Origin of the sequence: Pseudarthrobacter sp. YAF2, assembly GCF_052113345.1 — a bacterium.
GTDB lineage: Bacteria > Actinomycetota > Actinomycetes > Actinomycetales > Micrococcaceae > Arthrobacter.
Genome location: NZ_JBFRDA010000002.1, coordinates 115,343 through 228,259 on the forward strand (window position 1 = coordinate 115,343; position 112,917 = coordinate 228,259).

A 112,917-nucleotide genomic window follows, 5' to 3' on the forward strand; every position below is an offset into this window, starting at 1 on the left:
TCCAACGCCCAGCCACACCATGGCATCGGGAACGCCCGGCAGGGCCTCAATGGAAGAAACGGGGCGGCCGGGACTTGCCGGTACTCCGGCAGCCTGCGCGGTACGGTTTGCCAGCGAGGGCTGGGCGCCTGCCTGCAGGGACGCGCCCGTCTGCTGGGCGCTTGACGGAGCCGGCCCCCCGGCTCCTTCCGGACCGGCAGCAGCCGGGGCGGCGTCTTCGGGCTTTGCGGCAGCGCCGCCGATGGCCGCCCCTGGCGTACCTGCTGCAGCGCTGGACCCGGCGCCGGCACCGATGGCGCTCGAAGCCGGAGGGACCGCCACAGAAGCAGCGGCCGGGGCAGATGAGGACCGCGCCGTACCGGCCCCCGAGGCGGTGGCGGGTGCGGAGGCTGTGGTGGGGGCGGGCCGGGCGGATGATGGCGGAGACGACGGCGACGGAGCCGGAGTCGTCGGAGTGGCGGTCCGCACGTCCTGCGCCAGCGGGGTCCCGGAGGCGATGGGGAGCGGAAGGTCGGGCAGCAGCGCGGACAGTGAGGCCCCCGCCGTGATGGATGCGGACGCGGTTGTTCCGGCGCCCAGCGACGTTTGTGCCGTGGGATCCGGGGGCGGGGCTGCGTCATCGGCCAAGGACGCCTGGACGCCGGTGGAAAGAACCAGTACCACTCCGACGGCCGCTGCTGCGGTACCTCGCCGGAGTCCCCCATGGATACCGGTCCGGGACATTAAAAGCTCGGACCTGTGTTGAACCATAGTCATCGACCCTAACCAGAACGCTTGCCCGATTGAAAACCGGGAACGGCCCCGCAGAGGCTTCCGAACGAAGCCTGCAACGCGCCACGCCGCGCTGACCAGCAGCGATGTTCAGGCGCCGGTCAACTGGCCAATTTGTTCCCGGGTATCGGCAACGACGGCAGCCAGGCCGTTCCCGGCCACCCAGCCGCCGACGACTGCCAGGCCGCCGGCAGCCGTGCACGCCTGCCGGATGGCTGCCGCCCGGGCGCGATGCCCGACCGCCGCGAAGGGCAGGGAGCCGCGCCACCGGACCACGTCCCAGTCCCTGATGTCATCGGCCGTGATGGGGACGCTCAGCAGTGCTGATGCGTCCCGCAGCGCCGCCGCGAAGAGCTCGTCGTCGGAGTCGGGGCCGCCCGGCTGGGCAGAGGCGCCATCCACCCGTCCGTAGGACAGCCGCACCACATGGCGGCCGGGGCCGGCAGCAGCGGCAAGCCAGTCCCACTTGCCGGTGGCATGGGTGAGCGCCTTCGCTTCGATGCCGGGGGTTTGCGGGGCCACCAGGATCCCGGTTCCGCGTGGGCGCCGGTCCAGGGCCGGCTTATCCAGCACCAAGGTGACAAGCTTGACGTCCGGCCCCGATGCCGGCTGCTTTCCCGCGATTGCAGGCACCGCGGATTCAAGGAGTCCGACGGCGGCCGGACCGTCGACGGCCATGACCAGCAGGTCGCTGGTAAAGGTTGCGCCGGCGGCGTCGATGCGCCAGCCCTCGGGAGTGCGGCTGACGGCCGTCGCGGCCGCGCCCGCCAAAAGGGCCACTCCCCGACGCCGGAGATCGGCCACCAAGGCATCCACCAGGGTGTGCATGCCCCCTTCAAGGCCGGCGACGGCGGAACCGGCCTTGGCGGGTTGTCCCGGGTTCACAGCTTGGCCCCGATTTGCCGGGTCCGCCCCGCCCGCGGGCCGTCGCTGAGCTGCAACCGCGGCAGCGAGGGAACCGTGTTTGCGCAGCCCCGCACGAAGGCCCGGCGCCACCATGTCGACGTCGAGCAGCCCGGGGTCCGCGGAGTGGACACCACCCACCACGGGCGAAACCAGCCGTTCGAGCACCCGCGCACCCATCCGCGCCCGGACGAGGGCAGCGACGCTCGTCACGCCGGCACCGGCGCCCACCGACGCCGGCAGGAGCCGGTCCAGGGAGGCCCGCAGCGAGCCCAAGGTGCCGAGTGTGCGCCGGACTTCCGGATCCCAGGGATTGGCCGGGATGCCCAGGACGCCGGTCTTGGGCAATTCGCGGGGCCCGTCGGGAAGCTGGACCCAGGCACCACCCGGGCGTGGGGCAACGATCCGTCCGCCAAGGCCCAGTTCGGCGGATAGGCGGGCTACGGCGTCGGACCTGGTGGCGAAGGACTCGGCGCCGCTGTCCAGCGTGAGGCCGGCTACGGTGTGGCTGCCGACGCAGCCTCCCCAGGAGTCACCAGCCTCAAGGACGGTCACGTCATGGCCGGCCGCGGCCAGTTCCCGGGCGGACAGGAGCCCGGAAATTCCGCCACCCACCACCAGCGCGGTGCCGGCCTTTCCCGGAGAACTACCCATGGTTTACGCCGATGGGATGGAGTGGATCAGCTCCACCACCCGGGTCAGGACGGCAGGATCGGTTTCGGGGGGCACGCCGTGTCCGAGGTTCAGGACATGGCCGGGGGCGGCAGAACCGGCCGCGATGACCTCCCGGACATGGGCTTCGAGGATGCTCCATGGTGCTGACAGCAGCGCGGGGTCGATGTTCCCCTGCAGCGGAACGGTTCCGCCCAGCCGGCGGTTCGCCTCATCAAGCGGCAGCCTGTAGTCCACGCCCACCACGTCCACGCCAACATCGCGCATGGCAACCAGGAGTTCTGACGTGCCGGTGCCGAAGTGGATGAGTGGCGCACCGAGGTGGCGGACGTGGTCCAGGGCACGGGCCGACGCCGGTGCAACGTATTTGGTGTAGTCGGCCAGTCCCAGCGAGCCCGCCCAGGAGTCGAAGAGCTGGGCCGCGGAGGCGCCCGCCTCAAGCTGCGCCTGGAGGAACATTCCGGAAGCGTCGGCGGCCCAGTTCGCCAGCGCGGTCCAGGTCTCGGGGTCCGCGTGCATCATGGTGCGCGGGCCAAGGTGGTCGCGCGATGGCTTCCCCTCCACCATGTAGGCGGCCAGGGTGAACGGGGCGCCGGCGAAACCGATAAGGGGCGTCTTGCCCAGTTCCGCCACCGTCAGGCGGACGGCCTCGCGGATGGGCTCCAGTGCTTCCCAGGTCAGCTGGGGCAGGGCGGCAACGTCGGCGGCGGTGCGCACGGGCTTGTCCAGGACGGGCCCCACCCCGGGCACAATGTCGACACCGACGCCGGCCAGCTTCAGCGGAATCACGATGTCGGAGAAGAAGATGCCGGCGTCAACGTCGTGGCGGCGTACAGGCTGGAGCGTGATCTCCGAGGCCAGCTCAGGCCGGAGGCAGGAGTCCAGCATGGCGATGCCCTCGCGGACCTTCAGGTATTCCGGCAACGACCGGCCCGCCTGCCGCATGAACCAGACGGGACGGCGGGAGGGTTTGCCCCCGCGATAGGCCGTGATCAGCGGTGAGTCCGCTGTGCGGCCGTCCATCAGTGGATGGTCTGCGGCGAGGGCGCCGGCAGCGGAGACGGCAGGGCTAGGAGTCATGCTTTTGATTGTGCCCAAAAAGAGCTCCAAAAGATAACGACAACCTGTCGCCTTCCACCCCTGGCGGCAGCAAGGTGTCCCGGATCACCGCACTATGTGGCGACTATCCTTTCCGGTGGTTGTTCTACCGGGCACCGAAAAAGCTATGATTGGTCTGCTGTGGTTCTTTTCTCATTGGTGGCTACACACGCCGACATCGATCTCGAAACCGTTGCTCAGCTGAGCAACGGTTCCTCAGGGATTGCCGCGTCCACCCTCATCGAATCCCCCTCCGTGGCGGGAGCCGTGGTCCTGGCCACCTGCAACCGCTTCGAAATCTACGGCGAAGCCCCCAACGCTGCCGACGTCGAGGCTGCCCGCGCCGCCCTGGTCGCCCGGATCAGCGAGGCCAGCGGCCTGGCTGAACCACTGGTATCTCGTTCCTTCAACACCCGCACCGGGCCGGAGGTGACCCAGCACTTGTTCGCCGTAAGCGCCGGGCTCGACTCCGCCGTCGTCGGTGAACGCGAAATTGCCGGGCAGGTACGGCGTGCACTGATTACCGCCCAGCACGACGGCACCGCCAGCGCCGGACTGGTCCGGCTCTTCCAGGCCGCGTCCAAGACCGCCAAGGACGTTGGCGCCCAGACCGCCTTGGGTTCCCGCGGCCTCTCCATCGTCTCCGTGGCGCTGGACCTTGCCACCGACCTTTCCGAAAGCCCCGACTGGTCCGCCAAGAAGGTGGTCGTTTTTGGAACCGGCGCCTACGCGGGCGCCACCATGGCCCTCCTCCGCGAACGCGGCTGCACGGACATCAGCGTCTACTCGTCCTCCGGACGCGCCGAAGGTTTCGTGGCAACACGCGGCGGCAGGGCCCTGGACGTCGAATCCCTGCGCCCGGCAGTCGCCGCCGCTGACGTCATGATCGGCTGCAGCGGTTCGGACACCCGGGTGGAAGCCGATGAACTGGCCCAGGTCCGCGCGGACTCCCCGCAACCCCTGATCGCCATCGACCTCGCCCTCACCCACGACTTCGACCCGGCGGTCGGCGAACTGGACGGCGTCGAACTGCTCACCCTGGAGTCGGTGCGCCTCGCGGCTCCGCAGGAGCAGGCCGAGTCGCTCACCCAGGCAAGTGGCATCGTCAACGGCGCCGCCCGGGCGTTCGAACAGGAACGCGAAGCCCGCTCGGTGGACTCCGCCATTGTTGCCCTGCGCCGCCACACCATGAGCGTGCTGGATGCGGAGATGGAAAAGGTCCGTGCCCGCCACGGCTGCACCGCTGCCGCGGAAGAAGTCGAGTTCGCGCTCCGCCGCATGGTCAAGCAGTTGCTGCACGTGCCCACTGTCCGGGCCCGCGAGCTTGCCGCCAATGGCCAGCAGGATGATTATGTGGCCGCCCTGGAAGCGCTCTACGGCATCACTGTCGAGCAGCCTGGCCCCGCCCTTGCGCCCGCAGCCGCTGAGGCCGAATGCCCGGTGGACCACGCCGGCCGCGAAACCGCCTGACAACCCCGCGGCAACGCCCGCTCACTTCCTGCGCCTTTTGAGGCAACGCCCGCTCACTTCCTTCAAGCGAGTGAGCGGGCGTCCTTCAGATGGCGGTCAAAAGTGAGCGGGCGTTCCGGTCAGTAGACGGGCTTTTCGGGTTCCACGTCGCGCACCCACGCCAGGATGCCGCCCTCGAGGTGGCTGACCCGCTGGTAGCCTGCCTGGCGCGCAGCCGCGAGCACATTGGCTGAGCGCGTCCCGGCCTTGCAGTGGAACACAATGTCCCGGTCCTGCGGGAGTTCGCTCCATGCCTCCCCCGCCAGGATCCGTCCCTGCGGAATGAGCGTTGCACCGTCAATCCGGACGATGTCGTACTCGCCGGCTTCGCGCACGTCCACCAGTTCAAAGTCCTTCAGCCCCGCCTTCCGCGACGCCAGCATGGTGGCCAGCTGGGTTGCGGTGATGGTGTGTTCCGTGTCTGCCGTGGGCGCCGGTGCGACCCCGCAGAACGCCTCGTAGTCCGTGAGTTCGGTGATGGGCTCCGCCGCGGGGTCCTTGGAGACCCGGATCTCCCGCCAGCTGCCGCCCAGGGCGTCAAACAGGGCCACGCGGCCCAGCAGGGAACGTCCGACGCCGGTAATCAGCTTCACTGCCTCTGTCACCATGAGAGAGCCCACGGCGGCACACAGCATGCCAAAGACGCCGCCCTCGCCGCACGAAGGCACGGAACCGGCCGGAGGGGCCTCGGGGTAGAGGTCGCGGTAGGTCGGGCCGTGTTTCTCCCAAAAAACGCTTACCTGGCCGTCGAAACGGAAAATTGAGCCCCACACGTACGGCTTGCCCAGGATGGCGGCGGCATCGTTCACCAGGTACCTCGTGGCGAAATTGTCCGCGCCGTCGAGGATGAGGTCATACTCCGCGAACAGCTCCAGGGCGTTGCCCGAATCCAGGCGTACGTTGTGGAGCCGGACGTCCACCAGCGGGTTCAGTGCGGCGATGGCATCGCGCGCCGACTCGATCTTAAGCCTTCCCACGTCCCCCACGCCATGGATCACCTGGCGCTGCAGGTTGCTTAGGTCCACCACGTCGTCGTCAATGATGCCCAGCGTGCCCACCCCTGCCGCGGCAAGGTACAGCAGCGCGGGAGAACCGAGGCCGCCGGCGCCGATGACCAGGACTTTGGCGTTCTTGAGCCGCCGCTGCCCCAGTGCGCCGATCTCGGGAATGATCAGGTGCCGGGAGTACCGTTCCACCTCGGCGGGCGTCAGGCCGGCAGCTGGTTCCACCAATGGATCCAGGGAATGGGTTGAAACATTTGCGGTGAACGTCGAAGCCATACTTCAATGTATGCCCCGGGATACCGCCGGGTCATATTACCCAGCAGTAAAGTGAATGTAACTGCAATGGAAAGAAGGACAACTGTGGTCCCTGAAGCACGGGCCGACCGCCCGCCCGCGGCCGAACCGCAAACTGCCTCCCGCCCCGCAGGCCAACGGTCCGCCCGGCTGCCCCGGGACGAGCGCCGCGCGCAGTTGCTTGCGGCCGCCCAGGAAGTATTCGTTGCCAATGGCTACCACGGGGCCGCGATGGACGAAATTGCAGAAACTGCCCATGTGAGCAAGCCCGTGCTGTACCAGCACTTCCCGTCCAAGCGTGAACTGTACCTGGCCCTGCTGGAAAGCCACCTGACGTCACTGACCGAGCTGATGCTCGGCGCCTTGAACTCCACCACTGACAACGACGAGCGCGTGCAGGCCGTCATGCGCGCCTACTTCCACTTCATTGCCAACGACGACCAGGCGCACCGCCTGGTGTTCGAATCGGACCTGATCAACGATCCCGATGTCAGCTCCAGGCTGGAGACGTTCAACCGGACCTTCGCCGACGCCATCGCCCGGGTCATTGCCGAGGACACCAAACTCCCCCACTTGGAGGCGGAACTCCTGGGCCGCGGCCTGGCCGGGATGGCCCAGGTCAGCGCCCGGTATTGGCTGGAAACGGACGGCAACCTGGACCTCAACGTGGCCAGCGACCTCATCTACCGTTTAGCTTGGCGCGGAATCTCTCGCTTCCCCAAAGAGTCCTAGACTACAAATGAGACATCATCGACGAACTTCAAAGGCTGGGAGGCCCCCTTGGAAATTAAGATCGGCGTTCAAAACGTTGGCCGCGAAATCGTGCTGGAATCAGACCAGGATGCCGAAACGCTGGCCAAGACCGTTGGCGAGGCCATCAACGCAGGCACCCAACTGCGCCTGAAGGATGACAAGGGACGCCTGATCATTGTTCCCGGCAACGCACTGGCTTATGTGGAAATCGGTGCCGAAGAGGTTCGCCGCGTAGGTTTCGGCCAGTTCTAGGCCGCTCCCCCGTTCCAAGGAGATCCATGCTTTCGCTGACCATTGTGGTGCTGGCCACGCTCACAGCCGGTTTCATCGTCTGGGCCAATGACAAACGCCATGCCAGGTATGGTGCGGGTCTTCCCGCCGGTATCGCCGTTGGTGTTGCCGCACTGGCGTGGATCATCCTTATGGCGGCCGGTTTCGGCTACCTTCCGGGGCTGACGTGGCTTCCCTGGGTCCTGCCCATCGCCCTCGGCACTGCCGCGGCCATCGCCGCCGTCGTCTATCTGGGCCGTACCCGTGCGCGCCATGACACCGAGCGGCTGAACGCGGTGCTGCGGAGCTGAACGGCTCCTGCCTGCTGACAGCTGTGGCCACCACCCGGACGGGTGGTGGCCACAGGTCTATAAGGGCCTAGAGGAACTCTGCCCGGCCCTCCATCGCCGAAGACGCCAGGGCATGTTCCCGGCGCGGAATGCGTCCGGCAGCCCTCGCCATCCTGCCCGCGATCACGGCGTGCTTGAACGCTTCGCCCATGAGGGACGGGTTCTGCGCCCGGGTCACGGCAGTGGCCAGCAGTACGGCGTCGCACCCCAGCTCCATGGCCAGTGCGGCGTCGGAGGCCGTGCCGATGCCGGCATCCAGGACCACCGGCACCGACGCCCGGGACACGATGAGCTCGATGTTGTGCGGGTTCAGGATCCCCAGTCCGGTGCCGATCGGTGCACCGAGGGGCATCACGGCGGTGGCGCCAAGGTTCTCCAGCCGCAGCGCAAGCACGGGATCGTCGTTGGTGTAGGCAAAGACCTTGAAGCCGCGGTTGACCAGCTGTTCCGTGGCGTCCACGAGTTCCACAGCGTCCGGCAGCAGGGTCTGTTCGTCGGCGATGACTTCCAGCTTCACCCAGTCGGTTTCGAGGGCTTCCCGGGCCAGTTCCGCGGTGAGGACCGCGTCCCGGGCGGTGAAGCAGCCGGCGGTGTTGGGCAGGACCTTGATCCCGTTGTCCACCAGCAGCTGGAACAGCGAGCCTGTTTCCGCCGTGGAGTACCGCCGCATGGCCACCGTGGTCAGCGCGGTGCCGGAGGCCAGGAGTGCCGCGCCCAGGCCGTCCAGGCTGGGCGCACCACCGGTGCCCATGATGAGCCGGGATCCGAGGGCGACGCCGTCGATCACCAGTGCGTCATCGGCGTCGGCCTGGCTAGCGGTGTTGATGGTGCCGGTTTCGGTCATGGTGTCAGCCTCCCTGTACTGCTGTGACGAGTTCGATGTCGTCGCCGTCGCCGAGCGCGGTGCCGAACCATTGGCTGCGCGGCACCACCTGGGCGTTGTGCGCGACGGCGACACCCAGTTTCCTGCCGTCCGTCGCCTGGCCATTGGGAGCCAGCGGCCGCCCGGTCACCTCGCTGACAAGCGTGGTGATGGAGGCGCCGTCTGCCACCGTATGCGGGTTTCCGTTGAGGATGATATTCACGCTGTCTCCTTCATGTGGGGGCTCGGGACGGCAGCCGCCGGCCTGGAAAAACGGTCCGGACTGAACGGCGCCCAGCGGGGATCGGCTGCTCCGTCGAGCAACGCCGTGCAGATCGCCGCGGCCGCTGGAGTGAGCAGCACCCCGTGCCGGAAGAATCCGGTGGCGATGATGAGTCCCGGGACGTGCCCGTCCCCGGGATCACGGGATCCCGGGGACACCGCCACCCGCCCCAGCAGGGGCGCATTGTCGGGGGTCCCGGGGCGGGCCCGTGCGGTGCACTCCAGGAGTTCGAGTTCGGCGACGGCGGGAACCAGCGCCTGGGCGTCCCGGAGCAGCTGGTACACGCTGCCGGCGCTCACGGCGTCGGAGAGCGCGTCCTCCCGCTGGGAGGCTCCAATGACCACTGTGCCGTCCTGCCGGGGGACGATGTACACCGGGATCCCGTGAACCAGCCCGCGCACCGTGGCGGTCACCAGGGGGCGCAGGTGCTGCGGCACGGAAAGGCGCAGGATGTCACCGTGCACTGGCCGCAGCGGCAGTTCAAGGCCATCGGGCAGGCCGTCAAGGGATCCTGCGTGCAGGCCGTTGGCCACCACCGTTTCCCCCGCAACCACAGTGCCGCCACCGGCAAGGCGCACCCCAGCCACCGCCCCGCCCTCCCACAGCAGCCCGGCCGCGCGTTCCGGTACGGCATACCCGTCACCGGCACCGGCAACCGCCAGTTCCGGGGTTTCGCGCGCCGCTCCGCCAAGGGCCAGGCGGAGGGACGCTATCAGACGCCTCGGGTCCACCTGGTGGTCGGCCGGGGTGTCCAGCGCGCACGAGATCGCGGGACTCAACAGTGGTTCGCGGCCGCGGGCTTCGCGCACGGTCAGCGGTTGGACCTCCAGACCGTTGGCCTGCTGGACGGCACGCAGGTCCATCAAGGCCCTCCGGTCTGCGGCGTCGATGCCCACGGCGAGGGTCGGCGTCGTCAGGTATCCGGTCCCGGCACCGGCCGCGGTGGCGACGCCGGCGGCGAACCCCGGCCAGCGTGATGATGCCTCGGTCATGAGGTCCAGGAGGTCCTCTTCCTGGTAATGCAGCTCGCTGACGGGGGCCAGCATGCCGGCAGCGGCCCAGCTGGCGCCGGCGCCGGGCGCGTCATCGATGAGCACAACGGACCGCCCGGACCGCTGGATTTCCCAGGCGATTCCGTGTCCCACCACTCCCGCGCCGATGACGGCGACGTCGGCCCGGATGGCATCACCGGTGGACCCGGGGAGGGCGTTGCTCGCGGTAGGCATAGTGTGGTTCCTTCCCTACGCCGGTATTAGCCGGATCAGGTCAAGCGGTCGGCTCTGACGCCCTCTCAGCCCGGTGCTTTGTGACAGCTGCCGCGGGCTCCCGCAGTACCACCCCAGTTTAGAGGAACTAGGCTGGCAGGCATGAATATGTCCCCCTCATCTGTTCCTGTCCTCGAGGCGGCCCGCCTGTACCTCTGCACGGATGCGCGCCGGGACCGCGGCGACTTTGCCCGGTTCGTGGATGCCGCGTTCGCCGGCGGCGTGGACATCATCCAGTTGCGCGACAAGACCATTGAGGCTGCAGAGGAACTGGACCTGCTGGCGGTATTAAAGGAGACGGCGGTGCGCCACGGGCGGCTGTGGGCCGTCAATGACCGCGCGGACATCGCGGTTTTGTCCGGGGCACCGGTATTCCACATCGGCCAGAAGGACCTTCCGTTGGCGGCGGCCCGGACGCTGGTCAACGGCAACGCAGCCATCGGGCTCTCCAGCCACAGCCCGGACCAGGTGGATGCCGCCCTCTCAGCAGCTGCCGGCCCTTCCCACCTGGACTACTTTTGTGTGGGCCCCGTCTGGGCCACGCCCACCAAACCCGGCCGGACCGCCGTCGGGCTGGAATTGGTGAAGTACGCCGCCCAAGCCTCCATGGATGCGTCAGACCCGGTGCCGTGGTTTGCCATCGGCGGCATCGACCACGGGAACGTCCACCAGGTGGCGGAGGCGGGTGCCCGCAGGATCGTGGTGGTCCGCGCCATTACCGAAGCGCCGGATCCCGCGGCCGCTGCCGCCTCCCTGCTCGACGCGCTGGACGCCGCCGCACCCGGGCCTGCATAATCCCAGGACTTGGAGTTACGCTGACTTTTGTGTCACATCATCGGTTGGCTCCCAATGTCCGCGACCATCAAAACGCCTTGGAAGAGGCCCTGGGTTCGTTGCGGACAGAACTCGAACTGCCGGGCCCTTATCCGGCAGCGGCACTGGAAGACGCCCGCGCCGCCGTGGCATCGCTGAAGCTGCCGTCCTATGACCTGACCGCTGTCGCGTTCGTGACCATCGACCCCGCCTCGTCCACGGACCTGGACCAGGCCGCGTTCATCGAACCGGACGGGAGCGGCTACCGCGTGCTGTACGCGATTGCCGATGTTCCGGCCTTTGTTGCACCGGGAGGTCCGCTGGATGCCGAAACCAGGCGCCGCGGCCAAACGTTCTACGCTCCGGACGGCCGTATTCCGCTGCACCCGGAAGTGATCAGCGAAGGTGCCGGGAGCCTGCTGCCGGGCCAGGAGTGTTCGGCGTTCGTCTGGGATTTCACGCTCGACGCCGACGCGGAAGTTTTGTCCGTGGGCGTCCGGCGGGCGCGGATCCGCAGCCGCGACAAGCTCAGTTACAAGGGCGCGCAAACCGACCTGGACGCCGGCACCGCTCCCCCGGTGCTGGAACTGCTCCGGGAGGTAGGCCGGAAACGGGTCGCGCTGGAGCGGGCACGCGGGGGCGCCAGCCTCAACATGCCCGAGCAGGAAATAGTGCAGTTGCCCGACGGCGGCTACCGGATTGACGCGGTCCCGCAGCTTCCCGTGGAGGATTGGAATGCGCAGATCTCCCTCATGACGGGTATGGCTGCCGCCAACCTCATGCTGGCGGGAAAGGTGGGCATCCTGCGCACCATGCCGGCCCCGGATGAACGGTCGCTGAGGCATTTTCGGCTGCAGACCGAAGTGCTGGGCAGGCCGTGGGACGGGGAAGTCAGCTACGGCGAGTACCTGCGGTCGCTGGATCCCACCGATCCCCGCCAGCTGGCCATTATGCATTCGGCAGGGATGCTGTTCCGCGGCGCGTCCTACACCGCGTTCGACGGCACGGTCCCGGAAGACGGTATCCAGTCCGCCATCGGCGCCGCCTATGCCCACACCACCGCACCGCTGCGCCGGCTGGTTGACCGCTTCGTGCTGGTGATCTGCGAGGCCCTCAGCAACGGCGGGGATGTTCCCGGCTGGGCACGTGAGGCGCTGCCGCTGCTCCCGGGAATCATGGCCGGTTCCGACCAGCTTGCGTCGCGGATGGAGCGGATGGCGCTCGATACGGTGGAAGCGGCGCTCCTGGTGAACCACATCGGGCAGGAGTTCGACGCGATCGTCATTTCCGGGTCCAAGCCGCAAAACGGAAACGGTAATGGCAACGGGGCTGCCAAGAACGGGAACGGCAACGGCAGTTCCGGGATCATCCAGATCGCCGAACCGGCTGTCACGGCCCGCTGCGCCGGCGAACTGGTATCCGGCACCAAGGTCCGAGTCCGGCTGATGTCCTCGGACATCACCACCCGGCAAATCCACTTCGAACTCGTCTCCTGAGGGCCCGGAAGACGCGGCAGGGCGGTCCGAAACCGCGTTTCCGCCCCTGTACGGCTAGACTGGGAAGGTAGAAATGGATGCCCGGTCGTTGATTTCCTTAATTTGAAACCAACAAGCCCGCCCCTACGCGATCTTGAGATTTGCCCGTTGGTCACCAGTGCCAGCATTAGATAGCCCGCGATCGGCTTCCACTGGATTTGCTTGCGCGCCCGAGCGTGCTCCGGAACGGCCAGGACTGGCCGGCCCGTCGAGCAGGCTGCGCCATTGCCCAAATGAATAAGGAAACTCCCCGTGAGTGAATTGCATACCCACCAGCTCCTGACCGATGCGTCCGGCACCGAGACCATCGAGCCGGAAGAAACCATTATCTCGGACGAGACACCGCATGAGATCGCGGAGAAGTCCTTTGCCGACTACAACGTCCGTGAAGACATCGTGGAGTCCCTGGCCGACGCCGGGATCACCCACCCCTTCCCCATCCAGGCCATGACCCTGCCGGTGGCCCTGGCAGGGCACGACATCATTGGCCAGGCCAAGACCGGTACCGGCAAGACCCTGGGCTTCGGCATTCCGGCGCTGCAGCGGGTCATCGGCCAGGACGACCCCGGCTACGCCAAGCTGGCCGTGCCCGGCGCCCCGCAGGCCCTGGTCATTGTCCCCACCCGTGAACTGGCCGTTCAGGTGGCCAACGACCTCCAGACGGCGTCCCGCAAGCGCAACGCCCGGATCACCACCATCTACGGCGGCCGCGCCTACGAGCCCCAGGTGGAAGCGCTGAAGCAGGGCGTCGAGGTAGTGGTGGGCACCCCCGGGCGCCTGATCGACCTGTATAAGCAGAAGCACCTGAGCCTGAAGAACGTGAAGCTCGTGGTCCTCGACGAGGCCGACGAAATGCTGGACCTTGGCTTCCTGCCGGACGTTGAGACCCTCATCGCCGGAACCCCGGCCGTCCGCCAGACGCTACTGTTCTCGGCGACGATGCCCGGCCCCGTCATCGCGATGGCACGCCGCTACATGACCCAGCCCACGCACATCCGGGCAGCTGATCCGGATGATGAAGGCCTGACCAAGCGGGACATCCGCCAGCTCATCTACCGTGCGCACAGCATGGACAAGACCGAAGTCGTGGCCCGCATCCTGCAGGCCCGCGGGCGCGGCCGGACCATCATCTTCACCAAGACCAAGCGCACCGCTGCCAAGGTGGCCGAGGAACTGGTGGACCGCGGCTTCGCGGCCGCAGCAATCCACGGCGACCTGGGCCAGGGCGCCCGTGAGCAGGCGCTCCGGGCGTTCCGCAACAACAAGGTGGATGTGCTGGTGGCAACGGACGTTGCCGCCCGCGGCATCGACGTGGACGATGTCACCCACGTGATCAACTACCAGTGCGTCGAGGACGAAAAGATCTACCTGCACCGGGTAGGCCGCACCGGCCGCGCCGGCAACAAGGGCACTGCCGTCACGTTCGTTGACTGGGACGACATGCCGCGCTGGGCGCTGATCAACAAGGCCCTGGGCCTGAGCGTCCCCGAACCGGTGGAAACCTATTCCTCTTCGCCGCACCTCTACACTGACCTTGACATCCCCGAAGGAACCAAGGGCCGCCTTCCGCGTGACAAGCGCACCCTGGCCGGCGTTGACGCCGAGGTGCTTGAGGACCTGGGTGAAACCGGCAAGAAGAACAGCCGCGGCGGCCGCGACGCTTCCCGTTCACGCGACCGGGACGGACGGGGACGTGGCAAGGACGACGCCGGCAAGACAGGCGGGCGGGACTCCGCCCGCTCGGGTGAGCGCCGTCGTCGTACCTCCGACTCCGCCGCACCTGCCGCCGAAGCCGCCGCCCCCGCAACCGACGGCGACCAGCCGTCGCGCACCCGCCGCCCCAGGACCCGCACGCGCCGCCGCAACGGCGAAGTGGTTGCCGCCGCGGACAAAGGCAACCAGCCCGGCAACGCCGAGGGCTAACTGCGTCGATGACAGACACTGTTTGGGCGCCGGACGGCGGCAGCCTGGTAGTGCACGCGGACAACGCGGACTACCTCCCCACGCTGCCGGACGGCGCCTTCACACTGATCTACGTGGATCCGCCCTTCAACACGGGCAGGCCGCAGCAGCGGCAGGAAACCCGGATGGTGGCCAACGCTGAAGGCAGCGGGGACCGGGTGGGTTTCAAGGGCCGCTCCTATGACACCATCAAGGGCGCCCTGCACCGCTATGACGACGCCTTCAGCGACTACTGGTCCTTCCTGGAACCCCGGCTTGTGGAGGCCTGGCGCCTGCTGGCCGACGACGGCACCCTGTACCTGCATCTGGATTACCGGGAAGTGCACTACGCCAAGGTGATGCTGGACGCCATCTTTGGCCGGGCCTGCTTCCTGAACGAGATCATCTGGGCGTACGACTACGGTGCCCGGGCCAGGAACCGGTGGCCCACCAAGCACGACAACATCCTGGTATACGTCAAGAACCCGGCAAAATACCACTTCGATAATGCCGAGGTGGATCGTGAACCCTACATGGCCCCCGGGCTGGTGACGCCCGCGAAGCGCGAACTGGGCAAGCTGCCAACCGACGTCTGGTGGCACACGATCGTCTCACCCACCGGCAAGGAGAAGACCGGGTACCCCACCCAGAAGCCCGAAGGCCTGGTCCGCCGGGTCGTCGCCGCTTCCAGCCGCCCTGGCGACTGGTGCCTGGACTTCTTTGCCGGGTCCGGCACCCTGGGCGCCGTGGCCGCGAAGCTTGGCCGGAAGTTCGTGTGCGTGGACCAGAACCAGCCGGCGATCGACATCATGGCCAAAAGGCTCGGCGCGCACGCCACGCTGACCTCTTACCAGTCCCGCTGACCCGCTGCAGTCATCAGGGGCGGATGACTGCGGCTCCGGTGCCAAGCTCCTCGATCCGCGCCAGCATGTCGGGGGCAGTGAGGTTCTCGCCAAGCAGGTTGGGCTTGCCCGTGCCGTGGTAGTCGGAGGAGCCGGTGACCAGCAGGCCGTGCTTGGCAGCGAGCCGTCGCAAGAACGCACGGCCTTCTTCCGGATTGTCCCGGTGGTTGATCTCCAGGCCGGCCAGGCCGGCGTCGATCATGTCGCGGTAGGTCCGCTCTCCCACGATCCGTCCCCTGGCCGTGGCAACCGGATGGGCAAAGACGGGCACGCCGCCCGCGGCACGGACAAGTTCGACGGCGGTGGCCGGGTCCGGTGCGTAGTGCGGGATGAAGTACCGCGACCGGGAGGTGAGGATCGAGGCAAAGGCCTCGGAGCGGTCCTCCACCACGCCCGCCGCAACCAGGGCATCAGCGATGTGCGGCCGGCCGAGGGTGGCGCCGGGTGCCACGTGGTGGATCACGTCGTCCCACGTGAGCGGGTAGTCCTCGGCCAGGATGGTGACCATCCGTTCGGCGCGGGTCAGCCGGGAATCCTTCGCCTTGGTGATCTCCTCCAACAGGCCCGGGTGGGTGGGGTCGTGCAGGTAGCTCAGGAGGTGGACGCTGATGCCTTCCTCGGTCCGGCAGGAAACTTCCATGCCGGGCACCAGGGCCAGCCCGTTCGTGACGGCGGCTGCGGCAGCCGCGGCCCAACCCGCCGTCGAATCATGGTCGGTCAAGGCCACCACGTCCAGGCCGGCCCGGGCGGCCGAGGCCATGACGTCGGCAGGCGACTCCGTACCATCGGAGACGTTGGAGTGGGCATGCAGGTCAATCCTCACCTGTCCAGACTAGTGGACGGCGCACCTCCGGCACCGGAGCCTGTTCGCTTAGCCGCGAAGCTGGTGAGACGATGGTGCCGTGAACGATGCCGATAACACCCCGAACTCTGCTTCCCAGCCGCTGGAGGAGCGCGTCAACAACCGCTCGCAGCGGCCCAGTTCCAACGCTTTCAAGGCCTTCATGGCCAGCAACTGGGCACCGCCCAGCCAGGAACTTCCCCAGCGCGACGCCGTCGCCCGCTACGCCGCAACCCGGCGCAAGGCGATCTCCGCCCAGTTCAAAGGCGAACGGCTGGTCATCCCCGCGGGGCCGCCCAAGGTCCGCTCCAACGACTGCGATTACCGCTTCCGCCCGCATTCCGGTTTCGCGCACCTGACCGGTCTCGGCCTGGACCACGAGCCGGACGCCGTCCTGGTCCTGGACCCGGTGGAGGAAGGGAACGGCGACGACGGCGGCAGCCACCGCGCGACGCTGTACTTCCGGCCGCTGGCCGGCAGGGACACCGAACAGTTCTACGCCGACTCCCGCTCCGGCGAGTTCTGGATCGGGGCGCGGCCCACCCTGGAAGAGTTCGAGGCCCGCCTGGGGCTGCCCACCGCCCACATCGACCAGCTCGAGACGGCCATCACCAAGGACGTTGGCGCTCCGGAGATCGGCGGCATCTCCATCCGCCTGGTCCGCAAGGTGGACGAAAACATTGACGCCCTGGTGGACACGGCCCGGTATAACACCGCCAAGGACCCGGAAAACCTGGACCTTGAAGTCCTGGATGCCCTGGACGAGAAACTCAGCGAAGCGCTCTCCGAACTGCGGCTGCTCAAAGACGAGTGGGAAATCGAGCAGATGAAGACCGCCGTGTCCGCAACGGTTGAGGGGTTCGAAGAGGTTGTGAAGGCCCTGCCCCGGGCGCTCACGCATGCCCGCGGCGAGCGCGTGGTGGAGGGAGCGTTCTTCGCCCGTGCCCGCGAAGTTGGCAACGAATTGGGCTACGACACCATCGCGGCTTCCGGCAACAACGCCACCGTGCTGCACTGGACCCGCAACACCGGCCGGATCCACGCCGGCGACCTCCTGCTCCTGGACGCCGGTGTGGAGGCGGACTCGCTCTACACGGCGGACATCACCCGGACGATTCCTGCCGGCGGCACGTTCAGCGATATCCAGCGCAAAGTGTACGAGGCAGTCCTGGACGCCGCGGACGCGGGCTTCGCAGCCGCGCAGCCGGGAACGAAATTCCGCGATATCCACACCGCGGCGACCACGGTCCTGGCCGAACGCCTGGCTGAATGGGGCCTGCTGCCGGTCAGCGTGGAAGAAGCGATCAGCCCGGAGGGCCAGCAGCACCGCCGCTGGATGCCGCACGGAACCAGCCACCACCTGGGCCTTGACGTGCACGACTGCGCCCAGGCCAAGCGGGAACTCTACCTGGACGGCATCCTCACCGAAGGCATGGTCTTCACGATTGAACCGGGCCTCTACTTCAAGGCGGAAGACCTGGCGATCCCCGAGGAGTACCGTGGCATCGGCGTGAGGATCGAGGACGATATCCTCATGACCGCTGACGGCCCCGTCAACCTCAGCGCCGCCCTGCCGCGCAAGGTTGATGACGTCGAAAACTGGATGGCCGGCATCTACCGGACCGATGAGGCCTGACACAGGCAAATACGGATAAGAGCGTGGCCACCGGATTGAGTCCGGCGGCCACGCTCTTTTTGTACTGCCTTCGTTATTTGGGTAGTCAGTCGCTTTGACGCTCTGCGGCCCCGGGCGGCGCTACTGTCCGCTGCCGCCGTGGCGCTGATCATCATCCGGACCGTACTGCCCGGCCCGGTGCTCCGGGTTATGTCCCGTGGCGGAGTGGGCGGCCGCCTCGTGGGCGTCTTCCGGGCCGGCTGAGCCGTGCTGCGCGTCGTCAGCCGCGGGGCCCTGCGGCAGCCGGACGCCATACTGCGGGCGACCATCCGGCAGGTCGGGGTAACGCACCGCTCTGGCCGGCTGCGCCGGCTGCTGCTGCCCGTCGTCGTGCTGCTGTCCAACCTGCTGCTGGCTTTCGGCGTCCGGGTATTCGTGGCCTTCCTGCGCCGGTGCGGCAGGCGGCCGCTGGCCATAGGGATCGTTCCAGCCGGCAGGCCGCGCCGGGCCCTGGCCCGGGTGCTGCTCCTGACCGGGCTGTTGCTGGTGCTGCTGCTGGTACGGCTGGTTGTAGTAGTCATGCAGTGTATACGGGCCGTGTCCGGACGCCGCGTCCGAGCGGGACATCGGCAGCTGCTGCAGCAGGCGCCGGGCCTCGTGGGCTGCCTCGGGGGCCACGATGACGTCATAGCTCGTGGCCACCACCTGGCTGGTGGAGGTGAAGTCCCGCTTGCCCCGCTGCATCGCGTACGTGACGATGCCGAAGAGCATGAAGAAGGCAGCACCCATCAGCACCGACGTCATGATCGAGAAGTAGCCGGGCGAAGGAGCGAAGAAGGACAACATGACCCCTACGAACAGGCCGAACCACATGCCGCTCAGGGCGCCCGAAAGGGCCACCCTGGGGTAACTCAGGCGCCCCGTCACCCGCTCCACCATCTTCAGTTCATTGCCCACGATGGACACCATCTGGACCGGGAACTGCTGGTCCGCCAGGTAGTCAACCGCCTTCTGGGCGTCAAGATAGGAGGTGTAGGAGCCTACGGTGTCACCGGTGGGTACGGCCCGGGCGTCATCCGGTCCGTTGGGGCCGCCGGTCTTGGGAGCACCAAATATGTTGGACATACACCCATTCTTGCCCATCCAGATGGGTGCTGCCTGTAAATTCAGCTAAAAGAGAGCAGACTCGGTAGCCTGTAGTGGTGAGCACAACACCTACCCGTGTCTTCGTGGCACGCCTCCTGGGCCTGGACGTCTTCGACCCCTTGGGCGACCGCCTGGGCCGGCTGCGCGATGTTGTTGTGCTGTCCCGGGGAACCCAGGGAGCGCCGCACGTGGTGGGTATCGTGGTGGAAGTTCCGGGGAAAAAACGCGTCTTTGTGCCCATGACTCGCATCACCTCGATCGACCAGACACAGGTGATCTGCACCGGCCTGGTCAACCTGCGCCGGTTCGAACAGCGCGGCGCGGAAACCCTGGTGGTGGCTGAAATGTTCGACCGGCGAGTCACGCTGCGGGACGGCAGCGGCGACGCCACGATCGAAGACATCGCCATGGACCAGCACCGATCCCGGGACTGGTTCGTCAGCAAGCTCTTTGTCCGTCGCGGACACTCGCTGTCCCCGCTCAGCCGGCTGCGCCGCAACGAGACCCTGATAATTGACTGGGCCGACGCCCAGCAGGGTCCGCGCACCGAGCCGCAGGCTGCCACCCAGTTCGTGGCCAACCACGAGGACCTTAAGCCGGCGGACTTCGCCGAGGCCCTTCAGGAGATGAGCGACAAGCGCCGCTTTGAGGTAGCGAGCGAACTGCAGGATGAGCGGCTGGCGGACGTCCTCCAGGAACTGCCGGAGGACGACCAGGTGGAGATCCTCTCCGCGCTGGATGTCCAGCGCGCCGCTGACGTCCTCGAAGAGATGGACCCTGACGACGCCGCCGACCTCCTCGGCGAACTCCCCTCCGCCCAGGCTGAGGAACTGCTGCAGCTGATGGAACCCGAAGGCGCCGAGGACGTGCGCCGCCTGCTCGAATACGACGAGGACACCGCGGGCGGCCTGATGACGCCCGTGCCCGTTATCCTGCCGCCGGAAGCAACCGTGGCCGAAGCCCTGGCCCACGTGCGGCGCGAGGAGCTCTCCCCCGCGCTTGCGTCGTCGATCTTCATTGCCAGGCCGCCGCTGGAAACGCCCACGGGCCGTTTCCTGGGAGTGGTGCACATCCAGCAGTTGCTCCGCTTCCCGCCGTTCGAGGCATTGGGAAACCTCGTGGACAAGAACCTTGAGCCGTTGTCAGACCAGGCCCACATCAGCGAGGTGGCCCGGACCCTGGCCACCTATAACCTGAACTCCCTCCCGGTGGTCAATGACGCCGGCCGGCTCGTGGGGGCGGTGACTGTTGATGACGTATTGGATCACTTGTTGCCGGACGACTGGCGCGCCCATGATGGCGAAGCCCCGATAAGGAAGCTCGGTGGCCGCATTGGCTGATAACAGCGCTCCGAAGAACCCCAGCCAGCGGAACCTGGCCAAAGCGGAAGCGAAAGGCAGCCTTGACACGCCACTGAGTGGCCGGCAGCGGATCCTGCCAACGTTCCGCCCCGACCCTGACGCCTTCGGGCACGCCACTGAGGGGTTCGCCCGGTTCATGGGTACACCGCAATTCCTGGTGTACATGACGATTTTCTGCATCTTCTGGCTGGGCTGGAACACCTGGGCCCCTGCGGAATGGCAGTTCGACTCAAGGGACCTCGGCTTCACCCTGCTGACCCTGATGCTCTCGCTCCAGGCCTCCTACGCGGCGCCCCTTCTGCTGCTCGCCCAGAACCGGCAGGACGACCGTGACCGCGTATCGCTGCAGCAGGACAGGCAACGCGCGGAACGCAACCTGTCCGATACCGAATACCTCACCCGCGAACTTGCTTCCCTTCGGATCGCGCTGCGTGAGGTTGCCACCCGCGACTACGTCAGGGCAGAGCTGCGCTCGCTCCTTGAGGACATGCTGGAGGCACAAGAGGAACTCAGGACGCACGACGACTCCGGCCACGGTTCGCATGAGTCACCCCGGGACAAGGTAAAGGACAAACTGCGTGAGCAGCGGGACCGGCAACGCGGGCCCCGAACCCAGCAGATTCCCCGGGTTAAACCCGGCCATTCCACCAATGAACGCTAGTCCGGCCCTGATCGGCCGGCCATCCGCCGCACCAGCCCGAAAGCCGAGGCCCCTCCCGTGAGCGTCCCCATGGATCCGCCACCAGTTAGCGACTCCCCGCTGCTCCAGGATGTCAACAGCGCCCTGGCAACGGTCATCGATCCTGAGCTCCGCCGCCCCATCACCGAACTGGGCATGGTGGACTCCGTCCAGGTCTCCGACGACGGCAGGGTCACGGTGGCAGTCCTGCTCACCATTGCGGGTTGCCCGTTGCGGGACACGATCACCGCAGATTCCCGCAAGGCCCTCTTCGCCGTACCCGGCGTCACCGCCGTCGACGTCGAACTCAAGGTCATGGACCAGGCCCAGCGGGACGCCCTGAAGGAAAAGCTGCGCGGCCCCGGCGGCGCACGCACCATCCCGTTCAACCAGCCGGATTCGCTGACCCAGGTCTACGCGGTGGCCAGCGGCAAAGGCGGGGTGGGAAAATCCTCGGTTACCGTCAACCTGGCCACCGCCTTGGCCGCCCAGGGCCTGCGTGTGGGCATCGTCGACGCCGACGTCTACGGTTTCTCCGTTCCGGCGCTGATGGGGATCACGCAGTCCCCCACACAGGTGGATGACATGATCCTTCCCCCTGTTGCCTACGGCGTGAAGGTCATCTCCATCGGCATGTTCGTCACCGGCAACCAGCCCGTGGCCTGGCGGGGACCCATGCTGCACCGCGCGCTGGAACAGTTCCTCACCGATGTCTACTTCGGCGACCTTGACGCCCTGTTCCTGGACCTTCCCCCGGGGACCGGGGACATCGCCATCTCGGTGGCCCAGTTGCTGCCCAAGGCCGAGATCCTGGTGGTCACCACGCCCCAGGCGGCGGCGGCCGATGTGGCCGAACGCGCCGGTGCGATCGCAACCCAGACTGGCCAGAAGATCGCGGGGGTCATTGAGAACATGTCGTACCTCGACATGCCCGACGGCGGCCGGATGGAATTGTTTGGAAGCGGCGGCGGAACGGTCCTCACCGAGCGGCTCAGCGCGACACTCGGCGTGCCGGTGCCTTTGCTGGGCCAGATTCCGCTGGATATCCAGCTCCGCGAAGGCGGCGACGCCGGGGTACCTATCGTGCTCGGAAATCCCGATTCCGCGGCAGGTGGAGCGCTGGCGGGTATTGCGGCGCAGCTTGCTGCCAAGCCTCGGGGCCTTGCCGGGATGAAGTTGGGCCTTCAGCCGCGCTGAGCCGGCGTCCTAGGTGGCTTCTGTGTCGTACGGTGCGGTTTCACCGGGGGCGAGCCGCTGCACGATCCGTTCGGGCCGCTCGGGTGCCGGGCCTGCCACAGCTGCCGCGCCGGAAACCGCAGCCACCGCCGCCGGTGCACCGGCGCTGACGGGCTTGGTGTCGTCGTCGAACAGTGCTTCCTTGATGATGCGGCGGGGATCGTACTGGCGGGGATCGTACTTCTTCCAGTCGACATCGTCGATGTCGATGCCCACTTCTTCCTTGATTTGATCCCGGGCTCCGGAGGCCATCCGGCGGACTTCCTTGACCAGGTTTGCCAGCTTCTGGGTATATTCGGGCAGCCGTTGTGGGCCGATCACGAGAACTCCGATGATCAGCAGAATAATGAATTCCGGGCCGTTGATACCAAACACTTTAGGAAGATTACCCTCTCCGGGCTGCCAGTGACGATTCCCGTCCGGCGGACGGGGAAACAGGCCGCATCACGGGGTGAACAGCGCCGCAATCTTGTTGATTCCGCGCTCCAGCCGTGACTCCAGCGCTTCCCCGGGCTCCCCTGCCGACGGCTCGGGAACGGCCGCCGCAACACCCTCGGCGGCGGCGTCGGCCACATGTTTCAGGATCGGCAGGGCGTCGTCGGCCTGCCCGGCGGGCAGGTCCGAGCGGTACGTGATGGTGAGGCCGGCCGCCCTGTAGGTTGCGGATGCCGGGGAGGTGGCCCACGCCGGCGACGGGGCGGCGTCCTGGCTGGCAGGGTGCTGTTCGGTGACGGTGGCGTGATGGGCGCCGTCAGTGAGGCGCAGCTCCACCGCCGGCTGTCCTTCGACCAACAGCGCCTTGGCAGCTTCGAGGTGGAATCCCAGGGCCTGCAGGTCAGGGCAGGCCCAGCCTTCGGCACGCAGCGAAGCAAGTTGCGCAGAATCCAGCGGACGGCCGTCCGCCGGGGTCTGCGACGAGACATGGGAGAACGCGGCTTCCGTTCCGGACGTTTTGCCTGCCACCGGGTCTCCGGCGGCAGTGAAGGCCCCCACAGCCAGGACACCGGCTGCTGCCATAGTCCCTCCTGCGGTGAACGCCAGGGCACGGGCGGCCATCCGGCTTCCGCCGTGGCTCGCGGGCGGCTCCGGCTGCGCCGCGAGTTCGTGGGTGCGCGACAGCAGGCGTGCCGTCAGGTCCTGGCTGGCAGGCGGAACGGGGGCCTGCCGGAGGCGCTCAAGGTATTGCCGTTCCCGGCGGACAGTGGCAGCACACTCCTGGCACGCCTCAAGGTGGCTGCCGGAGCGCTGGTGCCTGCCGCCGAAAGGAAACTGGGACCTCATGCGCCGTTCAGAGGATGCCCGCGATGCGCGGCATGGAGAGCTTGCGGCGGCCCTGCTGCGGGCGCGGGTCACGGTGTGCCAGCTTTTCCCGGAGCATGGTCCTGCCGCGGTGGATACGGGAACGGACGGTGCCGAGCTTGACGCCGAGTGCCTCGGCAACCTCGTCGTAGGACAGGCCTTCGAGGTCGCACAGGACGACGGCGGCACGGAAGTCCGGCGGGAGTTCCTCCAGAGCCGCCTGGACATCGAGGTCCAGGTTGTTCAGCTCGAAGCTCTGCTCCGGGCCGGGCTCGCGGCCAGGCAGCCGGGACTCCGCATCTTCTGCCAAGGCGTCGAAGCGGATGCGCGTCTTCCGGCGCGCCTGGTCGAGGAACAGGTTGGTGGTGATGCGGTGCAGCCAGCCGTCAAGGGTGCCCGGCTTGAAGTTTTCCAGCGAGCGGAAGACACGAACGAACACCTCCTGGGTAAGGTCCTCGGCGTCGAACTTGTTCCCGGTCAGGCGGTAGGCCAGCCGGTAGACCTTCGCGGAGTGATTGGTGACCACTTCTTCCCAGGTGGGACGGACCCACTCATCATCGGGATTGTTGACTGCAGGGACAGGTGCCACTACTGAAGATGACATCGTCCACTCCCCTCGTGGAATGCTAACGCCCGGATACTGTTGACATCTCTGATTCGGCGCCGGTCACCTTTTGGATGAGCGGATACTAATCATGTCAAACTTGGCTGGGAATTTCCTGACCGCTGGGTAACTTCAGCCTTCGGCGCAACAGTTCCTTCCCGGGCCGGGAGGGCCGGACACAGTAGGCTAAAGGGGACACTCCCCCTTCACGCCCAGAAAGCGATAATTCATGAGCGCCGACAAGTCCAGCAGCTGGTCCTATGCAGAAGATCTGCCCGCTGAGGATGAGGTCATGCTTCGGGCCCGGGAACGCTCATTCGAATTAGGCGTAGGCGCCATCAGCCCCGGTGTCGGCGCCGTTCTCACGGTCCTGGCGGCTGCGTCGAAAGCCCAGACCGCCGTCGAAATCGGCACCGGCGCCGGCGTCTCTGGCGTCTGTCTTCTGCGGGGCCTTGGCCCGCACGCCGTCCTGACCACCATTGACGTTGACGTCGAACACCTCAGGGCCGCCCGCGAAGCGTTTGCCGAGTCCGGCAGTCCCGCCAACCGCACGCGCACCATCTCCGGCCGTGCGGGCGATGTCCTGCCGCGCCTCACCGACGGCGCCTACGACCTGGTCTTCATCGACGCGGACAAGCCCGGACTGCCCGGTTACGTGGAGCAGGCCATCCGCCTCCTCAAGAGGTCGGGCCTGCTGATCATCAATGACGCCCTGGACAAGGACAAGGTGGCCAATCCGGCCGGCCGCGAGGCCACCACCGTGGTGCTGCGCCAGGTGGGCAGGGCCGTCCGCGACGACGACCGGCTGGCTTCGGCGATGCTTCCCACCGGCGACGGCCTGCTGGTGGCCGTCAAGAAATAGTCCGGAAACAGGACAGGGCCCGCAGCACGAGGCCGCGGACCCTGTCCGGCAGGACTATTCGGTAACGCCTACCAGGCATTCCCTGAGGTTGGCTGCCTCGGCAGCATTCAGTTCGACAACGAGGCGCCCGCCGCCTTCGAGCGGGACGCGCATGATCAGGCTGCGGCCCTCCTTGGTGACTTCCATTGGGCCGTCGCCGGTGCGTGGTTTCATAGCCGCCATGAGGAATTCCCCTCCATTTTGTTCCAGGACTAACCAGCCCGGGCGGGCTGTGTCCGCATGTCGATCAGGCCGCTGTGGCGGGGTGGTGGCCGCCAAGGCTGCGCACTTTCTGGATGCTTGTGTCCTTGCTTACCTATCATTATCCCGGAATTACCCGCGCGTAGCTAATCGATGGACATTTCCGCGCACCTGCTATTCCTGCCCTGACCTGCGCGGAAGCCCCATTTGCTAGGGCGGATAATCGCCCCCGCCCGGCAGCTGGGCCCAGGCCCAGAGCCAGACGATCCACACGACCTGGAGCAGCAGGAACATGACCACCACGGTTCCGCGGTAGGCCCTGGACCGGGACAGGAAGACAGCTCCCAAGGCCAATGGAAACAGTGGCAGCAGCATCCTGAAGGTGCTGGTCTGCGGGTGCAGGAACATCAGCAGGTATCCCATGTAGCAGGCACACCAAAGCCGGAGTTCGGTACCGAGCCGCACCACAGGGGGAAGGAACAGCATCCCGGCGAACAGCGCCACGAAAACCACCGGGGCCAGCAGGCCCAGGACGGGCCCGAAAAGTTCGACGCCGGTATCGAACCAGGGCTTGAACGGCACCAGGTCCTGCCCCCGCCACACCGTTTCGGTCTTGGTGTAGGCCTGCGGGTCGCCTGTCGCGGCCCATGCTGCCGCGGGCCAGACCAGCGCTGATACACCGGCGACGGCGGTGAGGCCGGTCAGTGCCGCCAGGTCCAGGACCGAATGGGCTTCTTCAGCCGCATCCCGGACGGTACCGGGCCGTCGGCCGGCCCGGAAGCAGGCAACTGCCCGGAAGACCAGCAGCAGGCCTGCCATCGCCGCGAAGGGAACGCCCACAGGCCGGGACAGGCACAGCAGGAACACCACCGGGATGGCCCACAGGTACTGGCGGCGCAGCACCAGAAGCAGGGCCCATGCGAGCAGCAGGAGGGACAACGGCTCGGCGTACGGCACCTGCAGCACGGCCGACACCGGGAAGCTGGAAAAGAACGCCACGCCCCACAGGGCCTGGCCGTGGTCCGCCTTCTGCCGGAAGAGGAGATAGGCCAGCAACGCGGCTCCCCAGCCGGCCAGCATGGCGATCAGGGTGAGCGAAGCGGCCGGATTCAAGCCGGTGAGTCTGCTGAGGCCGCCGGCCAGGGCGGGAAAGAGCGGGTAGAAAGCCCACGTGTTTTCCTGCACGTTTCCGGCAGCGTCAGTGGGAAGGACGGAAGGGTAGCCGTTGGCGATGACCTGGGCATACCAGCGGGCATCCCAGATGTTGATGAAGTTCCAGTAGTCCGGCTTTGGCGGGAACCAGGGATTGACGCCCTGATGGAGCGCCGCGGCCATGAAGATGCACGCCGACACCACGCGGCTGGCCGCATACAGGACAGTGGTTTGGATCCACCACGGCCAGCCGCGGACGGCGGAGGCTGCCCGGTGGACAACATCGTTGGCAGACGCCATCGGGCTGCGGCGGGCCACCGTGCTCACGGGCCACCCGTCCCCGGTACGGCGGTGCCGTGGGCTTCCGCGGCCGCATCCACGGCGGTGCCGGGCTCAGTACGTGCCGGGTCCGCGGGGGTGTCCGGGCCGACGTCGGAATCCTGCGTGCCGTCGTCGGAATCCTGATCGGGGGCGTCTTGTTCCAAAGCGGCAAGCCGGCCGCGGAGCTCCGCCAATTCCCGGTCCCTGACGGCAAGTTGGTCCCGCAGGTCCTCCAGGACCTGGTCCACCTGGTCCATCCGGTAGCCGCGCAGGCCGAGCGAGAACCGCAGCTGGTTCACGTCCTCCGGCCCGGCGTGCGCGGGCAGCAGCACGGGCGGGAGGTTTGCGGGCGGATCTTCGAGGCCGCCGCCCAGCAGTGACGGCAGCCCGGCACCGCCGCTAACGCGGGAGCGCCGGCCCAGGCCGGCCCACAGGACCGCAGCCACCAGGATGACGGCGAGGAATACCAGAAAGAAACTCACCGTCCCATCGTGCCAGATCCATGGCCGCCGGCCATTGGCCCTCAGAGCGGATCCGCACCTGAGCGCGGACCCGGGGCTACTCCGGCCGCTGCTCCCCGCTCAGCGACGGGGTCACAGAGCCGTGAAGCACCCGGTCCACTGCTTCCGCGGGATCGTCAACGAGCTGGATGAGGTCCAGGTCCTTTTCCGAGACCATTCCTTCGGCCACCAGGGTGCCCCGGATCCATTCGATCATGGGGCCCCAGAACTCCACGCCCAGGAGCACGATCGGGAAGGACGTCACTTTCCGCGTCTGGACCAGGACCATGGCCTCGAACAGCTCATCCAGGGTGCCCAGGCCGCCCGGCAGCACAATAAAGCCCTGCGCGTATTTGACGAACATGGTCTTGCGGGCAAAGAAGTAACGGAAGTTGATCCCCAGGTCCACCCATTGGTTCAGGCCCTGCTCGAAGGGCAGCTCGATGCCCAGGCCCACCGATACGCCGTTGCCTTCCACCGTGCCCCTGTTGGCCGCCTCCATGGACCCGGGTCCGCCGCCGGTAATGACAGCGACGCCGGCCTCGGCGAGCTTGCGCCCCACCTCTACGCCCATTTCGTAGTACTTGCTGCCGGGCTTGGTCCGGGCTGAACCAAAAACGCTGACGGCCTTTCCGATGTCCGCCAGCGCACCGAATCCTTCGACGAACTCGCTCTGGATCCGCAGGACCCGCCAGGGGTCGGTATGGACGAACTGGCCGGGGCCCTTTGTATCGAGCAGATGCTGGTCAGACATTTCCACGGCGGCCTGCTTGCGGCGGAGCTCAAGGGGACCCTTGCGGCGTGGCTGGGAAGTCTTGGCCGGATCTGCGTTGGTACTCATTCCCCTAGGCTAACCTCCAACTCCAGGTATCTCTTGAATCACGATCGGCATGAACTTGGGGTGATTGGCGTCATAACCCTCCGTTGTTCGCTAGATTCTTTCCTATGACTACTCATGTGCCCGGCGATGCTCTCGTCTCCCTGAACGCCGTTAATAAGCATTACGGCCAGCTGCACGTTCTGAAGGACATCAACCTCCAGGTCCGCAAGGGCGAGGTTGTTGTGGTCATCGGACCCTCGGGCTCCGGTAAGTCCACCCTCTGCCGGGCGATCAACCGCCTGGAGACCATCGAGGGGGGAACCATCAGCATCGACGGGAAGGTCCTGCCGGAAGAAGGCAAAGAGCTGGCCAGGCTCCGCGCCGACGTCGGAATGGTTTTCCAGTCCTTCAACCTGTTCGCGCACAAGACCATCCTTGAAAACGTCACGCTTGGACCCATCAAGGTCAAGGGGGCGTCGAAGGCGGCGGCTGAAAAAGAGGCCATGGCCCTGCTGGAGCGCGTAGGCGTCGGCCAGCAGGCGCCCAAGCTTCCCGCCCAACTCTCCGGTGGCCAGCAGCAGCGCGTGGCAATTGCCCGCGCCTTGGCAATGAAGCCAAAGGTCATGCTGTTCGACGAGCCCACGTCCGCGCTGGACCCCGAAATGATCAACGAGGTCCTGGACGTCATGGTCCAGCTGGCCAAGGAAGGCATGACCATGATCGTGGTCACCCACGAGATGGGCTTTGCCCGCAAGGCTGCAGACCGTGTGGTTTTCATGGCTGACGGCCAGATCGTCGAAGACGAGGCGCCGGAGGAGTTCTTCACCAACCCGAAGAGCGACCGCGCCAAGGACTTCCTGTCCAAGCTCCTCACCCACTAAGCACACCGCACCCCTCCGGCCGCCGCGGGCGGCCGACCAATGAAAGGTATCTGATGAAGAACTTCTTTACCCGGAAGAAGCCACTGTTTGTAGCGGCAACCGCGGCGCTGGCTCTTTCCCTCAGCGCCTGTGGTGGTTCCGGAGGCGGCGGCACGGCTCCCTCCAGCTCGGACGAGGCTCCGTACAAGGTTGCTGACAACGTCACCCTGACGGGCAGCCCCACCTACGACGCCATCAAGTCCAGCGGCAAGGTCCGCATCGGCGTTAAGCAGGACCAGCCCGGCCTCGGCTTCAAGGACGCAGCGACCGGCGAGTACACCGGCTTTGACATCGAAATCGCCAAGTGGATCGCTGCATCCCTGGGCGTCAGCAAGGACAAGATCGAATTCAAGCCGATCCCGTCTGCCAACCGCGAGTCCGCCATCACCAACGGCGACATCGACTACTACGTCGGCACCTACTCCATCACGGACAAGCGCAAGCAGCTGATCGACTTCGCTGGTCCCTACTTCGTCACCGGACAGGGCCTGCTGGTGAAGAAGGACAACTCCAGCATCAACAGCGAGAAGGATCTCTCGGGCAAGAACGTCTGCTCGGCCACGGGTTCCACTCCGATCCAGAACATCAAGGCAAACTTCCCGGACACCAAGACCACTGAGTTTGATACCTACTCGCAGTGCGTCGAGGCACTCAAGAGCGGCCAGGTAGACGCGGTCACCACCGACCAGGCCATCCTGCTCGGCTACGCTGCCCAGGAACCGGACAGCCTGAAGGTTGTCGGCCAGCCGTTCACCACTGAAAAGTATGGCGTCGGCCTGAAGAAGGGCGATACCGCGCTGCGCCAGTTCATGAACAAGACGTTCACCGACGGTAACTCCGTGTGGCAGAAGATCTACGACCAGACGCTGGGCCAGTCGGGCACGAAGGTCGAACAGCCCAAGGTAGAGAACTACTAAACCAAAGTTGAGGGGGCGGCCACGCAGCCGCCCCCTCTTCCACTGTCGAAAGCGACGATTCTGTGAATACGCTGCTGAACAATTCGGATCTCTTCATAACGGGTTTCCGGAACACACTCATACTTTTCTTCTTCTCGGCGATCTTCGCCCTGGTCCTCGGGACCGTCGTTGCCGCCCTTCGGGTCTCCCCCGTTCCCGCCATGCGCGCGACGGCAACGCTCTACGTCAACGTGGTGCGCAATACCCCGCTGACGCTGGTTCTCTTCTTCTTCGCCCTCGGGTACCCGAAGCTGGGCCTGGTGCCGATCGACTTCACGACCGCCGCCATCATTGGCCTGAGCCTCTACACCGCCACCTACGTGGCCGAAGCTGTCCGCTCCGGCATTAACACCGTGCCGGTAGGCCAGGCCGAGGCTGCCCGCGCCATCGGCCTGCCCTTCACCCAAACACTGACCCTTGTGATCCTGCCGCAGGCTTTCCGCGCCGTCATCCCACCGATGTTCAGCGTGTTCATCGCCCTGCTCAAGAACACCACTGTCGCCGCCGGTTTCTCTGTCTTTGAAGCCGGCGCCATCCGCGCAAACCTCTCCGAGCGCGGCGAGCCCGCGCTGACCGGCCTGCTGTGGGTCGCCTTGGTGTTCATCATCCTTGTATTCATCCTTTCCGCGCTGCAGCGAAAGCTTGAACAGAAGTGGAAGGTTTCACGATGAGTTCAATCCTTTTTGACGCCCCCGGTCCCAAGGCACGCTCCCGGTACCGGCTTCTTGGTGTCGTTACCGCCCTGGTGATCCTGCTGATCGTCGGATTCGTCGTACTGCGTTTGGCCCAGAGCGGCCAGTTCGACGCGAAGAAGTGGCAGTTGTTCACCTTCCCGCTGGTGCAGCAGACCATTGCCCAGTCCGTCGGTGCCACCCTGTCCGCCTTCGCCACCGCGGCAGTCCTGAGCCTGATCCTCGGCGTGCTGCTGGCATTTGGCCGGTTGTCCGACCGGCGCTGGATCAGTGCTCCGTGCTACGGCTTCACGGAGTTGTTCCGCGCCGTTCCGCTGCTGATCCTGATGATGATCTTCTACTACGGCCTGCCCACCATCGGGATCCAGGGAATCACGCCGTTCACCGCCGTGGTTGCCGGCCTGGTGTTGTACAACGGGTCTGTCCTTGCCGAGGTCTTCCGCGCTGGCATTGAGTCGCTGCCGAGGGGCCAGAGCGAAGCCGGGTATGCGATCGGCCTGCCCAAGAGCAAGGTCATGACCAGCATCCTGCTGCCCCAGGCCGTCCGGTCCATGCTTCCGGTGATCATTTCCCAACTGGTGGTCATCTTGAAGGACACCGCTCTCGGGTTCATCGTTACCTACAACGAGATCCTTTTCCAGGCAAAGTACTTCGGCAGCCAGATCCAGTACGGATCACCCATTATCCCGGCAGCTATTGTTGCCGCCGTGCTCTATGTGGGAATGTGCCTGATCCTGGCCGCACTCGCCAAATGGCTGGAGCGCAGGCTCTCGCGCAAGCCCGGCGCAGCAGTCATACCAGCGGCTGCAGTTCCCGCCGAGGTATAACCAGCACCGGCTGCACCGTCGAGGGGAAGGGCCCGGAACCGTAAGGTTCCGGGCCCTTCCCGCGTTTCACCTCCGAGTCAGAGGCTCGTGCTCAACGGGCCGCCGTCCTAGCCGGCGAGCCACTCCTCCAGGGCCCGGAGGCACGTGCGGATGGCGTCGGCGGAAACGTGCTCGTTGTCCTTGTGCGCCAGCAGCGGATCACCAGGGCCGAAGTTCACCGCCGGGATGCCCAGTTCGCTGAAGCGGGCGACGTCGGTCCAGCCGTATTTGGGCTTGGGCTCGGCTCCCACGGCGGCAACGAAGGAGGCCGCAGCCGGGTGCTGAAGGCCGGGCCTGGCGCCGGCGGCAGCGTCGGTGCGGACCACGTCGAAGCCGGCAAGCAGTTCCCGGACGTGGGCTTCCGCTTGGTCCGGCGTCTTGTCCGGGGCAAATCGGTAGTTGATCTCCACCACGCATCGGTCCGGGATGACGTTGCCGGCCGTGCCGCCGTTGATCTTCACCGCATTAAGGCTTTCGCGGTAATCGAGGCCGTCAACGTTGACGGTACGTGGCTCATAGGCCGCGAGGCGGGCAAGGATGGGCGCCGCGGCGTGGATGGCGTTGCTGCCCATCCATGCGCGGGCCGAATGGGCCGCCTCCCCCATGGTGGTGGCTTCGAACCGGCTGGTCCCGTTGCAGCCGCCCTCCACTGTCCCGTCCGTTGGCTCCAGCAGGATGGCGAAGTCACCTTGCAACAGGTCGCCATGGTTCCGGACCAGGCGTCCCAGGCCGCTCTTCACCGCTTCCACTTCTTCATGGTCGTAAAACACAAACGTGACATCCCGCTTGGGCTGCCTGCCGCCGTCGAACAAGCCTGCCGCCAGGGCCAGCTGGACCGCCACGCCGCCCTTCATGTCAGTGGCGCCGCGGCCGTAGAGGATGCCCGCGCCCGGAACTCCGGAGTCCCACGTTGAGGGGACTGTGCCGCGGGAGCCCTCGGTCTGGGGCAGCGGGACGGTGTCCAGGTGCCCTGCCAGGATCACGCGTTCGGCCAAGCCGAGTTCGGTGCGGGCGATGATGGCGTCGCCGTCGCGAACTATGGTCAGTTGGGGGATCTCCGCCAGGGCGGCCTCCACGGCGTCTGCGAGCTGTTTCTCGTTGCCGGACACGCTGTTGATGTCCATCACTGCTGCGGTCAGCAACGCCACGTCCTGCTGCAGGTCAAGGATGGACACGGACGATTCGGGGGCAGTTTCAGCAGTCACGAAGCCAGTCTAGTTCGAACCGCCTGGCCGCCCCTCGATAGACTGGAGCACATGACTGAGACCGCTTCCTCCGCCGTGCCCGAAACCCTCACCACAGACCCCGATAACCGTTCGGCCTACGGCTTTGGCATTGCCACCATCGCCACCGGCGACGCAAGCATCCTGGACGTCTGGTTCCCGGCACCGGCGCTTGGTGTCGCGGCCGGGAACCTCCGTTCGGTGGAGCACGCCGACGAGGCCCTGACCCGCATTGCCGAGAACGGCGCGGACGAGGACCGCGGGACCGAGCAGAAGGTGGTCTTTGTCCAGATCAACCTCGATGAAGCCCCCGCGGACACCGCCGACGCCTACCTCCGCCTGCACCTCCTCTCGCACCGGCTGGTCCAGCCCAACACCATCAACCTCGACGGCATCTTCGGCAAGCTCCCCAACGTCGTGTGGACCAACTTCGGCCCCGCCCCCGTCGAAGGCTTCGAGCTGACCCGCGCCAAGCTCCGCAGGCGCGGCGCCGTCACCGTCTACGGCATCGACAAGTTCCCGCGCATGGTGGACTACGTGGTGCCCACCGGTGTCCGGATTGCCGACGCCGACAGGGTCCGCCTTGGCGCGCACCTCGCCGCCGGTACCACTGTCATGCACGAGGGCTTCGTAAACTTCAACGCCGGAACCCTGGGTACTTCCATGGTGGAGGGCCGCATTTCCGCCGGCGTGGTGGCAGGTGACGGCAGCGACGTCGGCGGCGGTGCGTCCATCATGGGCACCCTGTCCGGAGGCGGCAAGGAGAAGATCACCATCGGTGAGCGCGTCCTCCTCGGTGCCAACTCCGGAGTGGGTATCAGCATCGGCGACGACTCCGTTGTCGAAGCCGGCCTCTACGTCACGGCAGGCACCCGCGTACGCATCCCCGGGCCCAAGGACGAGGTAGGCGAAGACACCACCAAGATCGTCAAGGCCGCCGAACTCTCCGGCGTGCCCAACCTGCTGTTCCGCCGCAACTCCACCACCGGCGCCGTCGAGGCCCTCCCCCGCGCCGGACAGACCGTTGAGTTGAACGACGCCCTGCACGCCAACTGATCCTTCGGTGGGACGCAGACGCGGCCTGCGCCGCCTGGCGGTGCTGCTGCTTGCCCTCGCGCTGGCAGCGGGCGGCATCTATACCGCGGTGTACTTCGTGCAGCGTTCCGAAACCCTCGTTTCGGAACGCTGCACCGCCTCAGCCGGCAACCGCACCGGGGAGCTGGCGCCGGACCAGGCGGCCAACGCCGCCCTCATCACCGCTGTGGCTGTGCGGCGGGGATTGCCTGCCCGGGCTGCCACCATCGCCCTTGCCACTGCCATGCAGGAGTCAAAGCTCCGCAACATCGGCCACGGTGACCAAGCCGGACCGGATTCGCGGGGACTTTTCCAGCAGCGGCCATCCCAGGGCTGGGGTACCGAAGCACAAATCATGGACCCGTACTACGCCGTGAACGCCTTCTACGACGCACTGGTGAAGATTCCGGGGTACGAGGCACTCGACATCACGGACGCCGCCCAGCGGGTCCAGCGCTCCGCCCATCCCGAGGCCTACGCCCAGCATGAGGACATGGGGCGGGCGTTCGCCTCCGGCCTGACCGGCCAGACACCGGAAGGGGTCCAGTGCACGCTGCGCTCGGCAACGGCCGCAGGGGACGCGGCCGCGGTGGCGGGCGAGCTGGAGCAGGCCTACAGCGGCGTTGATTCCCAGGCTGACGGTGACACCCTGGTGGTGGAAGCCGACGGAGCGATGGCGTGGTCCATCGCGCAGTGGGCAGTCGCCAATGCAAAGGACCTGTCCGTGACCCGCGTTGACGTTGCCGGGAAAGCCTGGCTGCGTTCGGGCGGCAACGGCTGGCAGGATTCGACCACGGCGGACGGGCGGGTGCGCATCACGGTACGGCAGAACGACGGCGGCAGTTGAGGCTGCGGGGTCAGACGAGGATTTCCAGCACCGGCTGGACGTAGCTGCGGAACAGCTCAGGCTGGCTCATCAGGTCCTGGCTCATGATGATCTTGTCCGGTTCCAGGTACCAGGCCCGCTGCTCGTCCAGCGGCAGTTCGATGATGGTCAGGCGGAAATCCCTCGAATCCCGGCCGATTTCCATCAGCCTGTCATCCACCATGTCCGCAATAAGCTGGTCCGTTCCGCTGGCGCCCCGTTCCCCCTCCAGCTCGGCATACTCGCTCCTGCGTTCCCTGGCCCAGGTGAGGGCAGAGCCGAAGTGCGCCTGCAGGACCCGCTGCAGGGCAGGGGAATTGCCGAACGCCTCGAAATCCGGCGGGGAGAGCTCGGGCGCCGTCTGTGGGTACGCCTTGAGCAGTTGCTCCCACCAGGCCTCCCACTCGGTCTTCAGGGCACTCAGTCCACCGACCTCTGCGGTGAGGTGGGCGTGGTCGGCGGGCCTGACCTTGGGGGCCGCGTGGGACAGCATTGGACGGCCCACTCCGTTGAGGCCGGCCGCGTCCCGGACGTAGAGAGCAATCATCATCGGCCCGGACGTATCCGTGGTGATCTGCCATCCTGAACCGCTTGCGTGGTGCATTCAAAGTCCTTCCCTGGCCGACTTCTGCCGGGCGTCGTGCTGCAGTCCGGCGTACCGGCTTTCAGTCTATTCCCGCAGGCCATCCGCGGTAGTGCCGGACATGCTCCAGGTACGGCTCATCGTGCCAGCCCGTCCAGGTGCCGCTCAAGGACATCGCCGCACATCTGCGCAGTCATCCAGCCCGGCTGCAGCAAAGCGTGCATGCTCAGGCCGTCCAGCGTTGCCAGCAACCGCTCCGCCTCCACCACCAGGTTTTCCTGCGGTTCGTCCGGCAGCAGCGAGGCAACCACACGCCCGACGACGGCAGCGACCTCCCGGTGGCTGCGGTCCGCAACAGCAGCAAGGAACGGCCTGATCCGCGCCGCATTCTTGAAGGCCAGCCACGCGCACGCCTCCACCGCGCTGTCCTGGTCCAGGGGCAACAACCCGCCCAGCAGGGTTATAACGGCCTGGCGGTGTTCCGGGCTGCCCGGGCCGGCCCCGTCCACGGCGGGCAGCAGTCGTTGGAGCCGGCTGACGATGCGGTCCACCACTGCCCCGAATGAGAAGGCCAGGAGTTCCTCGCTTCCCGCGAAGTAGTGCCGAACGGAACCGACCGCCAGGCCTGCTTCGTCGGCCACTTCGCGCAGCGAGGCACGTTCCAGTCCGTCAACGGCAATGATCCGGAGAACCGCCTGGACCACGTCCTGCCGCCTGGCATCTGCATCAACAATTTTGGGCACCATCCTTAGTAGCACACTTGTGCTTCTTTCCGGGTGTCACATCGCGCCCGCCATCCGGAAAGCAGGGGCGGCCTGCGCCTGCCGTGGGATAGCGTTGAGGCATGAAAATCTTGGTTACAGGTGGCACCGGCTACATCGGTTCCCACACTGTTCTTTCCCTGCAGGAAGCCGGCCACGACGTCGTTGTCATCGACAACCTGGTCAACTCGAGCGAAGAGTCGCTGCGGCGGGTTGCCGAGCTCAGCGGCAAGGCCGCCGAGTTCCACCACGTCGACCTGGTGGACGAGGACGCCGTCGAAAAGGTCTTTGCCGGCAGCGCCATCGATGCCGTGATCCACTTCGCCGGCCTCAAGGCCGTCGGCGAGTCAGTACGGGAGCCGCTGAACTACTACTACAACAACCTTGTAGGCACCCTGAACCTGATCCGCGTCATGGACCGGCACGACGTCCGCTCCATCGTGTTCAGCTCATCAGCCACCGTCTACGGCGAGCACAACCCCATCCCGTACGTGGAAAAGATGGAGATCGGCGCCAACAACCCGTACGGGCGCACCAAAGAACAGATCGAGGACATCCTCTCAGACCTCGGCGCAGCGGATACCCGCTGGCACATAGCACTCCTGCGCTACTTCAACCCGGTGGGCGCCCACCCGTCCGGCCGGATCGGCGAAGACCCCCAGGGCATTCCCAACAACCTGGTCCCGTTCATCGCCCAGGTGGCAGTGGGCCGCCGCGAGAAACTCATGGTGTTCGGCGGCGACTACGACACCCCGGACGGCACCTGCCTGCGCGACTACATCCACGTCGTCGACCTGGCGGAAGGTCACGTGGCCGCACTGAACCACATCGCCGCGCGCACCGGCGTCTTCCGCTGGAACCTGGGCTCCGGCAAAGGTTCCTCCGTCCTCGAGGTCCTGCGCTCCTTCGAAAAGGCCGTCGGCCAGCCCATCCCCTATGAGATCACCGGCCGCCGCGCGGGCGACCTTCCGGCTTTCTGGGCGGACGCCACGTCCGCGCTGGCGGATTTGAGCTGGTCCACCACCAAGACCGTGGACCAGATGTGCGAGGACCACTGGCGCTGGCAGAAGAACAACCCGCAGGGCTACGCCTCCTGAACCCATCGATTGCTCCGCACTTGCCGTTTCGGAGACCGAAAACGACGAGTACGGAGCAATGGATGGTGATTAACGCAAAAACGGCCGCCCACCTGAGGTGGGCGGCCGACGTCGTCATGCCTGGCTTCAGCGGGCGGGGTAGTCCCGCTCCGGCTCGCCGATGTACAGCTGGCGCGGGCGGCCGATCTTGGTGTTCGGGTCGCTGATCATTTCACGCCACTGCGCGATCCATCCCGGCAGGCGGCCGATGGCGAACAGGACGGTGAACATCTTCTCCGGGAAGCCCATCGCCTTGTAGATCAGGCCGGTGTAGAAGTCCACGTTCGGGTAGAGCTTGCGCTGGATGAAGTAGTCATCGCTGAGCGCCTTCTCCTCCAGCCGCATGGCGATGTCCAGCAGCTCGTCGTTGCCGCCAAGCTTGCTGAGGATCTCGTGGGCCGTGGCCTTGACGATCTTGGCGCGCGGATCGTAGTTCTTGTACACGCGGTGCCCGAAGCCCATGAGGCGGACGCCGTCTTCCTTGTTCTTGACCTTCTCCATGTAGTCCTCGGGCTTGAGGCCCTCAGCCTGGATCTGGCGGAGCATCTTCAGCACGGCCTCGTTGGCGCCGCCGTGGGCGGGTCCGAAGAGGGCGTTGATGCCTGCGGAAACGGAGGCGAAGAGGTTGGCATTGGAGGAGCCCACCAGGCGCACCGTGGAGGTGGAGCAGTTCTGCTCGTGGTCCGCGTGGAGGATGAGGAGCAGGTCCAGTGCCTTGACGATGACCGGGTCCAGTTCGTACTGCTCGGCCGGCAGGCCGAAGCTGAGGCGCAGGAAGTTCTCCACCAGGTTCATGGAGTTGTCCGGGTAGAGCATGGGCTGGCCGATGGACTTCTTGTGCGCGTAAGCGGCGATGACCGGCAGCTTGGCCATCAGGCGGATGGTGGAAACCTCCACCTGCTCGGCGTTGAACGGGTCCAGCGAGTCCTGGTAGAACGTGGACAGGGCGGATACTGCGGAGGACAGCACCGGCATCGGGTGGGCGTCACGGGGGAAGCCGCCGAAAAAGCCCTTGAGCTCTTCGTGCAGCAGGGTGTGGCGCCGGATCTTCTGGTCGAACTCGTCCAGCTCGGTGGGCGTCGGCAGGTTGCCGTAGATCAGCAGGTAGGACACCTCAAGGAAGCTGGAGTGCTGGGCCAGCTGCTCGATGGGGTATCCGCGGTAGCGCAGGATGCCCGCATCGCCATCGATGTAGGTGATTGCCGAGGTGGTTGCTGCGGTGTTCATGAAGCCGGGGTCAAAAGTCACGGCGCCGGTCTGCTTCAGCAGCTTGGAGACGTCGTAACCCTCGTTCCCTTCAACAACCTGGATGCGCGGGAGCTTCAGCTCACCACCTGCATGGAGCAGGGTCGCAGCATTGTTGGTCTCAGTCATGGAGTCCCCTTCATGAGGCGTCTGGGCCTCTGTCGAAAGCTTGATCCAACATCAGGTGAGCCGCGCACTGATCCTGAGAAGACAGGTTCCAACACCCGGGCTGCCTTCTTGTAGAAAGCCACCATTGATAGTCACTTAAAAACTACCGCTCCTTGGCGGGTGTCACTAATCCGCGGCCAGCCGATACGGCCTAAAATGCCCCGGATGTGGGACGAGTCACACGAATATTACGTGCCCTTAGGAGCCCGCTCCTGCCAGCCGGGCCACCGCTGCGTCGATGCGCTCGTCGGAGCCGGTCAGGGCAACCCTGACAAAGCCGTTGCCGGCGTCACCATAGAAGACGCCCGGGCCCACCACGATGCCCAGGTCGGCGAGCCGGGCCACCGTGTCCCAGGTGTCCTCGCCCGCGGTAGACCAGAGGTACAGTCCTGCGTCGGATTCCTTGATCTGCAGGCCAAAGTCCAGCAGCGCAGGCACCAGCCGTTCACGCCGGCCGCGGTAGAGGTCCTTCTGGGCCTCAACATGCGCGTCGTCGCCCAGCGCCACCCGCATGGCCTCCTGGACCGGGTAGGGGACGATCATGCCCGCATGCTTGCGGCTGTTGACCAGGTTGGGCATCAAGCCGGGATCGCCGGCCACGAATGCCGCCCGATAGCCGGCCAGGTTGGACTGCTTGCTCAGCGAGTAGACGGCAAGCAGGCCTTGGTGCGAGCCGCCGGCCACGCGGGGATCAAGGATGCTGGGCACCCGCCGGCCGCCGCGCTGGACGTCCCAGTCCCCCCAGCCAAGCTCTGCGTAGCATTCGTCGGAGGCAACCACGGCACCCAGTTCACGGGCCTGGACCACCAGCGCTTTCAGGGACTCCGCGTCCCGCACGCTGCCAGTGGGGTTGCCGGGCGAATTGACCCAGATGAGGCGAACGCGGGCACGGGTGGCGTCGTCGAGCTCGTCCAGGTTATCCGTGGCCACCGAGGTGACTCCGGCAAGGGTTGCTCCGATGTCGTACGTGGGGTACGCCACCTTGGGGCGTACGACGACGTCGCCGGGCTTGAGGCCCAACAGCAGCGGAAGCCACGCAACGAGTTCCTTGGAACCCACCGTGGGCATGATGTTGCGGGGATCCAGGCCGGACACTCCGCGCCGCCGTTCGAACCAGCCGGCGATGGCTTCCCGAAGCGCCGGTGTGCCATGCACGGTGGGATAGCCCGGGGCGTCGGCGGCAGCCTTCAGGGCGTCCTGGACCAGTTGCGGCGTGGGGTCGACGGGGGTTCCGATGGAAAGGTTGACCGCTCCCCCGGGATGCTCGGAGGCTTTGGCCACGTACGGCGCCATGGCCTCCCAGGGGTAATCGGGCAGGGCCAGGCCAAACGAATTCACTGCTGCTGTCACGGCTTTCGTCCGGGTCAGTGGTCTTGGTTCTGCGGCGGCAGCGCGGCGATCATGGGGTGGTCCTTGCCCGTGTTGCCGATCTTGGCTGCGCCGCCCGGGGATCCAAGGTCATCGAAGAACTCGACGTTCGCCTTGTAGTAGTCAGCCCACTCATCCGGGGTGTCATCCTCGTAGTAAATGGCCTCCACCGGGCAGACGGGTTCGCAGGCGCCGCAGTCGACGCACTCGTCCGGATGGATGTACAGCGAACGCTCGCCCTCATAGATGCAGTCCACGGGGCATTCTTCGATGCATGCCTTGTCCTTAACATCCACACACGGCTGCGCGATTACGTACGTCACGTCCCTGGCCTCTCCACGTTGGGTTCCGGCGACCCGCCGGCACTTGCATCCGGCAGCACGGCCGGACTCTTGACATCTGAGCCTATTATCTCCCAGCCCGTTCCCGCGAACCTAGCCGGCGCCCTAGTATGAACTGGTGAGTCTGCCCGTCCCCGCGCCCGTCCGGTTCCTGTCGTCGGCTGCGCCCGGTACGCGTGTCGTGGTTCGCTACCGGATAGAAGGGGGCCTGACCGACGCCCTGGGCCACCTGCTGGCGTGCGACGCCGGTTCCTGCACCGTCCGGACCAGGCAGGCCGACGTCGTAATTCCGCTCGGGGGTGTCGTGGCTGCCAAGGAAGTCCCGCCCGCTCCCCCGCGGCGGCCGGGGCGCTAAGGCCCCCTCTTGAGGCGCTGAGGCCGTTGTTAACGACGAATGCCACCGGCCGAAGCCGGTGGCATTCTGTGCGTTCAGGGCGTTGTTATGCCTTGGCGCGGGCGCGGTTGGCCTTGGCGCGCTCGTTGGTGTCCAGGATGACCTTGCGGATGCGGATGGATTCCGGGGTGACCTCGACGCACTCGTCTTCGCGGGCGAATTCGAGGGACTCTTCGAGGGTCAGGTCGCGCGGGGGCGTCAGGTTCTCGAAGGTGTCCGAAGAAGCGGCACGCATGTTGGTGAGCTTCTTTTCCTTCGTGATGTTGACGTCCATGTCATCGGCGCGGGAGTTCTCGCCGACGATCATGCCCTCGTACACCTCTGAGGTGGGCTTGACGAAGAAGGAGCCGCGCTCCTGCAGGTTGATCATGGCGAACGGCGTCACAACACCGGCGCGGTCGGCAACCATGGAACCGTTGGTGCGGTACTCGATCGGGCCGGCCCACGGCTCGTAACCCTCGGAGATGGAGGCGGCGATGCCGGCTCCACGGGTGTCCGTGAGGAACTTGGTACGGAAACCGATCAGGCCGCGGGCCGGAACGATGAACTCCATGCGGCACCAGCCGGTGCCGTGGTTGGCCATGTTGGTCATGCGGCCCTTGCGGGCTGCCATGAGCTGGGTGACGGCGCCGAGGTATTCTTCGGGGACGTCGATTGTCATGTGCTCCATCGGCTCGTGGATCTTGCCGTCGATGGTCTTAGTGACAACCTGCGGCTTGCCGACGGTCAGCTCGAAGCCTTCGCGGCGCATCTGCTCGACCAGGATGGCCAGCGCGAGCTCGCCGCGGCCCTGGACTTCCCAGGCGTCGGGACGCTCGGTGGGGAGCACCTTGATGGAGACGTTACCGATCAGTTCCTTGTCCAGGCGGTCCTTCACCTGGCGGGCGGTGACCTTGGCGCCCTTGACCTTGCCGGCCAGCGGCGAGGTGTTGATACCGATGGTCATGGAGATCGCGGGATCGTCCACGGTGATCAGCGGCAGCGGCTGCGGGTTCTCGGCATCGGTCAGGGTCTCACCGATGGTGATTTCCTCGATGCCGGCGACGGCGACGATCTCGCCCGGTCCGGCGGATTCCGCCGGAACGCGGTCCAGCGCCTTGGTGGCAAGGAGCTCGGTGATCTTGACGTTCTTGAGTTCACCGTTGGCGCGGGCCCAGGCCACCGTCTGGCCCTTGCGCAGGGTGCCGTTGTAGATGCGCAGCAGCGCCAGGCGGCCCAGGAACGGGGACGCGTCCAGGTTGGTGACGTGCGCCTGCAGGACACCTTCGGGGTTGTAGGTGGGAGCGGGGATGTGCTCGATGATGGTCTTGAACAGCGGCTCGAGGTCCTCGTTGTCCGGGGCGGCGCCGTTGGCGGGCTGCTCCAGGGATGCGCGGCCAACCTTGGCGGCGGCGTAGACAACGGGAACTTCCAGGACCTTGTCCAGGTCCAGGTCCGGAACCTCGTCGGCAAGGTCGGAGGCCAGGCCCAGGAGCAGGTCCATGGACTCGTGGACCACTTCGTCGATGCGGGCATCGGGACGGTCGGTCTTGTTGACCAGCAGGATCACGGGAAGGTGCGCGGCAAGAGCCTTGCGCAGCACGAAACGGGTCTGGGGCAGCGGGCCCTCCGAGGCGTCAACGAGAAGGACGACGCCGTCCACCATGGACAGGCCGCGTTCCACCTCGCCGCCAAAGTCGGCGTGGCCGGGGGTGTCAATGACGTTGATGGTGATGGTCTCGCCGTTGGAGGACGGACCGTTATAGGCCACCGTGGTGTTCTTGGCCAGGATGGTGATGCCCTTTTCACGCTCCAGGTCACCGGAGTCCATGACGCGGTCTTCGAGGTGGTTGTGCTCGGCAAAGGAGTTGGTCTGCTTGAGCATGGCGTCGACCAGGGTGGTCTTGCCGTGGTCAACGTGGGCCACAATCGCGACGTTGCGCAGGTCACTGCGCGATGCAGTGGCTACCGCGGTGTTGGTGGTGGTTTCAGACATGCGTAATGGCTCGATTCAGTGGAGTCAGCTGTTGTATCGCGACATTTCCAACTGGAACGCACGACGGACAAGGCCCTTGGCACGGGGCGCCTGCATCTATTCTAGCCGGTGAGCCATTTATTGGCCTAAAATCCGCCGGGACCCGGGGCCTTCAGGTTGCGCCCCGCGAGGGCAGGCGGGACCAGAGTGTGACGAAATTCACTGACACTTCCCGCGGCGTGGCATGATTGCTGTGACGCAGCGCCCACCTTCAGAGCAAGTCGGAGACAACGATGCCCCGTGCCACGGCCATCACGCCCAGCGGCGCCGCCCGGGCCGCCACCATCGTGGCGTCCGGCCTCCTTGCAGCGTCCGCGGTCCTGGGGCTCGCCGGGTGCGGGTCGCCCGCCGGCAATGGCGTCAATTCAATGTCGCGGGCGGCGGCGTCCGGTGGACAAGCGCCGGCTGCCGCTGCCGTGAAGGCCAACGTGGCGGCCACGTCCCGGCTGTTGAATGCCGGGAACGGGAGGCTTGAGGCGGTGGTACCGGACATCAGCCGGACGGTCCTGCTGATTGGGGATTCCCAATCGGAGCCTCTGGACGGCTGGCCGCGACTGGGCCTGGCCGCCGCCGGGTACGACGTATATTTTTGCGGCCGGGGAGGCACTGGGTACGTCGCGGCAAACGGTGCCACCGGGAACTACGCTGACGCCCTGGAGCGCGGGGACTGGCTGCTTCCCTCAGGCACTCCGGCCCTGATCGTCGTCGAAGGGGGCGGCAATGACGCCGCCACCGGCGCAAGCAACACCCAAATTGTCCGCAACGCCGGGCGGCTGATCGCCGATCTCAAAACCCGCTACCCCGGCACACGGATGGCAATGATCGGAACCCTGGCACGGGGAGCAAACGACGGCGGCGGACGGCGGAGCGAGGTGGACGCTTTGCTGGGCTCCGTGGCTGCTGCCCATGGCATGCCTTTTGTTTCCACCGGCGACTGGCTTACCCGGTTCGGGCTGGCCAAGGACCTGGCTGACTCCGTCCACATGAACGCCCAAGGCCGCGTGGCACTGGGCGTGATCCTTGAACGCAGGCTCCGCGAGCTGGGGCTGGACCGGACGTCGGCCGCGGACCAGGGTTCCCTGGCGGCCGCCCCTGGCGGCGTCAGCGCGCTGCAGGACTGAAGGTTTAAGCAAGTGGAGSCGGGACCCAAGGTCCCGGCTCCACTTGCTTGGAGGGCTACGGCCTATGCCACTTCAGGCGGCAGCATCAGCTTCGCACCGGGGATGGCGTTGAGCAGCGCCTTCGTGTAGTCCTGCTGCGGCGCCTCGAAGACAGCGTCCGTAGAACCGGTTTCAACCAGCCGTCCCTTTTCCATCACGCACACATGGTCGGCAATCTGTCGCACCACGGCAAGGTCGTGGGTGATGAACAGGTAGGTCAGCCCAAGGTTGGCCTGCAGGTCGGCGAGCAGGTTCAGCACCTGCGCCTGCACCAGGACGTCGAGCGCGGACACGGCCTCGTCACAGATGATGACCTCGGGATCCAGCGCCAGGGCACGCGCAATGGCAACACGCTGCCGCTGGCCACCGGAGAGTTCGTTCGGGTACCGCTGCATGGCGGACTGCGGCAGCGCCACCTGGTCCAGCAGAGTCCGGACTTTCTTTTCCCGGCTGGCCTGGTCCCCGATCTTGTGGACGCGGAGCGGTTCTTCGATCGTCCGGTAGATGTTGTACATCGGATCGAGGGAGCCGTACGGGTCCTGGAAGATCGGCTGGACGCGCCTGCGGAACTTGAACAGTTCAGCCGGCTTCAGCACGGAAGTGTCGACGCCGTCGAACAGGATCCTGCCATCTGTCGGCTTCTCAAGCTGGAGCACCATCTTGGCCACCGTGGACTTGCCGGACCCCGACTCCCCCACGATCGCCGTCGTGGTTCCGCGCCGGACGTCGAAGCTCACGCCGTCAACGGCCGCGAAATCCGCCGCCTTGCCCAGCCCCTGGCGGAGCTTGTACACCTTCCGCAGGTCCTGGATCTGCAGGAAGGTATCAGACTTCGCTGTTTCCGCGGCCGGCGCCAGCAGGTCCGTCGTCTCCACACCCTGTTCCTTGGCCACCTGGATGCGGCGGCTGGCCAGGGACGGCGCGGACTCCACGAGCCGCTTGGTGTACGGGTGCTGCGGGTTGCGGAGCAGTTCCAGCGACGGACCCGCTTCAACGACGCGGCCCTGGTACATGACCACCACCTTGTCCGCACGCTCGGCCGCAAGGCCGAGGTCGTGGGTGATCAACAGGACCGAGGTGCCCAGTTCGTCGGTCATGGTTTCCAGGTGGTCCAGGATCTGCCGCTGGACCGTGACGTCAAGGGCCGACGTCGGCTCATCCGCAATCAGCAGGCGCGGCTGGCAGGACAGGCCAATGGCGATCAGGGCACGCTGGCGCATGCCACCCGAGAATTCGTGCGGGTACTGGTTGGCCCGGCGCTTGGCGTCCGGCAGTCCTGCCTGGGCGAGCACCTTGGCGATGTCGTCCGGCCCGCTGGGCCGGCCGTTCGCACGCAGCGTTTCCCGGACCTGGTAGCCGATCTTCCAGACCGGGTTCAGGTTGGACATGGGGTCCTGCGGGACCATGCCGATGGTGTTGCCGCGCAGTTCGATCATGCGCTGCTCACTGGCGTGGGCGATGTCCTCGCCGTCGAGCAGGATCTGGCCGCCGGATACCTTGCCGTTGTTGGGCAGGAGGCCGATGGCCGCCAACGCGGTGGTGGACTTGCCGGAACCGGACTCCCCCACGATGGCTACTGTTTCGCCGGGCATGATGGTCAGATGGGCGTCCCGGACGGCCTTGACTTCACCGCCACCGGTCTTGAAGGTGATGGCGAGGTCCCGGATTTCGAGCAGCGGCCTGACCCCGGTGGTGCCGGCCTCATCAATGCGGACGTCTGGAGTTGTCATCTCTTTATCTCTCATCGCTGACGGCTCTTCGGGTCGAGGGCGTCGCGCACGGCGTCACCCAGCATGATGAAGCTCAACACGGTGATGGACAGCGCCGCAGCCGGGTAGAGCATGATTTCCGGCCGGGTCCTGATCGACGCCTGCGCACCGGCGATGTCGTTGCCCCAGGACATGATGCTCTGCGGAAGGCCGATACCCAGGAAGGACAGGGTGGCTTCTGCCACGATGAACACGCCCAGTTCCAGGGTGGCCAGGACGATGATGGGTGCCAGGGCGTTCGGCAGGACGTGGCGGATCAATGCCCCGAACTTTGAAACACCCAACGCGCGTGCGGCGGTGACGAAGTCCGCGTTGCGTACCTCAATCACTGCGCCGCGGGTAATACGGGCCATCTGCGGCCACGCGAGGAGCGAGATGACGAATACCACGGTCCACACGCTCTTGTTTTCCCGGAACAACGGAAGCTGGGTAATGACCAGCGCACCCAGGACCAGCGGCAGGGCGAAGAAGATGTCGCCCAGGCGTGCGAGCACGGCATCGATCCAGCCCCCGTAGTAGCCGGCGAGGGCGCCGAGGGTCACGCCGATGACCAGGACGCAGAGGACCGAGAGCAGGCCCACGGAAAGCGAGGCCTGCGTGCCATGGATGACCCTGGAGTAGACGTCGCAGCCCTGGAAGGTGAAACCGAACGGGTGCCCGGCGGTGGGGCCGCCTTCGGAGTTGGCAAGTTCGCAGCCATCGTTGGGGGGCGTGGACGTGAACAGGCCGGGGAACAGCGCAATCACGACCAGGGCAAGGATCAACAGTGCCGAGATGATGAACAGCGGACGACGGCGGAGCTTGCGCCACGCGTCTGCCCACAGGCTGAGCGGGGCCTGGTCAGTCTTGACGGCGTCCGTTGCCTGCAGTGGCGTCTCTTCAATGGGGGCCACGAAGTGGCTGTTATTACTGGTCATAGCGGATCCTCGGGTCAAGCCAGGCGTACAGGAGATCGACAAGCAGGTTGGCCACTACGAACACCAGCACCAGCACGCTGACGATGGAGACGATGGTGGGGCCTTCACTGCGGAGGACTGCCTGGTAGAGCTTGTTGCCTACGCCGGGAACGTTGAAGATGCCCTCGGTAACGATGGCACCACCCATCAGGCCGCCAAGGTTCGCGCCCAGGTAGGTAACCACCGGGATCAGCGAGTTGCGGAGGATGTGCGCCAGAACCACCCGGGGCCGCGAGAGCCCCTTGGCGGTGGCGGTCCGCACGTAATCGGCGTTCATGTTCTCGCTCACGGACGCACGGGTCAGGCGGAGAACATAGGCAAAGGAGACGAGGCCCAGGACCACAGCCGGCAGCAGGAGGGTGCCCCAGTCGGCATTGGCGCCCACAGTGGGTTTTGCCCAGCCCAGCTGCACGCCAAAGACGAGCTGGAAGACGAAGCCCAGCACGAAGGTGGGAACTGCGATGACCACCAGCGAGGCCACCAGGACGGTGGAGTCGAACCAGCCGCCGCGGCGAAGGCCCGCGAAGACGCCGAATGCGACGCCAAAGACTGCCTGGATGGCCAGCGCCTCGACTGCCAGCATGGCCGTCACCGGGAAGACCCGGGCGAGGCTTGCTGCGATGGGCTGGCCGGTGAAGTCGTTGCCCAGGTTGAAGGTGAAGAGGTTCTTAAGGAACAAGCCGTACTGGACCCAGAAGGGCTGGTCCAGGTGGTACTGGCTGCGCAGGGTGTCAATGACTGCCTGCGGGGGCTGCCGGTCGCCGAACAGCGCGGCGATGGGATCGCCGGGCAGTGCGAAGACCATGTAGTACACCAAGAGGGTCGTGCCGATGAAGACAGGGATCACCTGCAGGAGTCGGCGCAGGATAAACCGGATCACAGGATCACCTGCCTTCCGGTAAAGGGAAAAACGCGTTCATGAATGCCTTCCTGCCGCTTGCAAGCCAATGGGGGCCCGGACGTAACCGGAACCCCCATCAGCCTTCGGCAAGTTAGATCTGGGCCTACTTGGCGGTGATGCCGTAGTAGAGGATTTCACCGTTCCAGCCGGTCTCGGCCTTCACGATGTTGTTGCTCCACACGATCGGCCGTGCCTGGTCCCAAAGCGGCAGGCCGGGCAGGTCCTGGAACAGGATCTCCTGTGCCTGGTTGAACTTGGCGTTGGCCTCGTCGGTGCTCTTGGCGGCAAGGCCCTCCTTGAGGAGCTTGTCGAACTCGGGGTTCGAGTACTTCTCGTAGTTGGAGGAAGCGCCCGTGGCCCAGACCGGTCCCAGGAAGTTGTAGAGCGACGGGTAGTCACCCTGCCAGCCCGCACGGGTCAGGCCCGGCAGCTGCTGGGACTTGCGCAGGTTCAGGACTTCGGCGAACTTGGCGAACGGCTGGATTTCAGCCTGGATGCCGAGGTTGTTCTTGAAGCCGTTGGCGACGGCGTCGATCCATTCCTTGTTGCCACCGTCGGTGTTGGAGGCGATCTGGAGCGGCTTGGAGGCGTCGTACGGCTGGATCTTGTCGGCCTGGGCCCACAGATCCTTGGCCTTCGCGGGATCGAAGTTCAGGACTTCGCTGCCCTTGATGCCTTCCTTGAAGCCGTCGATGACCGGCGGCGCGAAGGCCTTGGCCGGGGTGCGGGTGCCGTTGAAGACCACCTTGGCGATTTCCTCGCGGTTGATGGCGTAGGACAGAGCCTGGCGGCGCAGCTTGCCGGCTTCTCCCTGGAAGTTGGGGTTGTAGCCCGGGATGTTCAGGGTGGAATCGGTGGCTACGGGCTTGGTGGCGTTCCGGTCCGGGAAGTCGTTGACGTAGGTCTTCAGGGCGTTGGACGGCAGGACGTCAGTGATGTCCAGGTTGTCCGACTGAAGGTCGGTGTATGCGGGGCCCGGGTCGGTGTAGAACTTGAAGGTCACGCCGCCGTTCTTGGCCTCGCGGGTGCCCTTGTAGTCGGCATTCTTCACCAGGGTGATGGACTGGTCATGGACCCAGGAACCCTGCTTTTCGAACTTGTAGGGACCGTTGCCTACCGGGTTTTCACCGAAGGTCTTGGGGTCTGCCAGAGCGGCGGAAGGAAGCGGGTAGAAGGCGGAGTAGCCAAGGCGCAGGGACCAGTCGGCCTCGGGCTGGGCCAGCTTGACCGTGATGGTGGAATCATCTATTGCCTGCAGTCCGGACATGGTGTCGGCCTTGGGGGCCGGGGTGGTGGTGGTCTTGCCGTCAGCACCCTTGACCGAGTTAACGGCCGAGACGTCCTCGTAGCCGGCGATGGACTCGAAGAAGAAGCCGTTGTTCTGCAGGTTCTTGGAGTTCGCGGCGAAGTTCCAGGAGTCAACGAAGGTCTTCGCCGTGATGGCTTCCCCGTTGGTGAACTTGGCGCCCTGCTTGACCTTGATGGTCCAGTTCTGGGCGTCGGACGACTCGATGGAATCGGCCAGTGCGTTAACTGCCTTGCCGTTGGCGTCGTAGCTGCGAAGGCCTTCGAAAAGCAGGTTTACGACGCGGCCGCCGTAGACCTCATTGGTGTTCGCCGGCAGCAACGGGTTTTGTGGCTCATTGCTGTAAGCGGTGATGACCTTGTTCGGATCGCCGGCAGCGGTGCTGGACCCGCCAGTGCTGCCGCCGCCGCCGCACCCGGTCAGGGCAAGCGCGGCGATTGCCACGATGCCCAGTGCTTTGGAAGTGCGCGTGAAACGCATTCCGCCTCCTATGAGTTGTGGGAGAGAAATATTGGGGAAATCTTGTGCTTCCCCGCAGGTTGGACACAGCTGACCGCTGTGACGAAACCTACATATACGGGTTAGCCTAACCGCACGAAGTCCGAATACTGGTACTCCGTTGCCAAACCGTGACCGGAGCAGTCCAATACCCCGCGACGTGGTGGGCAGTTACGCACGTCACATGCTACTCGCCGGTACGCTGGACGGCGAATCGGCCGCGTGAGCGTTCACGTCCCGGCGCGCCTGAACCCGGCAAACTGCCTTTCAAACCTAGGCCAGACGCCAGTCCCAGACGTTCCACCAGACGCCCACCGGGCCCGGGCTGGTTTTCACGCCGGCCACACGGGAGTTGAACGCGGTGGTGCCCAGGGTTTGGTAAAGCGGCAGGCCGTAAGCGTCCTCCCAGATGTGCCTGTCAATCTCGGCAAGCAGCTCATCCTGTTTGCCGAGGTCCGTGGTCACGGCCAGTTGCGCCATCACTTTGTCCGCATCGGCGTCGGAATAGCCCGTGAAGTTGCTGCCGCCCCCGGTGCGGAAGATCTGCGGCACCCGGCTTACTCCCGCTTCCGTGCCGATCCACCCGGACAACGCCGCGTCATAGCCGCCCCGGCTGAGCGAAGCCGCCCAGTCGGCGCTTGCCTGGCCGCCGTCTTCCACCCGGAAGCCCGCACGCTCCGCTGAGTCCCGGATCAGGGCGAACGCCCTGGCACGGTTGGGGTTGTCCCGGTTGTACAGGATCCGCACGGTGGGCGTGGCCCCCTTCAGGAGACTCCTGGCGGCATCGATGTCCACCTCGGCGTAATCCGAGGAACCGTTCTTCTTCACCGTGTCGGCGTACTTGGGCTGATCGGGCAGGAAGACTTGGGAGTCCAGCGGCTTGTCGTCCAGTGATTGCCCGCCCAGCACGGCATCCACGATTTCCTGCCGGGGAACCGTTTTGAGGAAGGCCTCGCGGACGTCCTTGTCCTTGAACGGCCCGGTGAAGTTCAGGTCCAGGTGGTCGTAGCCGGCCTGCTTGTAGCGCTGCACGGTGATGCCCTGGCCGGACAGGCCCGTGAGCAGTGCGTCAGTGGCCGCCGACGGCTGTGGCGAGATGATGTCCGCCTGCCCGTTGCGCAGGGCATCGACGGCGGCGGGCACGGCCCCGGTGAACCTGACGTTGATCTCATCCAGCCAGGGTTCCTGGCCCCACGTGTAATCCCGGTTCCGGACCAGTTTCATGGAGACTTCCGGCACGATGTCCTGGACGATGTACGGACCGTTGGAGAGGTACAGCGCGGGGTCGTCCGGAATCTTCTTCGCGTCGAAACCGGTGTTCCAGAAGTCGCTGACCTTTTTGAGCTCAGGGATGATCACCGGTTTTTCCGGGTTGCCACGCGGAGTGTCCTTGAGGAGCTTAACCAGGTCCTCCTCGTCGGTGAGCCCGCTCTTGGCTGCAACAACGTGGGCCGGGAGCCCGACGTCGAACGCCACTTCCCAGTCGGCGTACGGCGCCGCGTACTCGATGGTGATGGATCTTCCGTCGGAGCCGATTTCCGGAAAGACGGTGCCCGCCAGGCCGGTGGCATTGGAGGCGGTTGCGAAGTACTTGGTGCCTTTGCCGGTGCCGGGGTCGACGTCGTCGAAGTAGCCGGACCCGGCGGCCCAGCTCAGCAGGAGGTCGGCTGAGCCCACCTGAGCCCCGTCGGACCACTTCACTCCCTCGTTCACGGTGTATTTCACCTTGAGGGGCTGGTCCGAGACTTTTTCGTAGTGCCCGAACTTGTCGTTCCGGACCACCTTGGAGCTGTCATCGAGGAAGAAGAAGCCGGAATGCGTGATGGCGCCAATCTTCGTGTTGATGTCGGTGTTGCCGTTTGCGCTGAACGGGTTGAAGGACGAGAAGGCGTTGACTTCCGCGACGGTCACGCTGCCGCCTCGCTTGGCCTCCCCCACCACCACCGACGGGGCGCCCCCGCCGGAGCATCCGGCCAGAACCAGGACAGCCGCCACCGCAGCAGTGAGCAGTTGCATCAGGCGCCTGACCGGCATGCCGTCTCCTTTGTGTTTTCCCTCTTCGGAGGGGAACGGGTCGCCACGAACACGCCCTGTAAAATCAGGATACGCGGTGCCGCTGCCCAGTCATCGAGTCCTGTCCCCCTCCATATCAAACGGGGGCTTCCGGAGCAGTTGACCCCGGCTTCAGGCCAGGGTGTCCTGCTTGAGGCAGCCGGGAGATACCACCCTGATCGTGCTCGGCGGATTGTTGACCAGCGCCGCCACGGGGCGCACCGGCCGTCGCTGCAAATCACCGCCGCAGTTAGGACAAGACCTGTTGGGGAAGCGCTCGACGCAGTCCGGGCACCAAGTACATTCAAAGGTGCAGATATAGGCAGCATCGGAAGGCGCAATGTCGCGGTCGCAACATTCGCAGTTGGGGCGGATCTCAAGCATCCAACAACTCTAAGTCGGCTTCCTGCACGCGAATGCCCGACCAGGCATCGAACCGGAACCCCACCACGGACATCTCTGCCCACGAGCCATCGACAGGGTGGTTAGGCTGGGTGGATGGCGACCGTTATTCTCGTGCGGCACGGCCGCACCACAGCCAATGCCACTGGACTGCTGGCCGGACGGGCCGCTGGCGTCAGCCTGGACCAAATCGGGCGGGACCAAGCGGCCCTGACTGGGGACCGGCTCGCGCCGGTGCCTTTGGTTGGGGTGGTGTCGAGCCCGCTTGAGCGTTGTCAGCAGACCGCCCGGCTCATCCTGGATCGCCAGGCAGGCGCGCCGTTCGCGCCGGTCGATCCCGATCTTACCGAGTGCGATTACGGCCAGTGGCAGGGCCGCCTGCTCAGTGATCTCGCCACCGAGGAACTATGGCCGGTTGTGCAATCCCAACCGTCCGCCGTCGTCTTTCCGGGCGGCGAATCCATGGCCGCGATGCAGGCCCGGTCAGTGGCCGCTATTCGACGCCACGATGCAGCATTCGAAGCCGAGTACGGGCCAGGGGCCGTGTGGGCTGCGGTGAGTCACGGTGACATCATCAAGTCAATCCTCGCTGACGCGTACGGCATGCACCTGGACCTGTTCCAGCGTATTAACGTCGGCCCGGCATCCGTCTCGATCGTGCGCTACGGTGCTGATCGGCCGAGCGTCTACGCGACCAACACCGATGCGGGTGACCTGTCATGGCTGTCGAACGGCATCCACTCCGGCGATGCGCCGGTGGGCGGCGGTGCAGGGCAAACGGCGCCATGAACCTCATGTGCCTAGAATACTGACATGCCTACACGTGTTCACGAGTTTGACTGGCCTGATCGGGTGGTTGTTGGCACCGTTGGCGTTCCGGGGGCGCGTACGTTCTACCTGCAGGTGCGCGCAGGGACGCAGGTGGTCAGTATTGCCATGGAGAAGCAGCAGTCGGCCCTGCTCGCGGAGAAGATCGACGAAATTCTCGACCAGCTCATCACCGTCGAAGGCAACCCCTTCAGCGTTCCCACGGGCACTCCCATCGAACTGGTGGACAACGACCAGCTCGAGGCCGTCCAGGAGCAGTTCCGCACCGGCGCCATGAGCTTAGGGTGGGACCCAACCACCGCTCAGGTCGTGATCGAGGCGCACCCCATCACCGATGCCGATGCTGATGCTGATGACGACGAATCGCTCGACGAGGACAGGGCTGAGGAGTCCGAGATGCTGCTGGTGCGAATGCCGGTCGGTACGGCCCGTGCCTTTGCCAAGCGCACCCGTGAGATCGTGGGCGCCGGCCGTCCGGCGTGCCCGCTGTGCGGCTACCCCATCGACGCCGACGGGCATACCTGCACCTTTCCCGAGGTCTGATGCCGGCGCCGGACCTGGCGACTGCGGAGCTGACGCTCACCGGCCGCATCACGACGGCCTCAAACGCCACCTTCCTGGGCAGCATCGGCGACACGACGGTGGTCTACAAGCCGATAGCCGGGGAGAAGCCGCTGTGGGATTTTCCAGACGGCTTCCTTGCCCACCGCGAAGTTGCCGCGTACTTGGTCTCGGAGGCCCTCGGCTGGAACGTGGTGCCACGAACCTGGCTGCGCGATGGTCCGTTCGGCGAAGGAATGGTGCAGCTATGGCAAGAGCAAGACCCCGCCCAAAGCCCCGTGGACTTAGTCGCGACGGAGCATGTGCCGGAGACGGGCTGGAAACAGGTCCTCGAGGGTCAGGATGAGACGGGGCGCATGGTCGCCCTCGTTCACGAAGATTCGCCGGCACTCAGGCGCATGGCGGTATTCGACATCATCGTCAATAACGCCGACCGCAAAGGGGACCACATTCTGGCGATGGCCCACGGACACCGCCACGGAGTAGACCATGGGCTCACTTTTCACAGTGACCACAAGCTGCGCACGGTGCTGTGGGGATGGGTGGGAGACGCCCTGACCGCCGAGGAAAGCGCCGGCATAGACCGTGTCAGCGAAGGACTGGACGGCGGACTGGGCACTGACCTGGCGGACTTGCTCAGCTCAGAAGAAATCGCGTCACTCGCCGCGCGCTGCGCCCGGTTGCGCGTGGCAGGGCGGTTTCCGGCTCCCAGCGGTGAGATGTCGGCGGTGCCCTGGCCGTTGTTCTAAGGGAATTGCGGCTGCTGGCTTGACAGCTCGTTGTGAAGCAAACTGAGGCCGGCTTGGCAAGGGGTGGCCGAAAGCGCATAGCCGCCAGGAACACGTGTTCTTGGCGGCTATCGCATTGGCCTGCTGGATCAGGAGCTAGACGTTGAAGCGGAACTCCACCACGTCGCCGTCGGCCATGACATATTCCTTGCCTTCGATCCGGACCTTGCCGCGGGACTTTGCCTCGGCCATGGAACCTGCGTCGACGAGGTCATTGAAGGAGACCACCTCGGCTTTGATGAACCCGCGCTGGAAGTCAGAGTGGATCACACCGGCGGCCTGTGGTGCTGTATCGCCCTGCCGGATGGTCCAGGCGCGGGTCTCTTTCGGCCCGGCGGTGAGGTAGGTCTGCAGCCCCAGCGTATGGAAGCCAACACGGGCCAGTTGGTCCAGGCCGGATTCGTCCTGGCCGTTCATCTCGAGCATCTCGCGGGCTTCCGCCTCGTCCAGTTCAACGAGGTCTGATTCCAGCTTCGCGTCGAGGAAGATGCAGTCGGCCGGAGCCACCATGGCCCGCAGCTCTTCCTGCTTTTCCGGGCTGCCCAGGATTCCCTCGTCCGCGTTGAAGACGTAGATGAAGGGCTTGGCCGTCAGCAGGCCGAGTTCCTTCAGGTGCTCCATCTCCAGTTTGTCGCTCTTGATCGAGGAGAAGATGGTGTCGCCGCGTTCCAGCACTGCCTGGGCAGCCTTGACGGCGGCCAGTTCGGCGGCTTCGCGCTTCTTGATCTTGACTTCTTTTTCGATCCGCGGGACGGCCTTCTCGATCGTCTGCAGGTCGGCGAGGATCAGCTCGGTGTTGATTGTCTCCATGTCGGACCGGGGGTCCACCTTGCCGTCGACGTGGATGACGTCGGGGTCATCGAACACGCGGACCACCTGGGCGATCGCCTCGGCCTCGCGGATGTTGGCCAGGAACTGGTTGCCCAGTCCTTCGCCCTCCGAGGCGCCCTTGACGATGCCGGCGATGTCGACGAAGGACACGGCGGCGGGAAGCACGCGCTGGGATCCAAAGATGGCGGCCAGCTTCTCCAGCCGCGGATCCGGCAGGTTGACGACGCCGACGTTGGGCTCGATCGTGGCGAACGGGTAGTTCGCCGCGAGCACCTGGTTGCGGGTCAGTGCGTTGAAAAGAGTTGATTTGCCGACGTTGGGCAGGCCGACGATGCCAATAGTAAGAGCCACGAGCATTGATTCTACCCGCCGGTTCCCTGCGGCCAGTACCCGGGAATGTCACTGGCCGTGATTGTCAGAGGCCCGTGCAACAGTGAAGCCATGGATGCTTTTGCCTTGATTCTGGCCCTTCTCATGTTGCTGCTCGGTGCAATCGCCGGTGCAGCCGCCACGTATGTCCTGCTGCGCAGGAACTCACGCGGACTGGAGGCGGACTTTGACGGAGTCTCGTCCCGTCTTTCGGAGGTGACGGCCCAGCTGGCAGCGGCCGACGCCGAGCGGCGGCTTTTGGCCACCCAGAACCGTGAGCTGGGCGAGGCAAGGACTCAGGACGGCAGCGTGCTGCGTGCACTGGCGCCGGTGGCCGAGAAGCTGTCCGCGGTCCAGCAGCAGGTGGCACTCCTGGAACGGGACCGGGTGGAACAGTACGGCCAGCTTGCACAGCAGTTGCAGGAAGCCCGGCTGTCCGACGAACAGCTGATCCGCTCCACGCACGCCCTGGAATCTGCCTTGCGGTCAAACAGCGCCAGGGGCCAATGGGGCGAGGTACAGCTTCGGCGCGTCGTGGAGGCCGCGGGGATGCTCCGCCACGTGGACTTCGTGGAGCAGGTCCACAGTGCGGGCCACGATTCTTCCGTCCGACCCGATCTGGTGGTGCAACTGCCGGGCGGCAAACAACTGGTGGTGGACGCCAAAGTGCCGTTGTCGTCCTATCTTGAGGCGCAGGATCTGGGTACTGCGGATCCCCGCACAGTCCAGCCGTCCGGGGTCCGGGCCAGTAACGACGCCCGCAGCCAGGCACTGCTGGCGGCCCACGCCAAGGCCTTGAGGGCGCATGTGGACGCGTTGGGCACCAAGAAATACTGGGAGATCCCAGGGAATTCCCCGGAGCTGGTGGTCTGCTTCATTCCGGCAGAATCCATCCTTGCCGCGGCGCTGACGGCAGACGCCGGTCTCCTGGACCATGCGTTGTCGCGGAACGTGGTCCTGGCCTCGCCGAGTACCCTGCTGGCGGTGCTGAAATCCGTGGCGTTCACGTGGCGCCAGGACGTCCTGACGGACAGCGCCCGCGAGTTGTTCGAGCTCGCGCGACAGCTGTACGACCGGATGGGCACCTTGGGTGAGAACGTCGGGAAACTCGGTTCTTCCCTGAAGTCGTCGGTGGACCGCTACAACGCCATGGTGGGCACCTTGGAAGCCCGGATCCTGCCCACGGCGCGGAAGCTCAACACCTTGGACGAGGCTGGCCTGGCCACGCCTTCCCTTGTCGAAGCAACGCCGCGCGCCTTGGTGGCACCCGAACTCCAGGGCGATGACGAAGCGGCCTGAGGATAGTCCTTGGATGCTGGAAGGGCCAGGCAGTTGCGACTGCCCGGCCCTTCCTTATTAATTCTTGCGTATCGCCTTCGCCTGCTGCGGTTGATCGTCAGCTGCGGGGCCGGCGGCCGCCCAGGGCGCGGCTGACGTCGCCGGCTTCCTTGAGGGTTGCCCGGAGCTCCTTGGGCAGGGAGAACAGCAGGTCTTCCTCGGCAGTGACCACTTCCTCCACCGCACCATAGCCATAGTCGGCCAGGAGCCTCAGGACGTCCTGCACCAGGACCTCCGGAACAGAGGCGCCGGACGTGACGCCCACGGTGGCCACGCCTTCAAACCAGGCTTCGTCAACCTCGTTTGCGAAGTCCACCCGGTACGAGGCCTTGGCGCCGTATTCCAGCGCCACCTCCACCAGCCGGACCGAATTGGAAGAGTTGGCGGAGCCCACCACGATCACCAGGTCAGCTTTAGGCGCGATCTTCTTGATGGCCACCTGCCGGTTTGTGGTGGCATAGCAGATGTCATCGCTGGGCGGGTCCTGCAAGGTGGGGAACCGGTCCTTGAGCAACCGGACGGTTTCCATGGTCTCGTCGACACTGAGGGTGGTCTGCGACAGCCAGATAACCTTCTCGGGATCGCGGACTGTGACCTTGTCCACTTCGTGGGGTCCATTGATGATCTGGATGTGGTCCGGCGCCTCACCGGAGGTGCCTTCCACCTCCTCATGGCCGTCGTGGCCGATCAGGAGGATGTCGAAGTCGTCCTTGGCGAAGCGGACGGCTTCCTTGTGCACCTTGGTGACCAGGGGGCAGGTGGCATCGATAGTGCGCAGGCCCCGGGTCTCGGCGGATTCAACCACGGCGGGGGAAACCCCATGGGCGGAGAAGATCACCAGCGCGCCCTCCGGAACTTCGTCAGTCTCGTCCACGAAGATGGCGCCCTTTTCCTCCAGCGAGCTGACCACGTGGACATTGTGGACGATCTGCTTGCGGACGTACACCGGCGGCCCATAGTGTTCCAGCGCCTTCTCGACGGCGATCACTGCCCGGTCAACACCGGCGCAGTAGCCGCGGGGCGCGGCCAACAGCACCTTCTTGGTTCCGTTCACGGGGGCCGCGGCCGCCACTTCCTGGGGCGAGCGGCGCCGGCGCGGAACGGTTGGCATCGAAAGGGGTACAGCCGAGGTGGTCATCCCTCCATGCTACCGGCTGGCCCGCACCCGTTTCCGGGACGCGAACAACGTCACAATTCCCACTGCCACCAGGACGCCGCCGGTCACCGCGGTGGCGGCGATCCACGATTGGAAGTCTGCGGCTGCGGCGCCCACGAATTGGTCGCGGAACATGTTGGCCACCGCGTTGCCCGTGTCCGTGGTCACGGCCCGGGCCGATCCCAGTTGCACACCGAGCGACCACAGTCCGGCGAGGGCCAGGCCACCAATGCCGGCAGCAAACAGCACGGTCCAGCGGCGGCGGGCTGCAACAAATGCCAACAGGAATGCAATGCCGGAGCCGATGGCGGCGATGTAGCCCATGGGCGCGTAGGTGGCCAGCCGCTCCGCCCATTCGCGATGTGCGGGCTGGCCGACGTTGATCAGCGTCTGTTCAGGCGGGTTGAGGGGAAGGCGGGTGGCACGGGAGATTTCCTCCGAACCGAGCGCAACCAACGGGGCCACATCAAGGGTCAGCGACGACGCCGGAGCGTTGCCGGAGGACTCCCCCGCGGGGCTGGCGAAGCTCAGGCGGTGGCTCCTGCGAAGGGTCTCCTCCCACGCTGCGGGGTAGCCGGGAAGCTGGGTCAGGGACTCCGCGGCTTTCTCCAGCACCGAATCGACCAGCCCCGAAAGGGCACCGGGGACCGAACCGGTATCGATCGTTCCCACGGCCGCGCCAGCGAGTTTCTTCTGGAAATCCGCGTTCTTGCCAAGCGGCGCCGCAAGCCGGACAAATCCGTCTTCCTGGATGATGTTCCGGTCCACCCACATGGCGGGTACGGCAACGGATGCCAGGAGGATGCCCAGCACGGTGGCGAGGGCGGAAATGAAAGTGCGCACGGCAGGTCCTTCGGGGTTGGGGGCCTCACTCCATCCTAGGCAGGGTGGCGGCCTGTCCCTGTCAGCCCCCGGTGCTACACCTTATGGATAAGGTTGATTGACCGCCCCACAACAGTTGAAGGACCCCATGCCCGCAGCACCAGCCCCGCAACGGCGTCCGCATGTCTGACCAGGCATCGCTTCCGGGTACCGCGCCCACTACTTTGCCGGCCACCGCTGCGGAAACCAGCCCGGACAATCCTTGGCCGCTGCAGCTGTTGTCGCAGAAGCTGAAGGCGCATATCGACCGGACTCCCTCGGCGTGGGTTGAAGGCCAGGTCATCGAGCTGAACCGCCGCGGCACCAACGCGTACATCACACTTCGCGACGTTGATGCGGAAGTATCGCTGCCAGCGTCCGTCTGGACGAAGGTGCTGGAGCGGCAGAACCTTCCGCTGGAGCGCGGCTCGCGCGTGGTGGCACTGCTGAAGCCCGAGTTCTGGATGAAGACCGGCCGGTTGAACATGCTGGTGCGGGATATCCGTCCGGTCGGCTTGGGCGACCTTCTGGCCAGGATCGAGCGGCTGCGCCAGGCCCTGGCGGCGGAGGGCCTGTTTGCCGACTCCCGGAAGAAGCCCCTGCCCTTGCTGCCACATCGCATCGGCCTGATCACCGGCCGCGACTCGGACGCGAAGAAGGACATCCTGCGCAACGCAGCGTTGCGGTGGCCGGCCGTGGAGTTTGAGATCCGTGAGGTGGCCGTCCAGGGCAACACCGCGGTGTCCCAGGTGGTCCGCGCACTCCGGGAACTGGATGAACTTCCGGAGGTGGACGTGATTGTCATCGCCCGGGGCGGCGGAGCCTTGGAAGACCTCCTGCCGTTCAACAGCGAAGACCTGGTCCGGGCCGTGGCTGCGGCAGCCACCCCGGTGGTCAGTGCCATCGGGCACGAGGCCGACCGTCCGTTGCTGGACTACGTTGCCGATCTTCGTGCCTCCACGCCCACCGACGCTGCCAAACGGATCGTCCCGGAAGTCTCCGAAGAACTGGCAGGCGTCCGCCAAGCACGCGAACAGCTGCGACGCTGCATGGAACGGTTGGTGGACCGCGAGTCGGACCGGTTGGCGGCGCTCCACTCAAGGCCAGTGATGGCAGCTCCCGAAGGCATGGTTTCCATCCGGGCCGAGGAAATTGAGCGGCTGCTGCGGCGCTCCTCAGCGGCAGTGAACTCCACCGTGGTGCGGGCAGCGGACCAGCTGGAGCACCTGAAGGCCCAAGTACGCGCACTCTCCCCCCAGAAGACGCTCGACCGCGGGTACGCCGTCGTCGAACTGGCGGGTGACCAGAGCGCACGGATCGCCGCGTCCGGCCACGCCGTTGTACGCCGCCCCGCCGAGGCGCCGGCGGGCTCCGCCTTGTCCATCCGGGTGGCGGAGGGCCGTTTTGGCGCAACCTCCACCGGGGTGCTGCAACCAGCAAACCCAGACCACCACCAGGGATCGGAAGAGAAGGCATGACCGAACAAAAACCGGAGTCAGACGTTGCGGGGCTGAGCTACGAGGAGGCCCGGGAGCAACTCATCGCCGTGGTGGGCAGGCTGGAGGCAGGAGGGGCAAGCCTGGAGGAATCCCTGGCGTTGTGGGAGCGCGGGGAGGCCCTGGCCGCACGCTGCGAGGAGTGGCTGGAAGGCGCACGGAAACGGTTGGCCGCTGCCCGCGACCAGCCGCTCTGAGGCCGACACCCCCTGACCCGGGCCGTGTCGCCGGGCTCTGGCCTTGGGACCTCCGGCTCCGGGCCGCACCCAAAGTCAGGACCGGGCTACCAGCTCCCGTTCAATGTCGACATCGAACTCGGCCTTGGGCCACTCCAGGCGAAGATCGGACAGCGCCGACATCACCAGTTGCTGGACGGCGATCCGGGCAAACCACTTCTTGTTGGCCGGAACCACGTACCAGGGGGCCTCGGCCGTGCTGGTTTCGTCGAAGGCGGCTTGGTAGGCCGCCATGTAGTCGTCCCAAAAGGCGCGTTCCTTCAAATCACCGTTGCTGTACTTCCAGTGCTTGGCAGGATTGTCCAGGCGGGCCAACAACCGGGACTTTTGCTCATCCTTGCTGATTTTCAGCATCACCTTGACGATCCTGGTGCCGGCGTCGGTCTGGCGAGCCTCGAATTCGTTGATGGCCCGGTAGCGTCGGGTGATTTCGTCCGGGGTTGCCCAGTTGTGGACCCGGTGGATGAGGACGTCCTCGTAATGGGAGCGGTCGAAGATACCCACCATTCCGGCTGCCGGCACCTCCTTCTCGATGCGCCAGAGGAAATCGTAGGATTTCTCCTGCTCAGTGGGCGCCTTGAACGCCTTGAACTGGACGCCTTGGGGGTCCATGGTGGCCATGACGTGGTTGACGATTCCGCCTTTGCCTGCCGTGTCCATCGCCTGCAGGACCAGGAGGATCCGCTTTTTCCCGCCGAACCGTGACTCCGCGAACAGCTTTTCCTGCATGTCTGTGAGCTTCCCGTCCAGGTCCGCCAGCAACGCTTCGCCGTCAGCTTTGTTGCCGCTGTAGCCCGGGGTGGCGTCGGGGTCCACAGCGGCCAGGGAAAATCCCTTCCCGACGCGCAGGGTCTCAGAGGGGTGCTGGTCGAAACCGACGATGCTGGCCATGGGGGTCCTTCCACGGGAGGGTCACGGACGCGGTGCGCCCGTGACCACAGGCTAGTTCCCCTGGTACCGGCTTAGGAAGTCCCCCATCCGGCCGATGGCTTCCTCGATGTCCTTGACGTTCGGCAGCGTGACCATGCGGAAGTGGTCCGGCCGCACCCAGTTGAACGCGCGGCCGTGCGACACCAGGATCTTCTGCTCCCTCAGGAGGTCGAGGACGAACTTCTCGTCATCCCTGATGTGGTAGACCTCCGGGTCAAGGCGCGGAAAGAGGTACAGGGCGCCCCTCGCCTGCTGGGTGCTGACGCCCGGAATGGCGTTCAGCATGTCGTAGGCCTTGTTGCGCTGCTCCAGCAGGCGGCCGCCCGGAAGGATGAGGTCGTTGATGCTTTGGTAGCCGCCGAGTGCCGTCTGGATGGCGTGCTGGGCCGGAACGTTGGCGCAAAGGCGCATGTTCGCCAGGAGGTTGATGCCTTCGAGGTAGTCGGCGGCCTCCTTTTTCGGCCCGGAAATCGCCATCCAGCCGGCGCGGTAGCCGCAGACCCGGTATGCCTTGGACAAGCCGCTGAAGGTCAGGCAGAGGACGTGGTCGCCGGTGAGCTTGGCGAGGTTCACATGGACGGCGTCTTCGTACAGGATCTTCTCGTAGATTTCATCGGCAAATATGACCAGCCCGTGCTTTTCGGCCAGCTCCACGATGCGCTTCAGCGTGGCTTCGGGGTAGACGGCCCCGGTGGGGTTGTTCGGGTTGATGACCACGATTCCCTTGGTGCGGGGCGTGATTTTCGCTTCCATGTCCTCAAGGTCCGGCTGCCAGCCGGATTCCTCGTCGCACAGGTAGTGGACCGGCTTGCCGCCGGCGAGCGCCACGGACGCGGTCCAGAGCGGGTAGTCCGGCGTGGGAATGAGGACCTCGTCCCCGGAATCGAGCAACGCCATCAGGGACATGGTGATGAGCTCGCTGACACCGTTGCCCAGGTAGATGTCGTCCACATGGATGTTCTGGATACCGCGGGTCTGGTAATACTGCGACACCGCGGTGCGTGCGGAGAAGATGCCGCGGGAGTCACTGTAGCCCTGGGCGTGTGGCAAGTGGCGGATCATGTCCACCAGGATGGCGTCGGGCGCCTCGAATCCGAACGGCGCGGGGTTGCCGATGTTCAGCTTGAGGATCCGGTGGCCCTCCGCCTCCATTTGCTGGGCGGCTTGCAGGATCGGTCCACGGATGTCATATAGGACGTTGTTGAGCTTTGTGGACTGCCTGAATTCTGCCATCCCTCAAATATGCCACAGGAAGGATGCATCACCGTTGAGACCTCCGCCACACGCGCGGCGGCGGCTGCCGGACCTGTGAAAGTCCGGCAGCCGCCGTCGTGATCACCTGATGATCCCCGCCCGGGCGGGGAAGCGCGCTGCTACTTTACGATGCCCTTGTCTTTTAGCCAGGCGGCTGCTGCCGTCTTGGCATCCTGCTTCTGGCTGCCGCTGACAGCCCGGTTGAGGTTGATCAGGTCATCGGTGGTGAGGATGCTGGACACGGAGTTGAGGGCCTGCTTGGCCTTGTCCGTCATCTTCGCCTTGTTGTACAGCGGCAGGACCTGCTGGGCGATGAAGTTGTTCTTGGGGTCATCAAGAACCACCAGGTCGTTGTCGGCGATCGAAGGAGTGGTGGTGTAGATGTCGGCCACCTGCACCTTGTCCTCGAGGAGCGCCTTGAGCGTCACGGGGCCGCCGCCGTCGCTGAAGGGCTCCAGCTTCTTGGGTACGCAGTTGTAGTTCTTCTTCAGGCCCGGCAGGCCGTAGGCGCGCTCACCGAACGTGGCCGGTGCCCCCACCACGACGTCGCTGCAGACCTTGGCGAGGTCCTCGATGGACTTCAGCTGGTACTTCTCCGCTGTTGCTTTGGTGACCACCATCGCGTCCTTGTCCTCGGCCTTGGAGGCATCCAGCACGGCGAGGCCGTCCGGCAGCTTGCCCGGCAGTGCCTTGGCGATGTCGCCGGCGGAAACCTCGGTGGCTTCCTTGTTGACATACAGCAGCAGGTTGCCGCTGTAGTCCGGCACCACGTCCACCGAACCATCCTGGACTGCCTTGAAGTAGACCTCGCGGGAGCCGATGTTCGGTTTGGTGGTGGCGGTGATGCCGTTCGCATTCAGGGCACCGGCATACAGTTCGGCGATGATTTGGCTCTCCGGGAAATCGGCGGAGCCAACCACCAGGGACGTTGCCTCACCGGAGGCGCCGCCGCTGGATGCCGGTGCGTTGCTCAGCGGATTGGACGAGCCACCGCAGGCGGACAACGCCACTGCCAGGCCAAGCCCGGCGGCCAGTCCGCTGAAGGCCCGCCTGCCGAGGCGTGGTGGACGGCTATCTTTCATGACTTACCTCCTTGTACAACAGTCTCCGCAACCACGGGGTCTGTGAGATCAACCGCAGCCTCCTGGCTGCGGTGGGACTGCTTCGAGGCTCCTGTTGCCAGGAACAGCCTCTGGAATAGGGACAGGACCAGGTCGACAGCGATCGCCAGCCCGGCGATGAGCAGGGAACCGCCCAGCATCTGCGGGAAGTCGCTCAGGACCAGGCCGTCGAAGAGGTAGCGGCCCAGGCCCCCGAGGTTGATGTAGGCAACCACGGAGACCGTGGCGATCACCTGCAGAACGCCGGTCCTGAAACCGCCGAACATGACCGTCAGGGCATTGGGCAGCTCGGCCCGGAACAGGACCTGCAGTTCGGTCATGCCCATGGCCCGGGCAGCGTCCACCACGTTGCGGTCCACGCTTGAAATACCGGCGTAGGTCCCGGCCAGGAGCGGTGGGACGGTGAGGATCACCAGGGCCCAGATCGGGGGCATCAACCCAATGCCGGCCAGCAGCACGAACAGGATCAGCAGCCCCAGGGTGGGTAGGGCGCGCAGCGCACCGGCCAAGGCCACCACGGCCACCCTGCCCCTTCCGGTGTGGCCGACGAATAATCCAACGGGTACGGCGATGGCGGTGGCGATCAGCATGACCAGTCCGGTGTACTGCAGGTGCTCCCCAAGCCTGGTGGGGATGCCCATGCTTCCGGACCAGTGCGTTGGGTCGGCGAGCCAGGCAACAGTATCGGAGACGACGTTGCTCACGCGCGCCCTCCCGTCCCGGTTTCGGTGCGGAGCCGTCCCGCAGTGGCGTGCGTGCTGGTGCGGCCGGCACCGTCCCCGCGTTGGCGCCGGGTGCCGGTCCGCTCCCATGGTGTGAGGATGCGTTCCAGCAGGACGAGGAGGGCGTCCATCAGCAGTGCCAGGACCAGGATGGCGATGATCCCCACCACTACCTCGGTGACGAAGTCACGTTGGAGCCCATCGGTGAAGAGCATGCCCAGGTTGCCAACCCCCAGCAGGGCGGCAACGCTGACCAGGGAGATGTTGCTGACGGACACTACCCGCAAACCAGCGAACATAACCGGCAGGGAGAGCGGCAGGTCAACCTTCAGGAAACGTGCCAGCGGCTTGAACCCCATGGCCTGGGCGGCCTGGCTGACGTCGGCGTCCACGGAATCGAAGGCGTCCAGGGCCGCGCGGACCAGCAGCGCCACAGCATAAATGGTGAGCGCCACCACCACGTTGAGGGGGTCCAGGATCCGGGTGCCCAGGATGGTGGGCAGGATGATGAACAGCGCCAGCGAGGGGATGGTGTAAAGAAGGGACGACGCCGTCAGCACCACGGAGCGGAGGGCGCCGTTTTGCCTGGCCAGCTGGGCGAGCGGGATCGAAATCACCAGGCCCAACACCATGGGAACGAGCGCCAGCACCAGGTGCTGGCCGCCGCGCTCGAAGACCATGCCGCTGTTGGCCAGGAACCACTCCATCAGAGTGCCGCCTGCCGCAGCTGGCGCGCTTCTTCGATCAACGCCAGGACCTCGCCGCCGCGAACAACTCCGAGCACCCGGCCTTCGGGGTCCACGGCAACGCCAAGGCCCGACGGCGATGACAGGGCAGCGTCGAGGGCCCGCCGCAGGCTCTCCCCGGGACGGAACAGCGAGCCGCCGGGAACGAGTTCAGTTTCGGTGCCGGGTGCCGACCAGCCCAGCGGCCGCTTGTCCGCGTCCACCACCAGCTGCCAGCCGCCGGCGGCGCTGGGATCGGACACGTTCCCCCCGGCGCCGCGGATGATCGTGGGCACAGGGTGCAGGACCACGCCGTCGGACGGGGTGAACCCTAGGTGGCGGAAGCCGCGGTCGCGCCCCACGAAGGATGCGACGAAATTGTTGGCGGGCGCCCGCAGGATCTCCTCGGGCGTGGCGTACTGGGCCAGTTTGCCGCCGGTGGCAAAGACGGCCACCTTGTCCCCCAGGATGGTGGCCTCGTCAATATCGTGGGTGACGAAGACGATGGTCTTGGCGAGGTCCTTCTGCAGGCGCAGCAGTTCCTGCTGGAGTTCGTCACGGACAACCGGGTCCACGGCACTGAACGGCTCGTCCATCAGGAGCACGGGCGGGTCCGCTGCGAGGGCGCGGGCAACGCCGACGCGCTGTTGCTGGCCGCCGGAGAGCTGGGACGGGTAGCGCCTGCCCAGGGACGATGCCAGGCCCACCACGTCCAGGAGCTCCTCCGCGCGCCTGCGGGCGTCAGCCTTGGAGACACCGTTCAGCCGGGGCACGGTGGCGATGTTGTCCAGCACCGAGCGGTGCGGCAACAGTCCCGCCGACTGCATGACGTAGCCCATGGAGCGGCGCAGTTCAGCGGCCGGCACCGTGATGACATCCCGGCCGTCCACCGTGATGGTTCCGGAGGTGGGTTCCACCATCCGGTTGATCATCCTCAGCGACGTCGTTTTGCCGCAGCCTGAGGGACCGACGAACACGGTGACGGTGCCCTTGGCGATGGACATGGACAAACCGTCCACGGCAGGCTGGCCGCCCGGGTACTGCTTGGTGACGCTCTGGAACTCGATCATCGCCTGGTCCATGGTGCGGACTTACCTGTTCTCTCGGACGGGCTGTTCTCAGCACCGCGACATTGCCATCAGCACACTGATAGTTACGGTAACCCAATCGGGGGCCGGCATCACCAGATCTGGCCGCAAACCCCGCAATGGAATCCCTACTGTGACCATTCGGCACCCCGGCAGCCACGGATGGGTTTCCGGGCGGGGCAAACGCGGATGTCCGGCCGGGACGGAGCGCGCCTAAAGTGGAGGCGTGACCAACTTGGAAGTTTCACCCCAGCAGGAAATCTGTCCCCCGGCCCCGGCGGAGGGAAGATCCGGGCCCTGCCTGCAGTTGTGGGCCGAACGCGAGGTGCCGCTGGGCGGGGTGCGCGCCATGAACGTCAAGCGCACGTTGCCGCAGCGCGGGTTGCCAACGATCGGGGCCTGGTGCTTCCTGGACAGTTTTGGTCCGGACCGGACAGCGATGTCGGTCCTTCCCCATCCCCACATTGGGCTGCAGACCGTGACCTGGCCCTTGGCGGGACATATCCGCCACCGGGACAGCGTGGGCAGCGACGTGGTGGTCCGGCCAGGAGAATTGAATATCATGACCGCCGGACGCGGGGTCTCGCACTCCGAGTTCGCGATGCTTCCCGCCGACGGCGGCGAGTTGCCGCTGCAGCGCGGCCTGCAGCTTTGGGTTGCCCTTCCCGACGCCGACCGGCACCGGGCGCCTGCCTTCGAACAGCACCGGGAGTTGCCGGTGGCCAGCGGCCCCGGGTTCACCGCCACGGTGATGGTGGGTGAATTTGGCGGCGTGGTGTCCCCCGCCACGATGTACTCACCGATCACGGGCGCAGACGTCGCCTGCGAAGGGGACGCGGTGCTGCCGCTGAACCCGGACTTTGAGCACGGTGTCCTGGTGCTCGACGGCGGCCTGGCGGTAGACGGGGAGGACCTGCCTGCGGGGCCGCTGGGCTACCTTGGCGCGGGCCGTAGTGAGCTGAGGGTGCGGGCACGCCCCGGCACCCGGTTCCTGCTGATCGGCGGTGAGCCTTTCGGCGAGGAACTGTTGATGTGGTGGAACTTCGTGGGCCGCACCCATGAGGAAGTGGAGCAGGCCCGCGAGGACTGGGAAGCTCAGGCAGCCCTTCCGGATGCCGTGGCGGCTGGTGCCCGCTACGGCCTGGTCCGCGGACACGGGCCGGACGCCGGGGCCGAAGCCGGCCGCATCCCGGCTCCGCCCCTTCCGGGCGTCCGGCTGACCCCCAGGAAGCGCACCGTGGATTAAGCAGGCGCCCCTACCAGCTCCAGCACACCGAAGACGGGTTCCTGGTCCAGAACCCTGACGTCCGTGATGCCTGCTTCGGACAGGTTCCGGCGGAAGGATTCCTGCACGGGCACCACGTTCATGCCCAGGCCGCCGCCCAGGATCACCGGCCCGTCGAGTCCCAACTGTCCCAGCACCTGTCCGGCCAGTGCGGCAAGGTCCTTGCCGGCCTGGTCCAGCAAGGCTGCGCTGTCCTGATGTCCGGCGGCTGCCGCCTCCACCACGTGCCTGGCCTGCTGTGCCCAGAATCGCCTCCCCGTTTCCGGCGAGTGGAACAGCGCAATGAGCTTGTTCGGGTGGTCCAGGCCGCAGCTCTTGAGCAAGGCCGAGGTGAGGGGATCGACCGGAAGTCCCTGGTTCATCCGGCGCAGGCTGTGCCGCACCGCTTCCCTGCCCAGCCAATAACCGCTGCCTTCGTCCCCCAGGAGGTAGCCCCAACCGCCGGCCCTGGCCTCGCCGCCGTCGGCATTGCGTCCCCAGGCGGCCGAGCCGGTGCCCGCAATGACCGCCACTCCCGTTCCGGCCCGTCCGGCGGCGAGCAGCAGGCGCGAGTCGTGGACAACGGTGACCTTGGCTCCCGGGACGAGGGGCTGGATCAGCCCGGCCAGGGCGGCGGCGTCCTCGTCGGTGTCGATTCCGCCCGATCCCGCATATACCCGTGCCACGGGACCGGCTCCGATCCGGGCGAAGAGGCCAGCCAGGTTGCGGGCCGCCTCCTCCCGGGTGACGTTCTGTACGTTGGAACTTCCGGCGGATTCGTCGGCAACGGGGATTCCGTCCTGGAAGCGGACGCCGTGCGTTTTGGTGCCGCCGATGTCCAGTCCGATCGTGATGCCGTGCAGTGGATTGGCGGGACCTGCCTGCCCGACGGGGGCGGTGGAGGGGTTCTGGGTGTTCGTCACGTCACAAGGGTACTTGCCCGGGTGACCAGGCTTGCCACCAGGCCCGGCCCTTCGGCCACCACAAGTTCGCGGAACAACCGCGCCGGCACAGGCTCGGTGCCAGGTTTTCGGCGCCGCCAACTGACGCCGACCTCGCGGAAGGCCAAGACGGAATCCAGCGGTACTTCCACCCAGCCCAGGTCCCCTGTTTTGGGGCGCCGGGTTCGGCCCGGTGCCCCTGCGGCAGGCGGCAGTATGCCCACGCCGAGGCCGGCCGAGACGAGCCCGCGGACCGTGTGGGAGTCCTGGCTTTCGAACGCGATTCGGGGCCGGAACCCGGCGTCCCGGAACAGGGCGTCGGTCAGGGACCGCAGTCCATAGCCTGGGCCGAGTGCCACGAATGGCTCGGTCCGGATGTCGGCCAGCCGGGCCATCCGCTGCCGCGCCAACGGGTGGGCGTGATGCACCACCAACCGGAGCGGCTCACGGTACAGCGGCGCCGAATCGAGGCTGCGTCCAGGGGCCGCAACGGGCGCTGTCAGGGCCAGATCGGCTTCCCCGGCTGACAGCTCATCCAGGCAGGTATCCCGGGCGCCTTGGCTGAGCCGGAACCCGGTACCGGAATGCCGGGCGCGGAAAGCGCTGATCAGCAGCGGCAGGACGGCCTCGCCGAACGTGTGCTGGAAAGACACGGACACCGTGCCGCGGACCACCTCGGACTCATTGCGCACCAGGTCCAGTCCGGCCTGGAACTCCGCGAGCGCCTGCTCGATGTAGGGCAGCAGCCTGCGGGCGGCAGGGGTCAGGCGGACCCCGCGGCCGTCCCGGACCAGGAGCTCGGTGCCGACGGCGGCGCTTGCCCGGGCCAGCGCCCGGCTCACCGTCGATTGGGGTACGCCCAGGAGCACCGCGGTTTCCGTGACGTGCTCGGTCCGGCCCAGCTCGGCCAGCACCGGAAGGAGCGGAAGGAGCTGCGCCAGTTGTTTGCGGTCCGGTTCCAATGCCGCCCTTCCTTGCCCGCCGATCAGGGAGCGGCAGCCGCCGGGCTGGTCCGTTGGGAGGGTGGCGGCACTCGTGTTCAGTATGATCCGTTTCTGCTATGAGTTTGCCACAAAGTATGCATTGGATGCATCAGTTGTCCCGGGGCTACGCTGGCAGGATGCCCCAGAATCAGCGCGGCGGCACTGCCGCTCCCCCACGCTGGACCGGCCATGCCAAGGGATCCAGGGCCTACGGGCGGATCCTCGCCGGGTTGTCCTGCGCCGGCGTGGCCACGTTTGCGCAGCTCTACTCGACGCAGGCCGTCCTGCCTCTCCTGGCGGCAGATCTGCACGTCACAGCCGCCGAAGCCGCCCTCACCATCTCGTTGGCCACCGTTGGACTGGCCGCCACCGTCATTCCCTGGTCTTTCCTGGCGGACAGGATCGGCCGGGTCAAAGCCATGATGTGGGGCATTTCCGCGGCCACCGTCCTGGGGCTCCTGGTACCGCTGTCGTCCGGGTTCGCCATGCTGCTGGTCCTCCGCCTGCTCGAGGGGATGGCCCTGGGCGGCATCCCCGCGATCGCCATCGCTTACCTCAACGAGGAGGTCAGCAAAGCCCACGCGGCGCTGGCAGCGGGAAGCTATGTAGCCGGCACCACCCTGGGCGGCCTGTCCGGTCGGCTCGTGGCAGGCCCGGCCGGCGAGCTCTGGGGATGGCGGGCCGCTGCCCTGGCGGTCTCCCTGCTCGCCACAGCCGCCGCCGTAGCGTTCCTGGCCCTCGTGCCCAAGGCGCAGGGCTTCGTCCCGGCCCAGGTGTCGGGACTGCGCGGGGCCCTGCGGACCCTCGGCGGACACCTGCGCAATGTCCGGCTGCTGGCCATTTATGCGCAGGCCTTCCTGATGATGGGCGGTTTCGTGGCCGTCTACAACTACCTGGGTTTCCGGTTGTCGGGCGCACCCTTCGGACTCCCGGCGACCGTTATCAGCCTGATCTTCCTGGCATACCTGTCCGGGACGTTCTCTTCCCGCTGGGCCGCCACCATGACCACCCGGTTCGGGCGTCGCAACGTCCTGTTGGCCGGGCTCGCCCTCGCCATGGCTGGACTCGCCCTGACCCTGACCCCGAACCTGGTGCTGATCCTGGCCGGCCTGGTGGTGTTTACCGGCGGCTTCTTCGCGGCCCACAGCATCGGTTCCGGCTGGACGGGTGCCATCGCCAGCACCGGCCGGGCCCAGGCGGCATCGCTGTACAACCTTGCGTACTATCTTGGCTCCAGCGTGCTGGGCTGGGCCGGCGGCCTGGTCTTCCAGGCGTGGGGCTGGAATGCCCTGGCGGGAGCCGTCATTGTCCTGGCCTGCCTGACGGCAGCAACCGTCGCCGTCGTCCATCCTGGAACGGACCCGGCCGCAGCCTGACAGCCCTGCGCCGTACTCGAATTAACCCGCTTCAAGAAGCTGCCGGGCAACTTGAATGTTCGGTGGGGCGTGCTCCGACAAGGCGGATGGCGGCCTTTCTTCGGTCTAGGATGAACTGAGGACCCTTTGGAAGGAAACGCAGTGAGCACGAATGGCAGGAACTTCAGGCCCGGGACGCACCTGGAACCCTTGGATGCCATTGACGAGAGGCTCCTGGCAGCCCTCGTGGCCGATGCCCGGATCTCCAACAAGCAACTCGCCGAGATGGTGGGAATTGCGCCCTCAACAGCCCTGATGCGGACCCGCGCCTTGTCTGAGCGGGGCATTGTGCAGGGCTACGAGGCAAAGTTGAGCCTGTCGGCGATCGGCAGGTCCGTGCAGGCGCTGGTGGCCGTGCGGCTCCGGGCCCATGACCGCGACCAGATCGACCGCTTTACGGCCCGCGTACCCCACCTGCCGGCTGTCCTGTCCACCTTCCACACGTCCGGTTCGGTGGACTACCTGCTGCACATCGCCGTCGGGAGCACCGAAGACCTCCGGGACTGGGTGCTGGACAACCTGGCTACCGACCCCGTCGTGGGCCATACCGAAACGACGCTGGTCTTCGAGCACATCCAAGGCAACCACGGCCCGCTTCCGGAGTAGCACCACCGGCCGGAAACAGGGTTGCCCTGCGATGCTGTCAGGCGGCGGCCCGCTGCTTTGCCGACTGGACGAACGTCGTCGCCGACAGGACCAGCGCCGCCGCACCGCACCACAGCACGAAACCCTGCACCGCAGCGGCCATTCCAACCGCTGCGCTGGCCCACCCCAGGCCAAGGACCGGAACCGCACTCCCCAAATAGGTGATGACGTAGACGGTGCTGATGATCTGGGCATGCCGGGCCGGCTCCACCTTGTCCGCGACGTCGTTGAACACGGTCCGGAACGCCAGTCCCTGGCCCAATCCGGCGGCGACGGCCGCGGCGACCAGCAGCACCGGGCTGTGCCACACACCGGCGGCTCCCAGCATCACCACCGAGACGCCAAGGACGGCTAGGCCTGCCGGTACCGTGAACCGGCTGCGCACCGTCACCAGCTGGCTCATGGCCGACGCCCCCAGCGGCAGCCCTGCCAGGATGCCGATCAGCGGCCGGGAATCCGTGGCAAGGACTTGGGCGAAATAGCCCGGAGCCAGCGAGAGGCTGAAGCCGAACACGGCGAAGCTGAGGAAGCCGACGCCGGAGGCCAGCCAGAAGGCTCCGCGCGCCTGGCGTGAAACGGAAGGGCGCCGGGGCGCCAGGGCGTGGAGCGGCCGGGTCGAGGCCGGGGCCATGATTGCCGGGCGTGCGCGGATCAGGTACAGCGGAACGAGGAGCCCGGCAAGCAGCAGGGAGTGGACGGCATACGGTGCCGTGGTGGCGCCGGGAAGCAGCGACAGCAGGCCGCCGATCACGGGGCCGGCGGCGACGCCCCCGGAGGACGCCAGCAGCGTGAAGCGGGATGCCCACTCCGGCCGCGACGGGAGCAGCTCCCGCAACGCGGCTGCGCTGGCTCCGGTGGCAAGGGCTACGGCGGTTCCCTGCAGGGCCCGGCCGGCGCAGAGCGCCGCCAGTGTCTGCGCTTCCGCGAAGATCCAGCCGCCGGCCAGACCCGTCAGCACAGCCACCAGGAGGGCTGCCCGCCGTCCAATGTGATCGGACCAGTGGCCGGCCAGCAGCAATGTTCCCACCAGGGCGAGGACGTAGCTGGCGAACGCTGCAGTCACGTCCAGGCTTGAGAGTCCAAGGCTGGACTGCAGGAGGGGGTACAGCGGCGTGGCCAGGTTGGCACCTACGAGGAGCATGAAGATGACCGCGCCCGAAATAACCAGCCGGGCAGTGGTGGAGGCGTTCCACCCGGCGTGCGTGGCCGCTGCCGGGCGCATGCGCAGTTCACTGAAGACCGTCATCGTGCCGCCTTAGGGATCGCCGCGGCGAACAGTCCTTGTGGGAGGCCGGCGCGGATACAACTGTGATGCTTCAAGGGTGGGGCAGGATTGCGTGATCACACTGCTCTTCGGGGGATAATTGAGCATAATCATCAATTACCGGACCGAGATATGCTGGAGAGTGACGATCTTGAACAAGTTGGACGCTACGGACCTGAAGATCCTCCTGGCCCTCATCAGGGATCCGCGGATACAAATCGGCGAGCTCAGTGAATCCTTGGGCATCGCGCGCAATACTGCCCAGTCCCGGGTGCGCCGTCTGCTGCGCGCTGGCGTCCTGCGTCCGGGAGGCCGCGAGGTTGACCTTGATGCGGTGGGCTATGACGTGGTGGCCTTCGTGACCATCGAAGTCTCCCACCGTGAACTGGACGGGGTGGTGGCCGCGCTCCGGCTTATCCCGCAGGTCCTGGAGGTCCACGAGATCTCCGGCCGCGGAGACGTCTGGTGCCGGGTGGTGGCCACGGATACGCACAATCTCCAGGCGTCCCTGCGTCAGGTCCTGAGGATCAAGGGCGTTATCCGGACCGAGACGGTACTGGCCCTGCACACCCATATCCCGTACCGGACCGAGCCCCTTATCAGCGGCCTCAGCAATGCCGCATCTGCGACGGCTAGGATTTCCTGAATGACCATCATCGATAACGCCGTCTACGTCAACGGCGTCCGCCACGCGGAGCCCGAAAGCCTGGAGCAGACCTTTGAAACCCTCGCCCGGCACGGGGGCATGGCGTGGATCGGGCTCTACCGGCCCACGGCGGAGGAAATGGCGGCTGTGGCGGCGGAGTTCGGGCTGCACGGCCTGGCGGTCGAGGATGCCGTCTCAGCCCATCAGCGGCCCAAGCTGGAGCGGTACGACGACAACCTGTTTACCGTCCTGCGGCCTGCCCGGTACGTGGACGCCGACGAAACCGTGGAGTTCGGTGAGCTCCATGTCTTCACCGGCAAGAACTTCGTGGTGACGGTCCGCCATGCCGAAACGGCCGGGGTGGCCCGGGTGCGGCAGCGCCTGGAGGCGCGGCCCGACCTTCTCCAGCACGGGCCCGAAGCGGTGCTGTACGCCCTGCTGGACCGGGTAGTGGACGACTACGCGCCGGTGGTGGCCGGACTTGAGAACGACATCGACGAGATCGAGGACCAGCTGTTCAGCGGAGACTCCTCAGTGTCACGCCGGATTTACGAACTGGCCCGGGAAGTCATCCAGTTCCAGCGTGCCATCCACCCGCTGCCGGAGATGATGGACCAGCTGAAACGGGGTTTCGAGAAGTACGGGGTGGAAACCGATCTGCGGCACAGCCTGCGGGACGTTGAAGACCACGTTGAACGGGTGATCTCCCGGGCAGACTCCTTCCGCGACCTGCTGCAGAACGCCCTGACCCTGGACGGAACCCTGACGGCAAACCGGCAGAACGAAGCCAGCGCCGAGCAGAACGAGCAGGTTAAGAAGATCTCGTCCTGGGCGGCCATCCTGTTCGCACCATCGTTCGTTGCGGGGATCTACGGGATGAACTTTGACAACATGCCCGAGTTGCACTGGCCCCTGGGCTATCCCATGTCACTGGGCCTGATGGTGGCCATTGCGGCCCTCATGTACGGCATCTTCAAGAAGAAGGGCTGGATTTAAACCACGCGCCCAGGGCATCACCCTTCGTAAGAGGTGGCGCCCTGGGCGGGAAATGCGTTGCAGCCGGCCGGGGTCAGGCGTTGGTCCGGCGCTTAAGCCAACCCCAGACACCCGTTGCGACGAACAGGACCAGGCCGATGATGGCGAGCCACAAGAGGCCCTTCACGACGAAGCCGACGATGGACAGAATGAGCCAGACGACAAGAAGTCCAATGATTATTCCCATGGGGCCACTCTAGGCCTGCCTGGCTGCAATGGCGCGGGCATTCGACTGCGTTTCGCCCATAAAGATGGATGGAAACTCTTTGGTGGAGCTAAGGAGATTCGAACTCCTGACCTCTTCGATGCGAACGAAGCGCTCTACCAACTGAGCTATAGCCCCGGGGTTCTCCGCAACCTGCGAGGTACTGCAAGCCGATGCGGAACCGGTGACCCTAGGCTACAAATAATCAGTGCCCAACACCAAATTTGCGCTCGCAGACACGCGCAGGAACCTTCCGGGCCCCTACGCGCGTCGGCGCTGGAGGACGTCGTCGAGGTTGCTCAGGGCGCTCTGTGCCTTGGTTAGCTGCGGGGTACCCGCCGGCTGGGCCGCAGCCTCCTGGGCTTCGGCGCCGGCAGCCCCCTGCTTCAGCAACGGCTTGCCGACCGCCTTGGGAGCGTCTGGGAGCTCAAGCGGCAATGGCGCCGGACGCTCGGCCTTGGCTGCCTCGACATACGTTGGCTTGGGAACTTCCACGGGCTCCCACGGAGTGCCTGCGGGAGCTCCGGCGCCGGCTGCAGAAGCACTAGTGTCACCGGCGGCTACAGCGACGGCGAGGGCCGCCTCACGCAATTCCATGGCAGTGAGCGGCTTGGCCTTGGACTCGCCGGCTTCTGCGTCGAACAGGGGGCTGTCGGGCCGGACGGGAGCGGCGTCGGGCTTGGGCGGAATGACCTGGTCCGGCTCCTGTCGCCGGGCAGGCGCACTCATGGCGGAGCGGAAGGCTGCGTTAACCTTCGCTTTACGGTCTCGGACCGCGAGCCACCGGAGCACGGCCACCGATCCGAAGGCCAGCGCAAAGGTGGTGAGTGGAAGAACGGGCGATCCCACTCCGAAGGGAAGGAGCACACCCGAGATGAAGGCGGTCACCAGGCACAGCACACCCACAAGGGCCAAGGCGGTCCGGTCGTACCGGATGCGGAACCGGGCCGGGGGCGGGGTACTGGCAGCACCGGCAGCGGCTGCGGCACTCTTGCTGGGTTCCATGGCTTTCTCCTGCTGGGCGGCGACGTTCAAGACCTTGCCGACGGGCTGGTCCGGCCTTTCATCGGCGGGGGCGTCTGCCGGGAAGTCGCCGGCGGCCTGGACCTGGCGCCTGCGGTTCCGGAGGACGTACGGGGCTACCCAAACGATCCAAAGCGCGACGGCAACCACGAGGATCACTGAGCTGCTAAGGGGGAAGTCCACACTCAAAACCGTATGAGCATCATGCCTGCTCAGGCCGCATTAGCCTCGGTGTGTCGTACCCCCGTCCACAAACCGATGGATTTATGACGGGCGGGACGCCAGCCACGGGGCCAGCAGGCCGTCCGGGACTTCTTCCGACGTCAGGGCAAACGAGCGGTGATCTGCCCACCGGCCGTTAATATGCAGGAAACGGGGCCGGTATCCTTCATCCCGGAATTTGAGCTTCTCCACCACCCGCAGGCTGGGTCCGTTCTCTGGCCGGATGTTGATTTCCATCCGGTGCAGCCCAAGTGTCCTGAAGCAGTGGTCCGTCACCAGGGCCACGGAGGTGGGCGCGATCCCCCGGCCGGCCCGTCCCTGGTCCACCCAGTACCCCAGGGTGGCCATCATGGCCGAACCCCAGACAATCGAAGACACAGTCAGCTGGCCCACGATGGCCGGATTCCGAAGTCCGGGTGTCCGCTCCGTGATGACGAAGGGAAGCGCAGAGGCTTGGGCCGCCTGCGCGTTCAGTGAACGCACCATGTGCCGGTAGTCGGGCAGCCCGCCTCCCGGTTCCGGGTTGGAAGCTTCCCAAGGCGCCAGCCACTCGCTGTTCCTGGACCGCACCTCGGTCCATTCCCTTTTGTCTCGGTAGCGGATGGGCCGCAGGACAAGGTCACCGCATTCGAGGGTGACCGGCCAGATGGGACCGGTACGCACGGCGCTAGCTGGAAAGGCCGGCGGTGAAACCCGGCAGCCATTCCCGCAGGCCGGGGCCCAGGTCATCGCTGTCGACGGCCAGTTGGACGCAGGCTTTCAGGTAGCTGAGCTTGTCCCCGGTGTCGTAGCGGCGGCCGCGGAACACCACGCCGTAGACCCCGTGGCCCTCGCCGTCTCCGGACGCGAGTTCCTGCAGGGCATCGGTCAGCTGGATCTCGCCGCCGCGGCCGGGAGCGGTGTGCTCGAGGACATCAAACACGGCCGGGTGCAGGACGTACCGGCCGATCAGTGCCAGGTTGGACGGCGCTTCGTCGGGTGAGGGCTTCTCTACGAGCCGGTTGACGCGGACATAGTCCTCCCCGTCCAGTTGCTCGACATCGGCGCAACCGTAGGCACTGATTTGTGCGGGCTCCACTTCAATGAGGGCGACGACGGAGCCACCGGTTTTCGCCTGCACGTCCATCATCGTACTGAGCAGTTCGTCGCGGGCATCAATGAGGTCATCGCCCAGCAGGACAGCGAAGGCTTCGTCGCCAACGTGCTGCTTGGCCCGGAGCACGGCATGGCCAAGGCCGTGGGGGTCGCCTTGCCGGACGTAGTGGATGTCCCCCAGCTGGCTGGCGGCCTGGATGGAGGCCAGTTTTTCCGTGTCGCCCTTGTCGGCGAGCGTTGACTCGAGGGAGGGCACGCGGTCGAAGTGGTCTTCCAGTGCACGTTTGTTACGGCCCGTAATCATCAGGATGTCGTGGAGGCCCACGTGGACGGCTTCCTCCACCACATACTGGATGGCAGGCTTGTCCACGACGGGGAGCATTTCCTTGGGCATGGCCTTGGTTGCCGGCAGGAACCTGGTGCCCAGGCCCGCTGCTGGGATGACGGCTTTGCGGACTCTGGGGTTACTGGTAGTCACCGGACTAATCTAACGTCAGCGTCAAGCATTTCAGTAACCACCGGCACAGCAACCCGTTATCAGTCCCGTGACGCCAGAGAACGCCGGACACCGAGGAAGGACACCATGCTGCAGGAAGCGAACCCCGTCAAGGACGAAATCCGTGCAGCCCATCGGCGCCGGCGCGCGGGACGGACGCAGGCGGAACTGGAGGCCGCTGGTTCGGCCCTGGCCCGCCACGGGGAGGCCTGGGCAGGATCCGCCACCGCCGGACGCCCGGGCCCCGTATGCGTCTATCTGGGAGTGGGGAAAGAACCCCCCACCTTGCCGCTGGTCAGCGCCCTGCACGGCAGCGGCCACGACGTCCTGCTGCCGGTGTGCGAGCCCGGCCGTGAGCTGAGCTGGGTGTTCTGGACCCCGGACACCAGCTTCGTGCGCAGCAGGTATGCGCCCATCCTGGAACCCGCCGGAGACCGCCACGGGCCCGAGGTGGCCGGCGGCGCAGCCGCACTCATCATTCCCGCCACTGCCGTGGACCTGTCGGGCAACAGGATCGGCCAGGGTGGCGGCTATTACGACACGTTCCTGGGGCACCTCGCCACCGCCGGGAAGGAAATCCCGCTTGCCGCTGTTATCTACGACGATGAACTGCTGCCCGCAGGCCGGATTCCTGCCGAAGAATTCGACCGGCCGGTTCCCGGTGTCCTGATGCCGTCCGGATACCGGCGGCTGACGGGTGGCGCCTGAGCCCGGTCCCCACCGGCCGCAGTGATAGAATTAGCACTCAGGCCCTGCGACTGCTAATGGATTACCAGGTGGCAGCACGGGACCTCTCGTTTGCCCAAGAGGAGGAGCACCAGTGCCAACATATGCTTACGCCTGCAAGGATTGCGGCCACGCCTTCGACGTCGTCCAGTCGTTTTCGGACAGCAGCCTGACATCCTGCCCCGAATGCGAGGGCACGTTGCGCAAGAAGTTCAACAGTGTGGGTGTGGTTTTCAAGGGTTCCGGTTTTTACCGCACCGACTCCCGCGACTCCAAGGGCAGCTCCGTCTCCCCCGCCCCGACTGCGGCGCCCGCGGCGCCTGCTGCAGCGCCCGCCGCGGCAGCTGCGGCCAACTAGCCCCAAGCACAATAACGACGACGGCCGGCGCCTTAGGGCGCCGGCCGCCTTTGTCCACATAGCAGCCGCCCCCACTGCCTTGCCGCCCCGGCCACCACTAGCGTGGGCGCATGCCTGTATATCCACGCCGCAGCCACGATGCCCTCCGGACCCAGAGCTCCCGTAACACGGCCCGTCCTGCCAAGGCGAACCGCCCCATCCTGGTCCGGGTTGCCGTTGTACTGAGCCGCAACCGCCGCCTCGCCGCTGCCCTGCTGCTGTGTGCAGCGGCGGCCGTCACGGTCAATCAGCTCACTCCGGCTCCGCTCTCAACCGTGACAGCGCTCGCCGCCGCGCGGGATCTGCCCGCCGGAACGGCGGTGACGGAATCGGACCTGGCCAACGTCCACGTGCCGCCCGGAATGGTGGCCGAGGGATTCCTCCAGGACGCCGGCGCAGCCGCCGGCAAGCAGCTCGCAGCACCGCTGCGAAAAGGCCAGCTCCTCACTGACGCACAGCTCTTGGGCCCAGGCCTCCTCACGGGGACGCCTTCCGGCTCGGCCGCGGTTCCGCTCCGGATGGCGGACCCGTCCTCCATCCAGCTGGTCTCACCGGGCCAGTTGGTCAATGTGGTGCTCACGTCGGCCAACGGCTTTGACCAGCACGGCCCCTCCGAGGTAATCGCGTCTGCGGTCCCCGTGCTGTGGACCTCGAACAAGGGCGGGCAAAGCGGTCAGTGGCTGGGTACAACGGAGACCGACGGGCTGATCGTGGTGGCCGCCAACGCCGAACAATCATCCCGGCTGGCCGGAGCGTCGACCCAGGGCAGGCTCTTCTTCGTCCTGGTCGGTCCGCCGTGACACCACGGCACCCGGGACCCCGCTAACTGCGCCGTCCGCGGGCTTGCGGCACCGGATGCCGGATGCCACAGCAAAGATTTCCCGGGCCACCCTCTGGCTGCCCGGGGCCCGGGCCTGTTGGTCAGCCCCAGTGCGGCGGCTTCTGTTCCTTCAACCAGGCGTCGTGGTCGTCCTCCCGGTCGCCCCAGCTGCGGGCGTCGTCTTCCGCGGCCTTGCTGGGCAGCACCTCTTCGGGACCACCGGTTGCCCGCGCTGCCGGGGGAGCCGGCAGCGGCGTGCCCGCCGGGGATGCTCCGCCAGCTGCTGGTTCCGTGTTCTCGTTCTCGCGCATATCTTCCCCGGCCCGATCTTCCGCGGGCCCTTGTTCGTCGGTAACACTGTCTTCCGCGGCCATGCCACCCGCCTCCTTGGTTTCCAGGCCACCGGCGCGCCGGCCCTGGCTTGGGCGGACTCCCGCGGCGGGTTCACCGGCATCGTTCCGGTTCCCGCCACTGCCGTGCCGGGGAAGGTACTCAACCCCGGTGGCGGGTGCTGCATCTATACCATTGAGCGCTTGGTCAACGTCGTCGTCAAGGAATCCGGCCGACGGTGCGGGCCTGCCCGGAAGCACCAGGTTCTCCAGGCCGAGATACCCGGCGATCCGGTCGGCGCAGGACGAGGGATCGGTAAACACCTCGATGGTCCACAACGGCATATAACGCCATCCCAGGCGTTCCAGCAGTTGCGGGCGCAGCCTGCTGCGTTCCCGTACGCTCATGGCGCGGTACTGCCCGGTGCCGTCCGATTCGATGGCCACCGGGCGTGGCAGGTCGGCTTCGTCCTTGCCCATGGTGTTCAGCGGGTCAGCCGCGGCGACAACGTCGATGGCGCCGTCGTACTGGTGCCACACCCGGGCACCGCGCGCACGCAACCTGTCACCCAAGTCGGCTACCAGAGGATCCGCGCCGAGTGCCTGTTCGCTGGCGGCGGCCCGGGACGCGGGAGTGCCGAGGTCGGTGTTACCGGAAATTTCGCGGTTCAGCAGCGTGTACAGGTCCACAGCCCCGTGCGTGAGCCGGGTGTGGTCCAGGTCCTCGGGCCGGAAGCAGGTGAGCACATGCATGGAACGCCGTGCCCGGGTCATGGCCAGGGCAAACTTCTCCCGGCCACCCTCTGCCGAGAGGGGCCCGAAATTGTGGAGCGCGCGGCCATGGGGAGTCCTGCCGAATCCGGGCGAGAAAATAACGTGGTCGCGGACCAGGCCCTGGGCCCGTTCCAGGTCCACAACCCTAAAGGACTCCGGGCCGGCGCCGAAGAAGCCGGCCATGCCGGGCTGGTTGGACAACTGAAGGCGGATGGACTCGCCAATTCGGGCGGCGTGCCGCAGGCTGGCGGTGACCACGGCAAGCGAGGTGCGCGGTCGCAGGCGAGCGTGCTCGAACACCAGCTCGACCACCCGGTTGACCTCAGCCACCACGGACTCCACGCCCTCGTGGTCGGCGCTGGGCAGGCCCGTACCGTCAGGCAGGTACTCCACCAGCAGCGACCGGTCCAGGCCTGTGGCCGACTGGCCTTCGGGCAGCCGGCGCAGGCCGCCGTCGTAAAAGTTCTTGCTCAGCTGCAGGACGAGGTCCTCGTCCACCGCGCGGTACACCACGTTCAACCGCCATACGGGTAGCACCGCGGAGAGCGCGGTGAAGGCGCTCTCCACCCGGTGGTGGGCAGTCTCGCCCGCGGCGAGTCGTTCCACGCCCACGGTGAAGGTCCGTGGCGATGCGATGCGCGGGTCGCCAAAGGCAATCACCTGGCGTGCGCGGGCAATCGACGGCAGGACGGCCTGCAACGAGGTGGCCTCGGCATCCAGGATCACGACGGCATCGAAGTGCTGTTCCGCCGGCAGCAGCCCGGTCATCAGGTAAGGGCTGACACACCACACCGGAACCAGCGTTCCGATCAGGTCAGGGGCCTGGGCGGTCAGGGCCGGCAATGACACCCGGCCGTCCTTGAGCAGGCTGCGCAGGAGGCCGGCCTGGCGCGGCTGTTCGGCGATGGCTCCGCGCCAGCGTTCCGCCAGGTCCCAGCGCAAGCGCGCGGCGCCGCTGGCGATGTGGGCGTTGTCCGCCAACCGGTACTCGGCTTCGAGCTGGCGGAGGGCGTCGCCGTCGGACATCGCCAGGTAGTCATCACCGCTGATCATTGCCTCGAGCGCGGACTGCCACCAGGCCAGTTCCAGCTCTGCGCCAACGGACCGTTCCGGGACTTCCCGCTCCGCAAGGTCGGCGAGGAGTTCACCCAGGCCGTGCTCGCGCATGTTTTCGATCAGGAGGGTGCGCTCGGGCAGCGTCTTGAGGGTGTCGGTATCCGCCACAAGGCGTTCCAGCCGTTCCATCAACTGCGCATAGGGCGCAGCCGCGAGGGATCCGCCGGCTTCCGTGTGGCGGAGCGCCTGGCCCAGCTGCGCCAGCTCCCCGTCCAGCGACCGGTACATGGCGTTCATTTCGGCCAGCCCGGACGGCACCGCCGGGTGGCGTTGGGTGGTGGCGTACCCGGCCCAGAGGGCGCGCTGCTCCTGGACCAGTACCAAGGATGTGTGCAGGTCTGCGATGTGCACGCCCGGGCGGACGTATTCCTTGGCCACCCGGCGCAACCTGGAGCGCTGCATGGAAGTCATCTCGATGCCGCGCTCACGGCGCCAGGCTGACGGTGCGGTAGCGGAAATCAGGTCCGTCACGGGCCGGTCAAAGATGTCTGGAGTGAATTTGTCCAGGCTGCCGCGGACGGCAACCAGCAGCTCCAGCTGCTCGCCCCACTCGGCAAAGGACTCCCCCAGCCGGATTTCGGCGTGCTCGGCAACGGCGTCCATGCGGTCGCGCAGGACCGGGAGGCTCTTGGCCACGGAGCGGACCAGGTCCTGGGCTTCCTCGGTTTCCTTACGGGTCAGCAGCCGTGCGCCGTGCCAGGGACTGGTGGTGGCAGCCTTGCTGAAGCTGCCCAGTTCAGCAGCGCGGCGCAGCCTGCCGGCCAGTTCATCGCGGTCCCGGATGCTGTCCAGGACGCTTCGCTTCAGCCGGACGGTGGTGGCCGGTGCCGGGTGGATTGAGGTGAGCTCGGCGAGTGACTGCATGGCCTGGTAGGGCGAGCAGCCCCACCGGTCGCGGACGTTATGGAGCGACGCCACGTGGTCCATGAGGGCATGCCGGTGCTCGGTCAGGGTGGTGTAGAGGTTGCCAAGCTGGGGTTCCAGGGACTTTTCGTTGCGGACGATTGCCCGCACCAGCTGGCCCCTCAGCTGCTGGGCGGTGACGTTCCCGGAGAGCTGGAAAAGGATGGATTCCAGCCCCAAAGATTCCAGCTGGCCGGACACCTCGTTCAGGCTGGCACGCCGGTCGCCCACCACCAGCACCGTCTTCCCGGCATCCACCAGGGCACCGATGGTATTGATGGCGGTCTGGGTCTGTCCGGTGCCCGGCGGCGTACTGACCACCAGCGAGTCGCCGGCCCGGGCAGCATCGACCACATACTGCTGGTCCGAGTCCGCGTCCAGGAGCAGCAACTCGTCTTGGGGATGCCTGTTGTCCAGGTGCGGGAAACGGGAGGGGTCCGGGTCTTCGACATCCACCACTTCGCCTCCGGCGGCGGTAGCCAGCGCGGACACGATGGGATGGGAGTCGTTGATCCAGGGATCGTCCAGGTTGCCGGAGAGATCGGCGAAGGTGGAAACGAGCAGGTTGTGCTGGGTTTCAGCCCCGTGGATGGGCCGGATCAGGCTTGCCAGCCGGTCCAGGACGGGCTGGGGGTCGAACCGGGCGGTGCTGTAGGCGAGGCGGGTCACGGCGTTGACGTCGAAGACGATCCCGTGGATGTTCTTCAGGTGCCGCACCAGGGCGGGGTTGATATGCGCCTGTTCGGTGAGCTGCAGTTCGAAGTCGTCCTCCCCCGGGCGGACCGTCAGGGAGATGGCAGTCAGCATGACGGGGGCGGACACGCGCTGGGGTTTACCCCCGACGGCGGACGTCCACACCACGGTGCCGGCGGACAGGTATCCGGCGTCGATGCCGCGGTCGTTGGAGAGCTCGAAGATCTTTGACCGGATGTTGCGCGACGCCCTGGCCGCCACCACATACTGCTGGCGGTCCCGGATCAGCGTTGACAGGCGTGTGCGGCGCCCTGCCATGAGCTGGGCGAGCCCGGAAGGGTGCGCGGATGTGAGGTCGATGGAGCCTTCGGGGGTCTTGGTGAAGCGCAGCATCGTGTCCGCGCCAGTGACGGGTTTAAGCCCGGACAGCCATTTGCGAAGCTCTTCCGAGCCCTCCGGGTGGCCTTGACCAACTGACACTTCTGCCTTCTTTTCTGCGTTTGCACGTGACGCCCTGGACCATACCGGCATAGATTCGAGAGTAGCCGCTCCGGTGCCGGACTTTAGCGACCGCAACACTGGAGCACAGGAAATTGCGGGGATTCTCCCGGGAAAAACAGTGGCCGGCCTCCGCTGGCGGAGGCCGGCCGCTCAAGGGGCTATTCCCATTCGATGGTTCCCGGCGGCTTGCTGGTGACGTCCAGCACCACCCGGTTGACGCCGTCCACCTCGTTGGTGATCCGGTTGGAGATCCGGGCCAGGAGATCATAGGGCAGACGCGACCAGTCGGCCGTCATGGCGTCCTCGGAGGACACGGGACGGAGCACGATGGGGTGGCCGTAAGTACGGCCGTCGCCCATGACGCCGACGCTGCGGACGTCGGCGAGCAGCACGACGGGCATCTGCCAGACCTCGTTGTCCAGGCCGGCGGCGGTCAGTTCGGCACGCGCAATGGCGTCCGCCTTGCGCAGCAGGTCCAGCCGTTCCTTGGTGATGTCACCGACGATCCGGATACCCAGGCCGGGGCCCGGGAACGGCTGGCGGCCGACGATCTCCTGAGGCAGGCCAAGCTGTGCACCCACGGCACGGACCTCGTCCTTGAACAGGGCACGCAGCGGCTCAACGAGCTCGAACTGCAGGTCCTCGGGAAGGCCGCCCACGTTGTGGTGGCTCTTGATGTTCGCAGCACCTTCGCCGCCGCCGGACTCGACGACGTCCGGGTACAGCGTGCCCTGGACCAGGAACTTGATCTTCTCGCCATGCGCAGCAGCCTCGGCGATGATGGCCAGTTCCGCTTCCTCGAAGGCACGAATGAATTCGCGGCCGATGATCTTGCGCTTGGTTTCGGGATCGCTCACGCCAGCCAGTGCGGAAAGGAAGCGTTCCTGCTCGTTGGCAACGTACAGCTTCACGCCGGTGGCGGCGACGAAGTCGCGCTCCACCTGCTCGGCTTCGCCTTCACGCAGCAGTCCGTGGTCCACGAAGACACAGGTGAGCTGGTCGCCCACGGCACGCTGCACCAGGGCAGCGGCCACGGCCGAGTCGACACCGCCGGAGAGGCCACAGATGACCCGTGCATCCCCCACCTGCTGGCGGATGCGCTCCACCTGCTCTTCCAAGATGTTGCCGGTGGTCCAGTTGGGCTCGAGCTTGGCGCCCTTGAAGAGGAAGTTCTCCAGGACCTGCTGGCCGTAGGCGGAGTGCTTGACCTCCGGGTGCCACTGCACGCCGTACAGGCACTTTTCCTCATTGGCGAAGGCCGCGACCTCGGCGCCTGCGGTGGTGGCCAGGACATCGAAGCCTTCAGGTGCTTCATGGACGGAGTCGCCGTGGCTCATCCAGGTCTTTTGGTGCTGCGGCATACCCTCGAGGACCGAACGCCCGTCGCCCAGGATGGTGGTTTCGGTTGAGCCGTACTCCCGCAGCCCGGTCTTATCCACCTTGCCGCCCAAGGCGTTGGCCATGGCCTGGAAGCCGTAGCAGATGCCAAAGACGGGGACACCGGCTTCGAAGAGGTCGGCACCAACGCTCGGGGCGCCGTCCGCGTAGACGCTGGAGGGGCCGCCGGACAGGATGATGGCGGCGGGGTTCTTGGCCAGTAGCTGCTCGGTGGTGTAGGTATGCGGAACCACTTCCGAATACACATTCGCTTCCCGGACGCGGCGGGCAATCAGCTGCGCGTACTGGGCACCGTAATCAACAACCAGCACCGGCTTCTGGGAAGTCTGGGATGCAGTGGGAGTAGTCACCGTACTAGCCTACTTTGCGCCGTTGCACCGACGCACCTTCAGAAGCCGCCCTGTGACGGATCAGACGTCCACGGCAGGGCGGAACTGCTCAGTAACGCTGCGGCGCCTGCGGGTTGGCGGCGAGCTCAGCCTCCACCTCGGCGTGGAACTTCTTCTCGACGATGAACGACAGGAACGGCACCACGCCGCCGAGGGCCAGCAGGACCAGCTTCAGGAACGGCCAGCGCATGAGGGACCAAAGCCGGAAGTTGGAGATCAGGTACACCACGTACATCCAGCCGTGGACGATCAGGACCGTGACGGAGACGTTGACGCCGTTCAGCACGGCCTGCGGTTCGGCGTCGGCGAATCCGAAGCCGAAGGGCTGGCCGGTGAGGGCGCTGGTGCCGCCGGCGAACAGGTACTGTCCGAAGCCGTACCGGGCCACCAGTTCCGCGCACAGCAGGAGCAGCATGGTGCCGGTGAGGTAGGCCATGACCTTGTAGAACTTCAGGGCCGACCGGATCTGCGCTTCGGTGCCGCCGAAGCGGCGCTTCTTGCCGGACGTCTTGCCGCCGGTGGCCTGCGACGAGGGGGTGGCCGGTTTCGGATCAATCATGGCTGTACCTTCTGCTGGTGCTGTTCAGGTCGCTGCTGTTCGTTCGGGTGCTGTGCGGGGGCATCGGAATCCCCGGCTTCGTCGAGGGCCTCTTCAAGGTCCCGGTGGTAGTCGTCCTTGACCAGCCGCCACCAGATGAAGAGGGCGAAGCCGGCAAAAACCACCCACTCGATGGAGTAGAAGAGGTTGAGCCAGTTGATCTGCTGCGACGGCGGCTGCGGGCCGATGTTCAGCGGAAGCAGGCTGCCAGGCACTGACGCGGCACTGACATCCTTGCCGCCCACCACCTCGGCCGTGGCCGAGACGAAGCCCGGGTAGCTGCTGACACCCCAGTAGTTGATGAGCTCGGCAACGGACACTGCCGAGGCCTCACCCGGTTTGGGAGCCTTGCCGGGAACAGGTGCCTCAGAGGGAATCAGGCGCCCGGTCAGTTCAACAACGCCCGACGGCGGGGCTGACGCGTCGGCAGGGTCTGCCACCCAGCCGCGTGCCACCGGGATCCAGGTTTGCGGTGATGCAGCCGCCCCCGTCAAGGTTGGGGCACCGTTGACGGCAAAGGCAGAAACAACCCAGTAGCCGGTTTTTCCATCATGGAGCCTCCCGGGGACCAGCACCTGCTTATCAGGGCTGTACGTTCCCTGGGCCGTGACCATCTGGTCTGAGACGCTGCCGTGAAAGAAGTCACCGGGCTGGAGGGTGCTGGTCAGCGGCTGGACCTGTTCAGTGGCGGGGTTGACCGGCGCTTCAGGCTGCGTGGAACGGCCGAACTGCCACTGGCTGAGCAGCACGAAGACCCCGGAAAGTGCGATCGCGAAGATGAAACCTGCGATCCATCGGGGCTTGAGGGCTGTTTTCCACACGTCTTAACCGTACTTCGTACTTCTGTAGAACAACTAAACGCCGGGGGCGTCCGGGTTGCTGCGCGGACCGGGCCGGTCTAGTGGTCGAAGAACACCAGGCTGGAATTGATGAGCTCGGCGATCACTTCGGCGTCGTAGGCCCGCCGCAGGGATTCGCGGAAGGATTCCTTGGACAGCGACCGGGCCAGGGTGGCCAGCACCTCCAGGTGGTCCGAGAACGAGCTGGCGGGGGTGGCGATCAGCAGGATTACGGTGGCCGGGCCGTCCGCGGCACCGAAGTCCAGGGCGTGGCCGTACTTGGTGATCCCGACGGCGATCGACGTACGGGAAACGAACTCGCTGCGCGCGTGCGGCAGCCCAACTCCGCCGGGGAGGCCGGTTGCCAGCTGGTGCTCCCGGGCGTTGACGTTCTTGAGGAACCCGCCCAGGTCCGAAATCCGCCCGGCGGCGTAGAGCCGTTCTGCCAGCTGGTTGGTGGCGTCGGTCTTGTCTTTCGCCTCCAGCTCCAGGATCACCATCTCGGGGGTGGTGAGTTCGGCGTCATACGGGTCAAGTGGTTCCGCCAAGGCGTATCCCTTCAGTCGGCAGTGCGGGGCGAACGGCCCCTCAGCGCAAGGGCACGATGTCTTCCACGCCCAGGCGGGCGGCATCCGCGGATTCGTCGTCCGGCTGTTGCTGGCTGAGGCGCTCGGCCTCCACCCGGGCAATATAGTGGCGGACTTCGTTTTCGCGCTGCGCGTCACTCCAGCCAAGAACGTCACCCATCAGTTTAGCGACAACGGGGGCAGCGGACACGCCCCGGTCCCACGCCTCGATGGAAATCCGTGTGCGGCGGGTCAGGACGTCCTGCACATGGCGGGCACCCTCATGGGTTGCAGCGTAAACGGCTTCCGCCTGCAGGTAATCATCGGCCCCGGGGATGGGCTCGGCCAGGTCCTTGTCCTGTTCGATGATCGCCAGGACCTCGGGCGTCATGGAGCCATACCGGTTGAGCAGGTGCTCAATCCGGGCCACGTGCACGCCCGATTCCTCGGCGGTACGGTTCCTCCGGTTCCAGGCAGCCCGGAAGCCGCTGGCGCCGAGGAGCGGGATGGTTTCGGTGCAGCTGGGCGGAACCCGTTCGTCCATGGTGCGGGTGGCCTCGTCGACGGCGTCCTTGGCCATGACCCGGTAGGTGGTCCACTTTCCGCCGGCCACGACCACGAGGCCGGGGACCGGGTGTGCCACCACGTGTTCGCGGGAGAGTTTGGCCGTGGAGTCGTTTTCGCCGGCGAGCAGCGGCCGGAGCCCGGCGTAGACCCCTTCGACGTCCTCCCTGGTCAATGGCCGTTTCAGGACCGTGTTGACGTGTTCGAGGATGTAGTCGATGTCCTTGCTGGAGGCGGCCGGGTGGGCTTTGTCCAGGTGCCAGTCGGTATCGGTAGTGCCGATGATCCAGTGCCGCCCCCAGGGAATCACGAACAGCACGGACTTCTCCGTGCGGAGGATCAGCCCCACGGTTGACTGGAACCGGTCGCGGGGAACCACCAGGTGGATGCCCTTGGAGGCGCGGACTTTCAACTGGCCCCGGTCGGTGACCATGGCTTGGGTTTCATCCGTCCATACGCCGGTGGCATTGATGACCTGCCTGGCGCGGACCTTGAACGTTGTCCCGTCCTCGCGGTTGGCCACTTTGGCGCCCACCACCCGCTCCCCTTCGCGCAGGAAGTCCACTACAGCCATTTGGTTCACTGCGTGGGCGCCGTAGTAGGCGGCGGTGCGGACGAGGTTCGCCACGTACTTTGCGTCATCCACCTGGCCGTCGTAGTACCGGATGGACCCGACGAAGGCGTCGTCCTTCAGGCTGGGCGCGGCACGGAGGGTTCCGCGCCTGCTCAGGTGTTTGTGGAACGGCACGCCGCGGCTGTGTCCGCTGGAGATCGACATGACGTCGTACAGCGCAATGCCGGCGCCCACGTAGGGCCGCTCGATGAAAGGCTTGGTCAGCGGATACAGGAATGGCACCGGCCGGGCCAGGTGCGGGGCAAGTTCCGAGAGCAGCAGGCCGCGTTCCTGAAGGGCCTCTTTGACCAGAGCGAAGTCCAGCATTTCCAGGTAGCGGAGGCCGCCGTGAATGAGTTTCGAAGACCGCGAGGATGTTCCGGCGGCCCAGTCGCTTGCTTCGACGATGCCAACGCTCAGCCCACGGGTCACGGCATCCAGTGCTGCCCCTGCGCCAACGATGCCGCCGCCGACGATCAGGATGTCCAGCTCCTGGCCGGGTTCCGCCGTGGCGCGCAACCGCTCTATGGAGGCTTCCCTGGCTTCCGGGCCGAGAACTCCGCCGTTTGCAGGAACACTCTTCATTGAACGCCTCCAGTGCCGCTAGTGCCGGTATTAAACCCACACTACTTGCTGGCGGCGCGCTTTGGGCAGGGCGGCCGTGGCCCCTGCCCAAAGCGCAAACGGGTCAGTTCCCGGCGTAGGGGGAAACGACGACGTCCACCCGCTGGAACTCCTTCAGGTCCGAGTAGCCGGTGGTTGCCATGGAGCGGCGCAGCGCACCAATAAGGTTGGACGTACCGTTCGTGTGGTGGCCCGGGCCGAAGAGGACTTCCTCCAGCGGGCCCACGGTGCCGACGTTGGCGCGGTCGCCGCGCGGGAGCTCGGTGTGGTGCGCTTCCTGGCCCCAGTGCCATCCCTTGCCCGGCGCTTCCTCTGCCCGGGCCAGCGCACTGCCCAGCATGACGGCGTCCGCGCCCATCGCAATGGCCTTGACGATGTCACCCGAGGTGCCCATGCCGCCGTCGGCAATCACGTGCACGTATCGGCCACCGGACTCGTCCATGTAATCCCGGCGCGCGGCTGCGACGTCGGAAATGGCCGACGCCATGGGCGAGTGGATGCCCAGCGCGCGCCGCGTGGTGGTGGTTGCGCCGCCGCCGAAGCCCACCAGCACACCGGCCGCGCCGGTCCGCATCAGGTGCAGCGCCGGGGTGTAGCCGGCCGCGCCGCCCACGATGACAGGGACGTCGAGTTCGTAGATGAACTGTTTGAGGTTCAGCGGTTCGTGGTTCTTGGAGACGTGCTCGGCAGACACGGTGGTGCCGCGGATGACGAAGATGTCGACGCCGGCGGCCACGACCGTCTTGTAGTGCTCCTGGGTGCGCTGCGGGGTGAGCGATCCGGCCACGGTGACGCCGGCCCCGCGGATTTCGGCCAGGCGGGACGTGATGAGTTCCGGCTGGATGGGTGCCAGGTACAGCTCCTGCATCCGGCCCGTCACGGCGGGGCTGTTGATCTCGTCCTGCAGGGCGGCGATCTCATCCAGCACGGACTGCGGGTCCTCGTACCGGGTCCACAGGCCTTCCAGGTCGAGCACGCCCAGCCCGCCCAGGCGGCCGAGAGCGATGGCCGTCTGCGGGGACATGGCCGAGTCCATCGGGGCTGCGATCACCGGCATGTCGAACTGGTACGCGTCGATCTGCCACGAGACGGAGACGTCCTTGGGGTCACGGGTGCGACGGTTGGGGACGATTGCAATGTCATCCAGGGAGTAGGCACGACGCCCACGCTTGCCACGGCCGATCTCGATCTCATAAGTCACTGCACTAGGTTATCCCAGCAGCTCCGGTGGCCCGGTCTGGGCTGCGTCCAGATGGGCAGTCCTGCCCATGGAGGAACAGCCGGACAACCACGTAGCCTTGAGCAGGGGAATTCGGTGAATGCTCCCGTGACCACCTTCCGAGGAGAACCAACCATGGCCCCTGGCCTTTACGGCGCTGACATTGAGCAGTTGCGGTCGTTGTCCAAAACCATGGACCGTTCCGGCGCCCGCCTGCTCGAGACGGAACGCCAGATCACCAGCCTGGTATCGAGCGTCGAGTGGAAGGGCATCGACGGCAGCCGCTTCCGGCGCGAATGGAGTGACACCTGGCGGCCCATGATGAAGCGGACCTCGCAGTCCCTGCTTGATGCCTCAAAGACGCTCCTCACGCAGGCTGACGAGCAGGAACAGGCAAGTACAGGTGTGGCCAGCGGCCCTTCCGCGGGGCCGGTGGGGCCTCCAGCGCCCGGGGCACCGGGCGCTAATCCGGCCGGGCCGCTGGACGCCGTTCTCGCAGTTGCCGGAAGCCCTGGGTGGTGGGGCGCCAACACGGCGGTGACTGCGGCCGGGCTTTATACGGATGACCTTCTGGCGACAATGGCCAAAGGTGGGCTCCTGACGAAGCTGACCAACTGGCCTTGGCTCAGCGCACAATACGCCCAGGTTCCGGGGGTTGGCTACGTACGCGGAACCCAGCTCCTCAACGGCACGTCGATGCTGGGGCGACTGTCCGGCGGCCTGGGAATCATCACGGGCGCGTTTCAAATGGCCCATGGCATGGACACCGGCAATACGGGAATGGCGATTGACGGCGGCATCTCCACGGTTCTTGCCGCCGGCAGCTTTGTTCCCGGGGCCGGCCCATTTTTCGCTGTTGCAGGCATTGCATGGGGCGGGATGGGCCTGCTTGCATCGAATCTCGGCTACGGGTCGGCCTCCGAGATGGTGGCGGATGCCACTAATAAGACGGTCGATGCGGTGGCAGATGGCGCCAAAAAAACGGTCGATGCCGTGGCGGACGGTGCCAAGAAGGTATGGGGATGGCTCACCTGACCGCCCCACTTCCCTAGACTAAGACCCGAGACCTGACGACCCTAAGGCTGCCGTGACTACTCAAGAAGACGCACCCCTGCTCATCACCGAACATGAGCTCATCGCCCTGATCGCCCTGGCCGGAACGGCTGGAGCGCTGAAATGCCAGAGCCTCTTCAGGCTTGACCACGCTGCCGGTGCACCACTCGAGCAGGCGGGGGTAGCCACGCTCCTGGAACGAGGGCTCATGACGGTCGAAGCGGAGAGCCTGGTGCCGGCCGGCCTGGCCACTGGCGTGGCAGGGGTCCTGGCGGACTCCGACGCATGGCTGGAGGTTGCGCTGGTGACGCCCAAAGCCGACCACGTCTATTTCCTGTTCGGCTCGGGTAATGGGGCCTTGGTCCTAAGCCTCAGCAAGTACGGTGTCCATGAACTGCGCCCCGTGACCAACGCGGAGGGAATGTTCACCACGGCAATCGAAATGGTCCGCTATTATCTCGGAACGGCCCCTGACGGACGGCCCGCTGCCGGCACGCTCCGCCGCCATCTTGCGGACGGCACCTTCCACTCCGTCCATGTCAAGGCGGCACCGGATGGATCCCTTGAAATCGTCACCGGCGACGAACCACAGCCTGCACCCGCGCCGCTGGGCCCGGAGGACCTGGAAGACCGGATGCGCCAAGGACTGGGCCTGCTTCCGGCATGACACACCACGTACCCTTTCCCGCCGGCGCGCCCGTCCACTCCCTCGACCACTGGCTGTCCCCGGAACTGGCCCGGATCAGCCCGGCAAACGCTCCGTCCCGGCTGCGCCAGCTGGCCGACGCCCAAGGCACCCGGGCCGCCGGCTGGAGCAGCGCAATCGCCGGCGGACCCGTCTTGGCTCTGGCGGGGATCTTCTTCTCCGTCACGTCGGGGAACACTGCCGCAGCGCTCGTCTTGGTCCCGCTGGGGGTGGTCCTGATGCTTTCGGGCTTCTTTGGATGGCAGCGGGCCCGGGCCGCCCTGCCCAACACCGACAGGGTTCTGATCAGCCGCGGCCCGGGATCCGCCCGTGGTGGCGTCGCCATGGTGTCCGTACTCGCAGTCGCGCTGGGCGCGATCATGGTCATCTATCTGCCCTCGGCCATGGCCAAGGGCAATGGTGCGGTACAAACACTCGTGGGGGCCTTCATACTCGTCCTGCTTCTCCTGGTCGCATGCATCGTGGTCCCGTCAACGGTCATGGGCCGGGCCCGGCAGTCGTTCCGGCGCCGGGTGCAAACCAACCAGGAGCTTCGCCGGGCAGTTGAAGCGGATTTGGTTCTCTGGCGCGATCCTCATGGCAATGCCGCCTACGGCCCGCTCTGACAACCGGCCAGCCGCAGGATTGTGATGGGCAGGCGCTGGATCTTCGACGGGCATATCGCGGGCATTGGCACCGCATCGGGGCTCCGCGCCGTAGTGGGCATCTGGCCGGACTCCCCCTTCGGTTCGTTCGCCGATGTCATGGTGCAGCAACCCTCAGGGCACCGGGTTCTGTTGGCGCCCCGGCGGGACGTGGCAGAGTTCATCGCGGCCACCTACACCTTCGATGAGGTGCGGGTGGTTCACGTTTCCGCCGTCCTGGGTGCCCGGGCACTAAAGGTCGACGCCGGTCCCTTGGCAATCCAGGCCGTCACAGGAGCGAGGACTTTCCTGGGATCAGCTTTGCGGGCCGTGCCGCGGCGCCTCGCGGTGCACCCGCGGTGGCTTTCCGCCGTCAATCCGCTCGCCGTGTTGGCGGCTCCCGGAGCCCGCACCTACGGCACGGCGGGAAGCGGAAGGGCGGAGTATTACGGGGTGAGCGACCTGCACCACGTCACCTCCGCCGTCGTCAGCTGGGAAGGGGCCGACGCCGGGACGCTGGCTCCCATCCGGCCTCCCGTTACGTTCGGGTTCAGCAGCGTCCCGCCGCGGCCCAGCCTGGCGCGGGTCCGCACCACCGTGGTGCAGGCCTAGGTTCCGGTGGGTTCCTCGACAGTCAATTGGGATTCAAACATCCTGAAGTACCTGCCGCGCAGGGCCACCAGTTCTTTGTGCGTGCCCTGCTCGACGATCATTCCGTCCTCCAGCATGTACACGACGTCGGCCTTCTCGATGGTGGCCAGCCGGTGGCTGATGGCAATGATGGTGCTGCTGCGGTCCGCGAAAAGGCGCGTGAAGATCCTGTGCTCGGCAAGGGCGTCGATGGCGGACGTTGGTTCGTCCATCACCATGAATGATGCGTCCCGGTAGAAGTTCCTGGCCATGGCCAGCCGTTGCCATTGACCGCCGGAGAGGCCACTGCCCTTACGCCCGCGCGGATCCTCCATCCAGTTGCTGACGTGGTTGTCCAGGCCATTGGGCAGCTTGTTGATGAACTCCAGAGCTTCGGCGTCTGCTGCTGCGCGCCGGATGCGGCCGTCGTCGCGCCGGCTGTCGACGTCACCAAAGTAGATGTTCTCGGCGGCCGTGGCGAACTCATATTTGAGGAACTCCTGGCTGAGCACCGCCAGGTGCCGGTGCCAGGAGGTGACGTCGACGGCGGCGAGATCCACGCCGTCGAGCAGCACCTGTCCGGAATCCGGGCTGTAGAGGCCGGCGAGGATGCGGATCAGCGTGGACTTGCCGGCGCCGTTCTCCCCCACAATGGCGATGTGCTGGCCCCGCCTGATGGTGAGGCTGATGCCCCGGATGACCTCGATATCGCTGCCCGTGTACGTAAAACGGATGTCCTTCAGTTCAACTTCCTGCGGGGCCTCCAACAGCGGCGGTGCATGTTCGGAGTGCACGGGCATCCCCATGAAGGTCTCGTAGTCCGTGAGGTTGGCCAGGTCTTCGTCAATGGAACTCAGGGAAGACACCAAATTGTTGGCGGTGGACAAAGCGCGGCTGACGATCTGCTGGACGTAGAGGAACTGGCCCACGGGCTGGGCCCGGGCGATGACCTGTCCCACCACCCAGATCAGCGAGACCACCTCGGCACCGTATTGCAGTGCGTCCGCGGCCAGTTGCCTGGGAATGTAGCGCCGCTGGTAATCGAGCCGCCGCCGCTCGTCCGCGTCGCGCAGGCGGGAGCGAAGGTCCATGAGGAAGCCGACAATGCCGTAGAGCCGCATCTCTGCGATGTGCTGCGGCCGAAGCAGGTTTGTCTCGATCATGCGGCGCTGGCGGCGCGAATCCACCTGTGTGTTCCAGTGCGCAATCTGCTCCCTGGAGAGCTTGAACTGCAGGTACACACTGGGCACGATGGCCACCAGCACGATGACGGCTATCCACCAGCTGACCAGCAGCAGGGCACCGATGGCCAGGATGACCGAGACCAGCTGCGTGAAGATCGCGGCGATCCGGTCCAGGACGCGGGCGTACGAATCCGAGAACCTCTTGGCCCGGTCGTAGAGGTCCACGGTTTCCTTGTCGTCGTAGCGCCAGAATTCCAGCGCAAGGAAGCGCTCGTACATCTGGTCGCCCACGATGGCACCCACCTTGAAGCTCATGAGTTGCTGGATGTAGCGGTCAACGCTGTTGAAGGCGCCCCAAAAGAGCCCCAGGGCAGCGGTGACGACGACGTAGACGATCGCAAGGTGCCCCGCTCGGGCGTCGCCGGCATATGCAGCCGCCAGCGCTGTGGTGGTGAGGGACGCGAAATAGGTGGTGACCAGGGGAAGGACGGCCGAAATCAGCGAGCCAAGCACCTTCATGATCACCGCGCCCGGGGACGCCCGAAAACTGACCCGCAGGACCTGGGCAACCGCGCGGGCATACGGCCGGAGGGCCAGCCGGCGTGCGGGCTCCCGCTTAGGGCTTAGTTCCGCCGGATGGCGCGGTTGGGACATGGAATCAGCCTAGTGCTGGCCCAGGTCTAAACGGGCAGCGCCGGACGATCCGTTGACGGACGGCACAGATTTGTTAGACCGACAGCACGAACGGTTTTGTGAAGAATTCGGCCCAGACCGGATCCTCGGGCGGGAGGTCATCGAGGTCTATGAGGTTGTCGTCGTCCGGTTCCCAAGGCGGAAGGTCTTCAATACCTGCTTGTTCGCAGTGGAATCGGACGGGCATTGCAGCCGTACTGGCCGGCAGGGTTCCTGGTGGCCAGTGGGTTGGTTCGGGGTCTGGTTGTTCGGGTTTGTAGTGGCGGCCGGTGGGTGAGATCCAGCCGGGTGGCTCATTCGTTGTTGCGGGTGTTGGTATCCAGGGTCTGGCGTGTTTGAGCCGGTGGTGCTTGGGGCAGAGCTGGCCCAGGTTCCGGACATTCGTGGTGCCGCCGTTTTCCCAGGCGGTGAGGTGGTCGGTGTCGTTGTCCGGGGTGCGGTTGTTGCAACCCGGGAAGGTGCATTTACCGTCCCGCATCCGGATCCATTTCTTGATGGTCTCGGGCAGCCGGTAGCGGGTTCGGCCGATGTCCAGGGGTGCCCCGTCGCGGGGGTCGACCAGGACCCGGCAGAACGATTCCGCCCCGCCCGCGACCAGCCTCCGCGCCATCGACGCCGGGATAGGCCCGAACCCGTCCAACACGGCGGGCTCATCGGTGAGGCCAAGCAGGGAAAACACCGGCACCATGACCAGGACATCGGCCCGCGGAACGGGAACTTTGCCAAGCCCGGCAGCGGTCCCCGCACCCTCGGTGCCAGTACCCTCGGTGCTGGCCATACCGGTGGCATGCACCGGAGCCGTGTCGCGGCCGGCCACAGTTGTAGCCGCGCTGGCGTGTTCGGTGCTCGCGTCCGCGGCGCTCCCGGCGCCGAGGGCCGGGCTGGCGATGCTGGTGCTCCCAGCAGCCGCAGTGCTGAGCCCGGCGCCGAGGAGCAGGGACGCGGCGACGTCGGCGCGGAGCTGGGTCAGGGTCCGCTCTTCCGTCGGGCTTTGCAGTCCGCGGGCGGTCGCGGTACTCCGGTTCCAGATGGCGCACGCGGTGTCCCCGGGCAGGTAGAGCGAGATCCAGCCCATGCCGTCCCGGTCCGGGGCGTAGTCCACCCGCCGGTCCGCCACCCCTTTGGCGTGGCGTTTCTCCAGGGTTTCGGGGTGGTGGCGTTCCCGCCAGGCGCGGACCTTGGCCCGGAACCGGGATGGAACGAGTTCACCGGGTGCGGCGCCTCGGGCGGGGTTGGGCGCGTCGGGGTCGAAGAAATGCGCCACCAGCCCGGCAACACCCGAGGGCGTGAGGCCTTCGGTTTCGTCGGCGACAATGCGTGCGTGCTGCCACGAGATGTCCCCAGCGGACAACGCCCCCAGGACCGGCGGCAGCGAACAGACGCGCCGTGCCTGCCCTACCAACGCCCCCGCGGCCCCGGAACTGATGGTCAGGACCCCGGCAATCTCCTCCACCACTGACATCTCCGCGAACGTGCGCTCATCCACCGGGGCCTCGGGCGGGGTCATGGCCAGCTGCAACCCGACGCACTCCGCCACGTCCCGGGCCTTCACCGCCGCAAGCTGCGCCTCCAACCGCGCCACGACATCCAACCGTTCCAGGCACAACTCATACCGCCGCCCCAACACATCAACACCGGCGCCGGCTTCAAAACCAACACCAGCAGCCCCAGGGACGAGCCCAAAACCAACCCCAGCACGGTCAAGCGCGGCACCCTCCAGCGGCGCACCCTCCAAGGAAGCGTCCTCCAGAACCAGCACATCCAACGCAGCAACAGAGGCACAAACACCCTCCATCACCGCCGCCAAATCCGTACCAATTCCCATAAAAACATCATCCAACCAGGCACTGACATTAAGGGTTCGAGCCGTCCACGGGGAAAACAAAGGAGGCGGGGAATTCCCCGCCTCCTCGTGTTTCACGCCAGTTCAGCGCTAATGAACCGCCGCTGACTTACCGCGAACCGTAGTTCGGTGCTTCCACCGTCATCTGAATGTCGTGCGGGTGCGACTCCTTCAACCCGGCGGAGGTGATCCGCACAAATTTGCCGCGCGCCTTCAGCTCAGGGATGGTCGGAGCGCCGGTGTAGAACATGGTCTGGCGCAAGCCACCCACCAACTGGTAGGCGACCGAGGACAGCGGGCCACGGTACGCCACACGGCCTTCGATGCCTTCCGGGATCAGCTTGTCGTCGCCGGAGACGTCGGCCTGGAAGTAACGGTCCTTGGAGTAGGACGTGTTCTTGCCGCGCGATTGCATGGCACCCAGGGAGCCCATGCCGCGGTAGGACTTGAACTGCTTGCCGTTGACGAAGATCAGCTCGCCCGGGGATTCGTCGCAGCCGGCGAGCAGGGAGCCGAGCATGACCGTGTCGGCACCCGCAACCAGGGCCTTGCCGATGTCGCCGGAGTACTGCAGGCCGCCGTCGGCAATGAGGGGAACGCCGGCCGGAATGGCAGCCTTGGCGGACTCGTAGATGGCCGTGATCTGCGGAACACCCACACCGGCCACAACGCGGGTGGTGCAGATCGAGCCCGGCCCAACGCCCACCTTGATGCCGTCGGCGCCGGCGTCGATCAGTGCCTGGGCGCCCTCGCGGGTGGCAGCCTGGCCGCCGATGATGTCCACGTGCGCGGCAACAGGATCGGACTTCAGCCTGCGGATCATGTCCAGCACACCCTGGGAGTGCCCGTTGGCCGTGTCAACGAACAGGGCGTCCACCCCGGCGTCCACCAGGGTCATGGCGCGCTCCCAGCCGTCCCCGAAGAAGCCGATGGCTGCACCCACGCGGAGGCGGCCTTCGTCGTCCTTGGTGGCCAACGGGTACTGCTCGGCCTTGGTGAAGTCCTTGGTGGTGATCAAGCCCTTGAGCCGGCCCTGCTCGTCCACGAGCGGGAGCTTTTCGATCTTGTTGGTGGCCAGCTTGTGGGAGGCTTCGTCCCGGCTGATGCCCACGTGACCGGTGACCAGGGGCATCTTGGTCATGACGTCGCTGACCAGCCGCAGCGGGAAATCGGACTCCGGCACGAAGCGGGTGTCACGGTTGGTGACGATGCCCAGCAGGCGGTTGTCCTCGTCCACCACGGGGAGGCCCGAAACGCGGTAGTGGGCGCAGAGGTCATCCAGCTCCCGCAGCGTGGCCTCGGGGCGGATGGTCAGCGGGTTGGTGATCATTCCCGACTCACTCCGCTTGACCCGGTCAACCTGGTCGGCCTGGTCGGCGATGGAGAGGTTGCGGTGCACCACGCCCAGGCCACCCTGGCGGGCCATTGCGATGGCCATGCGGGACTCGGTGACGGTGTCCATGGCGGCCGAAAGCAGCGGGGTTTGCACACTGATCCGCTTGGAGATCTGCGACGAGGTGTCAGCGTCGGAAGGGATGACGTCGGTGTGGCCCGGCAGGAGCAGGACGTCGTCGTAGGTCAGGCCAATGAAGCCAAAGGGATTGTGTTCGGGCTCGGTCATGAGTGCGCCTCTTACCTTGGTTGCTGGGCGGGTAGGGGTTGCAGCCGATGACCAGCCCGTAATTACGGAACTGGCCTGTGCAGACGATCCTGCGGGACCACCGTTGGGGTACGGCGTTCCTGGGGCAGAAAGTGTTGACTAAATATTAGAACCTCCGGCCCGATCCCCCTATTCCAGGCCCGCAATGTGAGCAACCGCACTCAGCTCCATCCTGTTGCGGCCAACAGTCGCTGCTCGAACATGGGGATCATGGTTTCCACGTACGTCCGGGTCAGGTGGTTGTCGTCCTTATAGACGTAGACGTTCCCCACCACGGCAGGGCAGACGCCACGGGCGCAGATGAAGTCGCTCATGTCCAGCAGGTGCAGGCCCGGCACCTTGCCGCGGTAGTTTTCCAGCGGCGACGGCTCAACGAGGGACTCGGCCAGTGCCGGATTGCAGGCCGGCGCGTCGGCGCCATGGCGTTGTGCGCATTGGGGCATGTTGAACGTGAACCTGGGGTTGTCCCGGACGCCCACGATCTCGATTCCCGCGTTGGCAAACGGAGCGACTCCCTGAAGGTAGCCGGGGACCTCCGTTTCGAACGGGGCTTCTTCGTGGGTCAGCGTCGCCACCGTGAAGACAGCGTCCGGAAGGTGTTCCAGGACGTAGGCGGAACTGGCCCTGTTGTAGGCATTGCATTCGGCGTTCCGGGCGTCAGATTCCGCGCCGAACCGGCATGCCGGCATTAGCAGTGTCACCAGTTCCCAGCCGCGTGCAGCCGCCACCGGGGCCAGCGCGGCAAGGTACTGCTGGGCATGCGAATCCCCCAGCACCACGATGCGTTTGGTGGCTGGTTCCTCCGGGACCTCCTGCCGGCACCCCTCGAGAATCGGGTCACTGGTGGCGTTTGAACCTGTGCAGGGCGAGTCGATCCCGGCCCAGTCGTTGTCCAGTGCGGTTGGCCCGGGGATGGTCCTCGCGCGCGGAGCCGGCAAGTTTTCGTTCTCCGGGGTGAGCGCCAGCGCACCCGGCGTCAGCTCGCGGGGTTGTGCCGCCGTCGCGCTTTCCTCCGCGGTGAGCGATGTCTGCCACACGGCCACGGGACCGGCCAGCAGGGCTCCGCAGGCAACAATGACGACGGCGGTACGCCAGGCGCGGAGCTTGGGCCAGTGCCAGTCCCGCAACGGCTTCTCCACGAAGCGGGTGGTAAGGATGGCAAGCACGACGGCGGCGGCAACGATGCCGAGGCCCTGCTTGAGGTTCGGCGCCTCCACCCCCGTGGCCGCCAGCGCCAGCACCAGGACCGGCCAGTGCCAGAGGTAAAGCGCGTAGGAGTTGTCGCCCAAGGCGACGGCCGGCCTGCTGCTGAGGAGCCTGTCCACGCCGAAACGGCTGCCGGACTGCCCGGCGACGATGATGGCGGCAGCAGCCAGCGTGGGCCAGAGGGCCACGTAGCCGGGGAAGGACCTGTCGACGGTGAGGAGCAACCCGCATGACACCATGCCCGCAAGCCCGGCCCAGCCCAGGACCACCCGCAGCGCACGGCCGGGCTTGAGGTACGGCAACCCGAGCGCCAGCAGGGACCCGAGGGCAAACTCCCAGAGCCTGGCGCCGGTATCGAAGTATGCGTAGGCCTGGTTGGTGGCGGTCTGGTCAATGGAATAGGCCAGGGACGCGGCGAACAACGCGCCGAAAACCACAGCCAGCAATCCCCGGTAGGTGGTGCGCTCCAGCGGGGGAATCCGGCGGACGGCCCGCAGGACCGCGGCGGTGGCGGCGAAAATGAGCGGCCAGAGGATGAAGACCTGCCCCTGGATGGACAACGACCAGAAGTGCTGCAGTGGGCTGGCTCCGGCATGGTCCTGTGCGTAATAGTCCACTGCGGCGTCTGCCAGCAGCCAGTTCTGGCTGTACAACAGCGACGCCCAGGCTTGGTCCAGGACCTGCGGCCAGCGGCCTTGGGGCAGGATCAGCCAGGTGCCGGCCAGCACCCCGAGGATCACGACGACGGCGGCCGGCAGCAGGCGCTTGAAGAGGTGCAGCCAGTGCGCCATCAGCCGGAAGGGCTGGCCGGACTCTGCTTTGCGGACGAAGGAGAGCGTGAGCAGAAAGGCGGAGATCAGCAGGAAGATGTCCACACCGCCGGACACGCGGCCCAACCAGACGTGGTAGGCCACGACCATGAGGACAGCCAAGGCCCGGAGTCCCTGGACCTCGGGCCGGAAGGTCGGTTTGCGGTTGCGGCCGGGGACGGTTCCTGCCGTTGCCGGTGCCGTCCGGATCCCCGTCATCGACACTTCGAACCCCTCACACCACCGGCCGGCCAAAGCATCCAGCCTACGCACCGGGGTTTGGAAGGGCCAATCCGGAGTCCGGCGCGAACTAAGCTGGGCCCAGGTGTGGAAGGGAGCCGGCGTGATCGTCCAATTGCGGATTTGCGTGCCCGGAGAATTGTCCGAGGTGACGCTGAAGGCCTGCCGGGACCAGGTGGGAACTGCGGGTGTCGCATTGATCTCCAGCGCGTCCGTGGTGCCGCCGGGTGATGTCATCGACGTCCAGATCGCCAGGGAGTCCGTGGAGGAACTCCTGGAGAAGCTTGAGGTCCTGAAGATCGGCGACGTGGGCTCCGTTGCCATGACCACGCCGGAATTCGTCCTGTCCAGGGATGCCGACCGGGCGGAGCACGCCGCACCGGGCGACGGTGCGGACGCTATGATCTGGGACGATGTGACAGGGCAAACAGGCGAGGATTCCAGGCTCACGTGGAACTTCCTCGCCTTCCTGGTGCTGGCAACGCAGCTCGCCGGAATCGGCATTGTGACCGATTCCCCCATCGCGATTGTGGGCGCCATGGCGGTGGGTCCCGAGTTCGGGCCGCTGGCCGCCCTCGCCGTTTCGCTTGCCACCCGGCAGTGGAAGCTTGGCCGCCGTGCAGCCATCGCCCTGGGCGTCGGGTTTCCGGTCGCCATGCTTCTGGCGGCTTTGACGGCCTGGCTGTCGATCCCGCTGGGCCTCTTCCCCCGCGATGCCCTGGACAAGGGATCCGCCGTCGAATTCATCTACCATCCCGGCCCCTACTCATTGATCGTTGCCATCCTGGCGGGATTCGCGGGAATGCTGTCGATCATTGGCCGGCGGTCCGCGGCACTGATCGGGGTCTTCATCTCCGTGACCACCGTGCCGGCGGCCGGATATGTGGCGGTGGCTTTGGTCCTGGGTGAGTTCCCGAAGGCGGCCGGCTCGGCCCTGCAGTTGTTGCTGAACCTCGTGGGCATCGTCGCGGCCGCGGTCGCGGTCCTTCTTTTCTACCGGGTGGTGGCCAAGCGGCGGCCTGCGGCAGCGGCACGGAACTTGAGGCAGCAGCGCGGCGGCACCCGCAACTGACCCGCCACCAACCATCCGCACGCTAGGGACGCAGCAGGGCGCGGAGGGTCTGGATGGTGTCGGCTTCCGCCGGGGATTTATCGTCGCGGTAGCGTTTCACCCGGGCAAACCTCAGGGCGATTCCGCCCGGGTAGCGGGGTGACTGCTGGACGCCGTCGATCGCTATTTCGACGACGGTGACCGGCTCAACCCATACGGTTCCGGCGGTACGCCGCACCTCGAGTTCCTGGAATTTCTCCGTCTGCCAGCGCAGCAGTTCATCGGTGAGCCCTTTGAAGGTCTTGCCCACCATCACGTAGCCGCCCGGCTCACCGAAGTTTCCTTCAGGATCCAGTGCTCCAAGGTGCAGGTTCGAAAGCAGCCCGGTCCGGCGCCCCGACCCCCATTCACAGGCGAGCACCACAAGGTCGTAGGTGAGCACGGGTTTCACCTTCACCCAGTTGGATCCCCGCCGTCCGGCGGCGTAGGCGGATCCGATACTCTTCACCACCACGCCCTCGTGACCGGCAGCCAACGCGTCCCGGGACACCCGTTCAGCCACGGCCGGGTCTGCCGTAATCTCGCCGGGGATCCGGTGTCCCGGAGCTATCCGTTCCAGCGCGTCGATGCGGGCGGACAACGGCTCGTCGAGCAGGTCCCGCCCGTCGAGGTGCAGCACGTCGAAGAACCAGGGATGCAGCACCGTTTCCCGCGCTGCATCAGCGCCGAACCGTGACATGGTTTCCTGGAACGGCCGTGGGCCGCCGTCCTCGTCGAGGGCGAGGGTCTCGCCATCGAGGATCACATCCTGCACCGGCAGCCCGCGCACCAGTTCCACCACCTCCGGGAGCCTGTGCGTGACATCGGCGAGGTTGCGGGTGTAGATGCTGATGTCCTTGCCGGCCCGGTGGACCTGGATGCGGGCGCCATCGAGCTTGTATTCCACCGAGGCTTCCCCGGTGGTTTCCAGGGCTTCGCCGGGGCTGGAGGCCGTGGCGGCAAGCATGGGCTGCACGGGGCGGCCGACGACGAGGCCCACCGCTTCAAGCTCGGCTGCGGTCCCTGTCATGGCGAGCAGGGCGGTGCCGCCCAGATCCCCCGAAAGCATCGCCGCGCGTCGTACGGCAGCGACCGGCCTGTCCGCCGCGCGGGCCACGGCATCCGTCAGGACGCCGTCGAGGGCGCCGGTGCGCAGTTCCCCGAGCAAGACGCCCGAGATGAAGGCCTGCTCCCCCGGCGTCGCGGCCGTCATCAGGTTCCCGAGCGTGGCTGCGCGGCCTGCCGCCGAACCTGCTCCCGCGGTGGCGAGCAGCCTGTCCAGCGCAGCATCGAGGTCGGCAACGGTGAGGCTTGCTGCCCCGGCCGGTTCCGCTTTGGCCGCCGCCACGCTGCGCCACCCCGCTCCGACGCGCCCCTGCCGGGGCTTCGCCACCAGCAAGCCCACCGCCGTCGGAATCTCCGCGGGCTCAAGCCGGCGCAGCAGGTCCGCAAGAGCCTCGACCTTCGCAAGCCGGGACCGTGTGGACGCCACGGCGTCGGAGGTTTTGACGAGCTCAAGAAGCAGCATGGCATCATCCTGCCACGTGCCGGCCCCGCGGCTCTGGACAGCGCACAAGCGGCCTCCCACACTGGACGCATGGGATTCATCGTTGCCAACCTGTTCATCACCCTCGACGGCGTCTACCAGGCTCCCGGCGGCCGGGAGGAAGACACCCACGGCGAGTTCGCCTTCGGCGGCTGGCAGGCGCCTGTCTCCGACGACGAGGCCGGCGCGGCCATCGCCGCAGAGATCGGCCGAATGGATGCCCTGCTCCTTGGCCGGAACACTTATGACATCTTTTCGGCTTACTGGCCGCACCAGTCAGGGGAGATTGCGGATGCACTCAACCGGGTGCCCAAGTTCGTCGTCTCGCGCACTGCGTCCACCCCGGACTGGGCCGGAACCACGGTGCTGCCCGATGAGAGGGCCGCGGGACGGCTCCGCGACGAGTACGGGCAGGTGCACATGTTCGGCAGCGGAGTCCTGATCCGCTCACTGCTGGCTGCGAACGTTCTGGACCGCCTCCACCTCTGGCTTTACCCGGTCACGCTGGGTCAGGGCAAACGCCTGTTCGACGCCGGCACCGTCCCCGCGTCGTACCGCCTCGCCGAGCCGGCCCGCAGCTACCCGAAAGGGGCGGTATCGCTGGTGTACGAACGCGCGGGCGGGGTTGAGACGGCGGAGATGGCCGCGACCTGACCCCACCGTCCCCCTGACGTCGCTCCGTCCGCCCAAGGAACCCTGGCGGCGTGCCCAGGCAAGGCAGCCGAGGCGTCCTGCAGAAGGCACGCAAAAGGCTGGCCCGGCACATGCCGGACCAGCCTTTTTCGTCAAGCCTTCAAGGCGAAGCCTTAGTGGCTGTGGCCTGCGTGCTCGTCCTCTTCGGCGGGCTTCTCCACCACCAGGGTCTCCGTGGTGAGAACCAGGGCAGCGATGGATGCCGCATTGCGGAGGGCTGCGCGGGTGACCTTGACGGGGTCGATGACACCGGCAGCGATCAGGTCCTCGTACTCGCCCGACTTTGCGTTGAAACCGTTGTTGGTTTCCAGGTCGGCCACCTTGGACGTGATGACGTAGCCGTCGAAGCCGGCGTTCTGGGCGATCCAACGCAGCGGCTGAACCAGGGCGCGGCGGACGATCCCCACAGCAGCGGCGGCGTCGCCTTCGAGTGCCTTGACGGACGGGTCCTCATCCAGGGCCTTGAGGGCGTGGATCAGTGCCGAGCCGCCACCGGCCACGATGCCTTCTTCCAAGGCCGCGCGGGTGGAGGAAACAGCGTCCTCGATGCGGTGCTTCTTTTCCTTCAGCTCAACCTCGGTGGCAGCGCCCACCTTGATGACGCCGATGCCGCCGGCCAGCTTGGCCAGGCGCTCCTGGAGCTTTTCGCGGTCCCAGTCGGAGTCGGTGCGGGTCAGCTCGGCGCGCAGCTGGGCTACCCGACCTGCAACATCCTCGGCCGAACCAGCGCCGTCGACGATGGTGGTGTTGTCCTTGGTGACGGTGATGCGGCGGCCGGTACCCAGCACCTCCAGGCCAACGGTGTCCAGGCTCAGGCCCAGTTCCGGGGAAACAACCTGCGCACCGGTCAGGGTGGCGATGTCCTGGAGCATGGCCTTGCGGCGGTCACCGAAGCCGGGTGCCTTGACGGCCACGACGTTCAGGGTGCCGCGGATGCGGTTGACGATCAGCGTGGACAGGGCCTCGCCGTCGACGTCCTCGGCAATGATGAACAGCGGCTTGGAGCTCTGCAGTGCCTTTTCCAGCAGCGGCAGGAATTCCTGGATGGAGGAGATCTTGCCCTGGTTGATCAGGATCAGGGCATCCTCAAGGACAGCTTCCTGGCGTTCGGCGTCGGTGACGAAGTACGGGGACAGGTAGCCCTTGTCGAACTGCATGCCCTCGGTGAGGACCAGTTCGGTCTGGGTGGTAGAGGACTCTTCGATGGTGATGACGCCATCCTTGCCCACCTTGCCGAAGGCTTCGGCGAGGAGTTCGCCGATCTCGTCGCTCTGCGCCGAGATGGCGGCAACGTTGGCAACCTGGCTGCCTTCAACGGGGCGGGCGTTCTCCAGCAGGCGGGCAGCTACGGCCTCGACCGAAACTTCGATGCCGCGCTTGATCTGGCCGGGGGCAGCGCCGGCGGCAACGTTGCGCAGGCCTTCCTTGACCAGGGCCTGCGCCAGGACGGTGGCGGTGGTGGTGCCGTCACCGGCAACATCGTTGGTTTTGGTGGCTACTTCCTTGGCCAGCTGCGCGCCAAGGTTCTCGTAGGGGTCGTCGAGTTCGACTTCGCGGGCGATGGTGACGCCGTCGTTCGTGATGGTGGGGGCGCCCCACTTCTTGTCCAGGACGACGTTGCGGCCGCGGGGGCCGAGCGTCACCTTGACGGTGTTGGCGAGCTTATCGATGCCGGCCTCGAGGGCCCGGCGGGCAGCGTCGTCAAACGCAAGCTGCTTTGCCATGGTTTTGTCCTTTCAAAGACAGAAACCCCGCACTGCCGGCCAGCAGAAGCGTGGCCGGCAGCACGGGGATCCGAAAGAGTTACTTTACGACGATCGCCAGGACGTCGCGGGCGGACAGCACGAGGTACTCGGTGCCGCCGGTCTTGACTTCGGTTCCGCCGTACTTGGAGTAGATGACGACGTCACCAACTGCTACGTCAACCGGAACGCGGTTGCCGTCTTCGAAGCGGCCGGGGCCTACTGCAACAACTTCGCCTTCCTGCGGCTTCTCCTGCGCGGAGTCCGGGATGACCAGGCCGGAAGCCGTGGTCTGCTCGGCTTCGAGCGGGCGGACAACGATACGATCCTCAAGAGGCTTAATAGAGACCGACACTCGGACCTCTCCTTTTCGTCAGCAAATTTGTGGACTGGAAAGCTTTCCGCCGTGGCTGGCAAACCGTCGTCGCGGTGCCGGCAGCAGCCTGGCTGGCAGCTCTTCATGTGTTAGCACCCTCCGGGGGAGAGTGCTAATGAAGACTCTATGTAAGGGTTAGCACTCGGTCAAGGTGAGTGCCAACTTTTCGTCATGGGCGTACTCTGTTTCGCACCATTCCTGGACGCAGTAGCGGGCCCGCGGGCTCCCGCAGCCTCAGCGGCCCAGATCGTCGAAGTCCACGTCTTCGCCGCCGTCGGCATCGCTGCCGCCCTGTTTCCGGCCCCGGAACAGCACCCAGCCCGCAGCGGCGGCGGCGAGCAGCGCAGCAACGAGGAAGAAGATGCTTCCGGCCCGGGCGCCGTCGTACAGCCCGCGGATATCGCGGGCTTCCTGCGTGTTGTCCGCGATGTCGTTGCCGCCCACCGAATAGACGGTGGCGTTGAACGTGTCGAGGAGGAAAATGATCACCAGAAGCGCGATGCAGACCACTGCCACTACGGCGGCAGCGATCAGGACCGGGCGGGCAAACCGGGCAGGACCACGTTCCTTGGGTCCGTGTTCGCCGGTCTCCCCGGGGGCTGCGCTTTCATCCATGGTCTCAACACTATCGGCAACCCGGCATACGCTCCTCCACTAGGCTGGAACCCATGGCTCACGCTCCCCAGGACCAGATTGCACCGCTGCTGACCCCCGAAGGCTGGGAGCTGCTGGCATCCCTGGGCCCCTACCGGGACGAGGATTCCTTCGAACTCAACTCCGCCCTCCGGAAGGCCGGCCATCCGGCCGGGCTTGTCTCCGCCGTTCTGACCCAGTCACGGCTGCGCACAAAGGCTGAGGCGAAGTTCGGCGAGTTCGCCCGCCAGATGCTCTTCACCCAGGCCGGCCTGGAGCAGGCCACCCGCCTGAAGGTCGCGGCGCGCCACGCGCAGCGCTTTGCCGCCGCCGGGATCAACCACGTGGCGGACCTGGGTTGCGGCCTCGGCGCCGATTCCCTGGCCCTGGCATCCCTGGACCTCACCGTGACCGCCGTCGAGATGGACGAGACCACCGCGGCCTGTGCCACGGTGAACCTGATCCCCTTCCCCAATGCCACCGTGGTGCACGCGGACGCGGAAACGGTGCCGTTGGAGGGCGTCGACGGTGTCTGGCTGGATCCTGCCCGGCGGGTCACCTCCACGTCCGGCACCAAGCGGATCTGGGACCCCGAGGCGTTCTCACCCCCGTTGTCATTCGTTGAATCGCTCGCGGCGTCGGGGAAGGCAGTGGGCGTGAAGATGGGCCCCGGCATGCCGCACGAATCCGTGCCCGCAGGCTGCGAGGCCCAGTGGGTGTCGGTAGCCGGAGACGTCACCGAGGTGACCCTGTGGTTCAACGCGGTCAGCCGGCCAGGGGTGCGCCGCGCAGCCTTGGTCCTTGGTTCCGAGGGTGCGGCCGAACTGACCAGCGCGGACGACTTCGGAGCCGGCCCCTCGGCCCCGGTGGGACCGGTGGAGGGCTACCTGTACGAACCCGACGGCGCCGTGATCCGGGCCGGCCTGGTTGCCGATGTCGCCCTGGAACTCGGCGGCCACCTGGTGGATGAGCACATCGCCTACATCTGCGCGCCGGAGCTCATGGCCACGCCGTTCGCAAAGGCCTACAAGGTGCTGGAGGTGAGGCCCTATAACGTCAAGGCGCTCAAAGCCTGGGTAAAGCAGGAGGGCATCACCGTGCTGGACATCAAGAAGCGGGGCACCGCGGTAACCCCGGAAGAGCTGCGGAAGCAGCTGCTGCCGGGCGGGAAGGCAGCCGGCAAGGGTTCCGGCAAGAAGGGCGCCGGCAAGGCCGCCACCCTGGTCCTGACCCGGATTGGCGAGGACCGGGTGGCGATCGTGGTCGAGCCTGCCTGACCGGCACTGGGCAGCTCCTGCCGGACCTGCCTATTGGGCGCGCATGAATTCCTCGGCCGCCTGCACCTGCTCCGCCGTGGGCCGCACTCCGGTGTACAGGACAAACTGCTCCAGCGCCTGGATGGTGGCCACCTCAGCACCGGTAATGACCGGCTTGCCTGCGGCTCGGGCGGCACGGATCAGCGGCGTCTCGGCCGGCAGGGCCACCACGTCGAACACCAAGCGGGCCGCTTCGATGGCCCCCGCCGGGAAAGCCACGGTGTCCGCTTCCGTCCCGCCGGCCATCCCCAACGGGGTGACGTTGATGATCAAGTCCGCCGTCCCGCCGTCGAGCGCTTCACGCCACCGGAAACCGTACTGGTCCGCGAGCGCCCGGCCGGAAGCCTCGTTCCGGGACACCACCGTGACATCGGTGAAGCCGGCGTCCCGCAGGGCCGCCACCGTGGCCTTCGCCATCCCGCCTGAGCCCTGCACCACCACGGAGTAGCCCGTGGGGACTGAGTTGGTGGCCAGCAGTTGTTCGATGGCCGTGTAATCGGTGTTGTACGCCTTGAGATGGCCGTCGGTGTTCACGATGGTGTTGACGGAATCGATGGCTTTGGCGGAGGGGTCCATCTCGTCCACCAGGGCTATGACGTCTTCCTTGTAGGGCATGGAGATGGCGCAGCCCCGGATGCCCAGGCCGCGGACACCGGCGATGGCCTGCTCAAGGTTGGTGGGCGCGAACGCCTTGTAGATCCAGTTAAGGTCCAGTTGCCCGTAAAGGTGGTTGTGGAACCGGGTCCCGTTGTTGCTGGGACGGGCGGAGAGCGAGATGCAGAGGGTCATGTCTTTATTCAGAATGGGCACCCGACCATTAAACGCGTTCCCCCGCTAATCCCGCTCCCGGGTCACGGGCTGCAACCGGTTCCGGCAGGATAGGGCCCGACGGCGGCAGGCAGCTTTCCGGGGGCCGTCGCCTTCCCTGCCAGGACGGCGGCGAGGGCGTCGAAGGCGGTGTCATTGCGGCCGTAGAGCGCCAGCTTGATCGGGGCGCCGGAGTCCTGCAGCGGCCAAGGTGCGTCCAGGGTTACCGCGATGTCGCCGCCTGCCGGTTTGCCGCCGAAGCCGATGAGGTTGACCACGGGGCCGGAGCCAACTGCCAGGCCGGCACGGGCGGCAGCGGTTTCGAAGCGTTCCCGGTCCCCCGGTCCCCCGCCCTCGACGCGTATTGCACCCGGCACCAGGGGTCCGCTGCAGGGGCCGGACAGGACCGTCACGGCGGACGCCGAGACCTTGGCCGACAACCCGGCGCCGCTCCCGGCCGGAGCACCGCCTCCGGGTGCCCCTGCAGGGGCCGCCGTCCGTGCGTGCCAGACCATCATGGTGGCAACCCGGCGGGCGGCGTCATCGAGCCGCGCGGCCGGGAGGGTTCCGGCGGCCAGGGCCTGCAGGATGGCGGCATGCGCCTGTTCCACGTCGGCGGGCATCAGCAGCAGGTCGGCGCCCGCGGCCAGGGCCTTCACGGCGGCAGCGCCGGCCGGGTACTGCTCTTCCACGGCGCCCATGTTGAGGGCGTCGGTCACTGCCACACCCTGGAAGCCCAGGTTCCGCAGCGCCGCGTAACTTGGCGCGGAGAGCGACGCCGGGACGCCGGGTTCCAGCGCGGGCACGGCGATGTGCCCGGTCATGACGACCGGCAGACCGGCGGCCACGGCGGCCTGGAACGGTTTCCAGTCCCTGCCCCGAAGTTCATCAATGGTGGCCGGCTGGACCGGGAGGCTGAGGTGGGAGTCAGTTGTCACCGAGCCGTGCCCCGGGAAGTGCTTGACGGTGGGAAGGATGCCTGCGTCCAGCATGCCCCGGGAGAACGCCACGCCCTGCGATGCCGCCACCGCCGGATCGGCGGACATGGAGCGGGCGCCGATGGTGGGGTCCTTGGGTCCAATGGTCACATCCGTGTCGGGCGCGAAATCGAGGTCAAACCCCAACGGCACCAGTTCGGCAGCCAATGCTTTGCCGGCCTGATGGGTCAGGTCCTCGCTCCCCGCAGCGCCGTAGCTCATGGGCGCGGGCCATTCGGTGAGCGGGGCGCCCAGCCGCGCCACTGCACCGCCCTCCTGGTCCACGCCGATGATCCCGGGCCATGGCCGGCCGTCCGCGGCCACAGCTTGCCGCAGCCGCTGGTTGACGGCACCCATGGCAGCTACGTCAACCTTCCCCTGGGGGTCGCGCGGCACGTTGTCGCCCATGATGATGGACCCGGCCAGGTGCAGGCGCTGGATGAGCGCCGCGTGGGCTTCCACCTGGTTGCCTTTGAAGAACGGAAGCAGGACCTGCCCGGCCTTTTCCTCCGGCGACATCGCCGCCACAGCCGCCGCGGCGGCGTCCTGGTCCCGCTGCTCCGGCCCCCACCCCAGGGGCCGGGAGCCTGCGTCAGGCGAGGGTGAAGCGGAAGGTCCTGCCGGCGTCGTACTTTCTGCGGCGGAAGCGCTTGCAGGCGGGGCGGAGGACGACGGCGGGGCCGGAGCTGGGGCGGCCGTGCAGGAGGCCAGTGCCAGGGCGGACAGGGCCAGGAGGAGAGGGAAGGATTTGGCAGGACTGGTTTTGGCAGTGTTGGTCCTGGCAGGGGTGTGACGCATGGGGAACGGAGCCATCAATACGATGCTACCCCTGGACTAGACTTGGACCATCCGTTCGCCAGCCGGCGCAGCCTGTGAGCGGCATCAGCCAGCGGCAAACCGGACAGTAAGGAAAAGTGTGAAGATCGACTTCGCGTCATCGAGGCAGTCAACCCTCGGTGTTGAGTGGGAGCTTGCCCTGGTGGACGGGAAGACGGGCGAGCTCGCGTCCGTGGCCAACCAGGTGCTCCGCGGCGTGGCCTCCCGCCACCCGGAACTCAACGAAGACGACGAACATCCGCACATCAAGCAGGAACTCCTGCTCAATACCGTGGAACTGGTTACCGGCATCTGCGAGACGGCCGCCGAAGCCAAAGAGGACCTCAACCGGTCCGTCGCCGCCGTCCGCGAAATCACCGACCCCATGGGCGTGGAGTTGTTCTGCGCCGGCAGCCACCCGTTCAGCCCGCCGCAGCTGCAGCCGGTCACTGACAAGGCGCGGTACGCCAAGCTCATCGACCGGACCCAGTGGTGGGGCCGGCAGATGGTCATTTACGGCGTCCACGTGCATGTGGGACTGGACCGCCGGGACAAGGCACTGCCCGTCCTGGACGGCCTGGTCAACTACTTCCCGCACTTCCAGGCGCTCTCCGCGTCCAGCCCGTTCTGGGGTGGCGAGGACACCGGCTACGCCTCCCAGCGCGCACTGATGTTCCAGCAGCTTCCCACCGCAGGCCTGCCCTTCCAGTTCAAATCCTGGGAGGAATATGAGTCCTATGTGCAGGACATGACCACCACCGGCGTCATCGACACCATCTCCGAGATCCGCTGGGACATCCGGCCGGTGCCAGCGCTCGGGACCATCGAGATGCGTATCTGCGACGGCCTGGCCACGCTGGAGGAAGTGGGCGCCATCGCGGCCCTCACGCAGTGCCTGGTGGACGAGTTCTCCACCACCCTGGACAACGGCGGCACCATTCCCACCATGCCGCCGTGGCACGTGCAGGAGAACAAGTGGCGCGCCGCCCGGTACGGCATGGACGCCATCATCATCCTGGACGCCGCGGGCAAGGAGCAGCTGGTCACCGACCACTTGCTGGAGACGCTGAACCGGCTGGAGCCGGTGGCGGCCAAGCTGCGCTGCTCCGACGAACTCGCCGACGTCGAGAAGATCATCCGCCGCGGAGCCGGGTACCAGCGCCAGCGCCGGGTCGCCGAGGAGAACGGCGGGAACCTCCAGGCCGTGGTTCTGGACCTGGTCAAGCAGATGCGGAACGGCCCCACCGCCTGACCCGGCCCCTCGGCTGACGTGGCCCCTCGGCTGACGTGGTTCCTCCCGAGACGGGGCACTTCGGCACGGACACGCCGGCCGTCGTCGTGATTTACGACGGCGACGCCCGCAAAGTGCCCCGCGACGGTTCGCCGGGCCCACTGCCGTCAGGCCGGAAGCGACACCGAGGTGACCGGCAACGACGAATCCGGGGCGAAGCCGATCCCGCTGGGTGCCACTCGCGCCATCACCAGCTGCGCGCCAAGGGCCGCCACCATGGCGCCATTGTCCGTGCAGAGGTCCAGCGGCGGCACGTGCAGGCGGATACCGGCAGAGGCGCAGCGTTGCCCGGTCAGTTCCCGCAAGCGTGAGTTGGCCGCCACCCCGCCGCCCAGAAGGACATCCTTGATCGCGTGCTCGCGGCAGGCCAGGACGGCCTTGGACGAGATGACATCCACCACCGCTTCCTGGAACGCGGCTGCGATGTCTGCCACCGGGATCTCCTCCCCCCGTGCCTCGAACTGCTCCACGCAGCGCGCCACGGCCGTCTTGAGGCCGCTGAAGGACCAGTCGTACCGGTGCGGTCCGGGCTCGTCCGCACTGCCCATGTACTTGGGCTGGGTGAGGCCGCGCGGAAAGCGGATCGCTTTGGGGTTGCCGTTGCGGGCCACCTTGTCGATGGCCGGTCCGCCAGGGTAGCCCAGGCCCAGAATGCGGGCCACCTTGTCGTAGGCCTCGCCGGCGGCGTCGTCGATGGTGGCGCCCAGGAGGTCCACATCGCTGGTGATGCTGTTGATCCGCAGGATCTCCGTATGGCCGCCGGACACCAGCAGGGCGCCCAGGTTCGCCGGCAGTTCCTGCTTCCTGCCGGTTGCCCGGTCATCC

The 112,917-nt window shown here is 66.3% G+C and carries 107 protein-coding genes, 1 tRNA gene and 1 riboswitch (2 of these 109 only partly in view); of the genes, 44 read left to right on the forward strand and 64 right to left on the reverse strand.

The window, feature by feature from the left end; all coding sequences use genetic code 11:
* From AB4Y79_RS02450 to hemE, 3 genes are all read right to left on the reverse strand, one after another.
* On the reverse strand, window positions 1-723 hold the 5' portion of the coding sequence (locus AB4Y79_RS02450; RefSeq protein WP_441858469.1) for a hypothetical protein. Its footprint begins 57 nt before the window's first position; the window shows 723 of its 780 coding nt (coding positions 1-723); it begins with the start codon at window positions 721-723; its stop codon lies beyond the left edge, outside the window.
* 138 nt (window positions 724-861) lie between these two features.
* Window positions 862-2,328, reverse strand: coding sequence for a protoporphyrinogen oxidase (hemG, locus tag AB4Y79_RS02455; protein ID WP_441858470.1), 1,467 nt, complete (start codon window positions 2,326-2,328; stop codon window positions 862-864).
* A gap of 3 nt (window positions 2,329-2,331) precedes the next feature.
* On the reverse strand, window positions 2,332-3,426 hold the full coding sequence (hemE, locus tag AB4Y79_RS02460) for a uroporphyrinogen decarboxylase (protein WP_441858472.1): 1,095 nt from the start codon (window positions 3,424-3,426) through the stop codon (window positions 2,332-2,334).
* 159 nt (window positions 3,427-3,585) lie between these two features.
* Here hemE and AB4Y79_RS02465 point away from each other — a divergent pair, with 159 nt between their 5' ends.
* Complete coding sequence (locus tag AB4Y79_RS02465) at window positions 3,586-4,914, forward strand: glutamyl-tRNA reductase (protein ID WP_441858474.1); 1,329 nt, start codon at window positions 3,586-3,588, stop codon at window positions 4,912-4,914.
* A 119-nt stretch (window positions 4,915-5,033) separates the two neighbouring features.
* Here AB4Y79_RS02465 and moeB read toward each other — a convergent pair whose 3' ends face one another.
* Window positions 5,034-6,233, reverse strand: a complete 1,200-nt coding sequence (gene moeB, locus AB4Y79_RS02470; protein ID WP_441858476.1) for a molybdopterin-synthase adenylyltransferase MoeB — start codon at window positions 6,231-6,233, stop codon at window positions 5,034-5,036.
* Between the two features lie 84 nt (window positions 6,234-6,317).
* Here moeB and AB4Y79_RS02475 point away from each other — a divergent pair, with 84 nt between their 5' ends.
* The 3 genes from AB4Y79_RS02475 to AB4Y79_RS02485 are packed head-to-tail and all read left to right on the forward strand — an operon-like array spanning window position 6,318 to window position 7,585.
* Complete coding sequence (locus AB4Y79_RS02475) at window positions 6,318-6,983, forward strand: TetR/AcrR family transcriptional regulator (protein WP_441858478.1); 666 nt, start codon at window positions 6,318-6,320, stop codon at window positions 6,981-6,983.
* Window positions 6,984-7,031: 48 nt separating this feature from the next.
* A complete protein-coding gene (locus AB4Y79_RS02480; protein ID WP_441858480.1) occupies window positions 7,032-7,256 on the forward strand; it encodes a DUF3107 domain-containing protein in 225 nt (74 codons plus the stop codon).
* 26 nt (window positions 7,257-7,282) lie between these two features.
* The gene (locus AB4Y79_RS02485) at window positions 7,283-7,585 is read left to right on the forward strand and encodes a hypothetical protein (protein ID WP_441858482.1); all 303 of its coding nucleotides are present in this window, start codon (window positions 7,283-7,285) and stop codon (window positions 7,583-7,585) included.
* Window positions 7,586-7,652: 67 nt separating this feature from the next.
* Here the strand turns inward: AB4Y79_RS02485 and AB4Y79_RS02490 are convergent, their stop codons facing one another.
* From AB4Y79_RS02490 to thiO, 3 genes are all read right to left on the reverse strand, one after another.
* Window positions 7,653-8,468 (reverse strand): thiazole synthase, encoded by an 816-nt coding sequence (locus AB4Y79_RS02490; protein WP_441858484.1) that lies wholly within the window; start codon window positions 8,466-8,468, stop codon window positions 7,653-7,655.
* A 4-nt stretch (window positions 8,469-8,472) separates the two neighbouring features.
* The gene (thiS, locus tag AB4Y79_RS02495; RefSeq protein WP_441858486.1) at window positions 8,473-8,709 is read right to left on the reverse strand and encodes a sulfur carrier protein ThiS; all 237 of its coding nucleotides are present in this window, start codon (window positions 8,707-8,709) and stop codon (window positions 8,473-8,475) included.
* Window positions 8,706-9,995: a glycine oxidase ThiO gene (thiO, locus tag AB4Y79_RS02500; RefSeq protein ID WP_441858488.1), complete on the reverse strand. Its 1,290-nt coding sequence runs from the start codon at window positions 9,993-9,995 to the stop codon at window positions 8,706-8,708. The genes thiS and thiO overlap by 4 nt, the downstream gene beginning before the upstream one ends.
* Window positions 9,990-10,109: riboswitch (TPP riboswitch) on the reverse strand. It overlaps the preceding gene by 6 nt.
* A 33-nt stretch (window positions 10,110-10,142) precedes the next feature.
* On the opposite strand from thiO, the gene thiE reads away from it, so the two are divergent.
* The 4 genes from thiE (at window position 10,143) to AB4Y79_RS02520 (ending at window position 15,186) form a co-directional block, all read left to right on the forward strand.
* Complete coding sequence (gene thiE / locus AB4Y79_RS02505) at window positions 10,143-10,829, forward strand: thiamine phosphate synthase (RefSeq protein ID WP_441858889.1); 687 nt, start codon at window positions 10,143-10,145, stop codon at window positions 10,827-10,829.
* A gap of 29 nt (window positions 10,830-10,858) precedes the next feature.
* Window positions 10,859-12,343: an RNB domain-containing ribonuclease gene (locus tag AB4Y79_RS02510; protein ID WP_441858490.1), complete on the forward strand. Its 1,485-nt coding sequence runs from the start codon at window positions 10,859-10,861 to the stop codon at window positions 12,341-12,343.
* Between the two features lie 291 nt (window positions 12,344-12,634).
* Window positions 12,635-14,305, forward strand: coding sequence for a DEAD/DEAH box helicase (locus tag AB4Y79_RS02515; protein ID WP_441858492.1), 1,671 nt, complete (start codon window positions 12,635-12,637; stop codon window positions 14,303-14,305).
* A gap of 8 nt (window positions 14,306-14,313) precedes the next feature.
* A complete protein-coding gene (locus AB4Y79_RS02520) occupies window positions 14,314-15,186 on the forward strand; it encodes a DNA-methyltransferase (protein ID WP_441858494.1) in 873 nt (290 codons plus the stop codon).
* Window positions 15,187-15,199: 13 nt separating this feature from the next.
* On the opposite strand, the gene AB4Y79_RS02525 is transcribed toward AB4Y79_RS02520, so the two are convergent.
* Window positions 15,200-16,048, reverse strand: coding sequence for a PHP domain-containing protein (locus AB4Y79_RS02525; protein WP_441858495.1), 849 nt, complete (start codon window positions 16,046-16,048; stop codon window positions 15,200-15,202).
* Window positions 16,049-16,127: 79 nt separating this feature from the next.
* Here AB4Y79_RS02525 and AB4Y79_RS02530 point away from each other — a divergent pair, with 79 nt between their 5' ends.
* A complete protein-coding gene (locus AB4Y79_RS02530) occupies window positions 16,128-17,702 on the forward strand; it encodes an aminopeptidase P family protein (protein ID WP_441858497.1) in 1,575 nt (524 codons plus the stop codon).
* Window positions 17,703-17,822: 120 nt separating this feature from the next.
* On the opposite strand, the gene AB4Y79_RS02535 is transcribed toward AB4Y79_RS02530, so the two are convergent.
* Entirely contained in the window at window positions 17,823-18,806 is a 984-nt protein-coding gene (locus tag AB4Y79_RS02535; RefSeq protein ID WP_441858499.1) for a general stress protein, read from the reverse strand.
* A gap of 77 nt (window positions 18,807-18,883) precedes the next feature.
* Between AB4Y79_RS02535 and AB4Y79_RS02540 the strand changes: the two genes are divergently transcribed.
* The 3 genes from AB4Y79_RS02540 to AB4Y79_RS02550 all read left to right on the forward strand — a co-directional run bounded on the left by AB4Y79_RS02540 (window position 18,884) and on the right by AB4Y79_RS02550 (window position 22,064).
* Window positions 18,884-20,167, forward strand: a complete 1,284-nt coding sequence (locus tag AB4Y79_RS02540) for a magnesium transporter MgtE N-terminal domain-containing protein (RefSeq protein WP_285244305.1) — start codon at window positions 18,884-18,886, stop codon at window positions 20,165-20,167.
* Window positions 20,151-20,849 carry a DUF1003 domain-containing protein gene (locus AB4Y79_RS02545; RefSeq protein ID WP_441858501.1) on the forward strand — a complete coding sequence of 233 codons (699 nt, stop codon included), beginning with the start codon at window positions 20,151-20,153 and terminating at the stop codon, window positions 20,847-20,849. Before AB4Y79_RS02540 ends, AB4Y79_RS02545 begins: the two co-directional genes overlap by 17 nt.
* A gap of 69 nt (window positions 20,850-20,918) precedes the next feature.
* Window positions 20,919-22,064, forward strand: coding sequence for an Mrp/NBP35 family ATP-binding protein (locus AB4Y79_RS02550; RefSeq protein WP_441858891.1), 1,146 nt, complete (start codon window positions 20,919-20,921; stop codon window positions 22,062-22,064).
* Window positions 22,065-22,073: 9 nt separating this feature from the next.
* Here AB4Y79_RS02550 and AB4Y79_RS02555 read toward each other — a convergent pair whose 3' ends face one another.
* From AB4Y79_RS02555 to sigE, 3 genes are all read right to left on the reverse strand, one after another.
* Window positions 22,074-22,478: a Sec-independent protein translocase TatB gene (locus AB4Y79_RS02555; protein ID WP_441858502.1), complete on the reverse strand. Its 405-nt coding sequence runs from the start codon at window positions 22,476-22,478 to the stop codon at window positions 22,074-22,076.
* A 69-nt stretch (window positions 22,479-22,547) separates the two neighbouring features.
* Window positions 22,548-23,384, reverse strand: a complete 837-nt coding sequence (locus AB4Y79_RS02560; RefSeq protein WP_441858504.1) for an anti-sigma factor — start codon at window positions 23,382-23,384, stop codon at window positions 22,548-22,550.
* A 7-nt stretch (window positions 23,385-23,391) separates the two neighbouring features.
* Window positions 23,392-24,006 (reverse strand): RNA polymerase sigma factor SigE, encoded by a 615-nt coding sequence (sigE, locus tag AB4Y79_RS02565; protein ID WP_285244300.1) that lies wholly within the window; start codon window positions 24,004-24,006, stop codon window positions 23,392-23,394.
* Window positions 24,007-24,235: 229 nt separating this feature from the next.
* On the opposite strand from sigE, the gene AB4Y79_RS02570 reads away from it, so the two are divergent.
* Window positions 24,236-24,868, forward strand: a complete 633-nt coding sequence (locus AB4Y79_RS02570) for an O-methyltransferase (RefSeq protein WP_441858505.1) — start codon at window positions 24,236-24,238, stop codon at window positions 24,866-24,868.
* A 54-nt stretch (window positions 24,869-24,922) separates the two neighbouring features.
* Here the strand turns inward: AB4Y79_RS02570 and AB4Y79_RS02575 are convergent, their stop codons facing one another.
* The 4 genes from AB4Y79_RS02575 to AB4Y79_RS02590 all read right to left on the reverse strand — a co-directional run bounded on the left by AB4Y79_RS02575 (window position 24,923) and on the right by AB4Y79_RS02590 (window position 27,922).
* The gene (locus AB4Y79_RS02575) at window positions 24,923-25,090 is read right to left on the reverse strand and encodes a DUF3117 domain-containing protein (RefSeq protein WP_083435355.1); all 168 of its coding nucleotides are present in this window, start codon (window positions 25,088-25,090) and stop codon (window positions 24,923-24,925) included.
* Window positions 25,091-25,318: 228 nt separating this feature from the next.
* Window positions 25,319-26,587 (reverse strand): hypothetical protein, encoded by a 1,269-nt coding sequence (locus tag AB4Y79_RS02580; RefSeq protein ID WP_441858507.1) that lies wholly within the window; start codon window positions 26,585-26,587, stop codon window positions 25,319-25,321.
* The gene (locus tag AB4Y79_RS02585; protein WP_441858509.1) at window positions 26,584-27,063 is read right to left on the reverse strand and encodes a DivIVA domain-containing protein; all 480 of its coding nucleotides are present in this window, start codon (window positions 27,061-27,063) and stop codon (window positions 26,584-26,586) included. Before AB4Y79_RS02585 ends, AB4Y79_RS02580 begins: the two co-directional genes overlap by 4 nt.
* 76 nt (window positions 27,064-27,139) lie before the next feature.
* Window positions 27,140-27,922 (reverse strand): TIGR00730 family Rossman fold protein, encoded by a 783-nt coding sequence (locus tag AB4Y79_RS02590; RefSeq protein ID WP_441858510.1) that lies wholly within the window; start codon window positions 27,920-27,922, stop codon window positions 27,140-27,142.
* Between the two features lie 104 nt (window positions 27,923-28,026).
* Here AB4Y79_RS02590 and AB4Y79_RS02595 point away from each other — a divergent pair, with 104 nt between their 5' ends.
* The 4 genes from AB4Y79_RS02595 (at window position 28,027) to AB4Y79_RS02610 (ending at window position 31,296) form a co-directional block, all read left to right on the forward strand.
* The gene (locus AB4Y79_RS02595; RefSeq protein ID WP_441858512.1) at window positions 28,027-28,782 is read left to right on the forward strand and encodes an amino acid ABC transporter ATP-binding protein; all 756 of its coding nucleotides are present in this window, start codon (window positions 28,027-28,029) and stop codon (window positions 28,780-28,782) included.
* 53 nt (window positions 28,783-28,835) lie between these two features.
* Window positions 28,836-29,738, forward strand: coding sequence for a glutamate ABC transporter substrate-binding protein (locus AB4Y79_RS02600; RefSeq protein ID WP_441858513.1), 903 nt, complete (start codon window positions 28,836-28,838; stop codon window positions 29,736-29,738).
* A 62-nt stretch (window positions 29,739-29,800) separates the two neighbouring features.
* Window positions 29,801-30,448 carry an amino acid ABC transporter permease gene (locus tag AB4Y79_RS02605; protein ID WP_285248740.1) on the forward strand — a complete coding sequence of 216 codons (648 nt, stop codon included), beginning with the start codon at window positions 29,801-29,803 and terminating at the stop codon, window positions 30,446-30,448.
* On the forward strand, window positions 30,445-31,296 hold the full coding sequence (locus AB4Y79_RS02610) for an amino acid ABC transporter permease (protein WP_441858515.1): 852 nt from the start codon (window positions 30,445-30,447) through the stop codon (window positions 31,294-31,296). The genes AB4Y79_RS02605 and AB4Y79_RS02610 overlap by 4 nt, the downstream gene beginning before the upstream one ends.
* A gap of 107 nt (window positions 31,297-31,403) precedes the next feature.
* Here AB4Y79_RS02610 and dapE read toward each other — a convergent pair whose 3' ends face one another.
* Window positions 31,404-32,540, reverse strand: coding sequence for a succinyl-diaminopimelate desuccinylase (dapE, locus tag AB4Y79_RS02615; protein WP_441858516.1), 1,137 nt, complete (start codon window positions 32,538-32,540; stop codon window positions 31,404-31,406).
* A gap of 51 nt (window positions 32,541-32,591) precedes the next feature.
* Here dapE and dapD point away from each other — a divergent pair, with 51 nt between their 5' ends.
* Entirely contained in the window at window positions 32,592-33,614 is a 1,023-nt protein-coding gene (gene dapD, locus AB4Y79_RS02620; protein ID WP_441858518.1) for a 2,3,4,5-tetrahydropyridine-2,6-dicarboxylate N-succinyltransferase, read from the forward strand.
* Between the two features lie 7 nt (window positions 33,615-33,621).
* Window positions 33,622-34,479, forward strand: coding sequence for a hypothetical protein (locus AB4Y79_RS02625; protein WP_441858519.1), 858 nt, complete (start codon window positions 33,622-33,624; stop codon window positions 34,477-34,479).
* A gap of 10 nt (window positions 34,480-34,489) precedes the next feature.
* On the opposite strand, the gene AB4Y79_RS02630 is transcribed toward AB4Y79_RS02625, so the two are convergent.
* The gene (locus AB4Y79_RS02630; protein ID WP_441858521.1) at window positions 34,490-35,101 is read right to left on the reverse strand and encodes a hypothetical protein; all 612 of its coding nucleotides are present in this window, start codon (window positions 35,099-35,101) and stop codon (window positions 34,490-34,492) included.
* Window positions 35,102-35,217: 116 nt separating this feature from the next.
* A complete protein-coding gene (locus tag AB4Y79_RS02635) occupies window positions 35,218-35,823 on the reverse strand; it encodes a TetR/AcrR family transcriptional regulator (protein WP_441858522.1) in 606 nt (201 codons plus the stop codon).
* Window positions 35,824-35,924: 101 nt separating this feature from the next.
* Here AB4Y79_RS02635 and galE point away from each other — a divergent pair, with 101 nt between their 5' ends.
* Window positions 35,925-36,938, forward strand: coding sequence for a UDP-glucose 4-epimerase GalE (galE, locus tag AB4Y79_RS02640; protein WP_441858524.1), 1,014 nt, complete (start codon window positions 35,925-35,927; stop codon window positions 36,936-36,938).
* Between the two features lie 126 nt (window positions 36,939-37,064).
* On the opposite strand, the gene AB4Y79_RS02645 is transcribed toward galE, so the two are convergent.
* From AB4Y79_RS02645 to fdxA, 3 genes are all read right to left on the reverse strand, one after another.
* Window positions 37,065-38,351 carry a citrate synthase gene (locus AB4Y79_RS02645; protein ID WP_056334606.1) on the reverse strand — a complete coding sequence of 429 codons (1,287 nt, stop codon included), beginning with the start codon at window positions 38,349-38,351 and terminating at the stop codon, window positions 37,065-37,067.
* Window positions 38,352-38,588: 237 nt separating this feature from the next.
* Entirely contained in the window at window positions 38,589-39,740 is a 1,152-nt protein-coding gene (dapC, locus tag AB4Y79_RS02650; RefSeq protein ID WP_308930405.1) for a succinyldiaminopimelate transaminase, read from the reverse strand.
* A gap of 14 nt (window positions 39,741-39,754) precedes the next feature.
* Window positions 39,755-40,081, reverse strand: a complete 327-nt coding sequence (gene fdxA / locus AB4Y79_RS02655) for a ferredoxin (RefSeq protein ID WP_009356972.1) — start codon at window positions 40,079-40,081, stop codon at window positions 39,755-39,757.
* A gap of 136 nt (window positions 40,082-40,217) precedes the next feature.
* Here fdxA and AB4Y79_RS02660 point away from each other — a divergent pair, with 136 nt between their 5' ends.
* Complete coding sequence (locus AB4Y79_RS02660; protein WP_441858526.1) at window positions 40,218-40,454, forward strand: putative acetyltransferase; 237 nt, start codon at window positions 40,218-40,220, stop codon at window positions 40,452-40,454.
* Window positions 40,455-40,539: 85 nt separating this feature from the next.
* On the opposite strand, the gene typA is transcribed toward AB4Y79_RS02660, so the two are convergent.
* Entirely contained in the window at window positions 40,540-42,468 is a 1,929-nt protein-coding gene (gene typA / locus AB4Y79_RS02665) for a translational GTPase TypA (RefSeq protein WP_091415324.1), read from the reverse strand.
* 272 nt (window positions 42,469-42,740) lie between these two features.
* Between typA and AB4Y79_RS02670 the strand changes: the two genes are divergently transcribed.
* Window positions 42,741-43,628: an SGNH/GDSL hydrolase family protein gene (locus tag AB4Y79_RS02670; protein WP_441858528.1), complete on the forward strand. Its 888-nt coding sequence runs from the start codon at window positions 42,741-42,743 to the stop codon at window positions 43,626-43,628.
* 62 nt (window positions 43,629-43,690) lie between these two features.
* Here AB4Y79_RS02670 and AB4Y79_RS02675 read toward each other — a convergent pair whose 3' ends face one another.
* The 6 genes from AB4Y79_RS02675 to AB4Y79_RS02700 form a co-directional block, all read right to left on the reverse strand.
* Entirely contained in the window at window positions 43,691-45,397 is a 1,707-nt protein-coding gene (locus AB4Y79_RS02675) for a dipeptide ABC transporter ATP-binding protein (RefSeq protein WP_441858530.1), read from the reverse strand.
* An 11-nt stretch (window positions 45,398-45,408) separates the two neighbouring features.
* Window positions 45,409-46,353 carry an ABC transporter permease gene (locus AB4Y79_RS02680; protein ID WP_441858532.1) on the reverse strand — a complete coding sequence of 315 codons (945 nt, stop codon included), beginning with the start codon at window positions 46,351-46,353 and terminating at the stop codon, window positions 45,409-45,411.
* Window positions 46,343-47,272, reverse strand: a complete 930-nt coding sequence (locus AB4Y79_RS02685; protein ID WP_441858534.1) for an ABC transporter permease — start codon at window positions 47,270-47,272, stop codon at window positions 46,343-46,345. Before AB4Y79_RS02685 ends, AB4Y79_RS02680 begins: the two co-directional genes overlap by 11 nt.
* 124 nt (window positions 47,273-47,396) lie before the next feature.
* Window positions 47,397-49,079 carry a peptide ABC transporter substrate-binding protein gene (locus AB4Y79_RS02690; RefSeq protein WP_441858536.1) on the reverse strand — a complete coding sequence of 561 codons (1,683 nt, stop codon included), beginning with the start codon at window positions 49,077-49,079 and terminating at the stop codon, window positions 47,397-47,399.
* Between the two features lie 291 nt (window positions 49,080-49,370).
* Window positions 49,371-51,131: an ABC transporter family substrate-binding protein gene (locus AB4Y79_RS02695; protein ID WP_441858538.1), complete on the reverse strand. Its 1,761-nt coding sequence runs from the start codon at window positions 51,129-51,131 to the stop codon at window positions 49,371-49,373.
* Window positions 51,132-51,281: 150 nt separating this feature from the next.
* Window positions 51,282-51,533 (reverse strand): DUF1272 domain-containing protein, encoded by a 252-nt coding sequence (locus tag AB4Y79_RS02700; protein WP_441858540.1) that lies wholly within the window; start codon window positions 51,531-51,533, stop codon window positions 51,282-51,284.
* 114 nt (window positions 51,534-51,647) lie between these two features.
* Here AB4Y79_RS02700 and AB4Y79_RS02705 point away from each other — a divergent pair, with 114 nt between their 5' ends.
* From AB4Y79_RS02705 to AB4Y79_RS02715, 3 genes are read left to right on the forward strand one after another with little or no spacing between them, the layout of a single operon-like run.
* Window positions 51,648-52,340 carry a histidine phosphatase family protein gene (locus tag AB4Y79_RS02705; protein WP_441858542.1) on the forward strand — a complete coding sequence of 231 codons (693 nt, stop codon included), beginning with the start codon at window positions 51,648-51,650 and terminating at the stop codon, window positions 52,338-52,340.
* A 24-nt stretch (window positions 52,341-52,364) separates the two neighbouring features.
* A complete protein-coding gene (locus AB4Y79_RS02710; RefSeq protein ID WP_441858544.1) occupies window positions 52,365-52,922 on the forward strand; it encodes a DUF3090 family protein in 558 nt (185 codons plus the stop codon).
* Window positions 52,922-53,689, forward strand: a complete 768-nt coding sequence (locus AB4Y79_RS02715) for an SCO1664 family protein (protein WP_441858546.1) — start codon at window positions 52,922-52,924, stop codon at window positions 53,687-53,689. Before AB4Y79_RS02710 ends, AB4Y79_RS02715 begins: the two co-directional genes overlap by 1 nt.
* A gap of 135 nt (window positions 53,690-53,824) precedes the next feature.
* Here the strand turns inward: AB4Y79_RS02715 and ychF are convergent, their stop codons facing one another.
* Window positions 53,825-54,910 (reverse strand): redox-regulated ATPase YchF, encoded by a 1,086-nt coding sequence (gene ychF / locus AB4Y79_RS02720; protein WP_441858548.1) that lies wholly within the window; start codon window positions 54,908-54,910, stop codon window positions 53,825-53,827.
* Between the two features lie 90 nt (window positions 54,911-55,000).
* On the opposite strand from ychF, the gene AB4Y79_RS02725 reads away from it, so the two are divergent.
* Complete coding sequence (locus AB4Y79_RS02725) at window positions 55,001-56,227, forward strand: DNA recombination protein RmuC (protein ID WP_441858550.1); 1,227 nt, start codon at window positions 55,001-55,003, stop codon at window positions 56,225-56,227.
* Between the two features lie 97 nt (window positions 56,228-56,324).
* On the opposite strand, the gene AB4Y79_RS02730 is transcribed toward AB4Y79_RS02725, so the two are convergent.
* Together AB4Y79_RS02730 and AB4Y79_RS02735 are read right to left on the reverse strand one after the other, a co-directional pair.
* The gene (locus tag AB4Y79_RS02730; RefSeq protein ID WP_441858551.1) at window positions 56,325-57,404 is read right to left on the reverse strand and encodes a 4-hydroxy-3-methylbut-2-enyl diphosphate reductase; all 1,080 of its coding nucleotides are present in this window, start codon (window positions 57,402-57,404) and stop codon (window positions 56,325-56,327) included.
* Between the two features lie 9 nt (window positions 57,405-57,413).
* Window positions 57,414-58,265 (reverse strand): hypothetical protein, encoded by an 852-nt coding sequence (locus AB4Y79_RS02735; protein ID WP_441858553.1) that lies wholly within the window; start codon window positions 58,263-58,265, stop codon window positions 57,414-57,416.
* 161 nt (window positions 58,266-58,426) lie between these two features.
* Here AB4Y79_RS02735 and xseA point away from each other — a divergent pair, with 161 nt between their 5' ends.
* Both xseA and AB4Y79_RS02745 read left to right on the forward strand, forming a co-directional pair.
* A complete protein-coding gene (xseA, locus tag AB4Y79_RS02740) occupies window positions 58,427-59,761 on the forward strand; it encodes an exodeoxyribonuclease VII large subunit (RefSeq protein WP_441858555.1) in 1,335 nt (444 codons plus the stop codon).
* Window positions 59,758-59,976: an exodeoxyribonuclease VII small subunit gene (locus AB4Y79_RS02745; RefSeq protein WP_109863708.1), complete on the forward strand. Its 219-nt coding sequence runs from the start codon at window positions 59,758-59,760 to the stop codon at window positions 59,974-59,976. The genes xseA and AB4Y79_RS02745 overlap by 4 nt, the downstream gene beginning before the upstream one ends.
* Before the next feature lie 75 nt (window positions 59,977-60,051).
* Here AB4Y79_RS02745 and AB4Y79_RS02750 read toward each other — a convergent pair whose 3' ends face one another.
* From AB4Y79_RS02750 to AB4Y79_RS02775, 6 genes are all read right to left on the reverse strand, one after another.
* Entirely contained in the window at window positions 60,052-60,906 is an 855-nt protein-coding gene (locus AB4Y79_RS02750) for a polyphosphate kinase 2 family protein (RefSeq protein WP_441858557.1), read from the reverse strand.
* Between the two features lie 51 nt (window positions 60,907-60,957).
* Window positions 60,958-62,178, reverse strand: coding sequence for a pyridoxal phosphate-dependent aminotransferase (locus tag AB4Y79_RS02755; protein ID WP_441858559.1), 1,221 nt, complete (start codon window positions 62,176-62,178; stop codon window positions 60,958-60,960).
* 140 nt (window positions 62,179-62,318) lie between these two features.
* Entirely contained in the window at window positions 62,319-63,281 is a 963-nt protein-coding gene (locus AB4Y79_RS02760; protein ID WP_441858561.1) for an ABC transporter substrate-binding protein, read from the reverse strand.
* Window positions 63,278-64,024 carry an ABC transporter permease gene (locus AB4Y79_RS02765; protein WP_441858562.1) on the reverse strand — a complete coding sequence of 249 codons (747 nt, stop codon included), beginning with the start codon at window positions 64,022-64,024 and terminating at the stop codon, window positions 63,278-63,280. Before AB4Y79_RS02765 ends, AB4Y79_RS02760 begins: the two co-directional genes overlap by 4 nt.
* The gene (locus AB4Y79_RS02770; protein ID WP_441858564.1) at window positions 64,021-64,749 is read right to left on the reverse strand and encodes an ABC transporter permease; all 729 of its coding nucleotides are present in this window, start codon (window positions 64,747-64,749) and stop codon (window positions 64,021-64,023) included. Before AB4Y79_RS02770 ends, AB4Y79_RS02765 begins: the two co-directional genes overlap by 4 nt.
* Window positions 64,749-65,849 carry an ABC transporter ATP-binding protein gene (locus AB4Y79_RS02775; protein WP_441858566.1) on the reverse strand — a complete coding sequence of 367 codons (1,101 nt, stop codon included), beginning with the start codon at window positions 65,847-65,849 and terminating at the stop codon, window positions 64,749-64,751. Before AB4Y79_RS02775 ends, AB4Y79_RS02770 begins: the two co-directional genes overlap by 1 nt.
* A gap of 232 nt (window positions 65,850-66,081) precedes the next feature.
* Between AB4Y79_RS02775 and AB4Y79_RS02780 the strand changes: the two genes are divergently transcribed.
* Window positions 66,082-67,101, forward strand: coding sequence for a pirin family protein (locus AB4Y79_RS02780; RefSeq protein WP_441858568.1), 1,020 nt, complete (start codon window positions 66,082-66,084; stop codon window positions 67,099-67,101).
* On the opposite strand, the gene AB4Y79_RS02785 is transcribed toward AB4Y79_RS02780, so the two are convergent.
* Together AB4Y79_RS02785 and AB4Y79_RS02790 are read right to left on the reverse strand one after the other, a co-directional pair.
* Window positions 67,098-68,042 carry an N-acetylglucosamine kinase gene (locus tag AB4Y79_RS02785; protein ID WP_441858569.1) on the reverse strand — a complete coding sequence of 315 codons (945 nt, stop codon included), beginning with the start codon at window positions 68,040-68,042 and terminating at the stop codon, window positions 67,098-67,100. The genes AB4Y79_RS02780 and AB4Y79_RS02785 overlap by 4 nt on opposite strands.
* On the reverse strand, window positions 68,039-69,022 hold the full coding sequence (locus AB4Y79_RS02790; RefSeq protein WP_441858571.1) for a LysR family transcriptional regulator: 984 nt from the start codon (window positions 69,020-69,022) through the stop codon (window positions 68,039-68,041). The genes AB4Y79_RS02785 and AB4Y79_RS02790 overlap by 4 nt, the downstream gene beginning before the upstream one ends.
* Before the next feature lie 158 nt (window positions 69,023-69,180).
* Between AB4Y79_RS02790 and AB4Y79_RS02795 the strand changes: the two genes are divergently transcribed.
* Complete coding sequence (locus AB4Y79_RS02795; RefSeq protein WP_441858573.1) at window positions 69,181-70,419, forward strand: MFS transporter; 1,239 nt, start codon at window positions 69,181-69,183, stop codon at window positions 70,417-70,419.
* A 141-nt stretch (window positions 70,420-70,560) separates the two neighbouring features.
* Entirely contained in the window at window positions 70,561-71,064 is a 504-nt protein-coding gene (locus AB4Y79_RS02800; protein WP_441858575.1) for an Lrp/AsnC family transcriptional regulator, read from the forward strand.
* 37 nt (window positions 71,065-71,101) lie between these two features.
* Here AB4Y79_RS02800 and AB4Y79_RS02805 read toward each other — a convergent pair whose 3' ends face one another.
* A complete protein-coding gene (locus tag AB4Y79_RS02805) occupies window positions 71,102-72,349 on the reverse strand; it encodes an MFS transporter (RefSeq protein WP_441858577.1) in 1,248 nt (415 codons plus the stop codon).
* A 169-nt stretch (window positions 72,350-72,518) separates the two neighbouring features.
* On the opposite strand from AB4Y79_RS02805, the gene AB4Y79_RS02810 reads away from it, so the two are divergent.
* A complete protein-coding gene (locus AB4Y79_RS02810; protein WP_441858579.1) occupies window positions 72,519-73,013 on the forward strand; it encodes an Lrp/AsnC family transcriptional regulator in 495 nt (164 codons plus the stop codon).
* Complete coding sequence (gene corA / locus AB4Y79_RS02815; protein ID WP_441858581.1) at window positions 73,014-74,009, forward strand: magnesium/cobalt transporter CorA; 996 nt, start codon at window positions 73,014-73,016, stop codon at window positions 74,007-74,009. It begins immediately after the preceding gene.
* A gap of 73 nt (window positions 74,010-74,082) precedes the next feature.
* Here corA and AB4Y79_RS02820 read toward each other — a convergent pair whose 3' ends face one another.
* The 5 genes from AB4Y79_RS02820 to galU all read right to left on the reverse strand — a co-directional run bounded on the left by AB4Y79_RS02820 (window position 74,083) and on the right by galU (window position 77,071).
* Window positions 74,083-74,235 carry a hypothetical protein gene (locus tag AB4Y79_RS02820; protein WP_308930369.1) on the reverse strand — a complete coding sequence of 51 codons (153 nt, stop codon included), beginning with the start codon at window positions 74,233-74,235 and terminating at the stop codon, window positions 74,083-74,085.
* Window positions 74,236-74,315: 80 nt separating this feature from the next.
* A tRNA-Ala gene (locus tag AB4Y79_RS02825) sits at window positions 74,316-74,391 on the reverse strand.
* Window positions 74,392-74,514: 123 nt separating this feature from the next.
* Window positions 74,515-75,435: a hypothetical protein gene (locus AB4Y79_RS02830; protein WP_441858893.1), complete on the reverse strand. Its 921-nt coding sequence runs from the start codon at window positions 75,433-75,435 to the stop codon at window positions 74,515-74,517.
* Window positions 75,436-75,540: 105 nt separating this feature from the next.
* On the reverse strand, window positions 75,541-76,161 hold the full coding sequence (locus AB4Y79_RS02835) for a GNAT family N-acetyltransferase (protein ID WP_441858583.1): 621 nt from the start codon (window positions 76,159-76,161) through the stop codon (window positions 75,541-75,543).
* A gap of 4 nt (window positions 76,162-76,165) precedes the next feature.
* Entirely contained in the window at window positions 76,166-77,071 is a 906-nt protein-coding gene (galU, locus tag AB4Y79_RS02840; RefSeq protein WP_441858585.1) for a UTP--glucose-1-phosphate uridylyltransferase GalU, read from the reverse strand.
* A 105-nt stretch (window positions 77,072-77,176) separates the two neighbouring features.
* Here galU and AB4Y79_RS02845 point away from each other — a divergent pair, with 105 nt between their 5' ends.
* From AB4Y79_RS02845 to AB4Y79_RS02855, 3 genes are all read left to right on the forward strand, one after another.
* Complete coding sequence (locus tag AB4Y79_RS02845) at window positions 77,177-77,797, forward strand: 5-formyltetrahydrofolate cyclo-ligase (RefSeq protein WP_441858587.1); 621 nt, start codon at window positions 77,177-77,179, stop codon at window positions 77,795-77,797.
* A gap of 112 nt (window positions 77,798-77,909) precedes the next feature.
* Window positions 77,910-78,173 carry an FmdB family zinc ribbon protein gene (locus AB4Y79_RS02850; protein ID WP_441858588.1) on the forward strand — a complete coding sequence of 88 codons (264 nt, stop codon included), beginning with the start codon at window positions 77,910-77,912 and terminating at the stop codon, window positions 78,171-78,173.
* Window positions 78,174-78,283: 110 nt separating this feature from the next.
* On the forward strand, window positions 78,284-79,012 hold the full coding sequence (locus AB4Y79_RS02855) for an RcpC/CpaB family pilus assembly protein (RefSeq protein ID WP_441858590.1): 729 nt from the start codon (window positions 78,284-78,286) through the stop codon (window positions 79,010-79,012).
* A gap of 121 nt (window positions 79,013-79,133) precedes the next feature.
* Here the strand turns inward: AB4Y79_RS02855 and AB4Y79_RS02860 are convergent, their stop codons facing one another.
* The 7 genes from AB4Y79_RS02860 to AB4Y79_RS02890 all read right to left on the reverse strand — a co-directional run bounded on the left by AB4Y79_RS02860 (window position 79,134) and on the right by AB4Y79_RS02890 (window position 90,140).
* Window positions 79,134-83,378 carry an AAA family ATPase gene (locus tag AB4Y79_RS02860; protein ID WP_441858592.1) on the reverse strand — a complete coding sequence of 1,415 codons (4,245 nt, stop codon included), beginning with the start codon at window positions 83,376-83,378 and terminating at the stop codon, window positions 79,134-79,136.
* Window positions 83,379-83,506: 128 nt separating this feature from the next.
* Complete coding sequence (gene guaA, locus AB4Y79_RS02865) at window positions 83,507-85,096, reverse strand: glutamine-hydrolyzing GMP synthase (RefSeq protein ID WP_441858594.1); 1,590 nt, start codon at window positions 85,094-85,096, stop codon at window positions 83,507-83,509.
* A gap of 88 nt (window positions 85,097-85,184) precedes the next feature.
* On the reverse strand, window positions 85,185-85,694 hold the full coding sequence (locus tag AB4Y79_RS02870; protein ID WP_441858596.1) for a DUF3817 domain-containing protein: 510 nt from the start codon (window positions 85,692-85,694) through the stop codon (window positions 85,185-85,187).
* Window positions 85,691-86,554 (reverse strand): SURF1 family protein, encoded by an 864-nt coding sequence (locus AB4Y79_RS02875; protein ID WP_441858597.1) that lies wholly within the window; start codon window positions 86,552-86,554, stop codon window positions 85,691-85,693. The genes AB4Y79_RS02870 and AB4Y79_RS02875 overlap by 4 nt, the downstream gene beginning before the upstream one ends.
* A gap of 77 nt (window positions 86,555-86,631) precedes the next feature.
* Entirely contained in the window at window positions 86,632-87,120 is a 489-nt protein-coding gene (locus AB4Y79_RS02880) for a PTS sugar transporter subunit IIA (protein WP_308930360.1), read from the reverse strand.
* A 40-nt stretch (window positions 87,121-87,160) separates the two neighbouring features.
* The gene (locus AB4Y79_RS02885; RefSeq protein ID WP_441858599.1) at window positions 87,161-88,900 is read right to left on the reverse strand and encodes a glycerol-3-phosphate dehydrogenase/oxidase; all 1,740 of its coding nucleotides are present in this window, start codon (window positions 88,898-88,900) and stop codon (window positions 87,161-87,163) included.
* Between the two features lie 103 nt (window positions 88,901-89,003).
* Entirely contained in the window at window positions 89,004-90,140 is a 1,137-nt protein-coding gene (locus AB4Y79_RS02890) for a GuaB3 family IMP dehydrogenase-related protein (protein ID WP_441858601.1), read from the reverse strand.
* A gap of 153 nt (window positions 90,141-90,293) precedes the next feature.
* On the opposite strand from AB4Y79_RS02890, the gene AB4Y79_RS02895 reads away from it, so the two are divergent.
* The 4 genes from AB4Y79_RS02895 to AB4Y79_RS02910 are packed head-to-tail and all read left to right on the forward strand — an operon-like array spanning window position 90,294 to window position 93,152.
* Window positions 90,294-91,193 carry a WXG100 family type VII secretion target gene (locus AB4Y79_RS02895; RefSeq protein ID WP_441858603.1) on the forward strand — a complete coding sequence of 300 codons (900 nt, stop codon included), beginning with the start codon at window positions 90,294-90,296 and terminating at the stop codon, window positions 91,191-91,193.
* Window positions 91,194-91,245: 52 nt separating this feature from the next.
* Window positions 91,246-91,878: a hypothetical protein gene (locus tag AB4Y79_RS02900; RefSeq protein WP_441858605.1), complete on the forward strand. Its 633-nt coding sequence runs from the start codon at window positions 91,246-91,248 to the stop codon at window positions 91,876-91,878.
* A complete protein-coding gene (locus AB4Y79_RS02905) occupies window positions 91,875-92,522 on the forward strand; it encodes a hypothetical protein (RefSeq protein WP_441858607.1) in 648 nt (215 codons plus the stop codon). Before AB4Y79_RS02900 ends, AB4Y79_RS02905 begins: the two co-directional genes overlap by 4 nt.
* A 24-nt stretch (window positions 92,523-92,546) precedes the next feature.
* Window positions 92,547-93,152, forward strand: coding sequence for a hypothetical protein (locus AB4Y79_RS02910; protein ID WP_441858609.1), 606 nt, complete (start codon window positions 92,547-92,549; stop codon window positions 93,150-93,152).
* Here AB4Y79_RS02910 and AB4Y79_RS02915 read toward each other — a convergent pair.
* The 4 genes from AB4Y79_RS02915 to AB4Y79_RS02930 form a co-directional block, all read right to left on the reverse strand.
* Entirely contained in the window at window positions 93,149-95,008 is a 1,860-nt protein-coding gene (locus AB4Y79_RS02915; protein ID WP_441858611.1) for an ABC transporter ATP-binding protein, read from the reverse strand. The genes AB4Y79_RS02910 and AB4Y79_RS02915 overlap by 4 nt on opposite strands.
* Before the next feature lie 73 nt (window positions 95,009-95,081).
* Entirely contained in the window at window positions 95,082-96,872 is a 1,791-nt protein-coding gene (locus AB4Y79_RS02920; RefSeq protein WP_441858612.1) for a DUF222 domain-containing protein, read from the reverse strand.
* 127 nt (window positions 96,873-96,999) lie between these two features.
* Complete coding sequence (guaB, locus tag AB4Y79_RS02925; RefSeq protein WP_441858613.1) at window positions 97,000-98,511, reverse strand: IMP dehydrogenase; 1,512 nt, start codon at window positions 98,509-98,511, stop codon at window positions 97,000-97,002.
* Between the two features lie 200 nt (window positions 98,512-98,711).
* Window positions 98,712-100,784, reverse strand: coding sequence for an acyltransferase family protein (locus AB4Y79_RS02930; RefSeq protein WP_441858895.1), 2,073 nt, complete (start codon window positions 100,782-100,784; stop codon window positions 98,712-98,714).
* 124 nt (window positions 100,785-100,908) lie between these two features.
* Between AB4Y79_RS02930 and AB4Y79_RS02935 the strand changes: the two genes are divergently transcribed.
* Window positions 100,909-101,877, forward strand: a complete 969-nt coding sequence (locus AB4Y79_RS02935) for a DUF389 domain-containing protein (RefSeq protein WP_441858615.1) — start codon at window positions 100,909-100,911, stop codon at window positions 101,875-101,877.
* Between the two features lie 22 nt (window positions 101,878-101,899).
* On the opposite strand, the gene AB4Y79_RS02940 is transcribed toward AB4Y79_RS02935, so the two are convergent.
* Window positions 101,900-103,423 carry an ATP-dependent DNA ligase gene (locus tag AB4Y79_RS02940; protein ID WP_441858616.1) on the reverse strand — a complete coding sequence of 508 codons (1,524 nt, stop codon included), beginning with the start codon at window positions 103,421-103,423 and terminating at the stop codon, window positions 101,900-101,902.
* Window positions 103,424-103,492: 69 nt separating this feature from the next.
* Here AB4Y79_RS02940 and AB4Y79_RS02945 point away from each other — a divergent pair, with 69 nt between their 5' ends.
* Window positions 103,493-104,095: a dihydrofolate reductase family protein gene (locus AB4Y79_RS02945; protein WP_441858618.1), complete on the forward strand. Its 603-nt coding sequence runs from the start codon at window positions 103,493-103,495 to the stop codon at window positions 104,093-104,095.
* 152 nt (window positions 104,096-104,247) lie between these two features.
* Here AB4Y79_RS02945 and groL read toward each other — a convergent pair whose 3' ends face one another.
* The 3 genes from groL to AB4Y79_RS02960 all read right to left on the reverse strand — a co-directional run bounded on the left by groL (window position 104,248) and on the right by AB4Y79_RS02960 (window position 106,867).
* On the reverse strand, window positions 104,248-105,858 hold the full coding sequence (groL, locus tag AB4Y79_RS02950; RefSeq protein ID WP_441858620.1) for a chaperonin GroEL: 1,611 nt from the start codon (window positions 105,856-105,858) through the stop codon (window positions 104,248-104,250).
* Window positions 105,859-105,937: 79 nt separating this feature from the next.
* Window positions 105,938-106,231 (reverse strand): co-chaperone GroES, encoded by a 294-nt coding sequence (groES, locus tag AB4Y79_RS02955; protein ID WP_003805290.1) that lies wholly within the window; start codon window positions 106,229-106,231, stop codon window positions 105,938-105,940.
* Window positions 106,232-106,486: 255 nt separating this feature from the next.
* On the reverse strand, window positions 106,487-106,867 hold the full coding sequence (locus AB4Y79_RS02960; protein ID WP_441858622.1) for a hypothetical protein: 381 nt from the start codon (window positions 106,865-106,867) through the stop codon (window positions 106,487-106,489).
* A 53-nt stretch (window positions 106,868-106,920) separates the two neighbouring features.
* Here AB4Y79_RS02960 and AB4Y79_RS02965 point away from each other — a divergent pair, with 53 nt between their 5' ends.
* Entirely contained in the window at window positions 106,921-108,162 is a 1,242-nt protein-coding gene (locus AB4Y79_RS02965; protein ID WP_441858624.1) for a THUMP-like domain-containing protein, read from the forward strand.
* A 30-nt stretch (window positions 108,163-108,192) separates the two neighbouring features.
* Here AB4Y79_RS02965 and AB4Y79_RS02970 read toward each other — a convergent pair whose 3' ends face one another.
* On the reverse strand, window positions 108,193-109,011 hold the full coding sequence (locus tag AB4Y79_RS02970) for a shikimate 5-dehydrogenase (RefSeq protein WP_441858626.1): 819 nt from the start codon (window positions 109,009-109,011) through the stop codon (window positions 108,193-108,195).
* 41 nt (window positions 109,012-109,052) lie between these two features.
* Entirely contained in the window at window positions 109,053-110,504 is a 1,452-nt protein-coding gene (locus AB4Y79_RS02975; RefSeq protein WP_441858897.1) for a glycoside hydrolase family 3 N-terminal domain-containing protein, read from the reverse strand.
* A gap of 397 nt (window positions 110,505-110,901) precedes the next feature.
* Here AB4Y79_RS02975 and AB4Y79_RS02980 point away from each other — a divergent pair, with 397 nt between their 5' ends.
* Window positions 110,902-112,053 carry a glutamate--cysteine ligase gene (locus tag AB4Y79_RS02980; protein ID WP_441858627.1) on the forward strand — a complete coding sequence of 384 codons (1,152 nt, stop codon included), beginning with the start codon at window positions 110,902-110,904 and terminating at the stop codon, window positions 112,051-112,053.
* Window positions 112,054-112,199: 146 nt separating this feature from the next.
* On the opposite strand, the gene tsaD is transcribed toward AB4Y79_RS02980, so the two are convergent.
* Window positions 112,200-112,917, reverse strand: the 3' portion of a protein-coding gene (tsaD, locus tag AB4Y79_RS02985; RefSeq protein ID WP_441858629.1) for a tRNA (adenosine(37)-N6)-threonylcarbamoyltransferase complex transferase subunit TsaD. 374 nt of this gene lie beyond the right edge of the window; the window shows 718 of its 1,092 coding nt (coding positions 375-1,092); its start codon lies beyond the right edge, outside the window; the stop codon is at window positions 112,200-112,202.

Coding starts and splice junctions, on each gene's coding strand:
- hemG (WP_441858470.1), bottom strand. CDS start 2,328: ATGGGTAGTTCTCCGGGAAAGGCCGGCACCGCGCTGGTGGTGGGTGGC.
- hemE (WP_441858472.1), bottom strand. CDS start 3,426: ATGACTCCTAGCCCTGCCGTCTCCGCTGCCGGCGCCCTCGCCGCAGAC.
- moeB (WP_441858476.1), bottom strand. CDS start 6,233: ATGGCTTCGACGTTCACCGCAAATGTTTCAACCCATTCCCTGGATCCA.
- AB4Y79_RS02485 (WP_441858482.1), top strand. CDS start 7,283: ATGCTTTCGCTGACCATTGTGGTGCTGGCCACGCTCACAGCCGGTTTC.
- AB4Y79_RS02490 (WP_441858484.1), bottom strand. CDS start 8,468: ATGACCGAAACCGGCACCATCAACACCGCTAGCCAGGCCGACGCCGAT.
- thiO (WP_441858488.1), bottom strand. CDS start 9,995: ATGCCTACCGCGAGCAACGCCCTCCCCGGGTCCACCGGTGATGCCATC.
- thiE (WP_441858889.1), top strand. CDS start 10,143: ATGTCCCCCTCATCTGTTCCTGTCCTCGAGGCGGCCCGCCTGTACCTC.
- AB4Y79_RS02520 (WP_441858494.1), top strand. CDS start 14,314: ATGACAGACACTGTTTGGGCGCCGGACGGCGGCAGCCTGGTAGTGCAC.
- AB4Y79_RS02535 (WP_441858499.1), bottom strand. CDS start 18,806: ATGTCCAACATATTTGGTGCTCCCAAGACCGGCGGCCCCAACGGACCG.
- AB4Y79_RS02550 (WP_441858891.1), top strand. CDS start 20,919: ATGGATCCGCCACCAGTTAGCGACTCCCCGCTGCTCCAGGATGTCAAC.
- AB4Y79_RS02560 (WP_441858504.1), bottom strand. CDS start 23,384: ATGAGGTCCCAGTTTCCTTTCGGCGGCAGGCACCAGCGCTCCGGCAGC.
- sigE (WP_285244300.1), bottom strand. CDS start 24,006: ATGTCATCTTCAGTAGTGGCACCTGTCCCTGCAGTCAACAATCCCGAT.
- AB4Y79_RS02570 (WP_441858505.1), top strand. CDS start 24,236: ATGAGCGCCGACAAGTCCAGCAGCTGGTCCTATGCAGAAGATCTGCCC.
- AB4Y79_RS02575 (WP_083435355.1), bottom strand. CDS start 25,090: ATGGCGGCTATGAAACCACGCACCGGCGACGGCCCAATGGAAGTCACC.
- AB4Y79_RS02590 (WP_441858510.1), bottom strand. CDS start 27,922: ATGAGTACCAACGCAGATCCGGCCAAGACTTCCCAGCCACGCCGCAAG.
- AB4Y79_RS02595 (WP_441858512.1), top strand. CDS start 28,027: ATGACTACTCATGTGCCCGGCGATGCTCTCGTCTCCCTGAACGCCGTT.
- AB4Y79_RS02600 (WP_441858513.1), top strand. CDS start 28,836: ATGAAGAACTTCTTTACCCGGAAGAAGCCACTGTTTGTAGCGGCAACC.
- AB4Y79_RS02610 (WP_441858515.1), top strand. CDS start 30,445: ATGAGTTCAATCCTTTTTGACGCCCCCGGTCCCAAGGCACGCTCCCGG.
- dapD (WP_441858518.1), top strand. CDS start 32,592: ATGACTGAGACCGCTTCCTCCGCCGTGCCCGAAACCCTCACCACAGAC.
- AB4Y79_RS02630 (WP_441858521.1), bottom strand. CDS start 35,101: ATGCACCACGCAAGCGGTTCAGGATGGCAGATCACCACGGATACGTCC.
- galE (WP_441858524.1), top strand. CDS start 35,925: ATGAAAATCTTGGTTACAGGTGGCACCGGCTACATCGGTTCCCACACT.
- AB4Y79_RS02645 (WP_056334606.1), bottom strand. CDS start 38,351: ATGACTGAGACCAACAATGCTGCGACCCTGCTCCATGCAGGTGGTGAG.
- typA (WP_091415324.1), bottom strand. CDS start 42,468: ATGTCTGAAACCACCACCAACACCGCGGTAGCCACTGCATCGCGCAGT.
- AB4Y79_RS02670 (WP_441858528.1), top strand. CDS start 42,741: ATGCCCCGTGCCACGGCCATCACGCCCAGCGGCGCCGCCCGGGCCGCC.
- AB4Y79_RS02675 (WP_441858530.1), bottom strand. CDS start 45,397: ATGACAACTCCAGACGTCCGCATTGATGAGGCCGGCACCACCGGGGTC.
- AB4Y79_RS02680 (WP_441858532.1), bottom strand. CDS start 46,353: ATGACCAGTAATAACAGCCACTTCGTGGCCCCCATTGAAGAGACGCCA.
- AB4Y79_RS02690 (WP_441858536.1), bottom strand. CDS start 49,079: ATGCGTTTCACGCGCACTTCCAAAGCACTGGGCATCGTGGCAATCGCC.
- AB4Y79_RS02695 (WP_441858538.1), bottom strand. CDS start 51,131: ATGCCGGTCAGGCGCCTGATGCAACTGCTCACTGCTGCGGTGGCGGCT.
- AB4Y79_RS02700 (WP_441858540.1), bottom strand. CDS start 51,533: ATGCTTGAGATCCGCCCCAACTGCGAATGTTGCGACCGCGACATTGCG.
- AB4Y79_RS02705 (WP_441858542.1), top strand. CDS start 51,648: ATGGCGACCGTTATTCTCGTGCGGCACGGCCGCACCACAGCCAATGCC.
- AB4Y79_RS02710 (WP_441858544.1), top strand. CDS start 52,365: ATGCCTACACGTGTTCACGAGTTTGACTGGCCTGATCGGGTGGTTGTT.
- AB4Y79_RS02715 (WP_441858546.1), top strand. CDS start 52,922: ATGCCGGCGCCGGACCTGGCGACTGCGGAGCTGACGCTCACCGGCCGC.
- AB4Y79_RS02725 (WP_441858550.1), top strand. CDS start 55,001: ATGGATGCTTTTGCCTTGATTCTGGCCCTTCTCATGTTGCTGCTCGGT.
- AB4Y79_RS02730 (WP_441858551.1), bottom strand. CDS start 57,404: ATGACCACCTCGGCTGTACCCCTTTCGATGCCAACCGTTCCGCGCCGG.
- xseA (WP_441858555.1), top strand. CDS start 58,427: ATGTCTGACCAGGCATCGCTTCCGGGTACCGCGCCCACTACTTTGCCG.
- AB4Y79_RS02745 (WP_109863708.1), top strand. CDS start 59,758: ATGACCGAACAAAAACCGGAGTCAGACGTTGCGGGGCTGAGCTACGAG.
- AB4Y79_RS02750 (WP_441858557.1), bottom strand. CDS start 60,906: ATGGCCAGCATCGTCGGTTTCGACCAGCACCCCTCTGAGACCCTGCGC.
- AB4Y79_RS02755 (WP_441858559.1), bottom strand. CDS start 62,178: ATGGCAGAATTCAGGCAGTCCACAAAGCTCAACAACGTCCTATATGAC.
- AB4Y79_RS02760 (WP_441858561.1), bottom strand. CDS start 63,281: ATGAAAGATAGCCGTCCACCACGCCTCGGCAGGCGGGCCTTCAGCGGA.
- AB4Y79_RS02770 (WP_441858564.1), bottom strand. CDS start 64,749: ATGGAGTGGTTCCTGGCCAACAGCGGCATGGTCTTCGAGCGCGGCGGC.
- AB4Y79_RS02775 (WP_441858566.1), bottom strand. CDS start 65,849: ATGGACCAGGCGATGATCGAGTTCCAGAGCGTCACCAAGCAGTACCCG.
- AB4Y79_RS02795 (WP_441858573.1), top strand. CDS start 69,181: ATGCCCCAGAATCAGCGCGGCGGCACTGCCGCTCCCCCACGCTGGACC.
- AB4Y79_RS02805 (WP_441858577.1), bottom strand. CDS start 72,349: ATGACGGTCTTCAGTGAACTGCGCATGCGCCCGGCAGCGGCCACGCAC.
- corA (WP_441858581.1), top strand. CDS start 73,014: ATGACCATCATCGATAACGCCGTCTACGTCAACGGCGTCCGCCACGCG.
- AB4Y79_RS02820 (WP_308930369.1), bottom strand. CDS start 74,235: ATGGGAATAATCATTGGACTTCTTGTCGTCTGGCTCATTCTGTCCATC.
- AB4Y79_RS02845 (WP_441858587.1), top strand. CDS start 77,177: ATGCTGCAGGAAGCGAACCCCGTCAAGGACGAAATCCGTGCAGCCCAT.
- AB4Y79_RS02855 (WP_441858590.1), top strand. CDS start 78,284: ATGCCTGTATATCCACGCCGCAGCCACGATGCCCTCCGGACCCAGAGC.
- AB4Y79_RS02860 (WP_441858592.1), bottom strand. CDS start 83,378: ATGCCGGTATGGTCCAGGGCGTCACGTGCAAACGCAGAAAAGAAGGCA.
- AB4Y79_RS02870 (WP_441858596.1), bottom strand. CDS start 85,694: ATGATTGATCCGAAACCGGCCACCCCCTCGTCGCAGGCCACCGGCGGC.
- AB4Y79_RS02885 (WP_441858599.1), bottom strand. CDS start 88,900: ATGAAGAGTGTTCCTGCAAACGGCGGAGTTCTCGGCCCGGAAGCCAGG.
- AB4Y79_RS02895 (WP_441858603.1), top strand. CDS start 90,294: ATGGCCCCTGGCCTTTACGGCGCTGACATTGAGCAGTTGCGGTCGTTG.
- AB4Y79_RS02905 (WP_441858607.1), top strand. CDS start 91,875: ATGACACACCACGTACCCTTTCCCGCCGGCGCGCCCGTCCACTCCCTC.
- AB4Y79_RS02910 (WP_441858609.1), top strand. CDS start 92,547: ATGGGCAGGCGCTGGATCTTCGACGGGCATATCGCGGGCATTGGCACC.
- AB4Y79_RS02915 (WP_441858611.1), bottom strand. CDS start 95,008: ATGTCCCAACCGCGCCATCCGGCGGAACTAAGCCCTAAGCGGGAGCCC.
- AB4Y79_RS02920 (WP_441858612.1), bottom strand. CDS start 96,872: ATGGGAATTGGTACGGATTTGGCGGCGGTGATGGAGGGTGTTTGTGCC.
- guaB (WP_441858613.1), bottom strand. CDS start 98,511: ATGACCGAGCCCGAACACAATCCCTTTGGCTTCATTGGCCTGACCTAC.
- AB4Y79_RS02930 (WP_441858895.1), bottom strand. CDS start 100,784: ATGACGGGGATCCGGACGGCACCGGCAACGGCAGGAACCGTCCCCGGC.
- AB4Y79_RS02940 (WP_441858616.1), bottom strand. CDS start 103,423: ATGCTGCTTCTTGAGCTCGTCAAAACCTCCGACGCCGTGGCGTCCACA.
- AB4Y79_RS02945 (WP_441858618.1), top strand. CDS start 103,493: ATGGGATTCATCGTTGCCAACCTGTTCATCACCCTCGACGGCGTCTAC.
- groL (WP_441858620.1), bottom strand. CDS start 105,858: ATGGCAAAGCAGCTTGCGTTTGACGACGCTGCCCGCCGGGCCCTCGAG.
- AB4Y79_RS02960 (WP_441858622.1), bottom strand. CDS start 106,867: ATGGATGAAAGCGCAGCCCCCGGGGAGACCGGCGAACACGGACCCAAG.
- AB4Y79_RS02965 (WP_441858624.1), top strand. CDS start 106,921: ATGGCTCACGCTCCCCAGGACCAGATTGCACCGCTGCTGACCCCCGAA.
- AB4Y79_RS02975 (WP_441858897.1), bottom strand. CDS start 110,504: ATGTCGCCGGAGGAAAAGGCCGGGCAGGTCCTGCTTCCGTTCTTCAAA.